A 112,373-nucleotide genomic window follows, 5' to 3' on the forward strand; every position below is an offset into this window, starting at 1 on the left:
CCAGGAGGCGCCGAACACCGGTGGCAACTGCCGCCAGGCGCACCCGGTGGTGGCCACGTAGACGATCGCCGCCAGAATCGTCCGATCGTCCACCCGCCGTCGCCCGCCACCTTGCGGTCGCGTCGGCGCCGGCGGGACCACCCGCTGGAACAACTCCCACAACTCATCAGGCACCAGCCGCCGAAGGAAGGCATCCACGAAAGATCCAACGACCAAACCCCAAATGAGTCACGGTCTAAGGTGTCGCCTTATATTCCTCGACACCGCAGTGCCGTCCTCCTTGCCTATCGTGCAGACCTTCTTCGGGTTGGCCGGGTCGGGCGCCGTGTGCATTCCCTGAGTTTCGGCTCGGTCTCCTTCTTCTCGCAGTACTGACGTTTCCAGCCGCCGCGCTTCCCCTTGCAGGAGAGGCACTTCCTGCCGAAGCCGCTCGTCATCACCTGCGATGTTGACGGGACGAGAGGAGCGGCCACCAGTGCGGCGGTGGCGCCTGCTTCCTTGAACTTGCGCTCCTCCCTTCCTCTCGCTCATCGCGACGGACGGCTGCGGGGAAACGTCAAGAGCCTGCGCCCGCATTCTTTTTCACGCCCGCACGCTTGTCGCCGGTTCGAAACCCGCCCTGACGAAACTCAGACACTCGGACTCGCTTTTCTCAACCTTTTCTAGGCGGCTGCTCGTGATTACTCAGGAATCTCGGCCGTGTGTTCGCGTATTCTCGGGTGCACGAAATGGTAGATCCCGCCGCCCGCCGGGCGGAGCAGTCCCGCGTCGGTGGCGGCCGCCAGGAAGGCCGGCACGTCCTGCACGCCGGCGTGCCGCAGCTTCGTCCTGACGTCGGCGCTTCCGCCCGCCACCGCGTGACCGCCGGAGGTGGCCGCCGCACGGGCGATCACGCGCAGGCCGCGCCGCACGACGTCCACGGACGACGTCGCGGCCATCGCGCCGATGCCACGCTCGACGTACCAGGGCGTGAAGTCCCTCGCGTCCCTGGGGAGGTCGTCGATCCAGCGCCGATCCTCCGTGAGCACGCCGAGCAGCAGCGGATGATCCAGCAGCTCCGCGACCCCGCCGGGCAACCGGCCCGGCTCGGCCAGCAGCCTCTTCAGTCGTCGCAGGGCGTCGGCGGGCGTGACGCCCAGCACGTGGACCGCCTCGAACCCGTCCGGCGGCGCGTCCTGCCCGGTGAGAACGACGCCGCAGCGGGTCTCCCGCGCCCAGCCGAGGAAGGCGGACAGTCCGCCCGGCGCGAGCTCCTCGATGCCGTCGAGGATGAGCACGAGCGCGCCCCGCACCACCGCGGCATGGGCGTCCGCGGCCGACAGCCGGTACTCGGCCACCAGCGCGTGCGTCACCCACCGTTCGGGCTGGGGCAGGTCGGCCGCGAGCGCGCCGCACGTGAGCAGGACCGGCATCTGCCGCGCCCGCATGGCGGCCAGCCTCCTAGCCAGGCGCGCCGCGAGGACGCTCTTGCCCGACCCGAAGTCGCCCGACACGTAGACCTTGGCCGCGGGCTCGGCCAGGACGGTGTCCAGGGCGGCGAGGCCGGTGCGCTTCTCCCCCCGCACCCGCAGCACCGGCTCCAGCAGGCCGCCCTCGTCACCCGCCACCTCGGCGGCGCGATGGAACACGTCTAGTTTCAGGGTTTCCAGCGCGGTCCGCAGTTCCCGCTGCCGGCCGAGCTCGGGGACGCTCTGCCACGATTCGGGGACCAGGTCGCTCGGCTGCCGCACCGGCGACTCGCGTACCAGGTCGATGTAGGCGAGCACGTCGTCCGGGATGCCGCTCGGCGACCAGCGGAGCTCCTTGATGACGCTCAGCGTGAGCGCGCTCAGACCGGCCTGCGACGCCGTCTCGCCGTCCGCGGCCCGCCGCAGCAGCCCCGGATCCTCCATCAGGCGGGCGTAGTCGTCAGGGGCGCTGTCCCGTAGCAGCAGGACGGCCGCGAGGAACGACACGTCGTACGGCTCCAGCCGCTCCTTGGCCACCCGGTCCTGCAGGATCAGCACGTTGACGAACCGCTTGATGGCCCGCGCGTTACGCCGCAGCCCGCACCGCAACACGGCACTCGCCGGACGGATGTCGTCGGTGAGGAGGCCGTCCAGGTAACGGTCGAAATCTCCCTCGGAGAGCCTGGGCATCTCGAAGGGAAACTGAATGATCTTGTCGAGGTAGTCGCCGACGGGGTCGCGGTACTTCTCCCGTACGGCCTGGATCAGCGGCCCCTTGGCCAGACCCAGCACGAACACGCAGTTGTTCCGGTCGAAGTGCAGCTTGAGCGCCTCCAGCAGCACGATGATGCGCTCGGGCTCGCAACGGTCGAGGTCGTCCACGAACACGACCAGCCGCTGCTTTCCTGACGCGGCGAGCGCTTCATCGATGAGACGGCTCAGGTGGTCGTGCAGGCGTGTGCGCTCTGAGCGGAGGCGGAAGTGCTCGTTGTCGTAGTCCTCGATGGACTTGCGCACGTCGGACAGATCGATCTTGACTGAGGCCGACAGGACCAGGGAACCGAGCACATCGGACACCGTCCGCAGAATTCTCCGCACGCTCTCGTTCCGCGACAGCTTGAGATCCTCGACGATGACGTGCAGCAACGGCAGAACGGGGTTCTCGTCGTACTGGTGACGCCACGGGTTGTACCAGGTGTGCGCGCATTCGGAAGCCTCCTTCAACCGATCTCGCACCTGCCGCAGCATCGATGTCTTGCCCGTGCCCCTTTCGCCGAACACTCCGATGACCGTGGGCAGCGTGGCGTAGCGGGCCAGCTCGGCGAGGTGGCGAACGTACTCTTCACGCCGTAACCCGTCGGCGCCGGTGGGCTCGTCGCTGTGCGTGAAACCCTTCGACGGGACGGGGTCTCGCCGCGACCGGCCCTCGTCCGCGCCTTCCCGCCGGAGCCGCCTGGACCTGCGCCAGACCACCACCGCGGCGATCGCTCCGAGCGCCAGCAAGCCAGCGGCGATCAACACCCACCGGTAACGCTCCAGGAACGGTGTCGGCCGAGTCACCACGACCCGCAGCCGGTCGATGCCCGCCGTCGAGATCAGCACGAGCTGGCCGGTCCCGGCAATCGGCCGCCGCCCACCGGTCATCGTGAGCGTGGCGATCCCGCCGGGTTCCAATCTGACGCGTCCCCCGCCCTTGAACGACAGCGCGTCCGCGATCGCCCCGGCCACCCGCACCTCGGCGTCCACGGCCGTGGTCGCTGGGTTGACGATCACGGCCTGCCAGCTGCCCTTGGCCAGCCGTTCGAGCGGGATGGAGAGCTGATCCTGCTCCAGGAACTCGGGGCCGGCGGCGGCCCTGGCGACGGTGGACGGCCACGCGAGGAGGAGGACGGCGACGACGAGCCACAGACACGGCAGCACGTGGCGTCCACTCGACATGCCTCAATTGCAACTGATCGTTGCACATTCCGCACCATGCGTCATCGATCGGTTATGACAACTTGAGCGGGACCGCTATGGGCAGGGGCCAGGTTGGGGCACGAGTCTCAGGCCGCCACAACCACCGCTGAAGGTGCTCATCCCTTGTCAGAGCGCTATCAAACGATCTGCCTCTGCCATGAGCTGCGCCGGCAGGGGGCGGCGGCCGCAGCCGGCGCGGGCGGCTTGGGCCAGCCGGGCCGCCTCCGCGTGACGTCCGGCGGCCGCCATCACGCGGGCGGCTCGCAGCAGGGTGGTGGGGTCACTGTCGACGCCGAGCGGTGGTAGCGCCTCGACGGCCTCCCGCAGGTCGCCCTCACGGGCCAGCGCCAGCGCGTACGCCGCCTGGGTGGAGGCGAGCTCGCGCGGCACCCGCTTCAAGTCGTCCAGCGCCCTCGGGTCAGACAGGTCGGACAGGATCTCGCCACGGGCCCGCAGCGCCTCGGGGGTGTCGTCGCCGCCCGTTCGCAAAGCTCCGTTCAACATGTCGACGGCCCCGCTCTCCTGACCCAGATACCACAGCGCCCAGGCGAGCTCCGTCTGGATGACCGGCTCAGGGCAGCGCCTGAGCGCCGATCGCAGCTCGGTGACGGCGGCACGATAGGCGTTCTGGTCCATGAGAATGCGGCCGACGGCGGTGAGCAGGGTCGCCACGATCTGGTCGGTTCCGCGTAAGACGTCGAACAGCCGGTAGGCCTCGCGATAATGCGTGAGCGCGGTGTCGAGGTCGCCGTTCACATAGGCGACGTCACCCAGCAGCGACTCCGCCTGGGCCCGGGAGCGCGGGGCGGACGGGTCGCGCGTCTCCTCCCGGACGAGCCGCTCCACGACGTCGAACCAGCCCGGATGCAGCGCGGCTTCGGCCGCCGCCAGCCGGTCGCCTCCGTCCTGCGCCTCCTTCTCCGGCCACGTGGACGGCGGGACGGAGGCGGCGCGCTGAAAGGGGCCGGCCAGTCTGGTGCTCATCTCGTAGCGGCCCTTGTCGCCGAAGCGAAGCAGCCGGCGTGCCGCCAGCGCGGCGGCGATCCGCTGGGGCGGCTCCTCGCGGTCGGCGCCCTCAGCCTCGGCCAGGGGCCGGACGAGCGTCAGCAGGTGTTCGACGTCGTCGTCCAGGTGCTCATGAGCGACCTCGCGCAGGACGCGGCGACAGTGTCCGGCCAGGATGTCATCGGCGTCGGGCAGGTCGTCCGCGCTGATGGGGCCGTCGCTCCACCGCGCCGCCTCCCAGAGCGCGGCGCAGACGAGCTGGAGGTGCAGCGGCTCCACGGCGGGCTCCGCCGGGCTCGTGGACGAGCCACTCGCGTCGGGGCGGCGGTGTCCTTTCGTGGAGGCGGGCCGGCTCACTCCCGCCAACGCGTCCACGAGCCGCTCGGCCGCGCCGGGCGCGAACGTCTTGCCGACGTCGTCGAGCGGCCGCCGGCACGCGTCCAGAGCCGCTTCCCGGCTCAGCGGCTCCAGTTTGTACGACGCCCCCTGCGTGATGTGCGCGCGTAAGCCGTCGTGCCGGCGCAGGCACTCGGCGTACTCGTCGCTCACCACGACGAGCAGATGAACCTCCCGGTCACCGGCGAGGACCTCGCCGAGCTGATCGAGGATGCGCGCATGCCCACCAGGGCTGCGGCCGAAAGCGGTGAAGACGTCTTCGGCGTGGTCGAGCACGACGAGGATGGGGCGGCCGTAGGGGCTCCAGTGGTGCCTGCGCAGGTAGGAGCGGACGGTGAGGCCGGCGAACCTGATCGGGTTCTCGAATGGCGACCAGGAAGCCAGCAACGCGAAGACCTGCGGATCGCTGTCTTCGGGCAGCACGGCGGCGGGCACGAAGGAGGGACGCCTGACCGTGCCCACGGGCAGCACGTCGAAGCGGGACGGGTCGAGGCGGGGCAGCACGCCGGCGGTCACGAGGGAGGTCTTTCCGACACCAGGTGGCCCGTGCAGGATCGTGAGCCGGTGACCGAGCCACAGCTTCTTCAGCTCGGCGACATCATGGTCACGTCCGAAGAGTTTCGCCACGTCATCCCGGAACGGATGGGGGCCGACGAACGGGTGCGAGCCTCTGCCGCTGGAAGTCATGTGATGCTCCGCCGGTCTTTTCGGGGGTCATTATTCCGTCCACCTGCGATGCTCTGCAGAGGCCGCGCTCAGCAGGTGGAGAAGCAAAAGAAATCACCCCCACCTTACTCCGGGCGCCCTCGCCGCTGCCCTTGCCTTTCGGCGCAGATCGCGGAATTACCCGGCGGGCTTTTCACCCGCCGGGAGTGCCGTCCGCCGCACTCAGATGGCCGACTGGAAACCGGCCACCATGCGGCTGCTCTCCGCCAGATGCTGCATAGCTCTCAACAGTGCGGGGTCGCGCAACCGCCGGAGATCGTCCAAAGTCACCTCGCAGACGTCAACGAGCCCGGTGCTCTCGTCGCCCACAAACCCCTCCTCGCGCCCAATTACAGATGTCCGAAATTCGCGTCGTCCCAAGCGAAGCGTTGACTGTGCTCCGATTCGATTCTGGGGGCACTTTTCTCAGAATCAATCGTAGGATCGGCGATAAGGTGGGTGGGAGGGCGAGAAAAAACGTGAATGAGCGGGTCGGAAGTCACTCGGTGCCTCGCATACCCCCTATCTGGGGCAAGCGCATGCCGGGGCGCAACAAACATTTCACCGGACGCGAGAGCCTGCTCGACGAGCTGCGGGCGAGCCTGGAGAGCAGCACCACTGCCGCCGTCGTCCCCCTCCCCCAGGCGCTGCAAGGGCTCGGCGGGGTGGGCAAGACCCAGCTCGCGATCGAGTACGCCTGGCGCTTCCGTAACTACTACGACCTCGTTTGGTGGATACCCGCAGACCAGCCGATGCTGGTGCCCAGCACGCTGGCCGCCCTCACCAACGAGCTCAAGCTGCCCTCCGCCAGCAGCACCGGCATCGAGGAAGCGGCCGCCGCGGTCCGCGAGGCCCTTGAGCGCGGTGATCCCATCGACCGATGGCTGCTCATTTTCGACAATGCCGACGAACCCGAGGACATTCGGGAGTTCATCCCGCAGGGTGGCGCCGGCCACGTGCTCATCACCTCGCGTAACAGCCGGTGGAGCGGCGTGGCGGAGACCGTCCCCGTAGATGTTTTCTCCACCTCCGAGAGCGTCGCCTTCCTCCGCAAGCGTCTGCAACGCGACGTGGCGCAGAAGGAGGCCGAACGTCTGGCGGGCGAACTCGGAGATCTTCCTCTCGCCCTCGAACAGGCCGCCGCCCTGCAGGCCATGACCGGCATGTCCACCGACGAGTACATCGCGCTGCTGACCGAGCAGACCAGGGCACTGCTCGACATGAACAAGTCCACCGAATATCCGTACTCGATGACGACGGCCTGGCAGCTGTCGGTGATGGAGATCGAGAACCGCCTGCCCGCCGCCGCCGAGGTGCTGCGCTGCCTGGCTTTCTTCGGTCCAGACCCGATTCCCCGCGATGTCTTCCGCCGCGGCAACAAGAGCGGTGCCCAGCGTATGGGGCCGATCCTGTCCGACCCCCTCACGCTCAACCAGGCGTTCGCCGAGCTCAGCCGGTTCGCACTGGTCAAGATCGAGATGGAGGCGGGCACCGTCCTGGTGCACCGGCTGGTGCAGGCGCTGCTGCGCGACTCGCTCGAACCGGACGAGCGCGACCAGATCCGCCACGAGGTGCACCAGCTCCTGGCCACCGGATCGCCGAGCGACCCGGAGAACACCCAGAACTGGGACGCGTACGCGACTCTCCTGCCCCACGTGCGCCCGTCCGGCATGATCGCCTGCAACGACGAAGCCGTGCAACGCTTCGGCGTCGATATCGTCCGCTACCTCTATCAGACGGCCAATTACAACTCCGCTCAGGCCTTCGGTCAGGAGTTCCTCCAGCACTGGGTCGCGGCGGGCGGCTCGAACAACCGCAACGTGCTGAGCCTGCGCCGCAACGTCGGCACCGTGCTGTGGCAGATCGGCGCTTACGACGAGTCATACGCCATGAACGAGGAGACCCTTGACCTCATGCGTGAGGAGCTGGGCCCCGACGACGAGGAGACCCTGCGTCAGGCTCTGATCTACGCGGCGAACCTCCGCTCCCAGGGTAACTTCCACGAGGCCCTGGAACAGGACGAGCAGTCGCTGCGGGCGCATGAGGAAAAGTTCGGACCGTACGGTCCGCAGACACTGCGAGTGATCAACAATGTAGCGCTTGATCACGCCTTGCTGACGCGGTACGACAAGGCATTCGACATGCAACAGCTCGCGTTCGTTGAGCAGAGCAGCGCGACCGGTGGCGTCGGCAAGGTGGAGGTGCAGTCGAGCTGGAACGGACTGGCACGCGTGGCGCGCCTGGCCGGAGACCACGCCAGGGCCGTGGACCTGGGTGAGGAGGCCTATGCCCATGGCATCCGCGAGCTGCAGATAGAACACGCGCTCACCCTCGCCACCGCTCGTGACCTGTCGATCGCCAAACGCCGCAACGGTGACCTGGAGGGAGCGCTGGAGCTCGTCCAAGAGACGCACGGCCGATTGATGAAGCTGTACGGTCCCGACGACCCCGAGACGATGGCCGCCGCAGTCGCGCTCAGCAACACGTTACGCCAGGCCGGTGAGCCGCAGGAGGCCATGAAACTGGCCCGGGAGGTGCTCCCCCGCTATCAGCGCAGGTTCGGCGTCGACCACCCGTTCACGTACGGCTGCATGATCAACCTGGCCCTGTTCTACCGGCTGCGCGGCGACGCCAAGCGGGCCATGGAGATGGACGAGGAAGCCCGCAAAGGGCTGCTCGCCAAGATCGGCCCCGATCACGCTTACACCTTCAGCAGCGTCATCAACCTCGCCGACGACCTTGCCGCCCTGGGCGAGCACGAGAAGGCGCGCGAGCTGGACGAGAAGAATCTGGAGCAGATCCGAGCCTTCTACGGCGACGAGAACCTGCTGTCGATGGCCGCCGCCGTCAACCTCTCCATCGACCTGCGCACGGCCGGCGAGATGACGCAAAGCGAGGAGCTTTACGCGGGCGCCATGGCTCTCTACGAGCGGATGTTGCCACCCGACCACCCTGAGCGGCTGGTCGCAGCAAGGGGCGAACGATTCAACTGGGACTTCGACCCGTTCAGCCTGTAGTGACGCTCGACCGCCGGGCGATTTCTAAGCGACGGATGAAAATTTCACCGCATCCAACGCATTACGGGTGCGCTCGATGGTCTTCTCGTGCTGGTGGCGCACAAAAGGAACAGATTGGGACCGATGGTGGTACGACCGGAAATAGTGGGCCTGTGGACCGGTGGTCATCGGTGATCGCATAATGCGCCGAGCTTTTCCTCGAAGAGATGAGGTGTGACTTGGCAGCACGTTCCACGGTCCGGCGCGTGGTGAGGGCGATGGCGGTCGTCGTCGCGGCGCTGGCCGCCGTCTTCCTGCCGCTCTCCCCCGCGCACGCGGCGTACGGGCCCGACCAGCCAGTCTACATCCAGCTGAACGCGACCGACCCCAGCAACACCGGGCTGGCCCGGCTGGAGGGCACGATCGCGTTCGACGACGGGGACACGATGTTCCGCTACGCGGTGCGGCTGTGCTGGCTGCATGCCTATCCCGCGCCCAACCTGCGGATCTACGTCAACGGCAGCACCCAGATCTGGCCGGTGTCGACCGGGACGACGTCCACGCCGGGCTGCCAGATGACCACCCTGTACGCCGCCGAGGTCGCCCACGGTGCCGCCGTCGCCAACGTGCGCTTCGAGGTGACCGGGGGCTGGTTCTACCCGGGCAGCCAGTACAACACCCGCACCAAGTCGTACACGTCGGACAACCCGTTCACGTGATGCCGCGACAGGGCCGCGGCGCGGGCGGCCGGGGACGGGTCCGCGTGGCGCGTGGCGCCCGCGGTCCCGTCGCACCCACCGCTTGCACCGCGGCCCTGTCGTGCGTACGAGCACCGCTCGCGCATTAGCGCAGCTCGTTCGGCCACCACCAGCGGCCGTCGTTCCTCACGGGCTCGTTCTCCTCGATCTCTTCCTCGATCGGCGGCTGCTCTTCCTCGTTGACCTCGGGCTCGACCTCGCGCTGCGGCAGGACCCGCTCGTGGCGGTGGTGGCGCATCTCGTGGTGGCGGCGGTTCTTGTTGTGGTTGCGGTTGTGGATGATCACCCTGATCCGCGGCATGTGGTACCGCGGGTTGTGCAGGATGGGCTTCTCCCTCGGGACGTGGCGCACCTTGGTGACGTGGCGCACCGGCGCCGCCGGGGCGGGCGGGCCGCCGGCCTGAACGGTGTGGAAGCCCGCGCTCGCGGAGGCCACACCCTGGGCCACTGGAAGGAAGATGACGCTGGAGGCGGCGGCGGCCACGGCCAGCATGGCGTACCGTCCGCGACGAGACGCGCGCGCTTGGCGAATGTTGGTATTCACTGCTCTCGTTTCCTTGCCTGGATAAATCGGCCAGAATCCGGCACCCGCACTTTTGTCGGGACACCTAGACGCAAGCAGACGTACCCATGCAGATGTTCTCAGTTACCTCCTTAAACCCAAACAACCCGTCAAAACCCACAGATTGCATTCAATAACAGGACGCTCATCCGGCCCCAGAAGGCGACTGGAAGCGCTTCGTGGAAGGGGTTTTTGAGCTGGAACCACCGGCGCGCCGAGGTCACCTGAGCGAGTGGGATCGGGAGCCCCGCCAGGCGGCCGGAGTGGTGCCTGGCGTGGGTGGGCCCGTTCAGCGGACGGTCCAGTCCTCCTTGGACGGCGGGTACGCGAACGTCTGGCTGCCGCGCCAGCCCTCGCCCTCGATGCGGTAATCGTGGGCGGCCTCATCGGCGACGTGATCGGGGCCGACGTCCAGGGTGTCCGCCGTGGACCAGCGGCCGCCGACCTGGTGCTGGACGTCGTACCGGAACTCGTTGAAGCCGTCGTTGTGCGAGGCGAACGTGTTCACGATGGTGAGGGCGCGCCGGCCGGCGGTCACCTCAGGGGGAAGGTCCACCACCTGGTCGCGCCACTTGTAGACGTCGTCGCCGAGCAGCGGCGGCCAGACGCCGGCGGGGAGGCCGTTCACCGTGATGGTGGCCTGCTGGAGGGGGACGCCCACGTCGAGGCGGCGGATCAGGCGCACGCCGGTGTTGGCCGGGGAGACCCGCACCGTGAACCGGCTCCACCCGCCCGGACCGAACGCCCGCCCGTCGTCGGTGACGATACGGCCCACGACGGTACGGCGCGGCGGCGGATCGACCCGGTGCAGGCCGATGACGACCACCGCGGTCACCCCTGCCGCCACCACCGCCGCCAGCACAGTGGCCACGGCCACCTTGCCCCAGCCTCGCCCGGGCGAGCGGCCCGCCACGGGCATCACCTCGCCGGCGATCAGAGCCGCACCCGACACGAAAGCCCCGCCCGCCGCACCGCCGGGGACGAGGGGCGCCTCAGCGTAGGTGAGTGCCTTGGACGGCGCGCCGTGGGTGAGCTCTCCACCGGGCGTGAGAGCCTCACCGTCGGAACCGACACCGCCCGCAGCCGCGCCCGCCTCGCCGGGGACCGCGGCGGCCGTCCCGCCACGCGCCGCGTCCTCCGTGGTCACGGGCAACCGCCCCACCCGTACGCGCTCCCAGGCCCGCTCCCACCCCGGCAGCCGCTCCTCGGGCACCCGGCAAGCCCGCAGGAACGCCAGCATCACCGCCTTCTTCGGGAACCGCCGCCCGGCCAGCATGTCGGCGCACGTGGCGCGGGGCAGGCGGGTGCCGCCCAGCTTGCCGGCCCGCGACTCCAGTTCGCGCAGCGACGCGTCGGCCCGCGCGAACTCCTCGGCCAGCAGCCTCACCAGCTCCTCGTGCGAGGTCACCGCCGCCAGCGCGTCGACGTCGCCGCGACGCTCCATACCTCCTTGCAGCTCCGCGCTCATCGCCCCTCTGTCTCGTCCGCCAGTCCTTGCGGAAAGTTTACGATCCCTCACTCTCCGCGTCCGAGTCTGGCCGAATCCGTCCGAGGTCCTGTTGGACACCTCACCGCCACGACTTCACTGACGATCGTCTCCCGCCGCCCGGCGGGAGCGAGCAGCACGAAGGAGAACCACCATGACCAGGACGAACACCGCACGACGCGTGGTACTCGCCGCCTCGATCGGCGCGATCCTGCTCGCGGGCGGCACGGCGGCGGTGCCGGCCGGGGCGGCGGCAGCGGCCGCGCGCAACCCGTGCGGGCTGTACCGGGACAACGACCAGGCGATGTACAAGAACTGCTCGCAGGCCAACGAGAACCTGTTCGTGACCCGCATCGTCTCGTCGAACACCTACCACTGCGTCACGCCGGGCAGCGTCGCCCACCTGGGCAGCTGGAACAACGTCTTCAGGGTCTACCACCGCGGCACCTGCTGACCGGAGCCGAACTCGGGGGCCGGGCCCGGCGCGTGCGACCACGCGCCGGGCCCGCCCGCATTCACCGCAGTTAATCGAATAAATCCGGAAATAGCGCTGGAAGGCGCATTCCGGCAACCCGCGAATACCGGCAGCGCGATCGCCTGTCGGCGGAACACGGCGGCACCCCGCCCGAAAGGCCGGACGGGGTGCGCAGGTAGGACGTCAGGTGGCGTCGTGGTGGTGACGGACGCGGGCGTCGTCGTCGCGGCGCTGACGCGGGTCGTCCTCGCGGCGCTGATGCGGTACGGCGACGTCGGCGCCGCGCGGCCCCAGGTACGGGTCCGTGGCGCGCAGGCCGGCCGTGGCGACCACGCGGCTGATGTCGCTGGGCGTGATCAGGCCGACGAGGTGCCCGTCGGGGTCGAGGACGACGGCGCGGCCGTCCGCGCAGCCGTCCATGCGGCCGAGCAGGTCCGTCAGCGGCTCGTCAGGACGTGCCTGGGGCACCTCGTGCGGCGGGCAGGCGATGTCGCCCAGCCGGGTGGTCGCGCGGGCCTCGGGAGGCACCCGGCGGATGCGGTTGAGCGTGACCAGCCCGGTGAACACGCCGAGCCGGTCCACCAGCGGATACGTCGACAGCCGATGCCGCATGACCACCCGATCGATCAGCCCCGCCACGGTCTCCTCGGGGTGGGCGGTGACGGGCCTGCCCGACATGACGTCGCCGACGCGCAGCCCGTACAGGGCGCTGCCGAGCTGGGTCTGCTGTTCCTCGGCGGTGGCGGCGTTCACCAGGAACAGGCCGATGAGGGCCAGCCACAGCCCCTGGAACCCGAGCCCGGTGACGACCTGGAGGAAGCCGAGGGCGATGAGCGCGTACCCGAAGACCCGGCCGGCTCGGGCCGCCACGACGGCCGCCCGCGTACGGTCGCCCCAGCGCGCCCACAGGGCGGCCCGCAGGACCCGTCCGCCGTCGAGCGGCGCGGCCGGGACGAGGTTGAAGATCGCCAGCAGGACGTTCACCCCGGCCAGGTACCAGAAGATGCCGGCCAGCAGCGGCACCCCCGTCACGGCGCCGGCGAGCACCGCGACGGCCGCCGACACCACGCCGGCCAGGAGGCTCGTCAGCGGCCCCACGACCGCGATCTTCAGGTCGGCGCCCGGCGTACGCGGCTCGCCGCGCAGCTCGGCGACACCGCCGAGCAGCCACAGGGTGATCTGCGACACCTCGATGCCGTGGCGGCGTGCGGTCACCGCGTGGGCCAGCTCGTGGGCGAGCAGCGAGGCCATGAACAGGACGGCGGCGACCAGCCCGGCCAGCAGGTAGACCGCCGGAGAGTGGCCGGGGAAGACGACCGGGAACCGCCCGAACGCCAGCCCTGCGACCAGGATGACGACGATGACCAGCACGCTGATGTTGAGCCCGACCCGGACTCCGGCGACGCGGCCAAGAGGAATCGAGGAGCGCATCTTCCCTCCCGAGAGAAGGCTGTCGCCGTCACTTACCCTCAGTCCGCCGCAGGTCACCTGCCCCGCCGTGAGGCCCCACCGCAAAGGCGGGGCCCGCGCGAGGGCCGCAGCCACCGGTAGGGCCTCACCCAGAGGCGGCTCCCCAGATACGCCCGAGGCCGGCGCACAGGCCGGGCCGCACGAACGCTGGGACCGACGCGAAGGCGAAGACTCGCACGAAGGCCGGGCCACCGGCCCGCGTCCGGAGGCGGGTCGCTGGAGGGTCACCGTTCGGGCGGGCCGGTCCTGGCGGGCGGCGGGCTGTCGCGGTCGTCGAGGTCGGTGCCGGGCCCATCCCCGTACCCGTACCCGTCCCCGTGCCCGTCGCCATGAGGACCGTGCCCGTCCCCGTGCCCGTCCCCGTGCCCGTCCCCGTGCCCGGCGCCCAGCCGGATCTTCTCTCCCCCGTACGCCCGGCTCATCTTCACCCTGAGCCGGCCGAGCGGCCCGCGCGCGACCTCGGGCGGCACCCCGTCCCCGTCCGGCGCGGACGGCAGCATCGGGACGGGGGTCTTGCCCCGTACGTGCGCCTCGATGTCGTCCGACGGTTTCGTGTGCACCTCGATGAACTCCCCGTGCGGCAGCCGCTGGATGACCCCCGACTCGACGCCGTGCGCGGTCACGGACGCGTCGGAGCGCTGCAGGCCGAGGCAGATGCGGTAGGTGATCCAGTACGCCAGCGCGGGGCCGATGAAGATGAGCGCGCGCCCGATGTACGTCGTCCAGTTGAGGCTGACGTGGAAGTTGGCGGCGAACAGGTCGTTGGCGCCGAGCAGCCACAGCACCCCGTAGAAGGTGATGGCGGAGATGCCGATGGCGGTGCGGTGCGGGTTGTTGCGGGGCCGGTCGGCGATGTGGTGCTCGCGCCGGTCGCCGGTGACCCATCGTTCCAGGAACGGGAAGAGCACGAGCCCCGTGATGATCAGACCGAGGGGCACGAGGGCCGGGATGAGGACGCTGAGCGGCAGCGTCCCGCCGGCGGTGCCGAACAGGTTGATCTCCCAGGGCGGCATGAGGCGCAGCGAGCCCTCCAGGAAGCCCATGTACCAGTCGGGCTGGGAGCCGGCGGAGATGTCGGCCGGCGTGTAGGGGCCGAACAGCCAGATGGGGTTGATCTGCGCGAACGTCGCGAGCCCGCACACCACCGCGAGCGTGAACAGCAGGTACGCCCCCGACTTGCCCATGAAGGCGGGCAGCAGCGGCGCGCCCACCACGTTCCGCTCGGTACGTCCCTTGCCCGGCATCTGGGTGTGCTTCTGCACCCACATCAGGACGAGGTGGGCGGTGATGAGCGCGAGCAGGATGCCGGGAATGAGCAGGATGTGCAGGGCGTAGAAACGTTCGATGACGGTCTCGCCGGGATATTCGCCGTTGAAGAGGAAGAACGACACGTACGTGCCGACCAGCGGGATCGACTGCAGCACGCCCTGCGTGATCCGCAGCCCGGCGCCCGACAGCAGGTCGTCGGGCAGCGAGTAGCCGGTCAGGCCCTCGAACAGCGACAGCGTGAACAGGCCGATGCCGATCAGCCAGTTGATCTCGCGCGGCTTGCGGTAGGCGCCGGTGAAGAACACCCGCAGCATGTGGACGACCAGGCTGGCCACGAACAGCAGGGCCGCCCAGTGGTGGATCTGCCGCATCAGCAGGCCGCCGCGCACCTCGAAGCTGATCTCCAGCGTCGACGCGTACGCCTCGGACATCTGCACGCCGAGCAGCGGCGCGTACGGGCCGTCGTAGATGACGTGGCCCATGCTGGGACGGAACCAGAAGGTGAGGAACGTCCCGGTCAGCAGCAGGATGATGAACGTGTAGAGCGCGATCTCGCCCAGCAGGAACGACCAGTGGTCGGGGAAGATCTTGCGCAGGTTGCGCTTGAGGAAGTTCGCGCCGCCGATGCGGTCGTCAAGGAACCTGGCCGGCCCGCTGATGAACTTCGGCGGTGTCTCCATCGATGGCCTCCCCATAGCCGCGGCCCCGGCAGGACGATCTCAGGCCCCCGTGATCGCCTGCCCCCACGCTGGAACCGCCGGGGCAACTGGTAAGGCGGCTGCCCCCGATCTCCTCCACGAAAACACAAGCCCCAGCAAGGACTTTCCCGCCGAGCAGCGCACCGGCCCTGGGGCCGGAGGGCGGGCGAGGCGAAGGGCGGGCGAGGCGAAGGGCGGGCGAGGCGAAGGGCGGGCGAGGCGAAGGGCGGTTTGCCCATGGGTGTGACGGGCAGCCGCGCAACCATGAGAACCACATCCACGATCACCGTGCGCACGCGCCGCCACCGCGCCCGCGGCTGGAAGCGGCGGGGGCTGCTCCTGGCGGGCGCGGCCGCGGCGGGGGCTGCTCCTGGCGGGCGCGGCCGCGGCGGGGGCGGCCGCGATGGCGGCCAGACGGGCGTTGCGCAACCGGCGTCCAGGCGCCGTCCCCTGGTACGCGGTGACCGTCGAGGTCGACCCCGCCGAGCTGACCGGCAGGGAGCGGCCGGACCTGCTCGCCCGGCTGGCCGAGCGGCACGAGGTGCGCATCACGCGGGCGCCGGGCGGGCGGGGCACCGAGATCGCGGTCCGCACCGCCGACGGCGCGACCAGGGAACAGGTACGGGCGCTCAAGCAGCTCCTGGAGACCGGCGAGGTGCTGGTGGTGGAGGGGCAGCCGGAGGGCCGCCGCACCCCGCTCGGCCGCGCCGCCCGCCCGGCGATCCGCCAGCTCACACGAAGGGGAGCCCGGTGACCGCCCGGCGCGCGCGAGGAGCACCCCGGGGAGAACGGCGGAGGCGCGCACGATGAGCGCGCCGTGCGGGCGAAGGAGGAGGGCGTGATGAGGGCGTTGTGCTGGACCGGCGTCAACGAGGTGGCGGTCGAGGACGTGCCGGAGCCGAAGCTGCTCAATCGGCAGGACGCGCTGGTGAGGGTGACGGCCAGTTCGGTGTGCGGGTCCGACCTGCACCTGCTGGACGGCTACGTCCCCGCGATGCTGAAGGGCGACGTGCTGGGCCACGAGTTCGTCGGCGAGGTGGTGGAGGTCGGCCAGGACGTACGGCACCGCCGGGTGGGCGAGCGCGTCACCGTGTGCTCGATCCTGGGCTGCGGCCGCTGCCACTACTGCCAGGAGGGCCTGTGGTCGCTGTGCGACAACACGAACCCGAACCCGGGCCTCCAGGAGAAGCTGAACGGCCACTCCAGCGCCGGCATCTTCGGCTACTCCCACGCCATGGGCGGCTTCGCGGGCAGCCACGCCGAGTACGTCCGGGTTCCGTACGCCGACGTCAACGCCTTCCCCGTGCCGGAGAACGTCCCGGACTCGAACGCGGTGTTCGCCTCGGACGCGGTCCCGACGGGGTGGATGGGCGCGGACCTCGGCCAGGTGGGCCCGGGTGACGTGGTGGCCGTGTGGGGCTGCGGCGGGGTGGGCCAGATGGCCGCGCTGGCGTCCCTGCGCATGGGCGCCGAGCGGGTGATCGCGATCGACCGCTTCCCCGAGCGGCTCGGCATGGCCGCCGCGCTCGGCGCGGAGCCGCTCGACTACGAGCGGACGGACGTGCTGGACGCGCTCAAGGAGCTGACCGGCGGGCGCGGCCCGGACGTCTGCATCGAGGCGGTCGGCATGGAGAGCCACGGCACCGGCCCCCAGTACGCCTACGACCGCGCCAAGCAGGCGGTGCGCCTGCAGACCGACCGGGGTCTAGCGCTGCGCCAGACGGTGCAGGCGTGCAGGAAGGGCGGCACGGTGTCGGTGCTCGGCGTGTACGTGGGGATGGTCGACAAGTTCCCGATGGGCGCGCTGATGAACAAGGGCCTGACGATGCGCGGCGCCCAGCAGCACGGCCACCGCTACATCCCGATGATCCTGGAGCGGATGGGCCGGGGCGAGATCGACGCCTCCGCGCTGCTGACGCATCCGATGAGCCTGGACGACGGCCCGAAGGGCTACGAGCTGTTCAAGCGGAAGCTGGACGGCTGCGTCCGCGCCGTCTTCCGCCCGTGACCTGCACCGACATTTCACACGATCTCATGAACTCCGGCGTGGCAGCCGCCATCGGATACAGGCGTGAGATTCTTCGTCACCCAGCTGCTCCGCTTCGCCTGGGCGGAGGCGCGGTCGTGCACGTTCGCGCTCGCCATGTTCGCGGGCCTCGCCGCCTCGTCGGTGCTGCCGCTGCCGATCCCGCGTTACGACGCGCTGCTGCTGTACGCCGTCGCGGTGACCGCGCTGCTGCGCCTGACCCGCTGGGAGACCGGCGCGGAGACCGCCGTCATCGCCGCGTTCCACCTGGTGGGGCTGGCCTTCGAGCTGATCAAGGTGAGGCTCGGCTCGTGGAGCTATCCCGAGGACGCCTACACCAAGATCGGCGGGGTGCCGCTCTACAGCGGCTTCCTGTACGCGGCCGTGGGCAGCTACGTCTGCTCGGCGTGGCGGATCTTCGAGCTGCGGCTGGCGAACTACCGCACGATGCCGACGGCCCTCGTCGCACTCGCCGTCTACGTCAACTTCGTCAGCCAGCACTACTGGATCGACCTGCGGCTCCCGCTGGCCGCCGCGCTGCTGCTCGTCACGTGGGGCACGGTGGTGCACTTCACGGTGGGCGGCCGGCGCTACCAGATGCCGCTGGCGCTGGCGCTCGCCCTCATCGGCTTCTTCCTGTGGGTGGCCGAGAACATCGCCACCTTCCTGGGCGCCTGGCAGTACCCGTACCAGCAGGAGACCTGGCGTCTGGTGCACCCGGCGAAGTTCGGGGCGTGGGCGCTGCTGGTCAGCGTCACGTTCGTGATGGTCGCCTCGTGGCAGGCGAGCCGCGGCAGGCTGCACCTCGCCGCCTCGCGCGGCCGGGTGAGTGGCTGGGCGGCGCCGGTGCGCCGCGTGCCCTCATGAGACACGAACCGTCAATCTGCACGTCATCTCCGTGCGGTATCTTGAGCGGGTTCTTCCGGATGCCACCACGCCGTGGCCTCAGGGCGAGGAGGTGAGGCTGCATGAGCAGTCAACCTCCTAGTCGCACTCACTGAGCCGCCGACTTCCCCTTTCACCCGGCAGCGCCGCGCGCCTCCTCCGTCGCGCGGGCCGGGTCGTCGCCCCTTGAGTCTTTCCGGAGGTCCCTGATGATGTCCGATTGGCGGTCCCGCGTTCTGCGTCCCGTCCGCCGCACCGCCGCCGCCGCTCAAGCAGAGCCCGCGCCCGAGCAGTCGATGGACCCGCGTGGCCGCCGCCCGTCCGGTGACCGTGAGCTCGGCGCGCAGGTGCTCGACGCCGCCCTCTACCGCGACGGCCGGCGCCTCGACAGCCCGTCGTCGCCCGCCGACGTACGCGCCCGCCTGCGCGAGGAGCCGGGCACGATGGCCTGGATCGGCCTCTACCAGCCCGACGAGGCGCACCTCGCGGAGCTCGGCGAGGAGTTCGGGCTGCACGAGCTGGCCATCGAGGACGCCGTCGTCGCCCACCAGCGGCCCAAGCTGGAGCGCTACGGCGACACCCTGTTCGTGGTGCTGCGCGCCGCCCGCTACGACGACGCCGCGGAGGAGGTGGAGTTCGGCGAGATCCACCTGTTCTGCGGCCCCGACTTCGTGCTGACCGTCCGCCACGGCAACGCTCCCCCGCTGCACCCGGTGCGCGCCCGCATGGAGGCCGACCCCGGGCTGCTCGCCCGCGGCTCAGAAGCCGTCCTGTACGCCGTCCTCGACCACGTCGTCGACGGTTACGCCCCCGTCATCGCCGGCCTGCAGAACGACATCGACGAGATCGAGACCCAGGTCTTCGGCGGTGACCCGGGCGTCTCGCGGCGCATCTACGAGCTGTCGCGCGAGGTGATCGAGTTCCAGCGGGCGACCAGGCCGCTGCTGGCCATCCTCGACGGCCTGACGGCGGGCTTCGACAAGTACGGCACCGAGGAGGAGCTGCAGCGCTACCTGCGCGACGTCGCCGACCACGCCACCACGGTGGCCGAGCGGGTCGACGGGTTCCGCCAGATGCTGGCCGACATCCTCACCGTCAACGCCACCCTCGTCACGCAGGCGCAGAACGAAGAGATCAAGCACATGACGGAGGCCAGCCTGGCCCAGAACGAGGAGGTCAAGAAGATCTCCTCGTGGGCCGCCATCCTCTTCGCGCCCACCCTCATCGGCACGGTCTACGGCATGAACTTCGAGGCCCCCGGCATGCCCGAGCTGCGCTGGACGTACGGCTATCCCTTCGCGCTCGGCCTGATGGCGCTGACCTGCCTCAGCCTCTATCTGATCTTCAAGCGCCGCGACTGGCTCTGAGCCCTACAGGCCCTGGGTCAGGGCGACGATCACCGTGATCAGCGCGATCGGGCCGAGGATCGCGGTGTTGACCACGACCGCGCTGCTGCCGGGCAGCACGCGGGCGAGAGCGCCGGAGGCGACGCGGCGCACCCGGCCGGCGCCGGGCAGGGCGAACAGGCCGATCGTGAAGACCCCCGCCGCCAGCGACTCGGCGTGGCCGGCGCTCAGCAGGCCGGTCATGTTCAGGAGCGTGCCGGCGACGAGGCCGAACGCCAGCGACAGGAGCAGGTGGCCGACCGCCACGAGCGCGGCCCTGAAGACGTCTTCGCGCTCCTCGTCGAGGAAGTGGCCGGCGACCCGCAGCGCCAGCGAGAGCCCGGCCGCGATCAGGCCGACCGCGACCGGCTCGAGCACGGTGAACGCCGCCAGCATGACCAGCACGAGCACGCCGGAGAAGCCGCTGCTCTTCATGAATCTGCGCAGGTCGAACGGCTCGGCGGGCGGCGCGGGGCGCGGCGGCTCCGGCAGGGGGTCCTGCACGGTCTCCGCCGCGGTGGTCGCGGGGTGCCGCTGCTCGTGGACGCTCGTGGCGTACGCGACGGGCGGCAGCAGGTCGGAGACGGCGTCCATGGTGAGCGTACGGTCGGCCCGCGTGGCGGGGCGGGGGCTCCCGCCGTCGGGGTCGAGCTCGGCGGCCATGCGGGCCAGCTCGCGCGCGGCGGGCCGCTCTGTGGGGTCGAGGGTCAGCGCCCTGGTCAGCCAGCCGCGCAGCCACGCCGGGGCGTGCTCGGCCTGCCAGCGGCCCTCCATGGTGTTGAAGCAGACGGACTCGAACGTCCCCGTGCCGAACGGCGGCAGCCCCGTGGCGGCGAAGAACACCGTCGAGGCGAGCGCGTGCACGTCGGCCGCCTGGGTGACCAGCGACTCGCGGATGATCTCGGGCGCGAGGTAGCCGGGCGTTCCGACGAACATTCCCGTCTGCGTCAGCCTGGCCGCGTCGACCAGGTGCGCGATGCCGAAGTCGATGACCAGGGGCGCGCCGTCGACCATCATGACGTTGGACGGCTTGAGGTCGCGGTGGATCACCCCGGCCGCGTGGATGTCGACCAGCGCCTGGCACAGCCCTTGGGCGAGCCTGACGACGTCGTGCGGGCTCAGCGGGCCACCGGTCAGCACGGTGTCCTCGAGCGTGCGGCCGTTGGCGAAGCGGGTCACGACGTAGGGCCGGCCCCCGGCCAGTTCGGCGTCGAGCACCTCGGCGACGAAGCGGCTGCGTACCCGCCGCATGGTCTCGACCTCGCGGAAGAGGCGGTCGCGCGCCTTGAGGTCGGCGGCCACGTGCGGGTGCAGCACCTTGATCGCTACGTGCCGTCCCGCCTCGTCGAGACCGAGGTGGGCGACCCCCATGCCGCCCTCGCCGATCTTCCTGAGCACTCGGTAGGGACCGAGTTGTTCCTGCGCCTGCGTGCTCATCCTCGACGTCATCCTCCGTGTTCCCCCGTTGGCCGCTGGTCGTCCGTACAGGACGGGACATTGTCCCGCATCTCCGCCTTTCGCCACGCGTTGTTCACCCTTCCAACGCCTGGGCGGGCCCGCAAGGTTTCCCGCCGCAGCACTTCTCCGCACCGGTTTTCCCGTCCGGTACGGGGTTTCCGGGCGTCTGGAACCCGCGAGCCGATTTCTTCCGGGTTATTGACGAAATTTGCGCGACTTCGGCAGACTCTCCGGCAGGTCGCGGCGAGCCGCGGCGGATCACCGCAGTGGGAGGACGTACTGATGACTGGTTCCGACAACGGCGCGCAGGTCGGCCGGAGGGCCTTGCTGGCCGGCGTGGCAGGTCTGGCCGGGACGGCGGCGCTGCCCGCGACGGCGGCTCAGGCGGCGCCGGGACGCTATCCCGCGAACTGGCCGCAGCAGGAGCCGTACGGCACTGCGGACACCCGGCCCGACCTGTGGCCCAGGGAGGACAACTCGTTCGTGCTGCCGCTCGAACTGCGCCCCCGCGACAGGGAGCTCGGCCGGGTGTGGATGCGGGACACGTACGTCAACTGCTTCATCGTGCGCGGCCGCCCGCTCTATGTCGCGACGGGCACCACGCGGGTGCCCGGCCTGGAGGCGGCGGGCCCCTGGAACGACGGCATCTTCGTGTGGACCGCGCCGTCGCTGAAGGGCCCGTGGCGGCTGGCGGACACCACCCGCATCAGGCCGGACGCGGAGAAGGGCAAGGTGTGGTCGCCCGAGTTCGCCGGCGAGAACCGGGAGGGGCGCACGGTGGTGGCGCCGTGGCAGGAGTACTGGACCGACGACAGGTTCGGCAAGCGCGGCCAGGCGTGGGCGCCGGAGGTGCACTACTTCCGCGGCAAGTGGTACATCGTGGCCTGCATGGGCGACCACTCCCAGAAGGTGGGCTCGTTCCTGCTGGTGAGCGAGGGCGGAGTCGAGGGGCCCTACCGGCTCGCGGAGGGCAACCTGGACAAGCCGTTCGGCGAGTCCTTCGTCGGCGGCCCCGCGTTCATCGAGCCGGGCGCGTACCACCACATCGACGGCAGCCTCTACAGCGAGGGCGGCGAGGCGTGGCTGGTGCTGCACAACCACCTGTACGCCAAGTTCCGCGACGACATGGAGGACATCGTCCCGGCCACGGGGCTGCCCGCGTTCCAGCAGCAGCCGTACGCGCCGGAGCCATACCTCGAAGGCGCGTACGTCTTCAAGCACGAGGGCAAGTACTACCTCCTGCACGCCGCCTGGGACCGCACCTCCACCAACCCCGACGGCAGCACCCGCTACGCCTACGACCCCGGCGGCGCCGGACGGACGCAGTACCAGTACGACGCGGTGATCGCCGTCGCCGACCGGTTCGAGGGCCCCTACTCCAAGCGGTGGACGCTGGGCGTCGGCGCCGGGCACAACAACGTCTTCCGCGACCACGCCGGACGGTTGTGGGCCACGTTCTTCCGCAACCCGAACGTCGGCCACTGGGCCGACCCGTCCCGCGTCGGCGACGCGGCGGTGGCCGGCGTGGTGCGGCTGGAGTGGACGGGGCCGCGCGGGAACCGCCTCTACGTCCAGCGCCGCCACGGCCGCTGACCCGGCCTTGCTCTACAGGCTGTAGAGTGACGCGGACCTAGGAAAGGGGCGAAAGTGCTGCGCTGGTTCCGGATCGCGGCGGTGGCCGAGGCGTGCTCGTGGGCGGGCCTGCTGGTCGGGATGTTCTTCAAGTACGTGACCGAGACCGGCGAGCTCGGCGTCAAGGTGTTCGGGCCGATCCACGGCGCCCTGTTCGTGCTCTACGGGCTCGGCGTGCTGCTCTCGGCGCGGGAGGCGGGCTGGAGCCGCGGCGCGATCGTGCTCGGGCTGGCGTGCGCGGTGCCGCCGTTCACCTCGCTCTGGTTCGAGCGCCGCATGGCCGCCCGCACCCCGCAACCCGCCTGACCCACCCCGCTCAGGTGCGGGCGCCGCATGACCGCCCGCACCCCGCGATCCGCCTGACCCACCGCGCTCAGGTGCGGGCGCCGCATGGCCGCCCGCACCCCCCGCGATCGGCCTGACCCACCGCGCCCCCGGCCCGCTGAGGCCGGGGGCGTTTTTCAGGTGTGCACGAATTGTCGTGCACGACTTATGATGCACATATGCCGGAAGACGACATGGCCGACCTGGGCGCGGCCAAAGCGCTGGCCAACCCGCTCCGGCAGCGCATACTCAGGGAGCTGGAGCTGCTCGGCGAGGCCACCTCCACGACCCTGGCCGCCCGCCTGGGCGTCACCACCGGCGGCACCAGCTACAACCTGCGGATCCTGGCCGAGCACGGGTTCGTGGAGGAGGTGCCCGAGCGGGCGCGCGGCAAGGAACGCTGGTGGCGTTCCGCGCGCCGCAGCGTACGCTTCGAGCCGCGCGGCGCGCAGGAGCCCGCCATGCGCGACGCCGTCGACCTGCTCGCCGAGGTGTGGTTCGGCGAGGACAAGGAGCTGCTGGCCCGGCTGGACGAGGTCCGCGACCAGCTGGGCCCGTGGGCCGCCGCGCGACCGTTCTCGCGCGGCGTCATCACGGTCGACCTCGACGAGCTGATGGCGTTCTTCACCGACTATCTCGCGCTGCTCAAGCGCTACCAGCGTCCGCACGGCCAGGCCGCGCCCGGCGCGCGCACCGTGCACACCAGGTTCGTCGCGTTCCCCGACCCCGAGGAGGGCGCCACCGGCCGACACGACTGACGACGATGATCCGGGCCGCCGAGCGGCAACTCGGCGACCCGGGCTCTGCGAAAGCTGCGATGCCTCGCCACCAGGCGAGTTCCTCATGCTCACACCTTTCCTCGTTAGGAGAGCACTCCATGCTGTCCGTACGCAAATCAGCCGGATTACTGCTGCTGGTCGCGCTGCTGGCGCTGCTCCAGCCCGTACGCCAGGCCGCCGCCACCGATCCGACCGCCACCGATCCGACCGCCACTGATCTGACCGCCACCGACGTGAGCTTCACCAGCGACGGCCGGACGTTGCACGGCACGCTGCTCGCCCCCGCCGGCGCCCGCGGGCTGCCCGCGATGGTGCTGGTCGCCGGGTCAGGGAGCACGTCGCGCGCGGCGTACCAGCCGGAGGCGGAGGCGTTCGCCAGGGCCGGGGTCGTCACGCTCGTCTACGACAAGCGGGCCGGCTACTCGCGCGCGACCACCTCGTTCGACGACCTCGCCACGGACGCGCTCGCCGCCCTGGACCTGCTGCGCCGCCGCCCCGAAGCAGATCCGCGGCAGACGGGGCTGTGGGGGCACAGCCAGGGCGGCTGGGTCGTCCCCCTGGCCGCCGCACGCGCGGACACGGTCGCGTTCTTGGTCACGGTGGGGGCCGGCGCCCTGCGTCCTGATCGCACGCAGCTGTGGAGCAACCGCGCCCACCTCGCGCACGCCGGCGTCGCCGAGCGGCTGATCGACCCGATCGGTACGCGGCTCAGCCGGGTGCTCATGGCGGCCGGCCTGTTCGGCGACACCGGCAACGACCCCGTCGCGAACCTCGCCCGCGTCCGCCGGCCGCTGCTCGCCGTCTTCGCCGAGCACGACCGCTCCACCGCGCCCGGGGAAAGCCTGGCGATCTTCCGGCAGACGCTGGAGCGCGGCGGCCACGGGCACTACACGCTGAAGGTCGTCCGCGACGCCGACCACGACCTGCGGGCGAGCCACGACGGCTTCACCCGGGGCTCCGGGTTCGCGCCCGGGTACGTCGACACGGTCGCCTCCTGGGTCAAGGGCCTCGCCGCCGGTCCCCCGGCCGTGGTCGCCGACCCGCCGCCCGCCCAGCCGTTCGCCAGCCGGCCGGTCGCGGCGCCCGCCTGGCACGAGTCGCCTGTCCTGCACGTGGTGGTGTTCGCGGCGATGCTCGCGGCGTTCGCCTGCTACGGGATCGGCGGCGCCGTACGCCGCGTGCGCGGCCGGGCGGGCGACGACCGGGGAACGGTGGCGCGGTGGGCGCCCAGGGTGGTGGCCGCCGGCGGGACGGCCGTGCTGGTCGGAACGCTCCTCTACCTGGGGTCCGTCGTCATGACGGGCGCCACGGAGGTGGACGCGGCGGTGCTCGGACGGCCTCCGTGGTGGCTGGCGCTGCAACTCCTCACCGCGCTGACCGTGGTCGCGGGCGTGGTGAGCGCGGTCGGCGCCCAGCGGTCCGGTTTCCGGCGGGGCGGTTTCCGGCGGGGCGGTTTCCGGCGGGGCGTGCTGCTATCAGGGGCGCTGCTGCTGGTGCCGTGGGCGGCGTACTGGGGGCTGCTCACCCCATGAGGAAGCTGGGCCCGCTTCCGGTGCGATCACCGGAAGCGGGCCCAGCAGCCCACGACGAGATGGGTGGCCGACGTCCTGCTCGGCCCCACCCTGCTCGGCCCCACCCTGCTCGGCCCCACTCCGCTCGGCCCACCCGCGCGGGTGCGCGGTGGCCGCCCCGCCACCGCCAGCGTCAGGCGCCGACGGTGGCGGGGCGCTCGCGCGGGGCGCTGCGCCGCCGGTGCTCGCCTTCGACGTGCTGCTTCAGCCGCGCGAGATCCTGGCGCAGCTTGTGGCCGGGGTCCGCGCCGAGGAGCCTGGCGATCGCGTGCCCGGCGGCCCCCACCACCGGGTTGTACGTCAGCCGCACCTGCACGCGGGTCCTGCCCCGCCCCCTGTCCACCAGCCGCAGCGACCCGGTGTGCGCGATGAGCTGCCCCTCGGTGGACTTCCAGGCGATCTCCTTGCCCTCGTCACGCTTGGTCTCGGTGGCGTCGAAGCGGATCGGCACCCCGGCCGGGCCCTTGATCATCCAGTGCGACAGCTCACCGTCGGGCGAGCGGCGCACTTCGTACACGTCGGGCATGACCCGGGCGAAGACCGAATAGTCGCCCACCAGCTCCCAGATGGCCTCGGGCGGGGCGGCGATCTCGACCGCCTCGCCCACGTCCACGGCCCTCCGGCCCGCGTTGATGCCGGTGAGCCTGCGCAGCGGCAGGTTGGTCAGCGCGCGGGCGGCCACGGCGACGCCCGCCGTGCGGACGACCCAGGAGAGCGGGCCCGGCAGGCGGCGGGCGGCGGTCAGCGCGTACGCGGCCGCCACCCCCGCCATGAACCTGGCGCTCGGCGACCAGCGCTGCTGCAGCAGCTCGGGCACGGGCTCGCGGGGCCGGCCAAGCCCCTGCAACGTGGGCACGCCGGTCGGGTCGAGGTGCGGGGTCCAGCGGGCCACGACCGACTGGACGCCGGGAATGCGGCGCACGGCCTTCCTGGCCCGCTCCTCCTCGCCGGCCAGCAGGTCGCCGTCCAGCGTCACCACGTGGTCCTCGACCGTGACATGGACGGCGTGCGGGTGGCTGACGTGGCGGCCCAGCTCGGCGCGTACCCGCTCGGTCAGCACCCGGTCGTCGGCGGAGCGGCCGCTGACCTGGTAGCGCAGCGCGGCGCCCGCGCCGCGCCCGCGGTTGCCCAGGTCGCGGCTGAGCACGCCGGCGCCGTCCCGCACCTCGTGCGTGGCGTGCGCGGCCTGGTCGCGTACGCGCGCCCGGCGGGCCCGCCCGCGCGCGGGGTCCAGCAGGTACACGGCCGCGGCCCCCGCGCAGGCCCCCGCCCCGGCCGACTTGAGGACGATCGGAAGGCGTGACCGGCCGTCCCCCGCGCTTACGTCGCGATAGGTGCTCATTACTCCCCCAGTTCGCACCCGGCATCATGCTCGCGTTCATGCTCGCGGAGGGCCGCTACCCGCCCATGACCTGCGCTAACCGAGGCGCGCGCCGACTCTGCGTGACGACGTATTCACGGATGACCACCGGAGCCGTAAAGTGTCAGGATGACTGTCGTGATCACGCGGCCGGTCCGGCCTGAGCAGCTTCCTGTCGGCGCCGTGGTCCCCCGTCTCACGAGGTTCCCGCGCGCGGGACGTGTTCCCCTCCCCCAGCAGCCGTACAGCTGACGCACGACAAGGACCCTTATGTCACAGATCAGTCCCCCCGGCCCTGCGGAAACGGGCAGCGACGGCCAGCCCGCGCTCAAGCGGGTGATGGGCCCAGGTCTCCTGCTGCTCTTCATCGTCGGCGACATCCTCGGCACCGGTATCTACGCCCTGACCGGCCAGGTGGCCGGCGAGGTGGGCGGCGCCGCGTGGCTGCCGTTCGCCATCGCGTTCATCGTCGCGCTGATCACGGCGTGCTCCTACCTGGAGCTGGTCACGAAATATCCGGAGGCGGCGGGAGCTGCGCTCTACGTCCATAAGGCGTTCGGCAAACACCTGCTGACCTTCATGGTGTGCTTCGCGGTGATGTGCTCCGGCATCACCTCGGCGTCGGCGGCCTCGCGGGCCTTCGCCGCGAACCTCGCCACCGGCTTCGGCTTCGAGGCAGGCAACACCGTCATCCTGCTGATCGCGATGGCGTTCATGCTGCTGGTGCTGGCCGTCAACCTGCGCGGCGTGGGCGAGAGCGTCAAGGTCAACGTGGTGCTCACCGCGATCGAGCTGTCCGGCCTGCTGCTCGTCATCGTGCTCAGCCTCTACTTCATCACCGGCGGGCAGGCCGACTTCTCCCGGGTGGTGGCGTTCGAGACGCCCGAGGACAAGAGCGTGTTCCTCGCGGTCAGCGCGGCCACGTCGCTGGCCTTCTTCGCCATGGTCGGCTTCGAGGACTCCGTCAACATGGCCGAGGAGACGAAGAATCCGGTCAAGATCTTCCCGCGGATGATGTTCACCGGCATCGGCATCACCGGGCTGATCTACGTCCTGGTGTCGATCTGCGCGGTCGCGGTGGTGCCGGTCGGCAGGCTGGCGGAGAGCGAGACGCCGCTGGTGACGGTGGTGGAGACGGCGGCGCCGGGGGTGCCGATCGGCGAGCTGCTGCCGTTCATCTCGATGTTCGCCGTCGCTAACTCGGCTCTGATCAACATGCTGATGGCCAGCCGCCTGCTGTACGGGATGAGCAAGCAGGGCGTGCTGCCGCCGTTCCTCGCCAAGGTGCACCCGGCGCGGCGCACCCCGCACGCGTCCATCGTGTTCACCACCGGCATCGCGCTGCTGCTCATCGCCTACGTCTCGCTGGTGCCCGACAGCCCGGTCGTCGCGCTGCTCGGCGGCACCACGTCGTTGCTGCTGCTCGCGGTGTTCGCACTGGTCAACGTCTCCGTCCTGGTGCTGCGCCGCGAGGACACCGGAGTCGAGCACTTCAAGGCGGGCCGGGTCCTGCCCGTGGTGGGCGCGGTCACCTGCCTCTACCTGGTGCTCCCCTGGTCCTCCGGCCGCCCGGCCGGCCAGTACGAGATCGCGGGCGTCCTGCTGGCGGTCGGCCTGCTCCTGTGGGGCCTCACCTGGTGGTCACGAAGAAGATCCTGACCCCCAGGCACCAGGGCCGCTCCCACCGGGGGCGGCCCTTTCATCGGGCCGGAGGCACGGCCGCCAGGTTCACCACGCGCAGCCCGTCGCCCTGCCGCCAGGCGATCAGCCCGTCTCCTCCCGACCACTGGGTGAGCGGCGCGAAGGAGACGAGCCGGTCGGCCCGCGCGTCGTAGACGCCCTGGTGCCCGACGAAGAACCGGTCCCGGTAACCGGGCTCCCGCAGCCCTTTCCGTACGCGTACGTCGCGGCCGTCCACCCGCTGCACCACGGCGTCCTGACCGCGAGTTCCCACGCACCAGGTGGGCCCGCATCGCAGCCCTTCGACGCCGTGCGCCGCCCGGATCGTCACCTTCCTGCCGGTCTCCAGGTTCACCATGCGGGTGGGGTTGTCGCGCAGGGCGAGCGGCTCGTCGGTGGCCCAGGGCCAGCCCGCGAGCTGGAGCCCGGCCGACCGGGGCACCCTCTCGGGCCTTCCACCATCGAGGCTCAGCCGCCAGACCCCGCCGAGCGGGCTCGACCAGGCCACCTGGTCGCCCGCCAGCGCCAGCCGGTCGGGCTCGCCCGCCGCGCCGGGCTGCACGCGGCCGGCCCGCCGCGCCTGCCCGCTGCCGCGCAGCGGCGCGACCCACACCCAGCCCCCGCTCAGCCAGGCGGCGTGCTCCTCATCGACGGTCAGCGCGCGCATGTCGGCGGGCGGGGTGAACACCGCACCGAACCGCCCGGTCGTCACGTCGTAGACGCCGATCTGCCCCGGCTCGTGCCTGACCAGCAGCCGCGTGGCGTCGATCGCGGCCAGCGGCCGGTAGCCCGCCGGGATGGTGACCATCGCGTCCGGCCACACCCGCTCGATCTCCCGCCCCGCCCCACTCGGAAGACCCGTCGCCCGGTCCCCCTCCGTGCGAGCACCGTCCGTTGCAGAGCCGTCCCTTGTAGAGCCGTCCGTTGCAGAGCCGTACGATCCCGCGCCGTCCGTTCGAGGGCCGTGCGCGCTCAGGACAGGGCGGAGCGGTGAGGGCCAGGTGACCGCCGCTCCCCAGCCGAGCGTGATCGCGCACGCCGCCGCCAGCACCGCCCGCGCCCGTCGGTGCCGGCGACGGCGCCGCCGCTCCGCCAAGCCGGCCAGGAGGTCGTGTTGCGGCGCGCGATCCGCGATCATCCGCAGCGTCTCGGTCACCCGGGCCTCGATCAGCTCGTCCTCGGTCCTCATGCGAGCCTCCCCGACAGCGCCTGAGCGCGGACGCGGAGGGTGGCCAGCGCCCGCGAGGCCTGGCTGCGTACGGTCGCCTGGGAGATCCCTAGGATCGCGGCGATCTCGTCGTCGCCCAGCCCTTCGTGGTACCGCAGCACCAGCACCGCCCGCTGCTTCGGCGGGAGGGCGCGCAGGCGCTGCCAGACCTCGCGCAGGTCGTGCTCGTCCTCGTGGACCGGCGAGGGCACCTCGTCGGTGAGGTGCTCACACCGGCGGCGGCGCCACCAGGTCACGTGCTGCCTGGCCATGATCGTGCGGACGTACCCCTCCGGGTCGTCCTTCCGCCTGACCCGGCGCCAGGTGGAGTTCAGCTTGAGCAGGGCCTCCTGCACCAGGTCGGCGGCGTCGTCGGCGTTCCCCGTCAGCACCAGGCCGTATCGCAGCAGCGCCGGCCCCCTGGCCCGGACGAAATCCTCGAACTCCACCTCCCAGGGACGCCCGGGCGGCGGCTTGCGTTGCAAAAACCTGTCAGCCGGCCCTGGTGTAGATGAGCTTGAAGTCGTGGCGCCAGGTATGGCCGTCCTCCGAGACCTCCCAGGCGCCCTCGATCGTCTTGCCGTCGGCCGTGACCGTGCCGCGGTAGCGCTGGGCGAAGGCCGGGTCCGCGCGCCAGAAGCGCAGCTCGCCGTCGTCGAGGGTCATCAGGTAGTCGCGGGTTTCGCCGCGCGAGTCGTGGTAGTGCTGGACGAACACCTCGGGCTGGTCGCTCAGGCCGATGGCGCAGAGGCCGTCGGGGGCGTCGGGGTGGTCGTTGGTGAAGGTCTGGGCGAGCACCCGACGGCCCTTCAGCCAGGCGAACGTGGTGCGTCCGTGGCCGACGACCTCGGGGCTGCCGGGGCCGAAGAAGCCGGCGTCGAAGACGGCGGCCGTCGCCCACTCCCCCACCAGCACGTCGAGGCGGTCGAGGGCGGGTGAACGGCCGGACGGCAGGTCGGCGGGGGTCATCTTCTGCTCGCTCATCGCGGTGGGTCCTCTCGTCGCGCCGGAGAACGGGCTTACGGAAGGTTGGACCGTCCGCGGAGCGAGAACTCATCGGCGGGCACGCGAGAGCCCGGGCACGGTGAGGTGCCCGGGCTCAGGGAACGCGGGTCAGGCGGCGACGATGTTCTCCGCCTGCGGGCCCTTCTGGCCCTGCACGACGTCGAAGGAGACCTTCTGGCCCTCCGTCAGCTCGCGGTAGCCGCCGTTGGCGACGATGTTGGAGTAGTGGGCGAAGACGTCGGCGCCGCCGCCGTCCTGGGCGATGAAGCCGAAGCCCTTTTCCGAGTTGAACCACTTCACGGTGCCAGTAGCCATGTCGATCTCCTTAGATATGCGCAGATCTGACGGAATCCGCACCTTGCGGAATCCGTGTCGCCACGATGTGCCCATCCGGAAATGACCGGCGAACAAAAAATGCGCCCGAAGATTACAATCCGTCAGGCGCACACAAAGTCTTTTATGGGAACCACAACTGCAACGCCATCAGGCTAGCACACCCCCTCGGCATTGACGCATTGTGAGTGTCGTCCATTTATCGGGGCTTGTGCGGAATTTAAGAGGTTTACTCCGCATTCCGGGAGGGGAAAGCGGTCACGCGGTCTGGGCCAGCAGGGCGCGGGCGCGCACGGCGCCACCTGGCGAGAAGTGCGGGTTGATGGACAGGGCGCGCGTCAGGTGGGTGCGCGCCCAGGCGAGGCGGCCGCGGGCGTACTCGATCTCGCCCCGGTGATAGGAGAAGAGCGCGTTGCGCCCCCCGAGCGTGGCCGCGCGGGCGGCGTACCTGGCGGCCTCGGCGGACCGGCCGGCCCGGTGGAGCGCCCAGGCCAGCGCGTCGGCGACCTCGACGGCCTGCCGCCGCGCCCATTCGAGCCGCAGATGCCGTACGGCGGCGCGCGCGTCACCGTGGTCGGCCTGGAACACCCCGATGGCGTAGTGGTCGGTGTCACCGTTGGCGGCCAGCACCTTGTGGTGGGCCACGAACGCGGCGTACTGCCGCCTGGCCTCCTCGCGCTCGCCGAGGTGGTCGAGCAGCTCGCCGTACTCGACGGCGTAGGCGGGCGAGCGGGCGACGGCGGTGGCGTAGTCGCGCCTGGCCTGGTCGGGGTTGCCGAGCGCGGCCTCCGTACGCGCCTTGCCCGCGCGGGCGGGCACGTGTCCAGGGTCGGCGGCGAGTGCCTGCGTGTACGCCGCCCGCGCCGCGGAAGGGTCGCCCTCGTGCCAGGCGAGATCGCCGAGCCGCCACTGGCAGATGGCGTACTCGGCGGGGTCGCCGGCGACCTGGCAGGCGCGGCGCAGCAGCTCGCGGGCGGGCCCGACGCGGCCGCGGAGGTGTTCGACGCGGGCGGCCCTGGTGAAGGAGGCGAGGTCGGGGCGGCCGTCGAGCATGCGGCGCAGCGCCCGCTCGGCCTGGTCGTAGCGGCCCAGCGCCAGGTAGGCGTCGGTGAGCACGCCGTACAGCGCCCAGCTGCTGGGAGCGGCGGTGCGGGCGCGGGCGGCCCAGCGGACCGCGCCCGCGTGGTCGTGCCGGGCGTTGGCCAGCTCGCCCATGCCGATCAGAGCCTCGACGGAGGGCCTGCCGAGCCGCAGGGAACGTTCCAGAGCGGCCTCGGCCTTGGCGTGGAAGGAGGTCTCGGCGGTGCGGAGTGCCTGCCGGAGGTACAGATGGCCGAGGTTCGCCCAGTCCGCCGCGTCGCCGGGGTGGCGGCTCAGGCGGCGCTGGGCGGCCTCGATGCCGTCCGGCAGGTCGTGCGGCGTCCAGCCCACGGGGCCCGGCGGCGGCTCCTCCTGGCGCAGGAGCCCGGTGGGGGCGTACATGGCCATCAAGGCACAGGCCACCAGCACGCATCCCAGCAGGGGCAGCACGAGCCGTACGCGTTTCATCTGATCGGGGTGTCCTCGTGGTGGGGGATGAACGGGACGGGAAGGTCAGGACGTGCGGCGGATGGCGGCGCTGACGAGCTCGATGCCGCGCAGGCCGGGCGACGTCCCGGCGGGGACGGGCCGGCTGGGCGTGCCCTGCCAGGCGATGGCGAGGTCGGCCCAGTGGGCCCCGCCGCGCAGGCGGGTGCCGAGCTCGCGGTTGAGGTCGTCGGCCCAGCTCTGGTGCAGGGTCAGGGCGACCTTGCGCGGGCCGGCTCCGCCGCCGTGCCGGACGAACGTGCCGGGCGCGAGAGCCTCGCGGAGGCTGAAGCCGGCCAGTGTCAGCTCGCCACGCGGCCGTGGCCGCCCGTTGACGGCAGGGATGGCGAGGAGCCCGCTGCCGCCGGTGGCCGCGAACACCATGCGGAAGGTGTCGATCTCGTACGTCACGTTGGTCTCGGGGTCGGAGAACGAGAAGCCGCCGGGGTGGCAGATCCGGCCGCTGGGCGTCGCGACGGTGTCGTACCGCTCGCCGACCGGCGTCCACAGGGCCTTGCCGCCGTCCACCAGCTCGACCGGGCCGAGCGCGGAGAGCCCGATGCCCGCCCGCCGCAGCTCGGCGAGGAAGCCGGGCGAGAGGGTCAGCTTCAACCCGCCCTCCCTGGACAGGTAGCTGCCGACCTGCCCGTACGCGAGGCAGCCGGTGCCGACCGGGGCCGCCGCGGCAGGCCGAGCGGCGGGCTGGGCGGTGAACAGGAGGGCGGCGAGGGCGGTGCCGCCCGCGATCAGGGACGCACGGGTCGAGCGCATGCTTGCTGCTCCTTCGGGGGGAAGAGCCGGGGGGACGGCGCCGGGGGTGTCCGCACCGGCGCGCTTGGTCGATTACGGTGAGTAGTTATACCACCGCGTTACGCATCGGCGGGTGCGGTTATCCCAGCTCGCCTACACCTTGGCATGTTGATGAAAATCAATATGCCGGGGTGCGGTAAGTGCCGTAAATCCTGCGGTGACCTCGATCACGTGGACGAAAATCAACGTTGACGCGCCTATGGGGCAGGCCGGAGAGTGCCGGTATCGGAGGAGGTTCATCACATGATCAGCACCACCGCGCCGGCGGGCAATGGACACGGCATCGAGGTGCCCAGGGGGCTCAGCGGCGTCGTCGTCACCGAGACGCGCCTGAGCGACGTCCGCGGCCGTGAGGGCTTCTACCACTACCGCCAGTACTCCGCGATCGAGCTCGCGGAGAAGCGCACGTTCGAGGACGTCTGGCACCTGATGCTGCTCGGCGCGCTGCCGTCCGCCGAGGACCGGCGGCGCTTCGTCGAGCGCACGCTGCCGCTGCGTCACGTGCCCGAGGCGCTGCGGCCCCTGCTGCCCGCGCTGGCCGCGCCGGGCGGCGGCCCGCTGGACGCCGTGCGCGGCGCGGTGTCGGCGGCCGGCTCCGTGCTCGGGCTGCGACCGCTCTACGACCTCGGGCCCGAGCAGCGCCTTGACGACGCGCTGCTGGTGAGCGCGCTGACGCCGACGCTGCTGACCGCGCTGCACCGGCTCTCGCTCGGCCTGGAGCCGGTCGAGCCGCGCGACGACCTGACGTACGCCGCCAACTACCTCTACATGCTCACCGGCGAGGAGCCGGAGCCCGCGCACGCCAGGGCGATCGAGCAGTATCTGATCTCCACGATCGACCACGGCTTCAACGCCTCCACCTTCACCGCGCGGGTGATCGCCTCGACGGGCGCCGACCTGGCCTCCTGCGTGGTGGGGGCGCTGGGCGCGCTGTCGGGGCCGCTGCACGGCGGCGCCCCGAGCCGCGCCCTGGACACCCTCGACGCGATCGGCACACCCGACCGCATCGACGCCTGGGTACGCGATCGCGTGCTGGCCGGCGACCGCATCATGGGCTTCGGTCACCCCGTCTACCGCACCGAGGACCCGCGCTCGCGCATGCTGTCGGGCATCGCGCGGAGCTTCGGCGGCGAGCTGGTGGACTTCGCGCACGAGGTGGAGCGGCGGGTCATCGAGATCCTGGCCGAGCTGAAGCCGGGCCGCGACCTGCACACCAACGTCGAGTTCTACGCGGGCGTGGTGATGGAGCTGTGCGGGGTGCCGCGCTCGATGTTCACGCCGACGTTCGCCGCCGCCCGTACGGTCGGGTGGTGCGCCAACATCCTGGAGCAGGCCGCCGACAGCAAGATCATCCGACCGGCGGCGCGCTACGTGGGCGACACCCCGCCGCAGCCGGTGCCCGCCTGACGCTGGAGCCCTCACCCCTGAGGCGGGGCCGAGGGTGGGCGATCCGCCCTGGCGCGGGCCCAGGCGTGCGCCGCCTGAGCGCCGCCTGAGCGCCGCCTGGGCACGGTCAGGCGGGGGCGCGCATCGTGTACGCCGCCGGGCGGATCGGGTGGTGGAACGTCATCTCCTCCCCGCGAACAGGCGGCGCGGCAGGCCGATGTCCGGGACGACGCCGTCGCGGGCCGGGGTGCCGTCGGGGCGCAGCGCGTCCATCGGCAGGTCGGGCGGGAAGTAGCGGCCGGCCCGGCGGCAGCTCCGCGCCCTCGACCGGGTCGGGCGCCGTGGGCGCGAACGTGTCCCGGTAGGCCCGCGCGGGCCACGTCCTGATGGTGTCGGTACGTGTCACGGCCACCCGGCCCTCCAGTCGCTGTCGATCGGTCATGGCGCGCTCCAGGTCCAGCGTCCCGCGGGGAGGGTGCCGGCGACGGGCATTGTGCGGAGTTCGTCCCGGGTGGCGGTGACCGGGGCGCGGTCGTCCATGGCGTGCGGCCCGTCGCCGGGCGGCCGTGATCCGGCTCGCGGGGCGGGCCGTTGTGCCTGCGCTACGGCGCGCGATAGCCTGCGCACGGGCGTTCAACTGGTGGAACGCCCGCGGTTTGGTCGAGTGAGGTGCTGGTGGTAACGGGTAGGGTTCTGCGGTTCGATCAGGTTCGGGGTTATGGGTTCATCGCGCCGGACACCGGCGGTGCCGACGTCTTCCTGCACGCCAACGATCTGCTGGACGACAAGCACGCCGTACGGCCCGGCACGGTCGTGGAGTTCCGGCTGGAGGGCGGCGACCGGGGGCTGAAGGCGTCCGACGTCCGCATCGTCGGGCAGCGGGCCGCGGCCTCGCCTTCGCACTCCCACGAGAGCTCCTACGAGAGCTCCTACGTGCCCTCCCATGAGGGCAACGCGGGCGACGACCTGTGTGAGGTGCTGTCGGAGTCGGAGTTCAAGCGGGAGATCACGGAGCTGCTCATCACGACGGTCCCGACGCTGACGGGCACCCAGATCGTGGCCATCAGGCAGGAGCTGTCGTCGCTCGCGAAGAGCTACAAGTGGGTCGAGAGCTGACCCTGGGCCGGTAACCGGTCAGGGCCGGGAGCCTGTCCCCGGGCTGAGAGCGCCGGGTCCAGGCCGGGCGGCTCAGGCGTCGGTGTAGGCCCTGAAGCGTTCGTGGGCGGCCTGCTTGGAGATGCCCATCGCCTCGCCGACCTCCGCCCACGAGGCGCCCGCCGCTCTGGCGCCCGCGACGGCCTGGTCGAGCAGTGTGCGCTGCCAGCTCTCGACCTGCGACAGCAGGGCGAGCGCGGCGAGCGGGCGGTCGCCGGCCAGCCGGACGATCTGCTCGCACAGCAGGTCCGACTTGATCACCAGCTCCTTCGGCGGCGCGGCGGCGAGCAGCGGCGGCACGTGCCTGCTCCACCACCGGTATTCGGCGTCCTTGGCGCCCTCGGAGGTGGGCGGCAGCTGGCGGCGGTCGCTCCATCCGCACGAGCACGAGGCCCGGTAGCCGACGAACGTCTTGGTGAAGACGGGCGAGGTCGGGGCCTGCTCGCCGCCGGGGAGCACCGGCGCGGCGAAGCCTTCGTGGTCGGGGAGGTCAGCACACCTGAACGTCATAGTCGTCAAGAATCCCTGACGATTTCGTTGGGCGCAACTCGATCGTGCTCAGGTGAGCCTGCGGGTCAGCTCGGCGGCCAGCCGCCGCCAGTGGTCCTCGACGTAGAAGTGGCCGCCGGAGAAGCGCTCCAGGTCCAGGCCGGCGGTGGTGTGCTCGGCCCACGCGCGGACCTCGGACTCGGTCACCTTCGGATCCTCGGTGCCCAGGAACGTGGTGATGGGGCAGCTCACCGTCGCGCCCTCGGTGCAGCGGTAGCGCTCCACCGCGCGGTAGTCGTTGCGCAGCGCGGGCAGCACGATGGAGACGAAGTCGGCGTCCGCGAAAGCGTGCGCGGCCGACGGGTTCAGCGCGCTCACCTCGGCCACCAATCCCTTGTCGTCGAGCCGGTGCACGCCGTCGTCGCGCGAGCGGGACGGCGCCCGCCTGGCCGAGGCGAACAGCCGTACGGGCGGGGTCTGGCCCTTGCCTTCCATGAGCCTGATCACCTCGAACGCGACCGTCGCCCCCATGCTGTGGCCGAAGAAGGCGACCGGGCCGTCCAGCAGTGGGGTGAGCACCTCATGGATGCGCTCGGCCAGCACGAAGAGGTCGTCGATCATCGGATCGGCGAAGCGGTCCTGCCGCCCCGGGTACTGCACGCCGTACACCTCGACGAACTCCGGCAAGCTGCGCGCCAGCGGAACGTAGTAGCTCGCCGAGCCGCCGGCGTGCGGGAAGCACAGCAGCTTGACCGCGTGCCCGGAGGCCGGGCGCAGGGAGCGGATCCACGGCTCGCGGTCGGCGGCGGCGCGGGCGGGCATGTCGTCCTCCAGGCGGGTGGCACGAATCATCAGAAGTCCACCCAACTTACGCCGATCTCTGTGCCCGGCGCTCGCCTACAATGAGGCCATGATCGGCGCGATCCCGGTGTCCACGTGATCGACCACCTCCTTCCCCCGCAGGTCGTCGCGGTCGAGTCGCGCGGCGACGACTATCCGGACGGCGGCCTGTTCCCCGAGGAAGAGGCGCTGGTCGCCCGGGCCGTCGCCAAGCGCCGCAGGGAGTTCACCGCGGCCCGCGTCTGCGCCCGCCGGGCACTCGCGCAGCTCGGCCGGCCGGCGGCGCCCATCCTGTCCGGGACGCGGGGCGAGCCGCTCTGGCCCGACGGCATCGTGGGCAGCATCACCCACTGCGACGGCTACCGAGGGGCGGTCGCCGCCGACTCGTCGGCGGTGGCGTCCGTCGGCATCGACGCCGAGCCCAACGGGCCGCTGCCCGACGGGGTGCTCGACACGGTCGCGCTGCCCGAGGAGGCCGCGTTCGTCAGGAAGCAGGCGGACGACGGCGGGGTGAGCTGGGGGCGGCTGCTGTTCTGCGCCAAGGAAGCCGTGTACAAGACCTGGTACCCGCTCACGGGCCGGTGGCTCGGCTTCGAGGAGGCCCGCATCGACCTCACCACCGACCCGGTCACGGCGCCGGGAGCGACGCCGCCGGCGACGGGATCCGCGGCGGGCGCGGTCGCCGGGGGCTTTCGTGCGCGGTTGCTCGTCGACGGGCCGCAGGTCGGAGGGCTGGCGGTGCAGGAGTTCTCCGGGCGGTGGCTGGCGGCCGAGGGGCTGGTTCTCGCGGCGATCGTGCTGCCCGCCCCCGCCGGATGACGGTTCATGACGTCCGGCGGATGCGGATGCCGTGGGGGTCGGCGCGTTCGACGCCGCCCGCGTCCACGTTCGTGATGGGGATCAGGCCGCGCACCTGACCGGTCCTGCCGTCGCCGGTGAGACGGAGGATCAGCAGGCCGGGGTCGGTGCCGTGGGAGGAGTGCGGGTCGCCGGAGAGCGGGTTCGGGCCGCGCGTGGAGGCGAACGCCCAGGCGCGGTCCGGTGACGAGGCGAACAGGTCCACCGTCGGGTCGGCGCTGAACCGCGACGTCAGCGGCACGGTGCCGGCGTGCGCGCCGGTGCGGCCGTCGAAGACCTCCGCCACGTTCGCGTCCCTGTCGCCCACCCAGACGTACCGGTCCTTGGCGCTGACCAGGGTGCCGTGCGCGTCGCGGTCCGGCGCCTCGTCGTCGTAGAGGCGCTCGACGGGCGGCGTGTTCGGCGGGTTCGCGGCCGAGTAGCCGGTGCGCGGCAGCCGGAAGACGCTGAACTGGTCGAGGTTGGCCGGGGTGCCGCCGCCCCCGTCGCCGAACACCCGCCCGTGCGCCTCGGCGAAGCCGCAGCCGTTGGCGGGCACGTGCGCGGCGTCGTACTCCCCGGCGATCGCCATCGGCGTACGGCGCCAGTCCACGACGAACAGGCCACCGCCGCGCAGGCTGATGAACACGGGCCCGTCGTCCGAGGCGATGAACGGGCAGATCGGCGCGTTGTCCGGGCGCAGCCCAGGGGCCTCGCAGGGGGCGCCGCTCGGCGTGGTGCAGCCGGCGAGGTCGAGCGTTGCGGCGGGCTCCTGGGTGAAGGTGTTCGTGGCGTAGTCCGTACGGATGCGCTCCAGCTTCTTGCCGTTCTGGTTGGCGATGATCAGGTGGCGGTCGTCGCCCGTGGGCCACAGCGCGTGCGCCTGGCGGGCGCCGCCCGCGCCGGTCTCGGTCGCGAAGCAGGCGAGCGGCCGCCTGGCGGGGGCGTCGAAGACGACCACGTGCCCGCTGGCGACGAACGCGAGCGCCGCGTGCGTGTCGCGCCGGCTGAAGACCAGCATGTGCGGCCTGACGGGGTCGCGGCCCGTGCTCGCCCGGCACAGAGCGGACGTCGCGCCGCCCAGGTCGATCACGTCCGACGGGCGGGCGTCCGACAGGCGGCGGGTGACGTCGTGGCCGTCGTAGATGTGGATGGTGCCGCCGTGGGCGAGCCCGTTCGTGTCGGACTGGTCGACCAGCCAGATCTCGTACGCCTCCCGCCCGCCGGGCGCCGCCGCGGCCCCCATGGTGAACGCCAGCAGCAGCGCGGCGAACGCGGCCCGCCACCTCATACCCCGCATGAGCACCCCTCCGGCCCGTGAGCATCCCCCGCCCGGAGTGTCTCCGCGATCCCCTTCCGCGACAAGAGCCGATTTTTCCGGAGATCAGGTGAAGGGCTGGGCCACCTGGTCGAGGGCCCGGGAGACCAGCTCGGCGAGCTCGCGGGTCTCGTGCTCCGCGCACCACTGCTGGCTCGCCACCCGCAGCGCCGCCATGAACACGGCGGCGACGAGCCGGGGCTCGACGGGGCAGTCGCGTTCGGCCATCGCCTCGCTCAGGTCGTGCTCCAGCCGGATCCGGCCGGCGACCTGCCGGGCGAGCAGGGACGGGTGCCGCATGGCGAGGCGGGCGCGCAGGTGCCACTCGCGGTCGGGCCCGCCGTACTCCTCGAAGAGGCTCTCCACCGCACCGCGCAGCGCGAGCCAGGCGGAGCGGTCGCGGGGTTGCGCGCGCACGAGGTGGACGAGGGTGCCGAGCATCTGCTCGTCCCCGTACAGCAGCGCGTCCTCCTTGCCGTCGAAGTAGTTGGAGAACGTCCGCCGCGAGATGTTGGCGGCGTCGGCGATGGCCTCGACGGTGACGTTGTCGAGCCCGTGGTCGACGGTGAGCCGCAGCGCGGCCTCGTGCACCGCCCGCCGCGTCTCGGCCTTCTTGCGCTCGCGCAATCCTGCTGTACTTCCCATGGTGCGCCACAGTTTACCCACTGGGAATAAATGCCCAATGCGCAAAGTTGCCACCTGAGCATGTAAAGTATCCCAGTTGCTTCCCTTAACACCCTTGATCGGAGGTTGCGTGTGAGTGCCCAGCCGGCAGCGCCGTCCGCGGCGGAGCCGATGACCCACCGCCAAATCCTCGAAGCCCTCAGCGGCCTCCTGCTCGTCCTGTTCGTGGCCATGATCAGCGGCACCATCGTCTCCGTGGCGCTGCCCCAGATCATCGGCTCGCTGAAGGGCAGCCAGTCGCAGTACACCTGGGTCGTCACCGCATCCCTGCTGGCCTCGACCGCCTCGACGCCGATCTGGGGCAAGCTCGCCGACTTGTTCAACAAGAAGCTGCTGCTCCAGATCTCCATCGTGATCTTCATGGTCAGCTCGCTGGCCTGCGGGTTCGCCCAGAACACCGGCCAGCTCATCGCCTTCCGCGCCGTCCAGGGCCTCGGCATGGGCGCGCTGCAGATCCTCACCCAGGTCGTCATCGCCGCGATGATCTCCCCCAAGGAGCGCGGGCGCTACAACGGCTACCTCGGCGCCGTCATGGCCGTCGCCACCGTCGCGGGCCCGCTGCTCGGCGGCCTCATCGCCGACACCTCCTGGCTCGGCTGGCGCTGGTGCTTCTTCATCGCCGTGCCGTTCACCATCGCCGCCTTCGCGCTGCTGGCCAAGACGCTGCACGTCCCGACCGTGCGCCGGGCCGACGTGAGCATCGACTACTGGGGCGCCGGCCTCATCGCCGCCGGCGTCAGCGTGCTGCTCATCTGGGTGACCTTCGTCGACAACTCCTTCGCCTGGCTGTCCTGGCAGACCCTCGCCATGGTCGGCGGCGGCGTGCTGCTGCTCGCGCTGGCCACGTTCGTCGAGACCAAGGTCCGCGAGCCGGTCGTGCCGCTGCACGTCATCAAGCGCCGTGACCCCGCGCTCGCCATCCTCGCCAGCCTCGCGGTCGGCATGGCCATGTTCGGCGGCGCGGTCTTCCTCGGCCAATACTTCCAGATCGGCCGCGGCTACGGCCCCACGGCCGCGGGCCTGCTGACCATCCCCATGATGGTCGGCGTGCTGTTCTCCTCGACGATCAGCGGCCGGATGGTCTCCAAGAGCGGCAACACGAAGCCGTACATTTTGGCCGGGCTGGTCGTGCTGCTGGCCGGGTTCGCCGGGCTGGCGACCATCGACCACGAGACGTCGCTGGTGCTGGTCTCGATCTACATGCTCCTCGTCGGCGTCGGCGTCGGCATGTCGATGCAGAACCTCGTCCTCGTCATCCAGAACACCGTCCCGCTGCGCGAGATCGGCGCGGCGAGCGGCGCGATCACCTTCTTCCGCTCGCTCGGCGGCACCGTCGGCGTGTCGGTGCTGGGCGCGGTGCTCGCCAACCGGGTGGCCACGAACATCGCGGAGGGCCTGGCCAAGGCCGGCATCCCGGTGACCGGCGGCGGCGAGGCGGGGCGCAGCCTCGACATCGCCTCGATGCCCGAGCCGCTCAAGGGAATCGTCAGGGCCGCCTACGGCGACGCGACCGGCCACATCTTCATGGTCTCGGTCGGCATCGCGCTCGTCGGCCTGATCGCGGCGTTCTTCCTCAAGCCGGCCAAGCTGCGTGACAGCCTCGACCTGCCCACGCCGCCGGTCAAGGACGAGGCCCCGACCCCGGCCTGACCGTCAGGAAAGCCCGGAAGGCCGCGTCCCCGTCTCGCCCGCGGGGACGCGGCCTTCCGTTTCACCGCGGCAGGACGGACCGTACGGCCTCCTCCGTCCGCGCGACCACGGCCGTTCCGTCGCCGGCGGTGATGATCGGCCGCTGGATGAGCACGGGGTGGGCGGCCAGCGCCTCGATCCACTGCTCGCGGGCGGCGGCGTCGCGCGGCCACGACGCCAGGCCCAGCTCGCCCGCCACGGGCTCGCCCGTCCTCGTGATGTCCCACGGTTCGAGGCCCAGCCGGGTCAGCACGTCGCGCAGCTCGCCCGGGGTCGGCGGGTCGTCGAGGTAGCGGCGTACGGTGTAGCCGGCGCCCTCGGCGTCGAGCACGGACAGCGCGGCGCGGCACTTGGAGCAGGCCGGGTTGATCCAGATCTCCATGGCTCCCGACAGTACCGGGGGTCTCATCACTTCTTCCCGATCAGGTCAGCTCTCCGCCCGGCGCCGCCGGGACCCGCGCGCTCCCCGCCTATACAGGTCCGATGAGAGCCGTACGGATCGTCACGGGGATGGGCCTGCTGGCCGCGCTGCTCGTCCCGGCCCAGGCCACGGCCGAACCGGTCGCGCCGCGCCCGCTGAACCTGGTGCTGGACGGCCGGTCGTTCACCCTCGACGACGCCTTCGCGATCTTGGGGGGCCGCCCCGTCGCGGCCAGGATCGCGCCGTCCGCGCAGGCCACGATGGCGCGCACCAGGGCGGGCGCGCTGGCCGCGCTGAAGGACGGGCAGCGGGTGTACGGCTGGAACCAGGCGCTCGGCCCGCTCAAGGACCGGCCGCTCACGCCGGAGCAGGCCGAGCAGTTCCAGCGCAACGTGCTGCGCTCGCACGCCGCGGGGGTCGGCGAGCCGCTGCGCGACGACGTGGCCAGGCTGGCGCTGATCGTCAAGGCCAACCAGATGGCCAGGGGCAGGTACGGCGTCCGCCCCGACGTGCCGCAACGCCTGCTGGCCCTGGTCAACGCCGGGGTCGTGCCCCTGATGCCGCAGATCGGCTCGCTCGGCACCGGCGACCTGCAGCCGCAGGCCGCGGCCGGGCTGGCGGCGATCGGCGAGGAGGCGCCGGTGCGGTACGGCGGCGAGGAGGGCCCCGCCTCCGCCCTGCTGCCCAAGGCCGGGCTGCCGGCCGGCTTCACCCTCCAGGCGGGCGAGGCGCTGCCGATCGTCAGCGGCAGCACGGTCGTGGCGGCCCTGCTCATGGACGCCGTACGCCGGGCCACGGTGCTGGCCGGGCAGGCGGAGGGCGCGCTGGCGCTGTTCATGGAGGCGACCAGGGCCGAGCAGGGGGCGCTGGACGCGCGTACGCACAAAGAACGGCACATCCCCGAGGAGAACGCGGTCGCGGCGCGGCTGCGGGCGATGGTGGCGGGCTCGGGCTGGATGACGGAGGAGGGCCGTAAGCGGCTCGACCCCGAGCACTTCGAGCCGCGCGTGCAGGACGCGGTGTCGGTACGGGCCGCGCCGCACATCCTGGCCGGGCTGCGGCACGAGCTGGCCGACGCCCGCCGCACTCTGGTCCGCGAGGCGAACTCCGCCACCTCCAACCCGCTGGTCTTCAGGAAGAAGCAGGGCGCCGGGTACGAGTTCGTCATGGGCGGCAACTGGGACGCCTCGATCATGGGGCACCTCGCCGACAGCATGAACGCGGAGATCGCCGACGTCGCCGTCCTGTCACAGGAGCTGTCCGGGCGGCTGCTGTCGCCCCGGTGGAGCTACGGCCTGCCGCCGAACCTCGCGGGCGGCACCCCCGGGCTGAACTCCGGCATGGTGCAGGCGCAGACCGTGGCCGCAGCGCTGATCCCCGAGCTGCAGGTCAGGGCCACCCCGGCCGGTACGCTGTCCCGCCCGGTCAAGGACGGCCAGGAGGACCACAACACGATGGCCATGGCCTCGGCCCGCCACCTGCACGAGAACCTCGACCGGCTGGAGGTCGTGCTGGCCGTGCAGTACCTGATGGCGGCCCAGGGCATCGACCTGATCGCGGAGAAGATGGCGGGCCTGCCGCTCGGCCCCGCCGCCCGCGCGCTGCACGCGGAGCTGCGCCGGCACGTCGCGCCGCTCGGCGCCGACCGCTACCTGACGCCCGACCTGGAGCGGGTCGTCGCGCTGGTACGCGGCGGACGCCTCCTGCCGCCGGGCGCCCCCCTTCCTTGACAGATCCTGACAGTCCTGACCTGCGACAATTCCCGATCCCGCGATATCGGCTCGTTGCTTTCTCAGGTAAGGGCTCTACAGTGGGCTCTCGCCAATGCCCCGACCGACGCATGAGGGAGCAGCAACGCGCATGTCCGCCACCCCTCGGGACCGTGCCGACCGCCAGGTGCCGCGCGTCCGCGGCAACGACTACCGCGTCCTGCGGCCGCCGGAGGACTACACGCCCCGGCTGCGGGTCAGCGTGGTGATCCCCGCCTACGGCGCCCAGGACAAGCTGGACCTGGTGTTGCAGGGGCTGGCGCGGCAGACGTACCCGGCGGAGCTGACCGAGGTCATCGTGGTGGACAACGGCAGCTCGCCGCCGCTGCGGGTGCCCGAGGGCAGCGCCGCGCGCCTGGTCGTGTGCGAGCGTCCTGGACGGGCCGCCGCCCGCAACGCCGGGCTGGCCGCGGCGGACGGCGACGTCATCCACTGGCTCGACTCCGACGTGGTGCTCACGCCGGGCGCGCTCGCCGCGCACATGCGCTGGCACCACGCCGCGCCCTACCTGTCGGTGACCGGCTACATCCGCTTCACCAGCGCCGAGCTGCCCGACGAGCTGCCCGACGACCTGGAGGCGGCGTTCGAGCCGGCCGAGCCGCACGCCTGGCTGGTGGGCCTGGTGGAGCGCACCGACGGGCTCACGAACAACCCGGTGCGCCCGTTCAGCCTGCACGTCGGCGGCGCGACCTCGGCGAGCAGGCTGCTCATCGAGGCCGCGGGGCCCATGGACGAGGAGCTGATACTCGGGCAGGACACCGAGATGGGCTACCGGCTCGCGCAGGCGGGGGCGGTGTTCGTACCGGAGCCGGCGGCCCGCGCCTACCACCTCGGGCCGACCATGCGGATGCGGCACCAGAAGCGCATCGACCGGGTCAGCCACGCCTTCGTCGCCGACCGCATCCCCACCTACCAGTGGCTGCGCGGCCATCCCGGGCGGCAGTGGAAGGTGCCGCAGGTGACCGCCGTCGTCTCCGGCACCGCCGGCTACGAGGCCGTGCGGGCGAGCGTGGACGCGCTGCTCGCCTCGACGGTGGCGGACCTGTCGGTGGTGGTGACCGGCCCCTGGGACACCCTCGACCGCGACCGCCGCGCCCCGCTCAAGGACCCGAACCTCGACCTGGTGCTGGTCCACGGCCACTACGAGCACGAGGGCCGGGTACGCCTGGCGACGGCCGAGGAGGTGGACCCGTCGACGCCGTTCGTGCTGCGCCTGCCCGCCGGGTGGCTGCCGGGCGAGGACAGCGTGGCGCGGCTGCTGAGGCTGATGCGCAACGAGGGGCTCGGGCTGGTCAGGGTGCTGCTGGAGGAGACCGCCGACGGCGTGGCCGAGGCGCGGCTGGAGCGCGTGTCGTCGTTCGCGCGGGCCCGGCTCGTCGCGCGTCCCGGTGAGCCGCTGGACGACGCGGTGGACGACGTGTCCGGGGTGCGGTGGGTGACCGGCGAGGAGTACGCGTTCTCCGCCGCACCCGCAGAGAGGCTGCCCGAGGTGGTGGGGCGGCGGGCGGCCTACAAGGCGCGGGTGCGGGCGGAGGCCGAGGTCGCCAGGCTGACCGAGGAGGCCGACCGGCTGCGCGGGCAGGTCGACAAGTGGCGCGAGGAGGCGGGCAAGTGGCGTAAGAGCGCCGTGGAGCTGCGGCGCGAGGTGGGCACGCTGCGCCGCGAGCTGCACGCGGCGCAGCGCCGGCAGCCCGCCGTGCCGACGACCCTGACGGGCCGCGTCAAGCGCGTCATCCGCCGCCGCGTCCTCGACCGCCTCCCCGCCAACGGCCGGCAGCCCTCGCAGGACGCCGCCCAGCAGCCGGAGCCGAAGGCCGGTGAGCAGCAGGGAAGCAGCTAGGCGGTCAGCGCGTCCTCCCTTCGCGAGCGGCGGGAAGCAGTCAGACGGTCAGCGCGTCCTCCGCGGGTGAGCGGGGCCGGCGTCGGACGATGGGGGGATGCGATCCGTCCCTCGCCTGCCCGTGCTGACCATGGCGCTGGCCTCGGGAGCCGTCGACGCCTTCACCTTCCTCTCCCTGGGCCAGGTGTTCACCTCGAACATGACCGGCAACCTGGTGCTGCTGGGCGTGTCGGCGAGCCGGGGCAGGTTCGCCGACGCGGTGGGCTCGCTGGTGGCGTTCGTCGCGTTCACCTGCGGGCTGGCGCTGGCGTTCCGGTTCACCCGCGGGGCGCGCGGGTGGGCGGTGCGCACCAGGCTGACGGTGGCGGCGGAGGCGGGGCTGCTGGTCGGGCTGCTGACGGGGTGGGCGCTGTCGGGGCCGCAGCTCGTGCTGATCGCGACGGCCGCGCTGGCCATGGGCATGCAGAGCGCGGTGACGCACCGGCTGCACACGTTCATCGGCTCGACGACCTTCATCACGGGCGCGCTGACCAGCACGATCGCCCGCCACCTCACCCCGGGCACGGGGCCGCCGCACGGGCCCGAGCTGGTGGCGGTGCTGGGCGCGCTGGTGCTCGGCGCGGCCGGCGGCACGCTGCTGGTCGTCCTGCTCCCGCTGGCGGCGCCCGCGCTCGCGCTGCTCGCGGTGACCGTCACGCTGGCCGCCAGCGCGTACGCGTGACGCCTCATGGACGTCACCGCGTGGCGAGCAGGCAACGGCGGGATCCAGGTGGATGCCGCCGCCATGGACCCACACCCGGATGCCGAACGAGCGCGGCTCGCGCAGCCGGCCGCACCGGACGCGCCCTGGCGCAGGTGGGGCCCGTACCTGAGCGACATGGCGGGACCTCGTGCTGTTCCACGACTACTTCCACGACTACTTCCACGGGGACGACGGGGCCGGGCTGGGCGCGGCGCACCAGACGGGCTGGACGGCGCTGGTGGCGGTCCTCATGATCATGGGCGGGAGGTTGTCGGCGGCCGGCTTCCGTCCCTGATCAGGAGATCAGGCCCAGGCGGCGGCCGGCCACCGCGAAGGCGGTGGCGATGCGGTCGAGCTGGGCGTCGGTGTGCAGGGCCGTGGCGCTGACCCGGATCAGCGCCCGGCCCTCCGGCACGCTGGGCGGCACCATGGCGGTGGCGAAGACGCCCTCGGCGAACAGTTCCCGCCACAGCAGGCAGCACGGCACGATGTCGCCGACGTGGACGGGGATGATCGTGGTGGGCGAGCCGCCGGTGTCGTAGCCGAGCCCGGTCAGGTCGGCGCGCAGGCGGTCGGCGGCGGCCAGCGCGCGGCGGCGGCGCTCGGGCTCGGTCTCGATGATGTCGAGCGCGGCCAGGGCGGCGGCGGTGCTCGCCGGTGAGAGGGCCGCCGAGTAGACCATCGAGCGCGCGTGGTGGCGCAGGTAGACGATGACGTCGGCGGGCCCGGCGACCGCCCCGCCCGTCGTGCCGAAGCATTTGGAGAAGGCCAGCGTGTGCAGGTCCACGGCGCTCTCCAGGCCGAAGTGCTCGGCGGCGCCGCGGCCTGCCGCGCCTAACAGGCCGATGTCGTGGGCGCCGTCCAGGACGAGGCGCACGCCGTACCGGCGGGCCAGGGCGGCGGTGCCGGGCAGGTCGCAGAGCGTGCCGGTGGTGGAGAACATGCCCTCGGTGAGCACGAGCGCGGCGGCGGCCGGGTCGCAGCCGTCGAGCAGCCGGTCCAGCTGCTCCATGTCGTTGTGGCGGTAGCGGCGCAGGCGGGCGCGGGAGACCCGGACGGCGTCGATGAGCGAGGCGTGGATGAGCTGGTCGGCGAGGACGGTGTCGCGCGGCCCGGCCAGGGCGCCGAGCGCCATGTTGGCGAGGAACCCGCTCGGCGTCACCATGGCGGCCTGCTGCCCGAGGAACGCCGCCAGCCTCGACTCCAGCGTCTCGTGCAGTGCGAGCGAGCCGTTGACCAGGCGCGAGCCCGACGTGCCGGTGCCCAGGCGGCGCACCGCCCGGCAGGCGGCGTCCTTCAGCCTGGGGTCGGCCGAGAGCCCGAGGTAGTCGTTGGACCCGGCCGACACCAGCACCCGCCCGTCCACCAGCACCTCGCCGGTGACCAGCCGCTCCTCCACCGGCCGGTAGTACGGGTTGGCGCCCATCTCGGTGACCGGCTCGAAATCCTCATGGAGCCGGCACCTGGCGAACGCGTCGAGCATCATCACGACCCTTCTGCGCGGCGGCGTACCAGACGCGCGCCAGTCTGCCTCTTCTCGCGCTCCGGCGTCGTGTCGCGGGACGGGAGCCGGGTAGGGGGCGGCCATGTCGGAGCTGCTGACCGGAGACTTCTACCAGTTCGAGAGCCTGCTCGCCGACGACGAGCGGCGGATGCTGCTGCGGGTGCGCGAGTTCCTCAACGACAAGGTGGTGCCCATCGCCAACGACTGCTGGGTGCGCGCCGAGTTCCCGATCGACCTGGTCAAGGGGTACGCGGAGCTGGGCGTCGCCGGGCTCGCCCTGCCCGAGTGCCCAGGGTCGAAGCCGAGCGGCCTGCTCAGCGGGTTCCTGGCGCTGGAGATGGCGCACGCGGACCCGTCGATGGCGACGTTCTTCGGCGTGCACACCGGCCTGGCCATGGGCAGCATCGCCGCCTGTGGCTCGCCGGAGCAGCGCGAGCGGTGGCTGCCGGCGATGAGCAGGATGGAGCAGATCGGCGCGTTCGCGCTCACCGAGCCGGAGGGCGGCTCCGACGTCGCGGGCGGCATGCGGACGACGGCCTGCCGCGAGGGCGACACGTGGGTGCTCGACGGCGCCAAGCGCTGGATCGGCAACGGCACGTTCGCCGACCTGATCGTGGTGTGGGCCAAGGACGTCGAGGACGGGCAGGTCAAGGGATTCGTGGTGGAGAAGGGCACGCCCGGGTTCACCGCCACGAAGATCGAGAACAAGATGGCGCTGCGCACGGTGCAGAACGCCGACATCACGCTGCGGGGCTGCCGGGTGCCCGAATCCCACCGGCTGGCCGGCGCCTCCTCCTTCCGCGACACCGCGAAGATCCTGCGCAGGACCCGCAGCGGCGTCGCCTGGCAGGCGGTCGGCATCATGATCGCGGCGTACGAGATCGCGCTGCGCTACGCCGGTGAGCGCGAGCAGTTCGGCCGGCCGATCGCGGCGTTCCAGCTCGTGCAGGACCTGCTGGTCAAGATGCTGGGCAACGCCACCGCCTGCCTCGACATGGTGGTGCGGCTGGCGAGGATGCAGGACGACGGCGTCTACCGGGACGAGCACTCGGCGCTGGCGAAGGCGTACTGCACGTCGCGGATGCGGGAGGTGGTGGGCTGGGCGCGCGAGCTGCTCGCGGGCAACGGCATCATCCTCGACTACGACATCGCGCGGTTCGTGGCGGACGCGGAGGCGATCTACTCCTACGAGGGCACCCGGGAGATCAACACGCTCATCGTCGGGCGCGCGGTGACGGGGCACGGCGCGTTCGTCTGATCGTGATCGCTCATTTGACCGGTCCTGCGATCGGTCATTTGATCAATTACCCGGATTCGTCACTGTGCGTGGATGTGACGGCGGTCACGGTTCACGAATCGTGTGTTGACAAAGAGTCAACACGTCATTCGCGATGATTCTTCGCATCCGTACCTTGAAGTACATCTGCCCCATCGGCATAGTGGACGAACCACAAGCGCACCGGTCGTGGCGGGCAACCTCGGGGGCGGCAGCACGTCCACGACTGCCCGGCAGCGCACACTCGCGCGGAATTGGATGAAGGATGAGCTCGCCCCCGCCGATCCGTACCAAGCTGCTCAGGATCCTCCTGCTTCCGCTGGTCTCCATGGTGGCGTTATGGGGATTCATCGCTTATTCCAGTGTGGACGAGATCGCCGAGGTCTCTCAGACGCAGGACCGCTGGGAGGCCATCGGCTCGCCGCTGCTCCAGCTGATCGTCGAGCTGCAGCGCGAACGCCAGCTCTCCGCCGAGGCGCCCGGCAGCACGGCCGCGTACAAGCCGCTGGCCGAGCAGCGGCAGCAGACCGACGCCCAGGTCGGCAAGGTCCGCGAGATCGTCAGGACCATCATCGAGGGCGACAGCGACGCGACCCCGGCCCAGGTCGAGGCGATGGTGCAGGCCCTCGACGGGCTCCAGTCGCTGCGGGCCTCCGCCGACGGCGGCGTGCTGGCCCCGACGCTGACCATCATCGAGGCGTACAACAACCTCATCGCGGTGGTGAACCGGCAGTTCACCGACCGCGACGCGCTGAGCGACGTCTCCTCCTACCGCGCGGTGCGCGGCATGGCCGCCTTCAGCGCCACCGCCGAATACCTGTGGCGCGAGCACGCGGTGCTGACCAGCACGATCGCGCAGCGCAGGATGACCCCCACCGACCGCGCCGCGTTCGTGGCCGCCATGTCCAGCCGCCGGCTCCTCTTCGCCAACGCCGAGCGCGACGCCGGGCCCGAGCTGCGGGCCGCCTACGACCGGCTGGTGGCGAGCGAGCCCTACAGGCGCGTGGTCGCGGTCGAGGACGAGCTGTTCACGTTCGACACGGGCGGCGCGCCGCCGGTCACCGCCCGGGAGTGGAAGGGCGACGCCGAGGCCGTGCTGGGCCAGATCAACCAGGCCACGCAGGCCGAGCTGACGCGCGCCGCCGCCGAGGGCCAGAGCCAGAAGGTCGGCGCGTACTGGCGGATCGGGCTGGTCCTGCTGCTCGGGCTCGCGGCGGTGCTGGTGTCGCTGGCGCTGTCGTACCGGTTCGGCCGCTCGCTGGTCGACGAGCTGCTCCGGCTGCAACGGTCGGCCGTCGAGCTGGCCGAGCAGCGGCTGCCCCGACTCGTCGAGCGGCTGCGCCGCGGCGACGATGTGGACCCCGCCACCGAGGCCCCGGCCCTCGACCCGGCCGAGACCGCCGAGGTGGACCGCGTGGCGAACGCCTTCGCCGCCGTGCGCCGCACCGCCGTCGAAGCCGCCGTCGGCCAGGCCGCGCTGCGCAAGGGCGTCAGCCAGGTCTTCCTCAACCTGGCCCGGCGCAACCAGGCGCTGCTGCACCGCCAGCTCGCGCTCCTCGACACGATGGAGCGCAGGGTGGAGGAGCCCGAGGTCCTGGAGGACCTGTTCAAGCTCGACCACCTCACCACCCGCATGCGGCGGCACGCCGAGAACCTCATCATCCTGTCCGACTCCTCCCCCGCCCGCCGCTGGCGCGACCCGGTGCCGCTGTTCGACGTCGTACGCGCCGCCGTCCTGGAGGTCGAGGACTACACGCGGGTCACGGTCGCGCCCATGCCGGACGCGCCGCTGCTCGTCGGCGCCGCCGTCACCGACGTCATCCACCTCGTGGCCGAGCTGATCGAGAACGCCACCGTCTACTCTCCGCCCAACACCACCGTGCAGGTGCGCGGGGTGACGGCGGCCAACGGGGTGGCGCTGGAGGTCGAGGACCGGGGGCTCGGCCTGAACGACGCCACGCTCGCCGAGCTGAACGCCCGGCTGTCGGACACGCCGGAGTTCGACCTGGCCGACACCGACCGGCTGGGCCTGTTCGTGGTCGCCAGGCTCGCGACCCGGCACGGGATCAAGATCATGCTGCGGCGGTCGCCGTACGACGGGACCACCGCGATCGTCCTCCTGCCCGCCTCGCTGCTGGCCGAGGCCGAGCGCCCCGCGCTCACCGCCGGCGGGCAGCCCGCCCTCGGCACGTCGGCGTCGTCGGCGTCGTCGGCCTCGTCGCCCTCGTCGGCCTCGTCGGCCTCGTGGGGGCAGGGGACGAGCACCGCTCCCGAGCGGGGCACCTGGTTCGACGCGCCCGACCGTACGGGCGACCACGACCCGGTCTGGACGCCCGACCCGGCCTGGCTGTCCGGCGGCACCGCGCAGGATCCCATGCCTCCCTCCTCACCGGCCTCCTCACCGGCCTCCTCACCGGCCTCCTCGCCGGCCTCCTCGCCGGCCTTCTCACCGGCCTCTCCGGCGGCGCCCATGACCGGCTCGGTGCTCGGGCCCGGCACCGACGACGTGGAGCTGCCGATGCGGCGGCCCACCGGCGGCGCCAAGCCCACGCCGGTGCCCGGCTCCGCCAAGCCCGACGGCCGGCCGGAGGCGTGGAGCGTCACGGTGCCCGCCCAGGACGCCGACGAGGATCTCGACGGGCTGCCCATGCGGATTCCGCAGGCCAACCTGGCTCCCCAGCTCCGTGACTCGGGACGCGTGCACCGTCGCGTCGTCGCCGAGCGCACGCCGGAGGAGCTCGCACAGCTCATGTCGTCCATGCAACGCGGCTGGCAGCAGGGCCGCCGGCAGACGGGGCACGAGCACGACATGTGGAACCGAAAGGACGACCAATCCGATGCCTGACTCCAGAAGCGAACTGAGCTGGCTGCTCGACGACCTCATCCAGCGCGTGCCCGGCATCCGGCACGCCATCGTGCTGTCCGCCGACGGGCTGTCCATGGGCAGCTCCAGAGGCTTGACCAGGGAGGACGCGGAGCACCTGTCCGCCATCTCGGCCGGCAGCCACAGCCTCGCCATGGGAGCGGGACGGCACTTCGGGCTCGGCGGCGTACGGCAGACCATCATCGAGATGGAGGAGGGCTTCCTGTTCGTCACCGCCGCGGGGCAGGGCGCCCGGCTGGCCGTGCTCGCCACGGCGGACGCCGAGCTGGGCATGGTCACGTACGAGATGGCCCTGATGGTCAAGAGGGTCGGCGAGCACCTCTCCGCGCAACCGAGGGGAGCTGCACCGGCACCGGCCTGGAACGGTACGAGACAGTGAGCGGGGACGATCCAGGGCCGCTGATCCGGCTCTTCGGGCTGACCGGGGGCCGGGCGCGGCCCCAGGGCGAGACGTTCGACCTGGTGGCCATCGTCACCACGATCGGCGACGTCCCGGAACCCGCGGACCTCATCCCCGAGCACCGCGCCGTGCTGACGCTGTGCCGCAGGCCCACCCCCGTGGCCGACGTCGCGGCGCACCTGCGGCTGCCGCTCAACATCACCCGGGTCATCCTGGGCGATCTGCGCCGCGACGGCCTCGTCACCATCGACCGCCCACGCCCCGTCGCGCAGACGATCGACGAACGCATCTACAGGGAAGTGCTCCATGGGCTACGCAGTCTCTGAGGCGGGGACGGCGCCGGCCGTCCCCGCACTGGCCATCAAGATTCTCATCGCGGGTGGTTTCGGCGTCGGCAAGACGACCATGGTGGGCACGATCAGCGAGATCCGGCCGCTGCACACCGAGGAGCTGCTGAGCGACCGCGGCATCGGGGTGGACGACACCTCGGGCGTCGAGTCCAAGATCACGACCACGGTGGCGCTCGACTTCGGCCGGATCACGATCCGCGACGGGCTGTGGCTGTATCTGTTCGGCACGCCAGGTCAGGACCGGTTCTGGTTCATGTGGGACGAGCTCGCGCTCGGCGCGCTCGGCGCCGTCGTGCTCGCCGACACCCGCCGGCTGCAGGACTCCTTCCCCGCCGTGGACTACTTCGAGCAGCGCGGCATCCCGTTCGTGGTGGGGGTCAACTGCTTCGACGGCGCCCGCCGGTACGAGCCCGGCAAGGTGCGGCGGGCGCTGGGGCTGGGCGAGCACATCCCGATCGTGCTGTGCGACGTGCGGCGGCGCGACTCGGTCAAGGATGTGCTGACGACGCTGGTCACGTACGCGGTGAAGGGCATGTGACCGCACGGCGCGCGGCGTCTATGGTGTGGGCGCGGCGTCCCGCAGTGCTCCGGCGAGGTGGGCGGCGGGCTCGGGCAGCGGGCCCGGCAGCCTGGCCAGCAGGCAGCGGCGCTGTTCCTGGGGGCCGCCGCGTACCGGGAGCACCCGTACCCCGTCAGGGACGGCTTCCGCGAGCATCGCGGGCACCGTGGTCAGCCCCGCGCCCGCGGCCACCAGGCTGAGCTTGGCCAGCCAGTCGCGGGCCGAGTGCACGATCTCGGGACGCTCGTCCAGGCCGGGCCACGCGCCCATGCCGGTGCTGTCACCCGCTCCCCCGGCCGCCGCACTGCCTGGGCCGGCGATCCAGCGCTGCCCGTGCAGGTCGGCGACGTCGATGTAGTCGCCTCTGGCCAGCGGATGGGCGGCGGGGACGGCGACGCGCAGGCTCCGCTCGTACAGGACGCTCACCTCAAGGGCGGGGCTCTCGGCGTCGGGCGGACGGAACGGCGGCGCCGAGCCGAGCAGCGCGAGGTCGATCGCGCCCGCCCGGAGCGCGCGGACCAGCGACGGCGTGCTGCCCTCCCTGGTGTGCACGGTGATGGCGGGATGCCCGGCGCGCAGGGCCGCCAGCGCCCGGGGCACCAGGACGGCGCCCGCGCTGGCGAAGAAGCCGAGGCGTACGGTGCTGGGCTCGTCCGGCAGCCCGGCCAGCTCACGCGCGCCCGCGTCCACCTGGTCGACCACCACTGCGGCGTGGCGCAGCACGATCCGCCCCGCCGGGGTCAGCCGCACGCCGTCGTGGCGGCGCTCCAGCAGCTCGGCGCCCGCCGCGCGTTCGAGCGCGGCGATCTGGCGGGAGACGGCCGACTGCGTGTAGCCGAGCGCGGTGGCTGCGGCCGTGAGCGTGCCGCGCCCGGCCACCTCGCGGAAGACCCGTAGCGCGGTGAGCGACGCGTCGGTGAAGGCCATGAGGTTTACGCATACCATACTTGATGAACTTGCGCTGGCGGCATGGCCATCCGCCTCCCTAGGCTGGACGACCGGGAGCTCCCTCCATCCCTTTCCGATTGAGGAGCACTACAGTGAGCAACACCAAAGTCGCCCTGGTCACGGGCGCGACCCAGGGCCTCGGCCTGGCCCTCGTCGAGGGCCTGGCCCGCCGTCTTGGCCCTGGCGACACGGTCTACCTGACCGGCCGCGACCCGGAACGCGTCGCGAAGGCCGTCGCGCAACTGCCTGAGACCGCCGCCGAGGTACGCGGGGAGCTTTACGACGTCGCCGACCCCGGCGCCGCCACCCGCCTGGCCGATCTGCTGCGGGACCGGCACGGCGGCGTGGACATCGTCTTCGGCAACGCCGTCATGCGCGTCGGCCCCGACGACGACCCCGCCGCCGTGATCGACGAATACACCGAGGTCAACAACTTCGGCACCACCCGCCTGCTGCGCGCCTTCCTCCCGCTGCTGCGCGACGGCGGCCGGCTGCTCGTGGTCGCCAGCTCACTGGGCACCCTGCACCAGCTGGCCCCGGTGCTGCACGGCCGCTTCGACGGGTTGTCGTCGCTGGACGAGGTGGACGAACAGGTCGCGTCCTGGCGGGACGCGATCAAGGACGGCAGCGCCAAGGCCGGCGCCTGGCCGATGTTCATCAACATCCCCTCGAAGATCGCCCAGGTGGCCGCCGTACGAGTCCTGGCCGGGCAGCGCCGGCCCGAGGACACCCGCCGGGGCATCCTCCTGGCCGCGGTGTGTCCCGGCATGATGAACACCCCCACCTCAGGCCTGTGGTGGGACGTCACCGCCGCCGCTCTCCCCGCCGAGGCCGCCGTCCCGCTGCTTGACCTGGCGACGGGCCCGGTGCATCCCGGCCACTACGGCCGGCTGATCCGTCACGGCCGGGCTCTGCCCTGGTCACCGGCCGCCTGAGCCCCCGTGCCCGAGCTCCAGAGGTCCCCAGCTCTAGAGGTAAGGGCCGGTGCCGGGGGCGGTGGGCGGGCGGCCTGGGATGGGAGGAGAGCCGGGGAACTCGGGATGGGTGGCCTGCTGGAGCGACAGCCCCACCCTGATGCCCTGGAACACCCCTTCCAGCCATCCCACGAGCTGGCTCTGCGCGATACGGATCTCCCCCTGGGTCAGGGTGCCGGACGAGGTGGGCAGCAGCCGTTCCAGCTCCTCCCGCAACTCGGGCGCCACCGAGTCGCCGATCTCCGCGACGACCCGCGCGTGGATGTGCCCCAGCTGCTCGCGGGCGTGCTCGTCCAGCGGCAGCCCGCGGGCCTCGTCGAGCAGTGACCGGGCCATCGTGCTGACGCGCAGCAGCCGCGCCGGCTCCTTGACGCGCCCGATCTCGGCCTCCACCGCCGACTCCGCCTCCCGCGCCGCGTCGGGCGGGACGGGAGCTACCGGACGGTGGGGATCGGGTGTAGAGGTCATGTCGCCGTCCTGTCATCGCAGGTCGCCCCACGCGGGGGCGCGGTCTCCACCGTCCCCTGCCCAGGCACACGCCCCTCACGCCAGAGACCTCCGAGACAGAAGTGACACCCCCACCGGCCCCGCGCGCCACCCGCCGTTCCCGGGGGAAGAGCCGTGGGCAGGCTCTTCCCCCGGAGCGGGGGTCAGGCGAGGGTGATGAGGTCGGCGTAGTCGGCGTTCCAGAGGTCCTCGACGCCGTCGGGCAGCAGCAGGACGCGGTCCGGCGCCAGGGCTTCGACGGCTTCCTCGTCGTGGGTGACCATCACGACCGCGCCCTCGTACGCCGCCACCGCCGCCAGCACCTCGGCCTTCGAGGCCGGGTCGAGGTTGTTGGTGGGCTCGTCGAGCAGCAGCACGTTGGCCTGCGAGCTGACCAGCCCGGCCAGGGCGAGCCGGGTCTTCTCGCCGCCCGACAGCACCCCGACGGGTTTGTCCACGTCGTCCCCACCGAACAGGAACGACCCCAGGACGGTCCTGGCCTCGCCGTCGGTGAGGTGGGGCGCGGCGGCGGCGAGGTGGCCGGCGACGGTGTGGGCGGGGTCGAGGGTGTCGTGTTCCTGGGCGAAGTAGCCGAGCCGCAGCCCGTGGCCGTGCACCACCCGTCCTGAATCGGGCTGCTCCTGCCCGGCCAGGATCCTGAGCAGGGTGGTCTTGCCGGCGCCGTTCAGGCCGAGCACGACGAGGCGGCTGCCCCGGTCGATGGCCAGGTCCACGCCGGTCAGCACCGGCAGGCCGCCGTACGCCTTGGTCAGGCTGATCGCGCCGAGCGGCGTGCGGCCGCTGGGTGCGGGCTCCGGGAGCCGGATCCTGGCGACCTTGGCGGCGCGCCGTACGGGGCGGGTCTCGGCGAGCATGCGGTCGGCGCGGCGGGCCATGTCGCGGGCGCGTACGGCGGTGGACGAGCGGGAGCGCATCCGGTCGGCCTGGGCGTGCAGGGCGGCGGCCTTGCGCTCGGCGGCGGCGCGCAGCCTGGCCCTGCGCCGTTCCTCGGCGTCCCGTTCGGCGAGGTACGTCTCCCAGCCGCTGTTACGGATCTCCAGCGCGCCCGCCTCCAGGTGCCACACCCGGTTGACCACGTCGGCCAGCAGCCCGGTGTCGTGGCTGATGACGACGAGCCCGCCCGGGTAGCCGAGCAGGAACGTCCGCAACCACGCGATCGAGTCGCGGTCGAGGTGGTTGGTGGGCTCGTCGAGCAGCAGCACGCCTGGCTCGGCGAACAGCACCCTGGCCAGCTCCACGCGCCGCCGCTGCCCACCGGACAGCGTGCCGAGCGACTGGGTCAGCGCCCGATCGGGCAACCCGAGCCCGGCGGCGACCCGGGCCGCTTCCGCCTCGGCGGGATAGCCGCCGCGCGCTTGGAACTCGGCCTCGGCCCTGACGTAACGCGCCATCGCCCGCTCCGCTGCCTCCATCGCCCCGGAGGCAGTGCGCTCGGAAGCGACCCGCTCAGAGGCGGCGAGGTCGGAGGTGACGGGGTCGGAAGCGGCTGGGTCGGAAGCGGCTGGGTCGGAAGCGGCTGGGTCGGAAGCGGCCGACGCGGTTTCCGCGAGGGCCGTCTCGGCGGCGCGCAGGTCGCGGACCGCCGTGTCGAGGCCGCGGGCGGACAGGATGCGGTCGAGGACCGTGGTCGCGGGGTCGGCCGCCGCCGGGTCCTGGGGCAGGTAGCCCACGGGGCCCGTACGGACGATGTCGCCGGACGCGGGCTGGAGGCGGCCGGCGAGGGTCTTCATCAGCGTGGTCTTGCCGGCGCCGTTGCGGCCGACGAGGCCGATGCGGTCACCGGGGCCGACGTGCCCGGTCACACCGGACATGAGCAGGGAGGCGCCGGCGCGCACGGCGACGCCACGGAAGGTGAGCATGGGATGACGCTCCGGAAAAGCTAGAGGACACACGGGTGGCGTGGAAGCGGGTGTCCTGGCTAAGAGATCCGGGGCGTAGACATGCGGCCAGAATACGGGCGGGCCACGAAGGCCCGCCACGGGTTTTCGGGCCGCGGGCCGAAGGACGGTGCCGGCCGGCGGCGCGGGTCAGTTCCAGATGCCGGGCACCTGGGCCGGCGTCTCGTCCTTGACCTCGGTGCGGTCGATCACGTCGCCCTCCAGCGGGAGGAGGACCGTGACCTCGCGGCCCCAGTCGGTGTAGCGGGTGTCGGACTCGACCTGGACGGTGCTCTTGTCGATGGGCAGCACGGCCTTGGCGGCGATGCGCCGCACGAGGCCCTTGTCGCCGAACCAGATGGTGTAGCCGATCTTCCCGTCGCGCTTGGCGGTGAAGCGGGTGCCGTAGAAGGCGGCGAACGGCTTGGAAACCTTGGCGAGCTTGCCGGCCTTGACGCTGCCCTTGAGTATGCCGTCCTTCCACGAGGTACGGCCGGCGACGAGCGTCTTGAGCGTGGCCGGGTCGAGCGCCTCGACGACCAGGTTGCTGGGCGGCTGGACGACCTTGCGGTAACGCACCCAGCTCGTGCCCGGCGGCAGCGCCTGGTCGACGACGGGGCCGGAGACGTAGCTGACGCCGCCGGAGGAGAGCATGCGGACGGGCCCTTCCTGGAGGGCCTCGGTCTCGGCGGGGGCGGTCTTCTTCATGGTGCGCAGCAGTGCCGGGCTGTACTGCAGGGTGTGGGCCACGTCGGAGGCGACGGGCCCGCGCGGGCCGAAGCCGACCGTGCCGTCGAGGGCGGAGGTGGCCACCTGCCCGGCCTTGAAGGTCACCTTGGCGGTGGCCCGCAGGTTGACCGCCTTGCCCTGCCCTAACTGGGCCTGCAGTGCCTTGACCGGGTCGGTGGTGGGGGCGGCGTACGCGGGCATGGCGACGAACTGCGCCAGGCCCGCGACGGCGATCGCACCGATGAGGGTTCGCTTCATGAGGGTTTCCTTGGGAACGGTCCTGAAAGACGCGAACAATCTGGTGCATCTAAGATCGCGTCGTCAAGCCGGACCCGCGGATGCGGCATGGGAGTCGCGGGCGGAGATCACCGGGCTCCGCTGCGTGATCGTTCAGGCGGGGAAGTCCTTCGGGTTGACGTAGGTGGTCCTGGCGTTGCCGCCCTTGACCGGGTTGAGGGTGAGCGTCCAGGCGGTCGCGGTGCTGGAGGTCGTCCTGAAGCGCAGCTTGCTGGTGAAGCGCTGGTAGCTGGCCGCGCGGGTGAACCTGCCCTTGGAGACGCTGAAGCGGGTGCCGGTGGTGAAGTAGATGCGGTAGGTGCCGTCCCTGACGTCCCTGATGGTCGCGGTGGACTTGGCGCGTACGTAGATGCTGATCGCCTTCTTCTTGCCCTTGACCAGGGCGACGACGCCGTCACGTGACGTGCCGTTCTTGATCTTGAGCCGGCCGAGCCCGCCGCTGATGCGCTCGTAGAGTATGCGGCCGTTGCGCGGGCGCACAGCGGCCTGCTGGGCGGCCTGCTGGGCGGCCTGCTGGGCGGCCTGCTGGGCGGCCTGGTGGGCGGCCTGCTGGGCGGCCTGGTGGGCGGCCTGGTGGGCGGTCGGCGTCACGGTGGTGACGGCGGGCGCGCTCGCCACGGGGGCGGCGCTCGCGGGCGGGGTGGTCAGCAGGCCGCCGGCGAGGGCGACGGCGGCGACGGCGCTGGTACGAAGAGCTGCTCGGCCGGAGGGGCTTCTCACGATCACCATCTCCTTAGTGACGCGGGTCACGGCAAAGATAAGAGATCGAACGCGTGCGCGAAACCGAATATGCACGACGGGACTCGCCACGGCCTTTCGTGACCCATGGCCTAGACTGCGGCAGATGTTCCTGGCCCCCGCCCGGCTGGCCTGGCTGGACGCCCTGCGGGGGCCGGCAGCGCTGGCCGTCACCCTGCACCACGCCGGCTGGACGTTCATCCCCGCCGTCTGGGCGGAGGTTGACCGGCGCATCGACATGGGCACGTGGGGCGTGTTCGTGTTCTTCCTGGTCAGCGGCTACATCATCCCGGCGTCGCTGGAGCGCAAGGGCGACCTGCGCGCGTTCTGGACCGGGCGGGCCTTCCGGCTGCTGCCGCTGCTGCTGCTCGCCTGCGCGCTGATGCTCGGGCTGGCGCTGGCCGGCGTGCTGCCGGTGCCGGACTGCCTGGGCGACCGGCCGGCGGCGCTGGTCGTGCTCGGGAACGTGACGATGCTCCAGGAACTCCTGAACCTGCCGGCCGTCGTCAACGTCACCTGGACGCTGTCGTACGAGATGGCCTTCTACCTGATGTGCGTGGCGCTGTTCGCGGTGGGGCATGAGCGGCGGTCGGCGGGGATCGCGGTGGCGCTGGCGGTGCCGGCCGTGCCGCTCGGGCTGCTGCTGCCGAAGTCGGTGATCGGCGGGCGGGCCGACCTCCTGGCGGCGACGCTCGGCCTCGCGGTGGTCGCGGCCGTCGCGGTGACGGTGCTGGCCAGGGGCCGGTTGCGGACGGCGGGTGCGGTCGCGGGCGGGCTGCTGGGGCTGGCGCTGGTGGTGCTGGGCAGCAGGGGCGGCACGTGGCAGGGCGTGATCATCCTGGCCACGATGTTCGCGGGCACCGCGGTGTACCGGGCCGAGCAGGGCACGATCTCCTGGCGGGCCGCGATCACGGCGGTGCTGGTGGTGCTGGGCTGCGGCCTGCCCGCCAAGGACGACCCGGCGTGGGTGCCGGCGATCGTGCTGGCGTTCTGCACGTTCTGGCTGGCGTACCGGCTGCGCACGCGGACGTTCCCCGCCTGGCTGGCGCGGCTAGGCGTGATCAGCTTCTCCGTCTACCTGCTGCACCCGATCCTGCTGTACGTGCTCCCCGACCTGCTCGGCTACCTCCTCGTCCTGATCCCGCTGAGCATGCTGACCTACCACCTGGTCGAGGCGCCCGCCCAGCGGCTCGGCAAGCGCCTGGCGGGCCCGGCAGGACCGGGCCCGCACCGCGCTCAGCCCTGAAGCGCGCCGGTGAAGGTGTGCGTGCCCGCCCCCACCTCGGCGGGCCCGCCCTCGATCGGCAGGTCAAGCTCGGCGGTGGCGCCGGGCGGCACGGTGACGGTGACGGTCAGCTCGCCGCCGGCCCTGGTCCAGGCGACGCGGGCGGTCCCGTACGGGGTGTCGAGCGCCGCCTCCGCCTCGGTCAGCCCGCCGCCGGGACGTGGCGCGACGCGCAGCCGCCGGTAGCCGGGGGCCGCGGGGGCGAGGCCGGCGACCGTACGGTGCAGGAAGTCGGCCACCGCGCCCAGCGCGTAGTGGTTGAAGGAGGTCATCTCGCCCGGGTTGACGCTGCCGTCGGGCAGCATGCTGTCCCAGCGCTCCCAGATCGTGGTGGCGCCCATGGTGACCGGATACAGCCATGACGGGCATGCGCGCTGGGTCAGCAGCTCGTACGCGGTGCCGTACGCGCCGACCGCTGCCAGCGCGTCGCAGACCAGCGGCGTGCCCACGAAGCCCGTGCCGATGCGGTGCCCGTCGGCCGCGACCAGCTCGGCCAGCCGCCGCCCGGCCCGCTCGCGCTGCTCGGGCGTCTCCAGCAGGTCGAAGCAGATGGCGAGGGCGTGCGCGGTCTGGGTGTCGCAGGCCAGCCGCCCCGACGGCGTGACGTATTCGCGCCCGAACGCCGCCCGCACCTCCCCCGCCAGCCTCGCGTGGTCGGCCGCGTCGTCGTCGTGGCCGAGCAGCGCGGCCGTCTCGGCGACGAGGCGGGCCGTCCAGGCGTGGTAGGCGGTGGCGACCAGGGCGGGGTCCGTGCGTGCCTTGCCCGGCTTGTCGGGCGGCGCCGCCGGGTCGAGCCAGTCGCCCCACTGGAAGCCGGTGTCCCACAGGTGGCTCTCGCCCGCCCTTTCTGCGATGTGGTCCACCCACGCCTTCATGCTGGCGTACTGGGTGCGCAGCAGCCCGATGTCGCCGTAGCGCTGGTACAGCACCCAGGGCACGATGACGGCGGCGTCGCCCCACGCCGCGGCGGGCTCCGCGGGCATCAGCGGCACCCACGGCACGTAGTGCGGCACGGTGCCGAGCTTGGCCTGCTCGGCGGCGAGGTCGGCGAGCCAGGAGGCCAGCGGGCCCGCGCAGTCGTAGAGGAAGGCGGCGGTCGGCGCGAAGACCTGGAGGTCGCCGGTCCAGCCGAGGCGCTCGTCGCGCTGGGGGCAGTCGGTGGGCACGTCCACGAAGTTGCCGCGCAGGCTCCAGACGACGTTGTCGTGCAGGCGGTTGAGGTCGGGGTCAGAGCACCGGAACGTGCCGGTCGGCCGCAGATCGGTATGACACACGACCGCCTCGATCGCGGCCTCGACCCCGGTCCCGGCACCGTGGCCACCGCCGGCCTCGACCCCGGTCCCGGCGCCGTCGCCGGGCTCGGGCAGCGGGCCCGGCCAGCCGTCGATCTGGGCGTACCGGAAGCCGTGCATGGTGAAGCGGGGCTCCCACTCCTCGGGGACGTCGTCGCCGCGCAGCGTGTACGTGTCCGTGGCGGCGGCGTGGCGCAGTGGACGGAGGCTGAGCGCGCCGTTCTCCAGGACCTCGGCGTGGCGGAGGGTGATCGTCTGCCCGGCCGGACCCTGGACGCGGATGCGCAGCCGGCCGGTGACGTTCTGGCCGAAGTCGAGGATGGTCTCGCCGGACGGGCCTGTCAGCACCTGCCGTGGCCTCAGCGTCTCGACCCGGCGCACCGGCGGACCCGTCGGCGCGACGAGCCGGGCGGGGTCGTGGCCGAGCACGTCGGCGGGCGTCCAGGCGGCGGCTTCGAAGCCGGGCTCCGACCAGCCCTGGGGCAGCAGGCGGGCGTCGTACCGCTCGCCGTCGTACAGGCCGGCGGCGGTGATCGGGCCCGTGGCGCAGCGCCAGTGCTCGTCGGTGACGACCAGGTCGGTGCCGCCGTCCTCGTAGGTGACCTCCAGCTGGGCGATGAGCGCGATGCGGTCGCCGTAGATGGCGGTCTTGCCGCCGCCGAAGCCGATGCGGCCGCGGTACCAGCCGTCGGCCAGGGTGGCGCCGATCGCGTTGGGGCCCTCGCGCAGCAGGGCGGTGACGTCGTGGGTGCGGTAGCGCAGCCGCCGGTCGTAGCTGCTCCAGCCGGGGGCGAGCACGTCGTCGCCGACGGTCCGGCCGTTCAGCTCGGCCTCGTACAGGCCGTGGGCGGTGACGTACAGGCGGGCGCGCGCGACGGGGCCGCGCAGGGTGAAGTCGCGGCGCAGCAGCAGGGCGGGGCCGTCGGGCGGGCCGAGCAGGCCGCGCGGTGGCGCGGCGGCCCCCGCCTGCCAGTCGGCGGCCTCCAGCAGGCCGGTCTCGACCGCCGCCCAGTCGCTCCAGCCGCCGGTGGAGCCGTCGGCGCCGTGCACGCGGACGCGCGCCTCGCGCCGCTCGCGCGACCCGAGCGGCGCGCCCGGCCAGGGCACGAGCACCGACTCCCCCGACTCGACCCGCCAGGCCGCCGTGCCGGACGCGTCGCGGATCTCGATCTCGTACGCCGCCTGCGTCCAGCCGGGCGCGTCGGTGGTCGTGGTCCAGGACAGTCGTGGGCGGCTCTCGCCGATGCCGAGCGGGTCGCGGTGGTGCTCGAAGGCAGGTGGTGTGACGTGTAGCAAGGCGCTCCTTCTGGTCAGGCCTGGATGGCCCCGGCGGTCGTCGCCGGCCACGATCACGCGGAAGAGGCGGTCGTTGTTGAAACGTTTTAACACCCTGACGCGAGCCAACGTAAACCGCCGCGCGCCGGCGCGTCAAGACGTCCCTTGGGGAACGTTGTCCACGATTGTTCCCAGCTCCAGCACCAGATCGAAGGCTTGAACAGAGCGGCCAGGGCATCGTTGCTCATCAGGCTGCCGGAGTGCGCGAGGGCTCCTACACTCGTCACCGACGAGCGGTGACGCGGGCGGGAAGGCGGAACACATGGCCGGACACATGGCCGGACACAGGGCGGGCCACAGGCCGGAGCGCGAGCCCAGGCGCCGGGTGACGATCGCGGACGTCGCCCGCCACGCCCAGGTGTCCACCACCGCCGTCTCCAAGGTCCTGCGCAACGCCTACGGCGCCAGCCCCGCCATGCGCGACCGGGTCAAGGCCGCCATCGAGGAGCTGGGCTACCGGCCCCACGCGGCGGCGCGGGCCATGCGCGGGCGCACGTTCACGATCGGCGTGCTGATCCCCCACGTGCGCAACCCGTTCTTCGCCGACGTGCTCGACGGCGTCGGCGAGCAGCTCGGCGGCAGCGGCTACCAGGCGATCCTCGTGCAGGGCGGCAGCACCGACCTGGCCGCCGAGAGCCGGGCCGTCGAAGCGCTCATCGACCGGCAGGTCGACGGCATCCTGATGATCGCGCCGATCACCCCGAAGTCGCGGCTGGAGGAGGTGGCCGGGGAGATGCCGCTCATCGTGCTCGGCCGCCACGAGCGCTCGTCGGCGTACGACGCGGTCTTCGACGACGACGACGCCGGCACCGAGCTGGTCGTGCGCCACCTCATCGAGCTGGGCCACCGCCGCATCGGCCACATCTCGCAGCGCAACGCGGGCCGCGGCAAGCCGGTCGCGCTGCCGCACCTGACCAGGGCCGAGACGTACCGCAGGGTGATGACCGAGCACGGGCTGGAAGGCGAGATCGCGATCGCCACCACGAGCTGGACCGAGGAGGGCGGCTACGACGGCACGCGCGAGCTGCTGGCCCGCTCGCCCCGGCCGACCGCGATCTTCGCGGGCGCCGACCAGGCGGCGTTCGGCGCGCTGTCGGCGCTGCACGAGGCGGGGCTGTCGGTGCCCGGTGACGTCTCGGTGGCCGGTTACGACAACACCCGGCTGGCGGCGATGGCCAACATCTCGCTGACCAGCGTCGACCAGGACGGCACGCTCATGGGCAGGACGGCGGCCCGGCTGCTGCTCGAACGCGTCGAGGGGCGCACGGCCGCGATGCGCTTCTCCGTCACGCCTGCCCTGGTGCCCCGGCTGTCCACCGGCCCCGCGCCCGGGTCAGGGGCGGGCGCCTGAGCCGCACAGGTAGCCGACCGTCATCTCGCCGACCATCCGCCGCAGCCGGTCGCGATGCCCGGGCGCGGTCATGTCGCGCCCGAACAGCGCACCGAACGTGTGCTGGTTGGCCACCCTGAAGAAGCAGAACGCGCTGATCATCATGTGCACGTCGATGGCGTCGGCCTCGGTGACGAAGTCGCCGGAGGCCCGCCCCGCCTCCAGGATGCGGGTGATGAGGTCGAGCACCGGCGCGCCCAGGCCGGCCAGCGCCTCCGACTTGCGGATGTGCTCGGCCTGGTGGATGTTCTCGATCGCGACGAGCTTGATGAAGTCGCGGTGGGCGTCGTGGTGGTCGAACGTCAGCTCCGCCAGCGTGCGGATGGCCTCGACGGGCGCCAGGTGCTCGACGTCGACCGTGCGCTCGACCGCCCGCACCTCGGCGTACGCCTTCTCCAGGACGGCGATGTAGAGCCGTTCCTTGCTGCCGAAGTAGTAGTAGATCATGCGCTTGGTGGTGCGCATGCGGGCCGCGATCTCGTCGACCCTGGCCCCGGCGTAGCCGTAGCGGGCGAACTCGCGCTGGGCGACGTCGAGGATCTCCGCCCGCGTGCGGTCGGCGTCCCGCCGGCGCTCGGCGGTGGCGGGGGTCGAGGTCATTCGCTCATCATAGGCGGCTCTGTCCGGCTTCCGTGGTGCTGGGCGGCGAGGCGGATGGGGGCGTTGACCGCGCCGTAGCCTGCGTAGCCGTCGATCCGCTGGACGATCTCGAAGAACACCCGGCCTACGGTGACCGTGTAGAGGTGCAGGAACGCGCCGCCGTTCGGGTCGCGGTCGTACAGGACGCCCAGCTCCCGCAGCTCCGGCGGCACGTCGTGGCGGGCCTCCAGGTCGTCGTAGTAGTTGGCGGGGATCGGCAGCAGCAGCTCGGGGTGCTCGGCGCGCAGTCTGCGGGCCACGGCGAGCACGTCAGCGCCGGCCAGCGCCACGTGCTGGGGTGGCGGCTGGCCGGCGCCGACCTGGGCCAGGTTGAGCACCATGCGTACCCCGGGCTCCTGCGGGGTGGACCCCGGCGGAGTGGACCCCGGCGGAGTGGACATCGGCGGAGTGGACATCGCGCGGCTGCGCACCAGCCCGTACGGGTCGGGCACCTCCAGGCTCTCCTGCGGCTGCAGCCCGAGCACGCCCCGGTAGAACAGCGCGGCCTCGTCGAAGTAGTGCGGCGGCTGGGCCAGCGCCACGTGGTCGATGTGGGTGATCCCCGTGGCCCCCGTGGCCCCCGTGCCGCCGGTCCCCTCGGGCGCGAAGTCGGCGAGCCAGGCGTCGTCGCAGAAGAAGATCTCCGTGCCGTCGGGCGCGGCGACGGCGTGCAGTGGCGCGTCCTGCGGGGCGCGCTCGCGCGGCAGTACGGGCGACAGCAGCGACTCGGCGTGCGCGACGGCCCGTCCGGGGTCGGGGTTGTCGAGCCCGATCGCCACCAGCCCGGGACCCGCGCCGGCCGCGTGAGCCGGTCCCGCACTCGCAGCCGCCCCAACGACCGGCCCCGGACTCACCGCGCCGGCCGGCTCCGGCCCTGTGCCGGTGGCGTTGACCAGCAGGCGGGCCGCGCCCTGGGACCACAGCTCGACCGGCTTGCCCCTGTGCCTGCCCGTACGGGCGAAGCCGAGGGCGGGGAGGACGCCGTTCAGCGAGCCGGTGCCGGACAGCTCCGCGAAGGCGAACCCCGACGGCACGGACGGGTGCGCCACCCCCTGAAGCTGCCTCTCCAGCGCGATGAGCGAACGCATGCCGTCGCGCGCGGTCCGCCCGGTGCCGGCCTGCCGGAAATGGTCGTTGAACACCTCCAGCGACAGCGGCCCCACGTACCCGGCGTTCAGCGCGTGCCTGACCAGCCCCGCGACGTCGAAGCCGCCCTGTCCTGGGAAGCAGCGGTGGTGGCGGCTCCACTGGAGCACGTCCATGGCGAGCAGCGGCGCGTCGGCGAGCTGCAGGAAGAAGATCTTCTCGCCGGGGATGGCCTCGATGCCGAGCGGGTCGGAGCCGCGCGACAGGATGTGGAAGCTGTCCAGGCAGGTGCCCAGGTTGGGGTGGTCGGCCTGGCGGACGATGTTCCAGGCGTGCAGGTACTCGTTGACGTGCCGGCCCCAGGCCAGCGCCTCGTACGCGACGCGGATGCCGTGCCCGGCGGCCCGCTCGGCGAGCAGCCGCAGGTGCTCGGCGGCCAGCCCGTCGTCGCCGATCGTCTCGGGCGAGACGTTCGAGCAGACCAGCAGCAGGTCGGCGCCGAGCCGCCGCATCAGCCGGAACTTGTGCTCGGCCCGCTCCAGGTTGGCCCGCAGGCGGGCGCGCGGCACGCCTTCGAAGTCGCGGAACGGCTGGTAGAGGTCGATGGTGAGCCCCAGGTCCGCGGCTCTGGCGCGGATCTCCTCGGGCGGGAGCGGACAGGCGAGCAGGTCGTTCTCGAAGATCTCCACCCCGTCGAATCCGGCCGCCGCCACCGCCGTCAGCTTCTCCGTCAGCGTGCCGCTCACCGAGACGGTGGCGATCGACTTGCGCATGGCTTCTCCTCGTGCCGGGGCGGTCAGGTGAGTTCGGTCAGGTGGGCGAGCATGCGTTCGGCGTCGGGGGTGCGCCCGGTGAACAGGCGGAAGGCGTGCGCGGCCTGGAAGACGACCATGCCGCCGCCGTCGAGGGTCCGGCAGCCGAGCGCCCTGGCCCGCTTGAGCAGCTCGGTCTCCAGCGGCCGGTAGACGATGTCGGCCACCCACAGGCCGGGACGCAGCAGCTCGGCCGGCAGCGGCAGCCCCGGGTGATGCGCCATGCCGGTGGGCGTGGCGTGCACCAGGCCGTCCGCTTCGGCGAGCAGCGCGGGCAGGTCGCCGGTGCCGCTTGGGCGGGCGCGGCCGACCCTGTGGTGGTCGGCGTGGTGGTCGGCGTGGTGGTCGGCGTGGTGGTCGGCGTGGCGGTCGGCGTGGCGGGCCGCGAGCCGGTCGGCCAGCGCGGCGGCTCTGGCGGGGTCGGCGTCCACGATCGTCAGCACGTCCACGCCGAGGGTGAGCAGCGCATACGCGACCGCCGCGCCCGCGCCGCCCGCCCCGAGCTGGACGACGTGGCGGGTGGCCGCGCCCGGCAGGCCCCGGGTGAACGACTCGGCGAAGCCCGTCCAGTCGGTGTTGTGCCCGACGGCGCGCTCGCCGTCGAAGACGACCGTGTTGACCGCGCCCAGCATGGCGGCGTCGGGCGACAGCTCGTCCAGATGCGGGATGACGGCCTGCTTGCAGGGGTGGGTGATGTTGAGCCCGTTGTAGCCGAACCGGCGGGCCGTACGCAGCAGCTCGCCGACGTCGTCGCCGAGCCGGTCGGTGTCGAGCAGCCGGTAGACGTAGCGCAGGCCGTGGTGCGCGGCCTCGCGTTCGTGCAGCGGCGGGCTGAGCGAGGGACCGATGCCCGAGCCGATCAGCCCGGTCAGGTACGAGGTCATGCGGCGCTCCCCGATCAGCAACGTACGGACTAGTGAGTTCGTTATAACCCACCACCCGCGCCCGCGGGAAGCCGTCCTTGACATGTGACGCGCGCCACGTCAGCATTGCTCCCACATTAATTAACTATCTAGTTCGTAAAACACGGGTAACCGGCGCCGGGGGCCGCCACCACCACGCTCACCGAGGAGCCAGAGCCCGAGGAGCTCACGTGACCGACAACGCACCAGGCAACTCCCCAGGCAACTCCCCAGGCAACTCGCCAGGCAGCCCCCTCGGCAGGGGCACGCCGCGCAAGGCCGCCATCGCCGCCTGGATCGGCAGCGCGCTCGAGTACTACGACTTCTTCATCTACGGCAGCGCCGCCGCGCTGATCTTCGGCCGGGTGTTCTTCGACGACTCCGACCCGGCGACCGCCACCCTCCAGTCGCTGGCCAGCTTCGGCGTCGCCTACGCGGCCCGGCCGGTGGGCGCGTTCTTCCTGGGGCACGTCGGCGACCGGTTCGGCCGCAAGAAGATCATGGTGTTCACGCTCGTCCTCATGGGGCTGTCGACGTTCCTCATCGGCTGCCTGCCCACCCGCGACCAGATCGGCGGGGCCGCGCCCGTCCTGCTGGTGCTGCTGCGCATCATGCAGGGGCTGTCGGCGGCGGGCGAGCAGGCCAGCGCCAACTCCATGACCCTCGAACACTCCCCCGCCGACCGGCGCGGCTACTTCACCAGCTTCACCCTGAACGGCACCCAGTTCGGGCAGATCCTGGCCACGTTCGCGTTCATCCCGGTCGCCGCCCTGCCCGAGGAGCAGTTGCTGACCTGGGGCTGGCGGGTGCCGTTCTGGCTGAGCGTGGCGGTGGCGGTGGCCGGGTGGATCATCAGGCGGCGGCTTGAGGAGACGCCGGCGTTCGAGGAGGAGGTGGCCGCGGGCACCGTCCCGCGCATGCCGCTCGCCGTGCTCTTCCGCGACCACTGGAGCAGCGTGCTGCGGGTGGTGTGCGCGGCGCTCATCGCCACCGTCAGCACGATCTTCACGGTCTGGGCGCTCAACTACGCCACGAGCGACGAGATCGGGCTCGACAACGCCACCATGCTCTGGGTCGGCGTGGCCGCCAACGCCGTCGCGCTCGTCGCGATCCCGCTGTGGGCGCGGCTGTCGGACCGGATCGGGCGCAAGCCGGTGTTCCTCATCGGCGCTGTCGGCAGCCCGATCATGATCTTCGCCTACCTGGCGGCCATCAACTCGGGCAGCTATCCGCTGGTGTTCCTCGTCGGCATCCTCACGCTCGGCGTCGTCTACAGCGCCTCGAACGGCATCTGGCCCGCTCTGTACGGCGAGATGTTCAGCACCCGCGTACGTCTGTCCGGCATGGCCATCGGCACCCAGATCGGCTTCGCCATCGCCGGGTTCGCCGTGGCCTCCGCCGCCGGGATTGTCTCCCCCGACGGCTGGCTCGGGCTGCAGGGGTGGACCGGGGTCGGGGTGTTCACCGCGATCCTGTGCGCGATCAGCGCGGTCGCGGTGGCTACGGCGCGGGAGACGTACCGGGTGCCGACGGAGGAGCTCGGCCGGACACCCGCCCCGGCCCCGGCCCGCTGACCATCTGTTCGGGCGGCGCGGGACCGCCGGCTCAGCCCGCCGGCCCCGCGCCCCCGGCTCAATCCTTCTCCTCGTTCAGGACGCGTTGGGCGACGGCGAAGGCGGCGTTGGCGGCCGGAACGCCGCAGTAGACGGCGCTCTGCAGCAGCACCTCGCCGATCTCGTCGGGGGTCAGGCCGTTGCGCAGCGCGGCGCGTACGTGCATGGCCAGCTCGTCCAGGTGGCCCCTGGCGACGAGCGCGGTGAGGGTGATGCAGCTGCGCGTCCGCCGGTCGAGGCCGGGGCGGGTCCAGATCTCGCCCCAGGCGTAGCGGGTGATGAAGTCCTGGAAGTCCCTGGTGAAGTCGGTGGTGCGGGCGACGGCGCGGTCCACGTGCGCGTCACCGAGCACCTCGCGGCGCACCCGCATGCCGGGGACCGACGGCAGGTGGTCGAGCAGTGCCTTGGTGACGCGCTCCGGCTGGTCGGCCGGGGCCAGGTGGGCGGCGCCCGGCAGCTCGACCAGGGTGGCGCCGGGGATGCCGTCCGCCAGCTCCCTGGCGTGCGCGGGCGGTGTGGCCGGGTCGTCACGACCGGCCACCACCAGCGTCGGCACGGTGATCTGGGCCAGCTCGGCGCGCAGGTCGTAACCGGCCAGGGCCTCGCAGCAGGCGGCGTAGGCGGCGGGGTCGGCGGCGGCGAGGTCGTCCAGCAGCGCCTGGTCGGGCGGCCCCGCGAACCAGCGACCCGCCGCGCCCTCCACCAGCGGCCCGGTCCCCTCTTCCCGCACCAGCGCGGCCCGCTCGTGCCAGCCCTCCGGGTCGCCGAACCTGGCGCTCGAGCACACCATCGCCAGCGACCTCACCCGGCCGGGGTGGCGGACGGCCAGCGTGGCGCCGATCGCGCCGCCGATCGAGACGCCCGCGTAGTGGAAGCTCTCCATGCCCGCCGCTTCCGTCACCTCCAGCACCAGCGCGGCCAGCTCCTCGACCGTGCTCGCCGGAAGCGGCTTGGAGCCGCCGTGGCCCGGCAGGTCGAACCTGAGCACCCGGTACGTGCGGGCCAGCGTCCGCACCTGCGGCTCCCACAAGCGGGTGGAGGTGCCGAGCGAGGGGGCGAGGACGAGCGGCTCTCCCCGCTCGGGGCCGTCCATACGGTGCTGCAACATCAATGGCGTGCCTTGTCTCGGTGTTCGTGGTGGGTGAGGGCTTGGTCGACCAGGGCGGCGGCCGGGGCCGGGGTGCCTTCGACGGAGAGGTTGGCGGCCATGCGGTCCGGGTGGACGCGCAGGTCGGCGACGAGTTCCGCGGCGTCCCTGGTGGCGCCGGCGACCAGGCGGAGTGCCTCGCGCAGCGGCTGCCACTCGGCGTGCCAGGCGCCCGAGGGGCGTTCGTCCTCGGCGGCGAGTGCGGCGTACAGGGTGGCGGCCAGCGGGGGCACCTGGCGGGCGGCGGCGGCGATCATCGTGGCCCGCACCGGGTTGTGCTTGTGCGGCATGGACGACGACCCGCCGCCGACGCCCTCGGTCACCTCGCCGATCTCGGTACGCGACAGCACCAGCACGTCGGCCGCCACCTTCCCGAGCGCCCCCGCCGTGAACGCCAGCGCCCCCGCGAGGTCGGCCACCGGCGTCCGCAGCACGTGCCACGGCAACACCGGCACGGCCAGCCCCAGCTCGGCCGCGAACCGCGCCGGCAGTTCCAACGCCACCGGCCGCGCGCCGGACTCCGGCGACCCGGGCTCCGGTCCCCCGCCTGGCTGCTGAGCGTCGGTGTCGAAGGCGGCGAGGGTGCCGGCGGCGGCGCCCAGCTGGGCGGGGAGGGCCTGGCGGGCCGCTGTGAGGCGGACAGAAGCGTCCGTGACCAGGGTCAGCCAGCCCGCCGCCTTGAGGCCGAACGTCGTCGGGACCGCCTGCTGGGTGAGGGTCCGCGCGGCCATCGGGGTGGCGCGGTGGTCGGCGGCCAGCGTGGACAGGCGGCCGATCACCGTGTCCAGCTCGGCGAGCACGGGACCCAGGGTGCGGTGGGCGACCAGCATCAGGGCGGTGTCGAGGATGTCCTGGCTGGTGGCGCCCCGGTGCACGTACGGGCTGTGCGGCCCGGCCGCCCGCCGCAGGTCGGCGACGAGCGGGATGACGGGGTTGCCCCCGGACCTGGCGCGTACGACCAGGTCCGGCAGGTCGAAGGCGTCGGCGCGGCAGGCGGCCGTGACGGCCTCGGCGGCCGCGGCGGGCGCGAGGCCGAGCGCCGCCTGGGCGCGGGTCAGCGCGGCCTCGGCGTCCAGCATCGCCTGGAGCACGGCGGCGTCCCCGGTGGTCTCGGCCGCGCCCCGCATCGGGGACAGCAGGCCGAGGTCAGCGGGATCAGCCGAAGTCAAGGAAGACCGTCTCCTTCTCGCCCTGCAGATGGACGTCGAACCGGAAGACCCCGTCCCGCTCCTGCTCGGCCAGCAGCGTGTGCCGCCGCTCCGCGGGCACGGAGTCGAGGAAAGGGTCCTGCCCGAGGTAGATGCGGGTGTAGAGGTGGTGCAGCAGGCCGCGGGCGAACACGCACACGCTGATGTACCCGTTTCCCGGCCGTACGGTACGCAGCGCCCAGTGGCCGTCGAGGTCGGTGGCGACGCGGCCGAAGCCGGTGAAGACGACGCCGTCCCTGCCGAGCACGGCCCCGGTGGTGGGGTCGCGGCGCAGTGTGCCGGGCGCGCCGCGCACCTGCCCGTCCTCGCCGGCCTGCCAGAACTCCAGCAGCGCGTCGGGCACCGGGTCGCCGGCGCCGTCGTAGACGTATCCGTGGACGGCGATGCCGCCGGTCGCGATGTCGCCGCCGCCGGGGAAGGGCAGGGCGTACCCGTAGAACGGGCCGACGGTCTGTGAGGGGGTGGGGTTCACCGGCCTTCCTCCATCCAGGTCGCGGCGGGGCCGTCGAGCACGATGTCCCATCGATAGCCGAGCGAGAACTCCGGCTCGGACAGGTCGTGCACGTAGTCGGCGACGAGCCGCTGCCGGGCGCTCGCGTCGGTGACGGACTGCAGGATCGGGTCGTACGGGAACAGCGGGTCGCCAGGGAAGTACATCTGGGTGACCAGCCGCTGCGTGAACGCGCTGCCGAACAGCGAGAAGTGGATGTGCGCCGGCCGCCAGGCGTTGCGGTGGTTGCGCCACGGGTACGCGCCGGGCTTGATCGTGGTGAACACGTAGCCGCCGTCGTCACCGGTCAGGCAGCGGCCCACGCCGGTGAAGTTCGGGTCGAGCGGCGCCGGGTGGTCGTCGCGCTGGTGCAGGTAGCGTCCCGACGCGTTGGCCTGCCAGATCTCGACGAGCTGGCCGCGTACGGGCCGTCCCGACCGGTCGAGCACCCGGCCCCGCACGGTGATCCGCTCGCCCAGCGGCTCGCCGAGGTGCTGCCTGGTGAGGTCGTTGTCCTGGGGCGTCACGTCGGTTGCCCCGAACACGGGCCCCGACAGCTCCACAGCCTCGGGGTCCTTGACGGCGACGAGCGGCTGCTTGGGGTGGCGCAGGAGGGTGCTGCGGTAGGGGGCGTAGTCGCGGGCGGGATGACCGGAGGGGGTGGAGGCCTGCCCGCCGTACTCGGCGATCTCCCGGTCGATGTCGGCCTGCTGGAGGGGTTCGGACATACAGCTGCCTTTCGAGCTATCTGTCGAGGACGACGGCCAGCCCTTGGCCGACGCCGATGCAGAGCGCGGCCAGCCCGGTGCCGGAGCCGGCGGCGGCCAGCCGGTGGGCGACCGCGCCGGTGACGCGGGCGCCCGAGGCGCCGAGGGGGTGGCCGATGGCGATGGCGCCGCCGTCGGGGTTGACGATGGCGGGGTCGAGGTCGGGCAGCTCGGCCAGGCAGCCGAGCACCTGCGCCGCGAACGCCTCGTTCAGCTCGGCGGTCGCGAGGTCGCCGAAGCGCCGGCCCGCCTTGGCGAGTGCCCTGGTGGACGCCTCGACGGGGCCGAGCCCGAAGTAGCGCGGCTCCAGGGCGCTGACGCCGGTGGCGGCGATCCTGGCGAGGGGTTCGCGCCCGCGCAGCCCTTCCTCGTCGGTGAGCAGCAGCGCGGCGGCGCCGTCGTTGAGCGGCGAGGAGTTGCCCGCGGTGACGGTGCCGCCGTCCTTGCGGAAGACGGGCTTGAGCCGGGCCAGCGCTTCCAGGGACGTGTCGTGGCGGATGCCCTCGTCGCGGGTGACGTGGCCGATGGGCACGATCTCCCGCTCGAACGACGCCTTGGCCGCCTTCTGGTGGCTGGCCAGCGCGAACGCGTCCTGCTCCGCGCGGGTGATGCGGTGCTTGTCGGCGATCAGCTCCGCGCCCTCGCCGAGCGCGACGGTGTGCTCGGCGGGCATGGCGGGGTTGACCAGCCGCCAGCCGAGCGTGGTGGAGACCAGCTCCTGGCCACCGGCGGGGAACGCCTTCTCCGGCTTGGGCAGCACCCAGGGCGCGCGGGTCATCGACTCGACGCCGCCCGCGATCACGGTGCCGGCGTCGCCCATCGCGATCATCCGGTACGCCTGCACGACGGCCTCCATGCCCGACCCGCACAGCCGGTTCACGGTCGCGCCCGGCGTGGTGATCGGCAGGCCGGCGAGGATGGCGGCCATCCTGGCGACGTTGCGGTTCTCCTCGCCGGCGCCGTTGGCGTTGCCCAGCACGACCTCGTCGGGCCCGTCCAGGTCGTTGCGCTCGACCAGCGCCTTGACGACGTGCGCGGCCAGGTCGTCGGGGCGGACGCCGGACAGGGCGCCGCCGTACCGGCCGAAGGGAGTGCGTACGGCGTCGAGGATGTAGACGTCTTTCATGCCAGAACCTCCGCGTCGGTGCGCTCGCGCACGTCGTCCACGCTCACTCCCGGCGCGCGCTCGACCAGCGCGAGCCCCTGCTCGGTGACGTCGAGGACGCCCAGGTCGGTGACGATCCGGTGGACGCACTCCTTCCCCGTGAGCGGCAGCGAGCACTCCTCGACGATCTTGGGTGAGCCGTCCTTGGCGGTGTGATCCATGATCACGATGACCTTGCGGGCGCCGTGCACGAGGTCCATGGCGCCGCCCATGCCCTTGACGAGCTTGCCGGGCACCATCCAGTTGGCCAGGTCGCCGCGGGCCGAGACCTGCATCGCGCCCAGCACCGCCACGTCGATGTGCCCGCCGCGGATCATGCCGAACGACGCCGACGAGTCGAAGAACGCGGCGCCCTCCCGCACGGTCACGGTCTCCTTGCCGGCGTTGATCAGGTCGGGGTCGACCTCGTCCTCCGCCGGGTAGGGGCCGACGCCGAGGATGCCGTTCTCGGAGTGCAGCACGACGTCCACGCCGGGCGGCAGGAACGACGGGATGCGGGTGGGCAGGCCGATGCCCAGGTTGACGTAGTCGCCGTCGCGCAGCTCGGCGGCGGCCCGCGCGACCATCTCGTCCCTGGTCCAGCTCATCCGGTCACCGTCCGCTTCTCGATGGACTTGTCCGCGGCCTGCTCGGGGGTGAGCACGAGCACGCGCTGCACGAACACGCCGGGCAGGTGCACCTCGTCGGGGTCCAGCTCGGTCAGCTCCTCGACCTCGGCGACCGTGACGCGGCCGGCCATCGCGGCGAGCGGGTTGAAGTTGCGGGCGGCCTTGCGGAAGACCAGGTTGCCGTGGCGGTCGCCCTTGGCGGCGCGGACGAGGGCGAAGTCGGTACGGATGCCGTGTTCGAGCACGTACTCGCGGCCGTCGAACTCGCGTACCTCCTTGGGCGGCGAGGCGACCGCGATCGAGCCGTCCGGGTTGTGGCGCAGCGGCAGGCCGCCGTCCGCGATGGGGGTGCCGACGCCGGCCGGGGTGTAGAAGGCGGGGATGCCGCTGCCGCCCGCGCGCAGCCGCTCGGCCAGGCTGCCCTGCGGGGTCAGCTCGACCGTCAGCTCGCCGGACAGGTACTGGCGGGCGAACTCCTTGTTGTCGCCGATGTACGAGGCGGTCACGTGGGCGATGCGTCCGGCCGCCAGCAGCACGCCCAGGCCGCCGCCGTCCACGCCGCAGTTGTTGGAGACCACGGACAGGCGGGTGACGCCGGTGTCGTACAGGGCCTTGATCAGGACGTTGGGGATGCCGCTGAGGCCGAAGCCGCCGACGGCGAACGACGCGCCGTCACGCACGCCTGCCAGCGCCTCCGCGGCCGTGGCGACCACCTTGTCTCTCGGCACGACGCTCCGATCGTGGGTGTGTTCGCTCTGCGAACTTTTGTTCACTATTATGAGGATTTCAGTATGTGTCTGGGTTGGCTGGCCTGTCAAAGGTCCCCTTCATCCCTTCCAGGAGGAGCCGATGGAACCGGCCGGAACCCTCGAACGCGGGCTGAGCGTGCTGCGCGCGCTCGCCGCCGACCCGCGGCGGCCCGCCCGCGCCACGGACCTCGTGCGGGCGACCGGGCTGGCCAGGTCCACCGTCGACCGGGTGCTCGGCACGCTCGCGCACCTCGGTTACGTGCGGGCCGACGGGCGTGACGTGGTGCTCGCGCCGCGGCTGATGGAGCTGGGCGAGGCCTATCTGTCCGGCTCGGGGCTGCGCGACGCCGTCGCCGGTCCCGCCGCGCGGCTCGCCGACGAGCTGGACGAGTCGGTGTCGGTGGCCGTACGGGACGGGGACGGGGTGCGGTTCGTCGCGCAGTTCACCCGGCGGCGGCGCATGTCGGTGACCTTCCGCGTCGGTGACGTCCTGCCCGCCTCCCGCTGCGCCGCCGGCCTCGCCCTCCTCGACCCCGCCAAGCCCTGGGCCGAGGACGACCAGCTCATCGAGCCCGGCCTGATCGCGGTGGCGGTCCCGGTCCGCGGTGAGCCGGCCTGTGCGGTGAGCGTGGTGAGCCACACCAGCCGGCACACGGTCGCCGAGCTGCGCGACCACTGCCTGCCCGCCCTCCGCGAGACGGTCGCCGAGATGGAAGCCGCCCTCGCCGCCCCCGGCCCGCAGGCCGCGCCCCCGGCCTCCGGCCCGTCGGCTCTTCCGGCGGGCCCCGCCGGAGCCGCCACCCCCGCGACCTCCTCGTCCTCGGACGCGGCCAAGGAGGCGAAGCGGGAGCTGGGGATGGGGTTCCTGCAGTCGCTGGCGCGGGGGCTGGCGGTCATGGTGGCGCTCGGGTCGGCGCGGGGCGGGGTGACGCTCGCCGACTGCGCGAAGGTGACCGGCCTGCCGCGGGCGACCGTGCGGCGGGCGGTGCAGGCGCTGGAGCGGCTCGGGTACGCCGCCGCGCGCGGCACCCGGTTCACGCTGCTGCCCCGGGTGCTGGAGCTGGGCTACGCGCACCTGTCGGGGCTGACGTTCCGCGAGATCGTCCAGCCGCACCTGGCCGACCTCGCCGCCCGCGTCGACGAGTCGGCGTCCGTCGCGGTGCTGTCGGGCGACGACGTCCTGTACGTGGCGCGGGTCCAGACCGTGAGCCTGATGAGCGTGAACATCACCGTCGGCACCCGCTTCCCCGCGTACGCGACCTCCATGGGCCGGGTGCTGCTGGCCGAGCAGCCCGACGAGCGGCTGGCCGCGATCGAGCCGCGCCGGCTGGCCACCAGGACCGTCACCTCCCGCGACGAGCTGCGCGCCCTCGTCCGGCGGGCCGCCGCCGACGGCTACGCGCTGGTGGACCAGGAGCTTGAGGAGGGCGTACGGTCCATCGCCGTCCCCATCAAGGACCGCACAGGAAGCACCGTCGCCGCCGTGAACGTCGCCACCCACGCCGGGCGGGCCGGCAACGACGCGCTGGTCCGCGACGTGCTGCCGGCGCTGCGCGAGACGGCCGCGAAAATGGCGGCGGATCTCGCGTACACGGGCGCCGTCGCGGCTGAATGAACGCATTAGTATCCGAGGCATGAAAGCCGCAGTGCGCGCCAGATATGGCCCGCCGGAAGTGGTTCGCGTTTCAGAGGTGGAAAAACCGGTCCCCGGCCCTGGTGAGCTGCTCGTCAAGGTGCGCGCGACCACGGTCAACCGCACCGATTGCGCGATGCGGGCGGCCAAGCCGTTCCTGTGGCGATTCTTCACGGGGCTCGTCAGGCCTGCGCGGATGCCCGTTCTCGGCACCGAATTCGCCGGCGAGGTAGTGGCCGTGGGGACGGGCGTCGGGTCGTACAAGGCCGGGGACGAAGTGTTCGGCTACAACGACGGCAGGTCGGGGGCGCACGCGCAGTTCCTGACCGTTCGCGAGAGCGGCACGCTGGCGGCGTTGCCCGAGGGGCTGACGTACGAGGAGGCGGCGCCCGGCACCGAGGGCGCCCACTACGCGCTCTCCATGATCAGGGGGGCCGGGGTGCGGGCCGGTCACGACGTGCTGGTCTACGGCGCCACCGGGGCGATCGGGTCGGCCGCCGTGCAGCTTCTGAAGCACCACGGCGCCTGGGTCACCGCCGTCTGCGGGCCGCATCATCTCGATCTCGTCCGCGGGCTCGGGGCCGACAAGGTGGTCGACCACACCTCCACCGATTTCACCGCCGACGAGCGCCGATATGACGCCGTGCTGGACGCGGTCGGCAAGAGCACGTTCGGGCGGTGCAGGAAACTGCTCAAACCCCGTGGCGTTTATGTCGCCGCCGACGTGGGTCCTTTCTGGCAGAACCTCTTACTCGCCGCCGCCGGCCCCTTGCTCGGCGGCCGGAGGGTGAAATTCCCGCTGCCCCGGCATGGCGCGGAGATGGCCCGGCAATTGAAGGAGCTGCTTGAGTCGGGCGCATTTCGGCCGGTCATCGACCGCCATTATCCCCTGGACGAGATCACGGACGCCCACCGCTATGTTGAAACCGGCCGGAAGGTGGGAAACGTCGTCATCGTCGTCCCCCATGCCGAGGAGGCGTGATCAACCGGCGGAAGGCCGGTCACGAGCTCAGGGCGGTGATGGCGACCCACCAGCCCTCCCGACTGAATCTTGACCCGCTCTTATAGCGACATAGAGGGATGTATACGGCGGGTCCCGTTAGCGTTTCGCTTATGACCGGACCGACCGCGTTCACGGTGAACGGCCAGCCCGTGCGGCTCGACCTCGACCCGCGCGAGTCCCTGCTCGACGTGCTGCGCGAGCGGCTGGGTCTCACCGGCTCCAAGAAGGGCTGCGACCACGGCCAGTGCGGCGCGTGCACGGTCCACCTGGACGGCCGGCGGGTCGTATCCTGCCTGACCCCGGCCGTCCAGGTGCACGGCAGGTCGGTGACCACGATCGAGGGCGTGTCGGGCGCGGGCGGGCTGCATCCGCTGCAGGAGGCGTTCGTGGACAACGACGCGCTGCAGTGCGGCTACTGCACGCCGGGCCAGGTGATGTCCGGCCTGGCCTGCATCGCCGAAGGGCACGCGGGCGACGACGACCAGATCCGCGAGTACATGAGCGGCAACCTGTGCAGGTGCGGCGCGTACACGGGCATACTCGCCGCCGTACGCCAGGCCGCGGCGCTCCGGGAGGAGTGAGCCGTGCGCCCCTTCGCCTACACCGCCCCCGCCACCCTCGGCGAGGCGGTCAGCGCCCTGGCGGCGGCCGGGCCAGGCGCGCGGGTGCTGGCCGGCGGCACCACCCTGTACGACCTGATGAAGCTGGACATCGAGACCCCGCACAGCGTCGTGGACGTGCGCGCGCTGCGCGAGCTGGCGGGCATCGACACGGCGGGTGCGGGCGAGCTGTCGTTCGGCGCCGGCGCGCTGATGGCCGACGTGGCCGAGGACCCGGTGCTGCTGCGCGACTACCCCGCGCTGGCCGAGTCGCTGGCCAAGGCCGCCTCCCAGCAGCTGCGCAACATGGCGACGGTGGGCGGCAACCTGCTGCAGCGCACCCGCTGCGGCTACTTCAGGGGCGGCCCGCCGTTCGCCTGCAACAAGCGGGAGCCGGGCAGCGGCTGCGCCGCGATCGGCGGGCTGGACAGGGGGCACGCGCTGCTCGGCGGCAGCGAGGCGTGCGTCGCGACCTACCCGGGTGACTGGGCGGTCGCGCTGATCGCGTTCGACGCCGTGGTGGACGTGGCGGGCCCCGGCGGCACGCGGACGATCCCGCTGGCCGAACTGCACGTCGAGCCCGGCGACACGCCCGCCAGGGAGCACACGCTGGCCGCCGGCGAGATCATCACCCGCATCCGCGTGCCGGTCACGCCGGTAGGGCGCGGATCGACGTACCACAAGGTCAGGGACCGGGAGTCGTACGCGTTCGCGCTGGCCTCCGCCGCCGCCGCGGTGCGCTTCGGCGGTGACGGGAGCGTGGCCGAGTGCCGCATCGCGGTGGGCGGGGTCGCCACCAGGCCGTGGCGCTGCCCGGACGCCGAGCGGGAGCTGACCGGGGCGGCGCTGGACGAGCGGTCCGCGCGCCGGGCGGGCGAGGCCGCGTTCGCCGGGGCCCGGCCTGGCGCGCACAACGGTTTCCGGGTCGAGCTGGGCATCCGCACCGTGGCCGAGGCGCTGCGGATCGCCGGAGAGCGGGCCGTACGATGACGGACTTCGCGATCCCCCGCGTCGGCGCGCGGGAGAAGGTCACCGGGACCGCCCGCTTCGGCGCCGACCGCACACCGGGGGGCTGCGCGTATGCGATGCCCGTGGTGGCGACCGCCGGCAAGGGCCGCATCACGCGCCTCGACACCGCCGGGGCCACCGCCGTGCCCGGCGTGCTGCTCGTCCTGTCGCACCTCGACGACCTCGGCATCGTCCCGGCCGGCTCGCTCATGCGCGGCGGCTACGCCTTCCAGAGCCTCCAGCCGCTGCTGGACGACCGGATCGCCTACCGGGGCCAGCCGATCGCGCTGGTCGTGGCCGACACCCTGGTCGCCGCGACGGAGGCGGCCGCCCTCGTGCGGGCCGAGTACGACGAGGAGCCGATCGCGGTGGAGCTGGGCGCGGCCGGCACCGAGACCCAGGAGGCGGCGCTGGCCGACGTGGTGGCGGGCGACGCCGACGGCGAGTACGAGCGCAGCCCGCTGCGCATCGACGAGACGTACGAGGCGGGGCCGCAGCACCAGGTGCCGATGGAGCTGATCGGCGGCGTGGTCGAGTGGCACGGCGACACGGTGGTGGTGCACGAGGGCACGCAGACCGTCGGCGCGCTGCGCGGCGGCCTGGCCAGGCAGCTCGGCATCGACCCCGCGCAGGTGCGGGTGATCTCGCCGTACGTGGGGGGCGCGTTCGGCCAGAAGAACGCGCTGCAGCCGCACCTCGCGCCGCTGGCCGTGGCCGCCCGGCGGCTGGGCAGGCCGGTCAAGCTGGTGCTGCCGCGCGCCCACACCTTCCACGCGGCGAGCTTCCGCCCGCTGAGCAGGCATCGTGTCCGGCTGGGCGCCGACCGCTCGGGCCGGCTGCTGGCCGCGATCCACGAGGTGGACCAGCAGGACTCCCGGCACGACCTGCTGCCGGCCACGTACACGGAGCTGACCTCCCGCCTGTACGACATCAGGAACTTCCGCGGCCGCCAGCGCCACGTCAGGACCGACACGCAGTCGCCCGGCTTCATGCGGGCCCCGTTCGAGCACCCGGCCGCGTTCGCGCTGGAGTCGGCCATCGACGAGCTGGCCGTCGCCACCGGCCGCGACCCGGTCGAGCTGCGCCTGGCCAACGACGCGCGCACGGACCCGGTGACCGGCAAGCCGTTCTCGTCCCGGCACCTGGCCGACTGCCTGCGGCGCGGCGCGGAGCTGTTCGGCTGGGCCGGACGCAGTCCCGACCCGTGCTCGATGCAGGAGGCCGACGGGACGCTGGTGGGCTGGGGCGTCGCGGTGGGCGCGTACCCGTCGAAGACCGTCCCGATCCAGGCCAGGCTCACCGCCGACGCCGACGGCCGGGTGCTGCTGGAGGTGGGCGGCCACGAGATGGGGCAGGGCATCACGACCGCCCTCGTCTCCGCCGTGGCCGGCGACCTCGGCATCGCGCCCGACTCCGTCGCCGTCGCGGTCGGCGACACCGCCCGCGTCCCGCACCACCTCACCGCCGGCGCCTGGGGCACCAACAGCACGCTGCTGGCCGTGCACGCGGCGCTGCTGCGGCTGCGCGAACGGCTCGGCGCGGCCCCCGACGGGCCGGTGGACGTGGCGGCGGCGGTCAAGCAGGCGGGCGGGGACGACGTGGTGACCGAGGCCGTCACCCAGACACCCGGCCAGCCGCCGGAGATGGCCGACCGCATGCGCACGGGTCTCGCCGCGCCGACCGGCCCCGAATATCCCGGCTTCGTCTCCTTCAGCTTCGTCGCCCACTTCGCCGAGGTCAGGGTGGAGCCGGTGACGCGGCGCATCCGCGTGCCCCGGGTGGTCAGCGTGGCCGACTGCGGCAGGGTGGCCAGCCCGGTCACCGCCGACGCCCAGGTGCGCGGCGGGGTGGTGTGGGGCATCGGCGCGGCGCTGCACGAGCACAGCGAGGTCGATCCCCGTTACGGCGGCTTCGTCAACAGCGACCTCGCGGACTACGTGATCCCGGTCAACGCCGACGTCGGCACGATCGAGGTGGACTTCATCGGCGAGCCCGACTTCGCGCTCAACCCGATGGGCGTCAAGAGCCTCGGCGAGGTGGCGCTGGTCGGCGTCGCCCCCGCCATCGCCAACGCCGTCTTCCACGCCACCGGCCGCCGCGTCCGCCGCCTGCCGATCCTCATCGAGGACGTGCTGTGACCCGTCCCGCGTGCTCAGCGGGGAAAGTCGTCGAGCTCACGGACGGCCTGGTCGAGGTCGTCGGCGACGCCGTCGCGCAGCAGCCGCCCGTACAGGCCCTCGCCGGCCGCGCCGTAGCGGCGGATGCGGGCCGCGCGGGCGGTCATGCGCGACTGCAGCTCCCTGATGAGCGCGTCGGTGCTGCCGTCCCAGCCGTAGGTGTCGAGGAACAGCCGCAGCCTGCGGGGGCGCGCGTCGAAGTCGGTGAAGCCGTCCAGCTCGGCGGTGCAGCGGGCGTGCAGCGGCACCCAGCCGTGCGCCATCCAGCTCACGTCGGAGTCGGCGGTGACGGGGCCGGCGAAGTCCCAGTCGAAGAAACCGGTGATGCGGCCGTCGTGCCAGGCGGCGTTGAACGGGCTGGCGTCGTTGTGCGCGATGATCAGGCCGGGCGCCCACCTGCCGCCCATCCGCCAGCGCGCGCCCGCGGACGGCACGAAGTCGGCGACCGCCTCGTGGTAGGCGCGCGTCCACTCGGCGACCTGGACGAGCGACTCCTCCGTACGGGTCCACCAGGGCCACACGACCTCGCCGCCCATGGTCTCGCCCTCGAGGTAGGTGAGGATCTCGCGGCCCTCGTCGTCGATGCCGAGCACACGGGGGGCGCCCGCGAACCCCTTGCGTTCGAGGTGCCGCAGCAACTCGTGGACGGACGGGGTCCAGGGGCGTACTTGACGGCGTACGGTGTGGCCGATCCGCACGGCGCCGCCGTCGTTGCCGCCGTCGAGCCGATCCCGCCCCACGCCGAGGACACTGCCAGCCTGCACGGGTCCCGTCAACAGCCCGCGACCGTTGTACACGATCACCGTGTTGTAAACGATCACTGCGAAACCCGTAGCGGGCGATTGCACCATGCAAAGATAAGAGGGGCGAACCGTAGGGATGCGGAGGGGTGGAATGGGCAGCATCGATCGTGCCGGCTTCTCCTGGGTGGTCACGCAACGTGATGACGCCGCCGTCCTGTGTCCCTGCGGGGACCTGGACCTGTCGTCCATGGAGGAGTTCCGCAGCGGCCTGGCGGAGGCGATGTCGTGCCTGCGCCCGCCGCTCGTCGTCGTGGACCTGCACGAGGTGGACTTCTGCGACTCCTCGGGGCTGAACGCGCTGATCTGGGCGGCGAACACGGTGGAGGCCGCGGGCGGGCGGCTGCGCCTGAGCGGCCTGCAGCCGAGGGTGAGCCGGCTGATGCGGATGACCGGCCTCGACCGGCGCTTCACCCTCCAGGACGCACCGACCGGGCAGTGAAGGCTGCCGGGGCGAAGGCGCTCGCCCACGTCCTCGACGGCACGACACCTCTGCCCACCCGGCTGCCCACCCGGCTGCCCGGCCCCTGGAAGGCCGCCTCGGGCCCGGGCCGCTGACCTGGTCAGCCGCCCATGCGGCCGTCCTGGCTGTGGCGGTTCTCCAGGCCGGCCATCGAGGAGCCGTCGTCCTGGAGGCCGCGCCCGTTCTCGATGGAGCCGGGCGAGTAGTAGCGCCGCAGCCAGTCGGCCAGCCCGTCGAGGCCGGGCAGCAGTACGCGCTCGGTGATGTTGGCCTGGTCGAGCCGCTGCCTGATCTCGGCCTTGACCGGGGCCGGGATCACCCACTGCCGCCCCAGCCCGGGGTGGTCGGCCAGCCAGTCCTCCAGCTGGTACGTCACGTCCGACAGCACCGACAGCACCGACGACTGGTTGATCACCCGATCGTCCAGCGACGGCGGCTCGAAGAAGGCCAGGAACGGCCCGCCGTCGCCGAGCCGGTCGAAGCGGTCGAGCGAGGGGGCGACCCCGGCGAGCATCTCGGTGGTGAACACCAGCGCGCCCTCGGCGGCGAGCGGGGCCCGCAGCGGGTCGGGCAGCAGCCGGTGCGTGGCGGCGCAGTCGACGGACAGCAGCACGCCGTCGTCCTCCGGCCAGGTCGCGGTGGCGAAGTGGAGGGCGACGAGCGGGGAGAACGTCCAGTCGAGCAGGCGGGTGGGCAGGCCGTGGTGCTGGCCGAGCGCCAGCCAGTCCCAGACGGTCGGCCCGGGGGCCTGTCGATGCGCATATTTCCGGAAATTTCGTATTAGATGGGATTCGACCTGCCGGTAATGGCCGCGCAGCCGCGCGAGCCCCGACATGTGCGAGTACGTGCTGCGCGCGAGCCCGCGGAAGACCAGCGAGGTGTGCGCCGGCCCGCACCCCTCGCGCCGGCCCGCCTCCCCGATCGCGTCGTCCAGCTCGCGCCACGACGACACCGTGACCACTTCCATCACCCCTGCGTTGCCCCAGCTCACGCCCTCCACACCTGCCCTCGTCACGACCGGCCGCACTCCCGGTTCCGGGTCTGGACAAGGCCCGGCGCGGATCCTACGGTCGAGTGATCCCGATCACTCCTCCTTGACGAGGTGACGTCGCATGGCGCTGGACGAGGCCATGACCCGGTTTCTCGCGCAGCTGGCGGAGGCCGGCGGCAAACCGATCCACGAGATGAGCGTGGCCGAGGCGCGCGCCGTGAGCGCGGGGCTGGCGGCCTTGTGCGGCGAGGGCCCTGACATGGCCGAGGTCAAGGACGTGACGATCCCGGCGGAGGACGGCGGCTCCTTCCCGGCCCGCGTGCTCGTGCCGGGTGAGGAGCCGCGCGGCGTCATCGTCTACTACCACGGCGGCGGCTGGGTCATCGGCTCCATCGACGAGACCGACACGGTCGGGAGGGAGCTGGCCGCGCGTACGGGATGCACGGTCGTCCTGCCCGGCTACCGCCTCGCGCCCGAGCACCGCTACCCGGCGGCGGCGCGCGACGCGTACGCCGCCCTGCTCTGGACCGCCTCCGCCCTGCCCGGCCTGCCGATCGTGGTGGCGGGCGACAGCGCGGGCGGCAACCTGGCGGCCGTGGTGGCCCAGCGAGTGCGGGACGAGGGCGGCCCCGAGATCGGCCTCCAGGTGCTCGTCTACCCGGTCACCGACTGCCTGCTCGACACCGACTCCTACCTCGACCCCGCCAACCAGCTCCTGCTCGACCGCGACTCCATGATCTGGTTCTGGGACCACTACGCGCCCGACCACGTGCGCCGCGCCGCCCCCGACGCCTCGCCGCTGCGCGCCGACCTGTCCGGCCTGCCGCCCGCCGTGGTGCTGACCGCCGAGCACGACGTCCTGCGCGACGAGGGCGAGGCGTACGCCGAACGCCTGGCGCAGGCCGGGGTGCCGGTGGAGTTCAAGCGGTTCGACGGCCAGACGCACGTGTTCTTCACGATGGTGAACGTGCTGCCCGCCGGCGACGCCGCACTGACGATGGTGGCGTCGGCGGTGCGGCGCGCCCTGTGACGAGCGGTCAGCCGGAGAAGAGCTGGGTGAGCTTGAGGAGCAGCTCGTACACCCCGTACGCGAAGGGCACGCCCACCCACAGCCAGGCCAGCGCCATCAGCCAGGTACGCCGCTCGCTCATACGGTCTGTCCCTTCTGCACCGGCTGCGTGGGGCGTTCGTGGAACCTCTCGTGGACCGGCCTGATCAGCTCGTTGGCGAGGAAGCCGATGGCGAGCAGGCCGATCATGATGAACAGCGAGGTCGTGTAGAGGTCGGAGCCGGAGCGCCCGGCGTTCTCCTGGGCGTCGGCGATGGCGTTGATGATCAGCGGGCCGAGCACGCCCGCGGTGGACCAGGCGGTGAGCAGCCGGCCGTGGATGGCGCCGACCTCGTACGTGCCGAACAGGTCCTTCAGGTACGCGGGCACGGTGGCGAAGCCGCCGCCGTAGAAGGACAGGATGCCGAGCGCGCAGAGGATGAACAGCGGCTTGGACGCGTCGCCCGCCAGGGCGATGGCGAGGTAGAGCAGCGCGCCGACGCCCAGGTAGACCCGGTACATGTTCTTGCGCCCGATGAGGTCGGAGGTGGAGGACCAGACGAAGCGGCCGGCCATGTTCGCCAGCGACAGCAGCGCGATGAACCCGGCGGCGGCGCCCGCCGCGACGGCGGCCGTGGTGCCGGCGAAGAAGTCCGTGATCATCGGGGCGGCCTTCTCCAGGATGCCGATGCCGGCCGTGACGTTGCAGCACAGCACGACCCACAGGAAGGAGAACTGCGGGGTGCGGATGGCGTTGCGGGCGGAGACGTCGGCGGTGGTGATGAGCGGCCGCAGCCGGGTGGTGGGCGGTTTCCAGCCCTTGGGCGTCCAGCCGTCCGGCGGGACGCGGACGAGCAGCACGCCCATCGACATGAACACGGCGTAGACGACGCCGTGCACGAGGAACGTCGTGGCGATGCCGGTCGTGCCGGTGCCGAAGGAGGAGAGCATCTGCGCCGACCAGGGCGAGGCGATGAGCGCGCCGCCGCCGAAGCCCATGATCGCGATGCCGGTCGCCATGCCGGGCCGGTCGGGGAACCACTTGATGAGGGTGGAGACCGGGGAGATGTAGCCGATGCCGAGCCCGATGCCGCCGACGAAGCCGTAGCCGAGCACGACCAGCCAGTACTGCCGGGTGATCACGCCCAGTGCCGACAGCAGGAATCCGGAGGAGAAGCAGGTCATCGAGACGAACATGGCCCAGCGGGGGCCGTTGCGCTCGACGAGCGTGCCGCCGAAGGCGGCCGACAGGCCGAGCATGACGATGCCGAGCTGGAAGGGCAGCGCGCTCTGGGTGCCCGACAGGCCGAGCGCCGACTCCAGCGGAGGTTTGAAGACGCTCCACGCGTACGCCTGGCCGATGGCGAGGTGCACGGAGAGCGCAGCGGGCGGCACGAGCCAACGGCTCCAGGTGGGCGCCGCCACAATACGGGAACGACTGAGGAAGGCTGGGGGACTCGCGGACCTCGTACTGTCTGCCACGCATCACGGCTACCACATACGGTATGCAGTATTTAAAAGTTGTACGACCTTTACGACGAGCGGTCAGATCCTGTCGGCGAACGGCGGGGAATCTTGGAGGCGACCTTGACGGAGCCGAAGGCCACGATCACGACCGGCCGTGTGCGGGGCCACCGCGAGAACGGGGTGGCCGTCTTCCGTGGCATCCCGTACGCCCGGCCGCCCCTCGGTGACCTGCGCTTCGCCGCCCCCGTACGCCCTGAGCCGTGGGACGGCGTCCGCGACTGCGCGGCGTTCGGCCCGCCACCGCCGCAGCACGGCGCGACCGAGTCGCTGACCGAGAGCTGCCTGACGGTGAACGTGTGGTCCCCCGGCCTCGGGGGGCGGCTGCCGGTGATGGTGTACGTCTACGGGGGCGCGTACCGGAGCGGCGACGCCGCCGACTCCGTCTATGACGGCGCGACGCTGGCCGGGGAGGGCGTCGTCGTGGTGACCTTCAACTACCGGGTGGGCGCCGAGGGGTTCGCCCAGCTGGTGGGCGCGCCGGCCGACCGGGGGCTGCTCGACCAGGTGGCCGCGCTGGAGTGGGTGCGTGACAACGTGGCCCGCTTCGGTGGCGACCCGGCCCGGGTGACGGTGTTCGGCGAGTCGGCCGGCGCGGGGTCGATCGCCGCGCTCATGGCCATGCCCCGGGCGGCCGGGCTGTTCGGGCGGGCGATCGCGCAGAGCGTGCCGGGCACGTACTTCTCGGCGCCGCTGGCCGCCGACGTCGCCGCCGCGCTCGCCGGCGAGCTGGGCCTGCCGCCCCATGCCGGCGCCCTCGCGCCCGTCACCCCTGAGCGGCTCGTGGGCGCCGCGGACGCGCTGGCGGCCAAGATGCTCGCGTACGAGGACCGCTGGGGCGTCGTCGCCCACACCCCCACCCCGTTCTCGCCCGTCGTGGACGGCGACGTGCTGCCCCGGGACCCCTGGTCCGCGCTGTCCGACGGGGCCGCCCGCGAGGTCGAGCTGATCGTGGGCCACAACAGGGACGAATACCGGCTGTTCACGCACGACGCTCCCGCCGAGCCGACCGACGCGGTGCTGGCGGCGTTCGCGCCGGGGCTGCCGTACCGGGACGCCTTCCGGGACGCCTTCCCGGACGCCTTCCCGGACGCGGACCTGGCGGAGCTGGTGCGGTCCGACTGGCTGTTCCGGATGCCGAGCCTGCGGCTGGCCGACGCGCACGCGGCAGGGGGCGGGCGGGCGTACGTGTACGAGCTGACCTGGGGCGTCCCCGGGCTGGGCGCCTGTCACGCGCTCGACGTGCCGCTGGTGTTCGGGAACCTGGACGGCGGCATGGCCCGCTTCCTCCTCGGCGATCCCCCTCCTGACGAGGCCGTGGCCGTCTCACGGGACTTCCGGCGAGCGTGGACGGCGTTCGCGCGCGGCGAGGGACCGGGCTGGGCCCCGTACGAGCAGGGGAGCCGCCTGACGCGGCTCTTCGACGCCGAGCCCGCGGTCGTGCCCTACCCGGAGGAGACCTCGCGCCGCCTGTGGGCCGCGCACACCTTCGCCGCGCTCCCCCTCCCCGGGGCCCACTAGGGACATCCCTGGGCCGGTCCCCGTGGCGGGCGCCAGGGCGCCGGTGGCACCGTGCCCGTATCCGGCGACGACCAGGGGCGGGTGTGATGATGAGCGAGCCATCGGGCGGAGTGGGCAAGCAGCAGCTGCAGGACTTCCTGCGGGCGGCGGACCGGGGCGGGCTGACGCTCGACGACCGCAGGCTCCTGGTCCAGCAGGCGCTGCTGCTCATCGAGCAGAACTACGTGCACCTGCCGCTCAAGGCCGCCATGCACGCCGTGAACCCGGTGCAGCGGCTGCGCCTGCTCGCCCTGCGGCTGAGCCGGCAGACGCCCGCGACCATGGGGCCGGAGTGGCGCTTCCACGCGGAGCTGTCGGAGATCTTCCACTCGGTACGCGACCTGCACACCAACTACGTGCTCCCCCAGCCGTACGCGGGCAAGATCGCGTACCTGCCATACCTGATCGAGGAGTACTACGAGGGCGGCGAGCGGCACTACGTCGTCACCAGGACCGTCGAGGGCTACTCCGCGCCCGGCTTCGGCCCCGGCGTGGAGGTGACGCACTGGAACGGCGTCCCCATCGACCGGGCCGTGGACGTCAACGCGGCCAGGTTCGCCGGAGGCAACCCGGCGGCCAGGCACGCGCGCGGCCTGCAGTCCATGACGATCAGGCCGCTGCGCCTGCACGTCCCGCCGGACGAGGCGTGGGTGGTGCTGACGTACGCCGGGGACGACGGGATCAGCAGGGAGCTGCGGGAGAGCTGGCGGGTCACCGAGAACCAGCCGTCGTTCGTGGACGCCGACCGGCTCAGCGTGGCCGCCGTCGCGCAGGGCCTCGACCTCGGCGCCGACGAGATCGGCCGGGCGCTCAAGACGCTGTACGTCCCCGAGGCCGTCACCCCGCACGAGACGCTCGGCGGGGCCGAACTCGCCGGACCGCCGGCGGAGCAGGACGGCGTGGTCCCGACGTCGATGCCCGGCTTCTTCAAGGCCAGGAGCGTCACCACGCGGTCGGGCACGTTCGGCCACATCAGGGTCTTCAGCTTCAACGTCAACGACCCCGACGCGTTCGTACGGGAGTTCGTCCGCCTCATCGGCCTGCTGCCGCAGAGCGGGCTGATCGTGGACGTGCGCGGCAACGGCGGCGGCCACATCTACGCCTCGGAGTTCCTGCTGCAGACGCTCACGCCGCGCCCGATCGTGCCGGAGCCCACCCAGTTCGTGACGACGGCGCTCAACCTGCGGATCTGCGCCCAGCACCGCGAGGATCCGACCGGCCAGATCGACCTCGGCCCCTGGTTCCCGTCGATGGAGCAGGCGCTGGAGACGGGCGCGGTCTACTCGGGCAGCTTCCCGATCACGCCTGCTGGCGGCGCGAACGCGCTCGGCCAGCAGTACCACGGCCCGGTCGTGCTCGTCACGAACGCCCTGTGCTACTCGGCGACCGACATCTTCGCCGGTGGCTTCCAGGACCACCGGATCGGCGAGATCCTCGGCACCGACGACAACACGGGCGCGGGCGGCGCCAACGTCTGGACGCACAGCCTGCTCAAGCTGCTGCTCGAACTGCCGTCGCCGCTGCGGGACAGCCCGTACAGGACGCTGCCGGGTGAGGCCGGCATGCGGGTGGCGATCCGGCGCAGCCTGCGCACCCACGACCTGGCCGGCACGCCGGTCGAGGACCTCGGCGTGGTGCCCGGCCACCGGCACATGATGACCCGCAGGGACGTCATGGAGGACAACCCCGACCTGCTCGCCCGGGCCGGCGAGCTGCTGGCCGCACGCCCGGTGCGGCGCCTCGACGTCCAGCGGACGGCCGACGGCCTGGCCCTGCACACCCGCCTGGTGGACCGCGCGGACGTCTACCTGGACGGCCGGCCGAGCGTGTCGGCCGACGTGACCGGCGAGACGACCACGCTGCGGGTCCCGGGCGTGGCCTCCGCACATGTCGTCAGAGTCGAGGGCTTCGCCGGCGGCGACCTGGTGGCGGCCCGCACGATCGTGCACCCCTGACCGCGCGCGACCCCTCCCCCGCCAGGTCCGGCCCGCACGCTCCTGACCGCTCTCAGCTCCTTCCCGCCATGGCGAGGTCCGCCTCGGCCACGAGCGGGTTGGAGCGGTGGCGCTGCCAGCCGGCTCGTAGGCGGCGGAGCTCGTCGCCCACGCGGGCCGAGGAGATCAGCGGGACGTCGTCGCGGAGGAGGAGCGCGGTGACGGCGGCCTGCTCCGGGTCGCCCGCGCGCAGGTAGGCGTGGGCGGTACGCAGGCCGATGAGGGCGCGGGTGCGGGTCTCGACCGGGCGGCGGGCGCGCATGGAGGCGGCGAAATGGCGGGCGGCGGTGGCGTGGTCGCCGAGCCTGGTGAGGGTCAGCCCGATCTGGTGCTCCAGCGACTCGCGCCGGTAGTTGCCCGTCCACTCCGACTCAGGCGCCGAGTCGGCGCGTTCGAGCTGCGTCTCGGTGCTGCGCAGCAGGTTGAGCGCGTCCCAGCGGGTGCCGGCCGCCGCGTGCGTCTCGGCGCGCATGCCGGTGATCCAGGCCAGGGTCCGGCCGGGGCCGCGCCCGCCGAGCACGGACGCGGCGGCGTCGGCCAGCGCCAGCGCCTCGCCGTCGTGACCCAGCTCGGCGGCCTGCACCGCCATGCTGCGCAGCGCCGTCGCGCGCAGCACCAGGTCGCCCGCCTCGTCGGCGAGCCGCACGGTGCTGATGTAGTAGCGCTGGGCCAGGGCGTTCGCGCCGGCGTCCATCGCCATGTACGCCGCCAGGTAGCTCAGCTCGGCCGCCGCCGTGAACAGGTCGGGCCTGCTGCGCCCGGTCGCGTTCGCGAGCAGCGGCGTCACCTCGCGCGACAGGTACGCCGCCACCGCCTGCCTGGCGTGGCCGCCGCCGTACCGGTCGTCGAGGTCGGCGAAGCTCGCGGTGACGGCGCGGACGCGGACCACGTCGCCCGCGCCAGGACGGCCCACGGGGCGCCGGGCCGGCCCCCTGGTCCCCGCGTCGGCCAGGCCGGACAGCGCGGCCAGCGTGAACGTGCCGGCCGTCAGGACCGTACGGCGGTTGAGCAGGTCGTCCTCTCCCAGCCCCGCCAGCCGGGCGACCGGGTCGCCGCGCCACGGGTCGTCGGGCGGCGGCGGCACCCCGGGGTCCGGCCAGCCGAGGTGCGCGGGTCGCAGGTCGGGCCGGTTGAGCCGGCGCCGGAACGCCTCCACCGCCGCGTGCACGGCCTCGGGCCGCGGCACCGTACCGGTCAGCCAGTGCCCCACCGCGGACCGGTCGTAGTGGATCCGTTCCCCGCTCTCCGCGGCGACCGCGTTGACCTGCCGCGCGGTGGCGGCGTGCGTCCAGCCGGCCTGCTCGATGAGCGCGGCGAGCGCCCGGTTCGCGACGGGGCGGGTGCGTCGTGGCGGCATCGCATCTTCACATCGCTTCACATCGCCGTGCCCTCGACTCTCCGCTCCACGCAAAGCACCGTCAATAGTGCGGACGGTGACGTTCTGCCACGGCCGGCCGGCGAGCGAGAGGAGGCGGCACATGGAGGGGACGGCATATGAGGGCGCGGCATACGAGGGCGCGGCATACGAGGGCGCGGCGTCCAGGGACGCGGCATGCCAGGGCGCCGCATACGAGGGCGCGACGTCCAAGGACGCGGCGTTCGAGGTGGCGCATGCCGAGCTGCTGGCGGCGCTCGACGGCCGGCCGCTGGTCGCGATCGACCGGTACGGCACCGTGCTCCGCACCGGCTACACCGGTCCCGCGCCCGTGGAGGCGTTGCGGCCGGCGCTGGCCGTCGGCTGCTACGCGGCGTGGGACCCGGCGCTGCCCGGTGTGACGGTGTCGGCCGAGGAGCGTACCGGGGTGCGGTCGGTGGCCGAGCGGCACGGCTGGCTGCGCCGGGTCCGCCACGACGCGGCCAGGCAGCTCGTCAAGCTGGACCGGCCGCCGGTCGTCGCCACCTGCATCGCCGGCGCCCAGTTGCAGGAGCTGGCGCACGGCGGCACGATCGCGGCCGTCGACCCGGGCGTCAGGGCCACCATCGAGGCCAGGCACCTCTTCGACGACCTGCTGCGCGCGGCGGGGGTGCCGCCGGCGGCGCGGATCAGGAGCGTGCCGGTCGAGCGGCTGCCCGGCCTGGCCGAGCTGCGGCGGGCGGTCGGCACCGAGCGGGTCGTGGTACAGGCGGGCGGGGCGGGAGGCGGGCGCGGCACGGTCGTGGTGTCGGGCGAGGACGACATGGGGCGCGCGGCGCGGCTGCTGGGGCCGTACCGGGTGGCGGCGTACGTGGACGGCCTGCCCTGCGCGGTCACCGCGCTCAGCGTGCCGGACGGCGCGGGCGGCGTCTCCGTGTACGTGGACCGCCCCGCGCACGCCGCCACCGGCGTCCCCGAGGCGGGCGCGGGCCCGCTGGACGGCGCCGGCCACGACTGGTCGCGCCCCTGGCCGCTGCCGGCGGCGGCGCTGCTCATCGAGTGCGCGGAACGCCTCGCGGTGTGGGGCTGGCGCCGCTACGGCGTGACCGGCCTGTTCACCGTGCGCGCGCTGCTGACCCCGGCCGAGCGGGTCTTCCTGTCGGCGATCAGGTGGCGGTACGACGCGGCCACCGAGGTGTCGGCAGCGAACCAGCAGGCGATGGGCGTGCCCCCGTTCACCGCCGCGCACCTGACGGTGCTGCTCGGCGGGCGGGTCACCTGGCTGCCAGATCCGCAGGAGTTCAACCAGCTCAGCCTGCTGCGCGCGACCCGGGCGGGCGGGCCGTTCACGATCCGGCTGCGGGTGACCGGCGAGACCCCGGTGCGGGTGACGGCCGGCCGCGGCCCCGGCGTCTACCGGCTGGACGAGGCCGACCGGCCCCGCTTCGTCCGCCGCGCCGCCCACCCGGCCGAGGCGCCGGCCGACCAGGGCGAGTTCCTGCTCGCGGGTCTCCCAGGCCCGGACGTGCTCTGCCACCCCGGCGCCGATCTGGCGACGATCGAGGCGGTCACGGAGGGCGCGACGGAGCCCTTCCACGGCCCGGCGAGCGCCTCCCCCTTCACCCGCCGCGTCGCCGCCGCCGTGCACCGGCTCCTCATCCCCGCCGCCCCCTGAGGACCTCGGCGAGAGACTCCAGGGTCTCCGGCGAGGTGCCCGGCGGTGGCGAGACGCGGAGGAGCGGCCCCTGGAGGTCCAGCGGGGCGCGGACGGCGGGGACCGTGCCGACCAGGAGGGACGCGGCGGCGGCGCGGGCGGCGGCCCCTTCCACCGTGTCGTGGGGCGGTGGGCGGAGGGTGATCAGGGCGGACGGCTCGTCCAGGGGTTCCGCGACGCGCCAGCCGCCGGCGCCGTCCAGGAGCTCGCGGGCCGTGCGGCCCAGTCCCGCCAGGTGCTCGTGGACGGCGGCGGGGCCGAGCTCGTGGTGTTCGAGGACGGCGGCGCCGAGCCCGGCGCGGGCCGCGATGACGCCTTCCGAGCTCTCGTAGCGGGCCGCGCCCGGCACGGGCTCCGGGTCCTCGGCGGGGTCGTCCCAGGTGTGGCCGCTGAGGGTGGGCGCCGGGGCGTCCATGGCGGGGGTCAGGCCGGGGGTGATGAGGAAGCCGACGCCGCGCGGGCCCGCCAGCCACTTCCTGGACGTCCCCACGTACGCGGCGGCCTCGGCGCCCAGGGCGTCCACGTGGCCGAGCGACTGGCAGACGTCCAGCACCAGCGGCACCCCGGAGGCCCGGCACAGCGCGCCCAGCTCGGCCACCGGCTGCACGACGCCCCGGTGGGAAGCGATGTGGGAGACGACGACCAGGTCGAGCCCGGCCGCCAGCGCCACCCTGAGCCCGTCGGGGTCGATCCTGGTGTCGCCACCGACCGGCAGGTCCACCAGCCGCCAGCCGTTCCGTTCGGCGAGGCGGTGCAGGAGCATGAGCGTGCTCCCGTACTCGGTGCGGGCCCGCCCCACCCGGGCGCCGGGGCCGAGCCGCCAGCCGCCGAGCAGGGCCGCCATCGCCGCCGTGCCGCTCTCCAGGAACGCCACGTCCCGCGGCCCCGCCCCCACCAGCGCGGCCAGCGCCCGCCGCGGCTCGGTGAGGTCGGGGACTGCGCCGTACCCGCCGCGCTCGCGCTCCAGCGCCAGGTGGGCGGCCATCGCGTCGAGCACCCGGTCAGCGGGCACGTTGCACCCCGCCGCGTCAAGGTGCCCGCCCGGCATCACGGACCGCCCCGCCCGCCACACCTCCCCGACGGACGACCGGCGCCCTTCGACGAGGTCGGTTGTCATGCGCCGGCCAAGAGGAGGGCGAAGTCGCCGGCCGGGTCGGTGTGGTCGCGGAGCGGGGTGAAGCCGGCCGTCTCCAGTTCGGCGCGCAGCCCTTCGAGGCGGAACTTGGCGCTGATCTCCGTGCGCATCTCCTCCCCCTCGGCGAAGTCCACGGACAGGCCGAGCCCGCCGACCCGCACCCGCATGGCGCGCGTGGCCCGCAGCCGCATCTCGATCCAGTCGTGCTCCCCGTCGTAGCGGGCGACGTGCGCGAACGACTCGGGCTCGAAGTCGGCGTCCAGCTCCCTGTTGATGACCCGCAGCACGTTCCTGTTGAACTCCGCCGTCACCCCGGCCGCGTCGTCGTACGCCGCCACCAGCCGCCCGGTGTCCTTCACCAGGTCGGCCCCGAGCAGGAACGTCTCCCCCGGCCGCAGCGTCTTGCGCAGCCCGGCGAGGAACGCGGCCCGCGCCCCCGGTTCGAGGTTGCCGATGGTGCCGCCGAGGAAGGCGACCATCCGCCGCCCGTCGCGGGGCAGCAGCGCCAGATGCCGCTCGAAGTCGGCGCACACCGCCTGCACGGCCAGCCCGGGATAGCGCGCGGCCAGCCGCCTGGCGGCGCTCTCCAGGGTGACCGCGTCCACGTCCACCGGCGTGTAGCCGCGCAGCGTGCCGGCCGCGGCCAGCGCGTCGAGCAGCAGCACGGTCTTCTCGCTGGTGCCGGAGCCCAGCTCGACCAGCGTGTCGGCGCGGCCCGCCGCGGCGAGGTCCTTGGCCCGCGCCCGCAGGATCGTCAGCTCGCGGCGGGTCGGGTAGTACTCGGGCAACCGGGTGATCTCCGAGAACAGCTCGCTGCCCCTGGCGTCGTAGAACCACTTGGGCGGCAGCCACTTCGGCGTGGCCGTCAGGCCGTTCCTGACATCGGTCTCGAGCGCCTGGCGCAGGTAGTCGCGGTCAAGGTGGTTGATCAGGCGGACGGTTGACTGGGTGGCGGGCACGAGGCCTCCTGAGGTGAGTTCACAACGGCTGGACCTGGACGTCGTCGCCTGACACGGTCAGCAGGACGCGGTCGGGCAGGGCCTGCCAGCCCGGCGAGTCGTCGAGCGGCTCGCTGGCGACCAGCACGCCGTCGTGGAGTCGGTGATGGAACAGGGTGTCGCCCCACACGGTCGCGGCGATGGACGCGCCGTCGCAGGCGAGCAGGTTGAGCCGGGCGGCGGGGTCCTTCTCCCCCGCCCGTACGACGACGTCGGCCAGCGCCTCGCCCAGCCCGGCCCCCGCCCGGCCGCGCTGGAACACGGCGGCGGCGAGCCAGGCGGCGTCACAGGTGGACTCGGCGCCGTCGGCGAGGTCCTTGACCGCGTCGCGGTCGACCCGGCCGTTGTGGCTGAGCAGCCACCTGCGGTCGGCGAACGGCGCGGTGGCGCTCTCCTCGATCGGCATGCCCACGGTGGCCGAGCGGACGGCCGCGAGCAGGCAGGCCGAGCGGGCGATCTCGGCGAGCGCGGTCAGGTTGGCGTCGGTCCACATGGGGACGGACCGCCGGTAGCGGACGGGCTCGGCGCGGGCCGGGTCGTACCAGCCCATGCCGTAGCCGTCCGCGTTGATCGTGCCGTGCCGCTGCCGGCGCGGCGCGTACGACTGGGTGAGCAGCCCGTGCGGCGGCTGGTGGATGAGCGAGGTGAGCGGCCGTGCGGCGCCCAGCCAGGCGGCGTGCCTGCACACCTCAGGTCTCCGGCCTGGCGCACCGGAAGCCGGTGAAGATCTGCCGGCGGATCGGGTAGTCCCAGTTCCTGAACGTGGTCCGCACCGCCGCCGGGTCGGCCGCCCACGAGCCGCCCCGCAGCACCCGGTACTCCTCGCCGAAGAACACCTCGCTGTACTCCTTGTACGGAAAACTGCGGAACCCCGGGTAGCCGTTGAACCAGGACCCGGTCCACTCCCACACGTCCCCCACCATCTGCTCCACCCCGTACGCCGAGGCCCCGCCCGGGTAGGCGCCGAGGGGCGCGGGGTGGGAGGCGCGGTGGCCGAGGTTCGCGAGGGCGGGCGTGGGCTCGGTCTCGCCCCACGGGTAGCGCCGGGAGCGCCGCCGCTCGGGGTCCCAGCCGCACGCCTTCTCCCACTCGGCCTCGGTGGGCAGCCGCTTGCCCGCCCAGCGGGCGTAGGCGTCGGCCTCGTACCAGCAGACGTGCTGGACGGGCTCGTCCATGGGGAGCGGCTCGGTGCGGCCGAAGCGGTTGCGGTACCAGGTGCCGCCGTCCCTGGTCCAGAAGAGCGGCCCGGTGGCGCCGCTGGTCTGCCGCCAGTGCCAGCCCTCGGGGGTCCACCAGCGGGGGTCGTCGTAGCCGCCGTCCTCGATGAAGTCGGCGTACGCGCGGTTGCCGACGGGCAGCCGGTCGATCCAGTAGCCGGGCAGGTCCACCCAGGTGGCGGGGCGCTCGTTGTCGTAGGCCCAGGGCAGCGTGTCGGTGCCCATGAGGAACGGCCCGGCCGGCACGTGCACCTCCTCGGGCCCGCCCGCGCGTCCCTTGGGCAGCTCGCCGTCCTGGACGAGGCCGGGCTGCCCGGACAACTGCAGGGTGGCCAGCATCGTCTCGTCGTGCTGGTGCTCGTGCTGGATGACCAGGCCGAAGACGAAGCCGTCGCGGTTGAGCGGGCTGGGGTCGTCCAGGTCGATGGCGTCCAGCACATCGAGGACGCGCCCGCGCACGCCCTCGATGTAGCGGCGGGCCTCGGCGGGGCCCAGGAAGGGCAGGCTCGGGCGGTCCTTGCGCGGGGTCTTGAACGCGTCGTAGATGTCGTCGATCTCGGGGCGCAGCGGCGTGATGCCGCCGGCGGCCCGCAGCACCCACAGCTCCTCGTAGTTGCCCACGTGCGCGAGGTCCCAGACGAGCGGCGACATCAGCGGGGAGTGCTGGCGGACGAGCAGGTCGTCGTCGGCCTCGGTGTAGGCGAGCGAGCGGTCGCGGACCGCGAGGAGTTGCGCGGCGATGCGTTCCTTGGCGTCGGTCATAGCAGTCCTTCGAGGGTCAGGTCGGCCGCCGGCGAGCGGCCGGTCGTCACGTGCCGGTCGGCGAACGCGGCCACCGCGCCGGCCAGGGCGGCGTCCGCGCCGAGCCGGGGCAGGGCCTCCAGCGCGGCCCTGAAGCAGGTCTCGGCGGCCCGGCCGATGCGCGAGTCCGCCAGCCCGCACCGCGCCGCCGCCTCCCACGCCTGCCGGTGCGGCTCGACGGCGGCCATCGCGGTGTCGGCGGCCCTGTCGTCGGTGACGAGCGCGTACGTCACCGCCGCGCACACCGGCCAGGCCGACGGGTGCTGCGCGTCGAGGTAGCGGATCTCCAGCCAGCCCCGGGGGCGTACCGGGGGGAAGACGGTGGTGGCGTGGTAGGCGAGGTCCTCGGCCGTGGGGCGGCGGGGGCCGGCGCCGTCCAGCCAGTCGCGGAACGTGGAGCCGTCGCGGATCGTGCGGTAGTGGTCGTCGCCCTCGCGTACCAGCATGAGGCGGGCGTCGAGCAGGTATTCCGCCCAGTCGGCCGCGGGGTCGCCGGTTCTGGGGACGGGTACGGTCCTGGTGGGGTCGAGGTTGTCCCAGACCGCCTGGCGGCCGGACATCCAGCCGCTGGGCCGTCCGTCGCTCAGCGGCGAGTTGGCGAAGGCGGCGAGCAGCATCGGGCCGAGCGCATGGGCACGCTCCCAGCGAGCGGCGGGGCGGTCCCCCAGGTCCAGGTTGACCTGGATGGAGGCGGTCGAGCACATCATCAGCGCCCCGTACGGGCGGCCGAGGAACTCCGCCATGGCGTCGTACCTGGGGAGCGTGAGCTGGCGGCGGGCCGGGCGCACGGGGTCGAGCCCGACCCCGGCCAGCGCCAGCCCTTCGGCGTCGAGGGCGTCGCGGACCGCCGCCACGTCGGCGGCCAGCGCGGTCAGCATCAGCGGGAGCGATCCCGCGGGCCCGGACAGCTCAAGCTGGCCGCCGGGTTCGAACGTCACCTTGCTCCCGCCCGGCAGCCGGGCCGGCAGGGCCCGCTCGACCCTGGACACCGGCACCTGCCCCGTGACGTCCGTACGGTCGAAGACCAGGAACTCGAGTTCCACGCCCACGCGGTCACCCGCCGATGGACGGAAGCTGTTGCGCGCGAAGTCGGCCACCTCTGAGGCGTCCCGCAACGGTGCGCTCTCGGCCGTGACACCGATCATCGTCCTCCCCTCGCCGGTCAGTACGGAGCTACAGATCCGCGAGGCGCCAGAACGTTACGCACAAATCGGGGTGTAACGGATAAAGCGGGCTGAGAACTAGGTCACATGGGCATGAAGCGACGGCGAGGAGGCGGAGCGCGGACGTGCGAGCACGTGCTCGCCTCGCTGACCGACTACTTGGAAGGTGCGCTCCCGCCGGCCCGGCACCGCGCCGTGATGCGGCACCTGAACGCCTGCCCCGGCTGCGCGCGCCGGCTCGACCAGCTGCGCGCCACGATCGCCGCGCTCGGCTGCCTGCGCGCCGGCACGCTCACCCCGGCCGTGCTCGCCGCCCTGCACGCCGGATTCGCCCGCGAGCGCGAACGAAATCCCGCTAGACGCCGCGGCGCTCGCGGAAGGCGACCATGAGACGGTCGCGGACCCCGGCCGACAGCTTCTCCGGCGGCTGGTCGCCGAGCGCCCTGATGGTGGCGCGGAACTGCTCGAAGTAGCGCTCGCACCACTCGCACCCGGCCAGATGGGCCTTGATGCCGTCGCGGGCGAGCCGATCGAGGGCCCCGTCAAGGTAGGCGGTGAGGAGTTCCGCCAGCTCGTCGCAGGTGAACCGCTTCACGACGTGGACCGCCCTTGTCATTGAGATGAACCGCTTCACTTCATTGTCGCCGCTCTTCGCGCCAGATGGGACAGGCGACGTCATTCCGGTTGCTTGACCGAGTCGTAGTAGTCGGCCAGCCAGCCGCGTACGGCCGTGCGGGCGCGGTGCAGCAGCACCCGCTGGTTGGCCGCGGAGATCTCCAGGATCTCGCAGACCTCGTCGGAGGTGCACCCCTCGACGTCGCGCAACGTGATGACCACCCGCTGCCGCGGCGGCAGCCGCGCCAGGGCCTCCGCGATCAGCGTGCGCACCTCGGCGGCCAGCGCCTCGCCCTCGGGCGTCGGCCACCAGCCCGGGTCGCCCCAGCCGCCGGGCAGCGGCCCGGGCCCGAACGCCCCAGGCTCATAGGGCTCGCCGTCGGCCCCGAACGTGCTCCACGGCAGCGTGCGGCTCTCCCGCACCCCGCGCTTCTTCGCGGTGTTGACGAGGATGCGGTAGACCCACGTCTTCACCGACGACCGCTGCTCGAACCCGTCGATGCCGTCGATGATCGCCAGCCACGTGTCCTGGACGACCTCCTCCGCCGAGTGGTCGGTGGACACGTAGGACCTGGCGACCCGGAGCATGCCCCGTGACCAGGTGTCGAGCAGCACCGCGAACATCGCCTCGTCGCCCGCGCGCAGGGCCGTGACGACGACCTCGTCAGGTGGCAGCCCTCCGCCTGCGCATGACCCCACGATCGCTTCCCCTCCGGTCGGACGCCGGGACGCCCAGGACCCCCGTGCCGCCCCTCCGCGAAACGGCGCAGCCCAGGGTAGCCTCCCCCACTGACGTTTCCCCCGAGCGCCCGGCTCTAGCCCTACCGGTGCGTATCGACGAGGAGAGTGGGGATAGGAGCGGTGAGCGGTGAGGAGAATCCCATGCGACGGCGGTCGGAGCGATTGCTCTACGCGGCGAACGGGGTCGGCCTCGGGGTCGCCGACGTCGAGCTGACCGGTGGTGAGCGCGTCGAGCGGCCCTTCATCAGGACGCCGCAGGCGGCCGGCGCGGTCGTCTTCCACGACGGGCGGGTGCTGCTGCTGTGGCGGCACAGCCCCATCACCGACACCCGCGGCTGGGAGATCCCGCTCGGCGACGTCGGCCCGGGCGAGGAACCTGCGGAGGCGGCGGCCCGCCACGTCGAGGAGCAGACGGGCTGGCGGCCCGGCCCGCTGGTGCCGCTGATCCGCACCAGGCCGGCCGGCGACGTCGCCGACTGCGAGCACGTCGTGTTCGCCGCCCACCAGGCCACCGAGCTGCCCGGTGGCCCGGAGAAGGGCGAGGGCGACGAGGAGCGCGGGCGGGCCGAGTGGGTGCCGATGCTGCGCGTGCAGGGGCTCATCGAGGAGCAGGCCATCACCTCCGCCACCACCTCGGCGGCCCTGCTGCACTTCCTCGCCGACCTCCTCCAGGCCCGCGCCGCCCACTAACCGGTCACTGACCGCCCCCTAGACGTGCCGCTCGGCCTCTTCGAGCGGTTGCCGCGGCGCGCGCCGCCGTTCGCGGCGGTTGGCGAGCAGGCTGGTCGCGGTGACCGTGGCCAGGACGCAGACGATGACGCCGAGCGAGAGCGGCGTCGGGATCTCCGGCACGCCGGGCCAGACGCCGTGCGCCCAGTGCAGGATCAGCTTGACCCCGATGAAGGCCAGGATGACGGCCAGCCCGTGGTTGAGGTGGCGCAGCTTGGCCAGCACGCCCTGCAGCACGAAGTACAGCGCGCGCAGGCCGAGCAGAGCGAACGCGTTGGTGGCGAACACCAGGAAAGGGTCCTCGGTGACGCCGTACACCGCGGGCACCGAGTCCACGGCGAAGACGATGTCGGTGGCCAGGATGGCGACCGCGGCCAGCGCGAGCGGGGTCAGCGCCATGCGCCCCTTCTCCCGGACGACCAGGCGCGAGCCCCGGTAGCCTTCGGTGACGGGGACGAACCGGCGTACCAGGCGGACCGTGCGCATGGAGGAGATGTCCACCTCCTGCTGCTCCCCCGCCATCACGTCCTTGACGATCTTGCCGGCGGTCAGGATGAGGATCCCGCCGAACAGCAGGAACGCCCACGTGCCGCTCTGCAGCGCGGCGGCGCCGAGCCCGATGAAGATCGCGCGCAGGACGAGGGCGCCGACGATGCCGTACAGCAGCACCTGCCTGGCCAGCGCGGACGGCACCGCGAAGGCGGCCAGCAGCAGCATGAACACGAACAGGTTGTCGACGGACAGCGACTTCTCCACCACGAACCCGGTGAAGAACTCCACCGCCACGCCGCCCCCGTGATCGGCCCACAGGTAGAAGCCGAAGAGCACGGGCAGCAGCAGGTAGAACACCGACCAGCCGGCCGCCGCGCGCACGCTCTCCTCGCGCGGCCTGCGGGTCAGCAGGAGATCGAGCGCCAGCAGCAGCACCAGGGCCGCCACCGTGATCGACCATAGGGCCGGTGAGGCGATGGTGCGCAGCTCGACGGCATGCGAGAACAACCCCGCGGACATGGGAAACCTCCCTCGAACGTACTTCTCCCGTTCGAGGTCTCCTTCACCCTGGGGGTGGCCGCCCGGGGACGCGCGGACGTCCGTACTGACCGGGCCGACTCTTGCGAAGTACTCCCCTCGCCGCGTTCAGCGTAGATGAGATCAGGACCCCGGGCCACCCCCGGCCCCGGTGCACTTGACGCGGCAAATGAACGACTTTTTAAATTCGTTCATGGGACGCATCCCCGGAGTGACCGCCGCCGAGACCCGTGAGCGCCTGCTGCGCGCCGCCGCCGACGCCTTCGCCGAGCGCGGCTACGACGGCACCCGCGTGGCCGACATCTCCGCCGCGGCGGGCGTCAGCAACGGCGCCCTGTACGCCCACTTCGGCTCGAAGGCCGACCTGATGGTGGCCGCGCTGCGCGCGCACGGGCGGCGCATGCTGGCCGGGCTGTTCGCCGCCGACCCCGACAGGTCCGCCACCGACCTGCTGCTCGCCCTGGGGCGCGGCCTGCCGCGCCGCCGCGACGCGCAGGGCAACCTCATCGTGGAGGCGCTGGTCGCCGCCCGCAGGGACGACGACGTGGCCGCCTCGATGCGCGACTACCTCGGCGAGCGGGCGGGCTGGATCGCCGACCTCGTACGCGTGGCGCAGGCCGACGACGAGATCGACCCCGGCGTCTCCGCCGACGCGTTCGCCCACTTCTGCACCCTGCTCGCGATGGGCAGCGCGCTCGTCACCTCCGACCTGCATCCCGTGGACGACGAGGAGTGGACGGCGCTGCTCGTCCGCATCATCGCCGCCCTCGCACCGACCGGCTCCACCGACCCGACACCACAGACGGAGGCCACCCCGTGAAACTGCACATCGACCCGGAGCGCTGCCAGGGCCACGGCCGCTGCTACGACCTCGCACCCGAGCTGTTCGGGGAGGACGGCGAGGGCTACGGCACGGTGCTCGGCGACGGCCTGGTGGCGTCCGGGCAGGAGCGGGCGGCCCGCCTGGCCGTCTCCAACTGCCCCGAGCACGCCATCGACACCGGTGAGGGATCCTGACGATGACCGTGGACGACCGCTTCACGGCGGGCCCGCAGGAGGCGTCCGAGGTGCCTGAGGGCACGCGGAGCGAGATCGTCACCGGCCCGGTCTCCGACTGGGCGACCGACTTCTCCCACCTGGAGCCCGAATGGGCGGCCGACCCGTACCCGATCCTGGACGACCTGCGCGAGCGCTGCCCGATCGCCCGCACGGAGCGGTTCGGCGGCGGCTGGCTGCCGACGCGGTACGCGGACGTGGCCGCGGTCGCGTACGACACCGAGCGGTTCTCCTCGCGCGCGATCATCATGGGCAACGTCCGGCCGCCGCGCGAGCTGGCCCCGATGGGCGACTCGCCGCCGATCTCGTCCGACCCGCCGTTCCACCACCACGCGAGGAAGCTGCTGCTGCCGGCGTTCACCAAGTCGGCGGTGGCCCGGCGGGAGGCCGCGACGCGCGCCTACTGCCACGCCCTCGTGGACACCCTGGAGGGTCTGCCGGTCGTGGACGCCGCCCGCGACTACGCCCAGCACATCCCGGTCCGGGTGATCGCCGACATGCTGGGCTTCCCGCCCGAGGACGGGCCCCGGTTCCGGCGCTTCATCGAGAACGTGCTCGAAGGCGTCAACAAGCCGGCCGAGGAGCGTACGGCGGCCCTGGACGAGCTGTACGACTACCTGCTCGACCAGATCCGCGACCACGTCGACCACCCGCGCGACGACCTGACCACCTACCTGGTGAAGGCCGAGCTGGGCGGGCACAAGCTGGAGGCCGCGCACGTCGCCGGCACGATGGCGCTGCTGCTCATCGCGGGCATCGACACGACGTGGAGCGCGATCGGCGCCTCGCTGTGGCACCTCGCGAGGACGCCGGCCGACCGCGAGCGGCTGGTCGCCGAGCCCGAGCTGCTGCCGACCGCGATGGAGGAGCTCCTGCGGGCGTACGCGCCGGTCACCATGGCCAGGCTGGTCAAGGAGGACATGACCTGGAACGGCGTGCGCATGCGGGCCGACGACTGGGTGCTGCTGTCGTTCCCCTCGGGCAACCGAGACCCGGCGCAGTTCGAGCGGGCCGGCGAGGTGGTCATCGACCGCGAGGCGAACCGGCACGCCGCCTTCGGCCTCGGCATCCACCGCTGCGTCGGCTCCCACCTGGCCCGCATGGAGCTGCGGGTCGCGCTGGAGGTGTGGCTGGCCCGCATCCCGTCGTTCGAACTGGCCGACCCGGCAGCGGTGACGTGGTCCACCGGCCAGGTACGCGGCCCCCGCACCCTCCCGCTCCGGCTGGGCGCCCGCTAGCGCGCGGTCGCGGACGTGGAGGCGCGGGCCATCAGGTCGGGCTGGAAGATGACCTGGCGGTGCTCGTGCTCGCCCGGCCGGTTGGCCTCCTCCAGCAGCAGCATGGCGGCCGTGCGGCCGATCTGCTCGCGCGGCTGGCGGACCGACGACAGCGGCACGGCGGCCGCCGCCGCGAAGTCGATGTCGTCGTAGCCGATGATCGCCAGGTCGTCGGGGACCTTCAGCCCGCGCAGCGTCATCTCCTGCAGCACGCCGATCGCGACCAGGTCGTTGGCGCAGAACACCGCCGTGGGCCGGTCGGCGGGCGGCCGGGCGGCGATCTCCTGGCCGACCGTGCGGCCGGTGGCGACCGTCAGGTCGGGCAGCGGGATCTCGGTGAGCGTGTCGCCGGGGCCGAGCGCGGCGGCCAGCCCGTCGCGCCGCTCCCGCACCTGGCGGACGGTGAACGGGCCGCCGGCGAAGGCGATGTGGCGATGGCCGGCCGCGCGTAAGTGGTTGCCCGCCAGGCGCCCGCCGAGCACGTCGTCCACGGCGACGGAGCAGCCGTTGCCGTGGCCGGCCGAGCTGTCGAAGCGCACCACGGGGATGCCGCGCGCGACGAGCCTGCCGAGCCGCTCCTCCTCGCCGCTGTCGTTGACCGGCGTGATCAGCACGCCGAGCGGCCGCTGCTCCTCGAACGTGTCGAGCAGCCCCGCCTCCCTGGAGGCGTCCTTGTTGCTGTTGAACACCATGACCGTGAGGTCGGACTGCTGGGCCGCCGTCTCGACGCCGCGCAGGACGTCGATGAAGAACGGGTTGCCGAGGTCGAGCGCGACCACCCCGATGGTGCGGCTGCGGCCGGCGCGGAGCTGGCGGGCCGAGCCGTTGCGGACGTAGCCGAGCCGCTCGATGGCCGCCTGCACCCGGCGCCTGGTGTCGGGGGCGACCAGGTCGGGCCGGTTGAGCACGTTGCTCACGGTGCCTACGGACACCCCGGCGAGCCGGGCGACCTCTTTGATGCTCGACATCGTTCCTCGTGTCCCGTGAGCGGCGCGACCTGAACCGCGACCTGAACGACGTGTCCGGGCCGGTGCGGATCGTTCCAGGTCGTGAGCCCGTCGTCGGTGCGATCATAGCGCAGCACCCCCGAACGGCCCCTGCGTCGTTCGTCCCCGCTTGACCGCGATCATCTTTCGTGCCTAGATCGAGAAACCCGTCCGTCCCCCCACCCCCCGGAGGACACTCATGGCACGAACGCGTACGCCGTGCTGAGCGAGCGGCCCGGTCCGGCCGGTGCGCGGCGGCGGCGGGTGCTGGGCGTCTCGGCGTTGCTGGCGGGCGTGCTGCAACTGGCGGTGGCCGGGGTGCTGATCGGCGTCCCGGGCAGCTCGCCGACGCTCGATCCGCTGACGTTCCCGTACGAGGAGGACGCGCGCGGCCGGCGCCCGCTGTCCGCCCTCAGCCCCCGCCCGATCGCCACCCCGACCAGCGCCCTCAGCGGCGCCCCCAGCGGCGCCCCCAGCGACGGCCAGAACGGTGCCCCGACGAGCGCCCCGACCGGCAGCCCGACCGGCAGCCCGACAAGCGGCCCGCGTATCGGCGCGATCACATCAGCGCCGTCCTCCCCCGCCACCGCCGGCCCGAAGCCGTCCACGCGGGACGGCGGCTCGGCCCGGCCGCGGTCGCGCGAGGGCGAGGCGGTGCCGCCGCGTGCGGCGCGTACGTCGCCCCGCGAGGTCTCGGTGCTGGCCCCCGAGACGCCGCCGCTGGTCGCCGGCCGCCGCCCGGCCATGACGCCGCGCCCGTGGCGCACCCAGGCCCCATCCGGCCTGGTCCAGGGCCACCAGGCAGCACCCGCCGCCGGCCGCTAGCGCGGGCCGGCGGGAGGCCCGGCGGAGGGCGGAGCAGGGCGCGGCCCCGCGAATCGGTGACGACCCTTCATACCGGTCTTGACAGTGCGCCATTACAGGAAAGAAACTTAACCGAAACTGACGAGAGAGCGCTCTCTCGACCCTTCGCTCTCTCGAAGCGCACCCCCCGAGGAGTCGAACGATGATCACCAGAAGGGCGCTGCTGGCCGGCGCGGCGGCCACTCCCGTACTGGCCCTCGCCAAGCCCGCCCAGGCGGCCACGTCGCTGCCCATGACCGTCGTCAACCACACCTTCCGCTACGCCAACAGCCAGATCTGGCTGTACGTCGTCGGCACCGACCAGGCCACCGGCAATCAGGTCTTCGCCCGCGCCGACGGCACCAAGGTGCCGGTCTCGCTGTCGCACAACGGCCCCGACGGCTTCGCCGACCTGTCGATCCCGCTGGCCGCCGGCGGCGACACCCGCATCACGCTGCCCTGGATGTCCGGCCGCGTGTACGTCTCCATCGGCCAGAAGATCAGGTTCAGGGTCGTCATCGACGGCAACGGCCGCCCCGCGCTCCAGCACCCGGCCGGCTGGGTCAGCTCTGACCCCAGCTACAACGTGCTCCACGACTTCATGGAGTTCACCTTCAACAGCGGCGGCATGTTCTGCAACACGACCATGGTCGACATGTTCTCCATCCCGATGGAGCTCAAGCTGGACGGCCGCACCAGCCAGGTCTCCGGCACGCTGGTGCCGAACGGCCGCGACCAGATCTTCGCGGGCGTGGCGGCGCAGCCGGCGTTCCGCAACCTCGTCGTGGGCGACCTGCGGGTGATCGCGCCGGGCCACGGCATCGACTCGGGCCTGTTCTCCGGCAGTTACCTGGACCCGTACATCAACGACGTGTGGAACTCCTACACCGGCAGGAACCTGCGCGTGGTGGCCAACGGCGTCACCTACACCGGGCGGGTGCAGGGCGGGCAGTTCGTCTTCGACAGGGGCATCCGCTCGTTCGCCAGGCCGAGCACCCGCGACGTGTTCTACTGCAACGGCGCCCTGCACTCCGAGGGGATCTCGGGGCCGATCGCGGCGATCCTCGGGGCCGCGTTCAACCGCACGACCCTGCTCAGCCACCCCGACCAGCCGGTCACCGACCGGTCGCAGTACTACCGCACCTCGCTCACCAACCACTACGCCCGCGTCCTGCACGCCAACACCCGCAGCGGCAAGGCGTACGGCTACCCCTACGACGACGTGGCCGACGGCTCCACCTACATCGAGGACACCGCGCCCACCGCGATCAGGCTCCGGCTGACGCCCTTCAACGACGCTGCCTGAGGGCGGTTCGCGGGGCGGCGATAGATTCGCTCCTTGGAGTTTGACCTAAGGAGCCCCCCGTGACCGTTCCCCATGTCGATGACGTCCATCCGGCCTGGCTGCCCCCCGAGGCGTTCCGTGCGCTCGGCGCGCGCCGCGTGCTCGTGCTCGCCGACGCCTCGGAGGTCGCGGAGACCGTCCGGGCCGAGGTGGCGGACGCCTGCGCGCGGCACGGCGGCGCCGTGGCCGCGCCGGGCGAGCCGTACGACCTCGTGCTCGCGCTGACCTCCGACGGCTCGCTGCCCGCGGCCGCGCAGGCGGTCAAGGGCCCCGAACCGGGTGCTGAGGGCTTCCTGCTGGCCCGCTCCGGCGGCGTGACCGTGGTGCTGGCAGATCAGCCGGCGGGCCTGCTGTACGGGTTCTTCGCGGTGGTCAGGCTCGGCGAGGCGGCGTTCGAGGGCGACCGCCCGGCCGAAACGCACCGGCCCGCCCTGGCCAGGCGCATGCTCGACCACTGGGACAACATCGGCGTGCACCCCGTGATGGGCCAGGTGGAACGCGGCTACTCGGGCGGCTCGATCTTCTGGCATGACGGCGTCCTGCACGAGGACCTGACCCGGGTACGCGCCTACGCCCGGCTGCTGGCGGCCACCGGCGTCAACGCGGTCGCGGTCAACAACGTCAACGTGCACGCCACCGAGGCCCGCCTGCTGACCGACCGGCTCGGCGAGGTGGCCGCGCTGGCGGCCGAGTTCCGCGCGTACGGCATCCGCGTGCACCTGTCGGTCACCTTCGCCTCCCCCATCGTGCTCGGCGGCCTGGAGACGGCGAACCCGGTGGAGGAGGACGTGCGCGCGTGGTGGGCGCGGACGACGGAGCGGGTCTACGAGACGATCCCCGACTTCGGCGGTTACGTGGTCAAGGCCGACTCGGAGGGCCAGCCCGGACCGTTCGCGTACGGGCGCGACCACGCCGACGGCGCGAACATGCTGGCCGACGCCCTCGCCCCGCACGGCGGCGTGGTGCACTGGCGGGCCTTCGTCTACAACCACCGCCAGGACTGGCGCGACCGGAAGACCGACCGCGCCCGCGCCGCCCACGACCACTTCTCGCCGCTCGACGGCCGGTTCAGGGACAACGCGATCCTCCAGGTCAAGTACGGCCCGATCGACTTCCAGACGCGCGAGCCGATCTCCCCGGTGATCGCCGCCATGCCGGCCACGAAGCTCGCGGTGGAGCTGCAGGTGACGCAGGAGTACACCGGCCAGCAGCGGCACGTCTGCTATCTCGCGCCGATGTGGAGCGAGGTGCTCGGGTTCCGCTTCTGGGGCCCCGGCGAGCGGGCGGTGGCTGACGTGACGACGAGCGGCGGTCTCGTCGCGGTGTCGAACGTGGGCGACGACCCCTACTGGACCGGGCATCCGCTGGCCCAGGCCAACCTGTACGCCTTCGGCCGCCTGGCCTGGAACCCCGGCCTCGACCCGGCGGCGATCCTGGACGAGTGGATCGGGCTCACGTTCCCCAAGGGCGGCGAAGGGCTGCGGGAGACGCTGCACGGCATGATGGACGGCTCGTGGCGCACGTACGAGCGCTACACCGCGCCGCTGGGCGTCGGCTTCATGGTCAGGCCAGGCCACCATTACGGCCCTGACGTGGACGGCTACGAGTACACGCCGTGGGGCACCTACCACTTCGCCGACCGCGACGGCGTCGGCGTCGACCGCACCAGGTCCACCGGCACCGGCTACACCGGCCAGTATCCCGCGCCGTGGTCGCAGGTGTACGAGTCACGCGCTGAGTGCCCCGACGAGCTGCTGCTGTTCTTCCACCACGTGCCGTACGAGCACGTGCTGCAGAGCGGCACCACGGTCATCCAGCACATCTACGACACCCACTTCGCCGGCGCCGAGGAGGCCGCCGAGATCAGGGCGCTGTGGGCGAAGCTGGAGGGCGACGACGTGGTGGATCCCGCGCTGTACGCCCGCGTACGCGAGCGGCTGGACGAGCAGGTGCGCTCGGCGGAGGAGTGGCGCGACCAGATCAACACCTACTTCTTCCGCAAGTCGGGCGTGCCCGACGCGCACGGCAGGACGATCCACTAGGGCGGGCTCCTAGGGGCGGGCTCCTAGGGGCGGGTGAAGCGCTGTCGCACCTCGGTGATCATGGCGCGGCTGTTCCACAGGAGCGTCGCGGTGAGCACCGAGGCCAGCAGCGCCAGCACCGCCTCCGACGCGACCAGCACGACGCCGCCCGCCACGATGAGCAGGCAGGCGTTGGCAAGGGTGGCGGCGGGGAAGCGGCCGAGCGCGTACGCCGCGAGCTTGGCGACGTCCACCGCCCTGAAGGCGAACAGCGAGGTGATGACCAGCGCGTTGGCCACCCACAGCGTGCCGCCGGCGGCGAGCACGATCAGCAGGGCGCCCCACCAGCCGGGCACCCCGGCGGCGGCGAAGTTGGCCAGGTTGGTGCCGGCCAGGGCCAGCACGAGCAGCCAGGGCACCCAGATCTTGAGCGCGGCGCCGAAGTTGAGCCTGTAGCCGCGCCAGAACGCGGTGGCCGGGCTCAGCTCGGCGAGGTCGCCGCTGCGGTGGCGCAGGGCGTAGAGGGCGGCGGACAGCGCGGGGCCCACGGGCAGCAGGCAGGCCGCCATCAGCGGGACGTTGCTGGCGTCGCGGTCGAGCAGCACCAGCGCCACCAGTCCTGGGACGGCGGTGAGCAGGACGAGCAGCTCGACGATCAGCAGCGTGTAGATCAGCGCGGAGCCGCGCGACAGTGGGCCGGTGCCGAACTTCCGCGAGGTCGTCAGGTCGCTCATCGCGTGTGGTCCTCCGAGGCGAGACTTTCCCGGAGGATACCGATCCCTCCGGATTCGGGCGCGCGGGCGGCCGGGACCGCCCCGGCGCTCGCGCCCGGGCGACCGGGCCGTCCGGGAGCGGGCGCGGGGGTGGCCGAGCGTCCGGGAGCGGGCACGGGAGCGGGGGTGGCCGGGAGCGGGCGCGGGAGCGGGGTGGCCGGGCCGTCCTGGTGCGGTGCGGAGGGCCCGGCCGGCGGGGAGGTCGGCCGCGTCAGCTGCCGTGCTCCTTCTTGAACCGCTCGTACGCGCCGTTGACCAGCGTGACGTACTGGGTGGCGCCCTTGCCCTCGACCTCCTTGACGTAGGCGTCCCACTCGCTGAGGTCGCGCTGGCCGAGGATGAACTTGAGCGTGTTCTGGGTGACGTGGTCCTTCAGCGGCGTCTCCCACAGGGAGGCCTGCTCGCGCTCCTCCTCGGTGAGCGGCGCGGGCGGCTCGACCGGCCAGGGCTTCCTGGCATTCATCACGTTCTGGAACTCGATCTCCTCCTCCGAGAACGTGGACTGCAGCAGCTCGGTGGAGCCGCCGTAGGCGAACACGCCGTTGCCGAAGCCGAAGTCCTTCTGCAGGTGCTTGGGCGCGCCGGCGTTGAGCCCGACGTAGTCGACGTCCTTGGTGAGCTTGTACTTGCCGGACTCCTTGGTGAAGGTGACGCCCTCGACGCCCCACTTGGCGAACTCCTGGCCGGCGTCGGAGTACCAGAGCCAGTCGATGAACTGCATCATGGCGACGAAGTTCTTGTTCTCCACGGCCTTCTTGGAGATCATGATGCCGTTCTCCAGCCGGGTGGCGATCTTGTACTCGCCGATGGGGCCGATCGGGACCGGGATCTTGACGATCTTGGCGTCGGGGTCGTTCTCGTTCAGCGGGCCGCGAAGGTCGTTGATCAGCGTCTGCGCGTTGGTGCTCATCACGAACGACTTGCCGGAGACGAACTTCTGCTTGGCCGCGTCGTCCTGCTGGGTGAAGCTCTCAGGGTCGAGCAGCTTCTCCTTGACCAGCTTGTTCAGGTACTCGATCGTCTGCTTGTAGCCCGGCATGGTGCCGGTGTAGACGAACTTGCCCTGCGCCTGGTCGAACGTGGCGTGCTGGTACTCCCAGCCGCCCTTGCTGCCGTACGCCTGGGCGATCAGCTTGATCAGGTTGCCGCCCGGCGTCGGCACGCCCCAGCGGTCCGTCATCGGATAGAGGTCGGGGTACTCCGCCTTCATCGCCTTGAGCATGGCGTAGAAGTCGTCGAGCGTCTTCGGGACCTCGAGCTTGAGCTTCTCCAGGATGTCGGTGCGCACCGCGAAGGAGTAGTCGGCCCAGGCCGCCTCGTGCAGGCCGGGCAGCAGGTAGATGCGGCCGTCCGACTGCATGATCGAGTTGAGCTCCGGCTGGAGCTGCCACTTGGCGACCTTCTCCTGGAAGTTCGGCATGAGGTCGAAGTACTCGCTGACCGGCAGGATCGCGCCGGAGGAGACGAACGCCTCCTCCGACGGGTGGTACGTCTTCGGGATGATCAGCGGGGCGTCGCCGGCGCCGATGATCAGGCTGCGCTTCTTCTCGTAGTCGCTGAGCGGCACGGTCGTCGGCTGGATGGTGACGTTCGTGCGTTTGGTGAGCTCCTGCCAGAACAGCCAGTCGTTCTTGAGCGGGTAGAACGGATGGTTGTTGTAGAGCATGCTGAACGACACCGGTTCGGTGGCCTTGAACTGCTGGCCGACGGCGAAGCCCGCCATCGAGCCGGCCTTGTTGGCCGCCGTTTCCGCGCCCTTCGCCGGGGTCTCGCCGTCGCTGCCGCAGGCCGTCAGGGCGAGGGAGGCGAAGGCACCGAGACCGATGA

The 112,373-nt window shown here is 72.5% G+C and carries 101 protein-coding genes (1 of these 101 running past the window's edge); 47 read left to right on the plus strand and 54 right to left on the minus strand.

The window, feature by feature from the left end; genetic code table 11:
- The 4 genes from ACFFR3_RS43625 to ACFFR3_RS43640 all read right to left on the minus strand — a co-directional run.
- Positions 1-198, minus strand: a 198-nt coding sequence (locus tag ACFFR3_RS43625) for a transposase (RefSeq protein WP_379485049.1), incomplete at its 3' end; no start/stop codon positions are given.
- Positions 199-680: 482 nt separating this feature from the next.
- On the minus strand, positions 681-3,386 hold the full coding sequence (locus ACFFR3_RS43630) for a P-loop NTPase fold protein (RefSeq protein ID WP_379485050.1): 2,706 nt from the start codon (positions 3,384-3,386) through the stop codon (positions 681-683).
- Positions 3,387-3,533: 147 nt separating this feature from the next.
- Positions 3,534-5,495 carry a tetratricopeptide repeat protein gene (locus ACFFR3_RS43635; protein ID WP_379485051.1) on the minus strand — a complete coding sequence of 654 codons (1,962 nt, stop codon included), beginning with the start codon at positions 5,493-5,495 and terminating at the stop codon, positions 3,534-3,536.
- 201 nt (positions 5,496-5,696) lie between these two features.
- Positions 5,697-5,843 carry an FxSxx-COOH-like cyclophane-containing RiPP peptide gene (locus ACFFR3_RS43640; protein WP_345400386.1) on the minus strand — a complete coding sequence of 49 codons (147 nt, stop codon included), beginning with the start codon at positions 5,841-5,843 and terminating at the stop codon, positions 5,697-5,699.
- 26 nt (positions 5,844-5,869) lie between these two features.
- On the opposite strand from ACFFR3_RS43640, the gene fxsT reads away from it, so the two are divergent.
- Positions 5,870-8,530 carry an FxSxx-COOH system tetratricopeptide repeat protein gene (gene fxsT / locus ACFFR3_RS43645; RefSeq protein ID WP_379485052.1) on the plus strand — a complete coding sequence of 887 codons (2,661 nt, stop codon included), beginning with the start codon at positions 5,870-5,872 and terminating at the stop codon, positions 8,528-8,530.
- A gap of 245 nt (positions 8,531-8,775) precedes the next feature.
- Complete coding sequence (locus ACFFR3_RS43650; RefSeq protein ID WP_364369640.1) at positions 8,776-9,228, plus strand: hypothetical protein; 453 nt, start codon at positions 8,776-8,778, stop codon at positions 9,226-9,228.
- Between the two features lie 124 nt (positions 9,229-9,352).
- Here the strand turns inward: ACFFR3_RS43650 and ACFFR3_RS43655 are convergent, their stop codons facing one another.
- Entirely contained in the window at positions 9,353-9,760 is a 408-nt protein-coding gene (locus ACFFR3_RS43655) for a hypothetical protein (protein WP_345400377.1), read from the minus strand.
- A 358-nt stretch (positions 9,761-10,118) separates the two neighbouring features.
- The gene (locus tag ACFFR3_RS43660) at positions 10,119-11,273 is read right to left on the minus strand and encodes a hypothetical protein (RefSeq protein WP_364369637.1); all 1,155 of its coding nucleotides are present in this window, start codon (positions 11,271-11,273) and stop codon (positions 10,119-10,121) included.
- Positions 11,274-11,469: 196 nt separating this feature from the next.
- Here ACFFR3_RS43660 and ACFFR3_RS43665 point away from each other — a divergent pair, with 196 nt between their 5' ends.
- Positions 11,470-11,769, plus strand: coding sequence for a DUF6355 family natural product biosynthesis protein (locus tag ACFFR3_RS43665; protein ID WP_345400371.1), 300 nt, complete (start codon positions 11,470-11,472; stop codon positions 11,767-11,769).
- A gap of 204 nt (positions 11,770-11,973) precedes the next feature.
- Here ACFFR3_RS43665 and ACFFR3_RS43670 read toward each other — a convergent pair whose 3' ends face one another.
- Complete coding sequence (locus tag ACFFR3_RS43670) at positions 11,974-13,221, minus strand: site-2 protease family protein (RefSeq protein ID WP_379485053.1); 1,248 nt, start codon at positions 13,219-13,221, stop codon at positions 11,974-11,976.
- A 263-nt stretch (positions 13,222-13,484) separates the two neighbouring features.
- A complete protein-coding gene (gene qcrB / locus ACFFR3_RS43675) occupies positions 13,485-15,209 on the minus strand; it encodes a cytochrome bc1 complex cytochrome b subunit (protein WP_379485054.1) in 1,725 nt (574 codons plus the stop codon).
- Positions 15,210-15,630: 421 nt separating this feature from the next.
- Here qcrB and ACFFR3_RS43680 point away from each other — a divergent pair, with 421 nt between their 5' ends.
- From ACFFR3_RS43680 to ACFFR3_RS43695, 4 genes are all read left to right on the plus strand, one after another.
- On the plus strand, positions 15,631-15,981 hold the full coding sequence (locus tag ACFFR3_RS43680) for a hypothetical protein (RefSeq protein ID WP_345400365.1): 351 nt from the start codon (positions 15,631-15,633) through the stop codon (positions 15,979-15,981).
- An 87-nt stretch (positions 15,982-16,068) separates the two neighbouring features.
- A complete protein-coding gene (locus tag ACFFR3_RS43685; RefSeq protein ID WP_379485104.1) occupies positions 16,069-17,235 on the plus strand; it encodes a zinc-dependent alcohol dehydrogenase in 1,167 nt (388 codons plus the stop codon).
- Between the two features lie 63 nt (positions 17,236-17,298).
- On the plus strand, positions 17,299-18,120 hold the full coding sequence (locus ACFFR3_RS43690) for a DUF817 domain-containing protein (RefSeq protein ID WP_345400362.1): 822 nt from the start codon (positions 17,299-17,301) through the stop codon (positions 18,118-18,120).
- A 230-nt stretch (positions 18,121-18,350) separates the two neighbouring features.
- Entirely contained in the window at positions 18,351-19,505 is a 1,155-nt protein-coding gene (locus ACFFR3_RS43695) for a magnesium and cobalt transport protein CorA (RefSeq protein ID WP_379485105.1), read from the plus strand.
- A 3-nt stretch (positions 19,506-19,508) separates the two neighbouring features.
- On the opposite strand, the gene ACFFR3_RS43700 is transcribed toward ACFFR3_RS43695, so the two are convergent.
- The gene (locus ACFFR3_RS43700; RefSeq protein WP_379485055.1) at positions 19,509-20,960 is read right to left on the minus strand and encodes a protein kinase domain-containing protein; all 1,452 of its coding nucleotides are present in this window, start codon (positions 20,958-20,960) and stop codon (positions 19,509-19,511) included.
- 303 nt (positions 20,961-21,263) lie between these two features.
- Between ACFFR3_RS43700 and ACFFR3_RS43705 the strand changes: the two genes are divergently transcribed.
- From ACFFR3_RS43705 to ACFFR3_RS43720, 4 genes are all read left to right on the plus strand, one after another.
- Positions 21,264-22,574 carry a family 43 glycosylhydrolase gene (locus ACFFR3_RS43705; protein WP_345400351.1) on the plus strand — a complete coding sequence of 437 codons (1,311 nt, stop codon included), beginning with the start codon at positions 21,264-21,266 and terminating at the stop codon, positions 22,572-22,574.
- Positions 22,575-22,628: 54 nt separating this feature from the next.
- Positions 22,629-22,919 carry a DUF3817 domain-containing protein gene (locus ACFFR3_RS43710; RefSeq protein ID WP_345400348.1) on the plus strand — a complete coding sequence of 97 codons (291 nt, stop codon included), beginning with the start codon at positions 22,629-22,631 and terminating at the stop codon, positions 22,917-22,919.
- Between the two features lie 197 nt (positions 22,920-23,116).
- Positions 23,117-23,695, plus strand: coding sequence for an ArsR/SmtB family transcription factor (locus tag ACFFR3_RS43715; RefSeq protein WP_345400345.1), 579 nt, complete (start codon positions 23,117-23,119; stop codon positions 23,693-23,695).
- Between the two features lie 119 nt (positions 23,696-23,814).
- Positions 23,815-25,248 carry an alpha/beta hydrolase family protein gene (locus tag ACFFR3_RS43720; protein WP_379485056.1) on the plus strand — a complete coding sequence of 478 codons (1,434 nt, stop codon included), beginning with the start codon at positions 23,815-23,817 and terminating at the stop codon, positions 25,246-25,248.
- A 172-nt stretch (positions 25,249-25,420) separates the two neighbouring features.
- Here ACFFR3_RS43720 and ACFFR3_RS43725 read toward each other — a convergent pair whose 3' ends face one another.
- Positions 25,421-26,629, minus strand: coding sequence for an SRPBCC family protein (locus ACFFR3_RS43725; RefSeq protein WP_364369609.1), 1,209 nt, complete (start codon positions 26,627-26,629; stop codon positions 25,421-25,423).
- 288 nt (positions 26,630-26,917) lie between these two features.
- Between ACFFR3_RS43725 and ACFFR3_RS43730 the strand changes: the two genes are divergently transcribed.
- Positions 26,918-28,306, plus strand: coding sequence for an APC family permease (locus ACFFR3_RS43730; protein ID WP_364369606.1), 1,389 nt, complete (start codon positions 26,918-26,920; stop codon positions 28,304-28,306).
- Between the two features lie 40 nt (positions 28,307-28,346).
- Here the strand turns inward: ACFFR3_RS43730 and ACFFR3_RS43735 are convergent, their stop codons facing one another.
- From ACFFR3_RS43735 to ACFFR3_RS43760, 6 genes are all read right to left on the minus strand, one after another.
- Positions 28,347-29,516, minus strand: a complete 1,170-nt coding sequence (locus ACFFR3_RS43735; RefSeq protein WP_379485057.1) for a hypothetical protein — start codon at positions 29,514-29,516, stop codon at positions 28,347-28,349.
- On the minus strand, positions 29,513-29,983 hold the full coding sequence (locus tag ACFFR3_RS43740; RefSeq protein ID WP_345400327.1) for a SigE family RNA polymerase sigma factor: 471 nt from the start codon (positions 29,981-29,983) through the stop codon (positions 29,513-29,515). The genes ACFFR3_RS43735 and ACFFR3_RS43740 overlap by 4 nt, the downstream gene beginning before the upstream one ends.
- 43 nt (positions 29,984-30,026) lie before the next feature.
- Positions 30,027-30,518, minus strand: coding sequence for a hypothetical protein (locus ACFFR3_RS43745; RefSeq protein ID WP_364369600.1), 492 nt, complete (start codon positions 30,516-30,518; stop codon positions 30,027-30,029).
- Positions 30,519-30,647: 129 nt separating this feature from the next.
- Complete coding sequence (locus ACFFR3_RS43750; RefSeq protein ID WP_139637865.1) at positions 30,648-30,854, minus strand: cold-shock protein; 207 nt, start codon at positions 30,852-30,854, stop codon at positions 30,648-30,650.
- A 276-nt stretch (positions 30,855-31,130) separates the two neighbouring features.
- Positions 31,131-32,420: a tetratricopeptide repeat protein gene (locus tag ACFFR3_RS43755; RefSeq protein ID WP_364369597.1), complete on the minus strand. Its 1,290-nt coding sequence runs from the start codon at positions 32,418-32,420 to the stop codon at positions 31,131-31,133.
- Positions 32,421-32,465: 45 nt separating this feature from the next.
- Positions 32,466-33,209, minus strand: coding sequence for a hypothetical protein (locus ACFFR3_RS43760; protein ID WP_345400318.1), 744 nt, complete (start codon positions 33,207-33,209; stop codon positions 32,466-32,468).
- Positions 33,210-33,491: 282 nt separating this feature from the next.
- On the opposite strand from ACFFR3_RS43760, the gene ACFFR3_RS43765 reads away from it, so the two are divergent.
- Together ACFFR3_RS43765 and ACFFR3_RS43770 are read left to right on the plus strand one after the other, a co-directional pair.
- On the plus strand, positions 33,492-34,655 hold the full coding sequence (locus tag ACFFR3_RS43765) for a citrate synthase (RefSeq protein WP_379485058.1): 1,164 nt from the start codon (positions 33,492-33,494) through the stop codon (positions 34,653-34,655).
- A gap of 654 nt (positions 34,656-35,309) precedes the next feature.
- The gene (locus ACFFR3_RS43770) at positions 35,310-35,750 is read left to right on the plus strand and encodes a cold-shock protein (protein WP_345400309.1); all 441 of its coding nucleotides are present in this window, start codon (positions 35,310-35,312) and stop codon (positions 35,748-35,750) included.
- 72 nt (positions 35,751-35,822) lie between these two features.
- Here ACFFR3_RS43770 and ACFFR3_RS43775 read toward each other — a convergent pair whose 3' ends face one another.
- Together ACFFR3_RS43775 and ACFFR3_RS43780 are read right to left on the minus strand one after the other, a co-directional pair.
- Positions 35,823-36,299 (minus strand): hypothetical protein, encoded by a 477-nt coding sequence (locus tag ACFFR3_RS43775; protein WP_345400307.1) that lies wholly within the window; start codon positions 36,297-36,299, stop codon positions 35,823-35,825.
- A 48-nt stretch (positions 36,300-36,347) separates the two neighbouring features.
- The gene (locus ACFFR3_RS43780) at positions 36,348-37,130 is read right to left on the minus strand and encodes a thioesterase II family protein (RefSeq protein WP_379485059.1); all 783 of its coding nucleotides are present in this window, start codon (positions 37,128-37,130) and stop codon (positions 36,348-36,350) included.
- An 84-nt stretch (positions 37,131-37,214) separates the two neighbouring features.
- Between ACFFR3_RS43780 and ACFFR3_RS43785 the strand changes: the two genes are divergently transcribed.
- Positions 37,215-37,937, plus strand: coding sequence for a 4'-phosphopantetheinyl transferase family protein (locus ACFFR3_RS43785; protein ID WP_345400299.1), 723 nt, complete (start codon positions 37,215-37,217; stop codon positions 37,935-37,937).
- Positions 37,938-37,941: 4 nt separating this feature from the next.
- Here the strand turns inward: ACFFR3_RS43785 and ACFFR3_RS43790 are convergent, their stop codons facing one another.
- Both ACFFR3_RS43790 and ACFFR3_RS43795 read right to left on the minus strand, forming a co-directional pair.
- Complete coding sequence (locus ACFFR3_RS43790) at positions 37,942-39,255, minus strand: hypothetical protein (RefSeq protein WP_364369578.1); 1,314 nt, start codon at positions 39,253-39,255, stop codon at positions 37,942-37,944.
- A gap of 84 nt (positions 39,256-39,339) precedes the next feature.
- Positions 39,340-39,918 carry a TetR/AcrR family transcriptional regulator gene (locus tag ACFFR3_RS43795; RefSeq protein WP_345400290.1) on the minus strand — a complete coding sequence of 193 codons (579 nt, stop codon included), beginning with the start codon at positions 39,916-39,918 and terminating at the stop codon, positions 39,340-39,342.
- A gap of 150 nt (positions 39,919-40,068) precedes the next feature.
- Between ACFFR3_RS43795 and ACFFR3_RS43800 the strand changes: the two genes are divergently transcribed.
- On the plus strand, positions 40,069-41,607 hold the full coding sequence (locus ACFFR3_RS43800) for an MDR family MFS transporter (protein WP_345400287.1): 1,539 nt from the start codon (positions 40,069-40,071) through the stop codon (positions 41,605-41,607).
- Between the two features lie 61 nt (positions 41,608-41,668).
- Here ACFFR3_RS43800 and ACFFR3_RS43805 read toward each other — a convergent pair whose 3' ends face one another.
- Positions 41,669-42,055 carry an arsenate reductase family protein gene (locus tag ACFFR3_RS43805; protein WP_345400284.1) on the minus strand — a complete coding sequence of 129 codons (387 nt, stop codon included), beginning with the start codon at positions 42,053-42,055 and terminating at the stop codon, positions 41,669-41,671.
- 74 nt (positions 42,056-42,129) lie between these two features.
- Here ACFFR3_RS43805 and ACFFR3_RS43810 point away from each other — a divergent pair, with 74 nt between their 5' ends.
- The 4 genes from ACFFR3_RS43810 to ACFFR3_RS43825 all read left to right on the plus strand — a co-directional run bounded on the left by ACFFR3_RS43810 (position 42,130) and on the right by ACFFR3_RS43825 (position 46,713).
- Positions 42,130-43,797, plus strand: coding sequence for an HAL/PAL/TAL family ammonia-lyase (locus ACFFR3_RS43810; RefSeq protein ID WP_379485060.1), 1,668 nt, complete (start codon positions 42,130-42,132; stop codon positions 43,795-43,797).
- A 130-nt stretch (positions 43,798-43,927) separates the two neighbouring features.
- Positions 43,928-45,676: a glycosyltransferase gene (locus ACFFR3_RS43815; protein WP_345400275.1), complete on the plus strand. Its 1,749-nt coding sequence runs from the start codon at positions 43,928-43,930 to the stop codon at positions 45,674-45,676.
- Between the two features lie 97 nt (positions 45,677-45,773).
- Entirely contained in the window at positions 45,774-46,397 is a 624-nt protein-coding gene (locus tag ACFFR3_RS43820) for a YoaK family protein (protein ID WP_345400272.1), read from the plus strand.
- Positions 46,398-46,566: 169 nt separating this feature from the next.
- Positions 46,567-46,713 (plus strand): hypothetical protein, encoded by a 147-nt coding sequence (locus ACFFR3_RS43825; protein ID WP_345400269.1) that lies wholly within the window; start codon positions 46,567-46,569, stop codon positions 46,711-46,713.
- Here the strand turns inward: ACFFR3_RS43825 and ACFFR3_RS43830 are convergent, their stop codons facing one another.
- Positions 46,714-47,904, minus strand: a complete 1,191-nt coding sequence (locus ACFFR3_RS43830) for an aminotransferase class I/II-fold pyridoxal phosphate-dependent enzyme (RefSeq protein WP_345400266.1) — start codon at positions 47,902-47,904, stop codon at positions 46,714-46,716.
- 100 nt (positions 47,905-48,004) lie between these two features.
- Here ACFFR3_RS43830 and ACFFR3_RS43835 point away from each other — a divergent pair, with 100 nt between their 5' ends.
- The 5 genes from ACFFR3_RS43835 (at position 48,005) to ACFFR3_RS43855 (ending at position 53,370) form a co-directional block, all read left to right on the plus strand.
- A complete protein-coding gene (locus ACFFR3_RS43835; protein ID WP_345400263.1) occupies positions 48,005-49,180 on the plus strand; it encodes an acyl-CoA dehydrogenase family protein in 1,176 nt (391 codons plus the stop codon).
- Positions 49,181-49,463: 283 nt separating this feature from the next.
- Entirely contained in the window at positions 49,464-52,043 is a 2,580-nt protein-coding gene (locus ACFFR3_RS43840; RefSeq protein WP_379485061.1) for a sensor histidine kinase, read from the plus strand.
- Positions 52,036-52,461, plus strand: coding sequence for a roadblock/LC7 domain-containing protein (locus ACFFR3_RS43845; RefSeq protein WP_345400254.1), 426 nt, complete (start codon positions 52,036-52,038; stop codon positions 52,459-52,461). Before ACFFR3_RS43840 ends, ACFFR3_RS43845 begins: the two co-directional genes overlap by 8 nt.
- Complete coding sequence (locus tag ACFFR3_RS43850) at positions 52,458-52,808, plus strand: DUF742 domain-containing protein (RefSeq protein WP_364369552.1); 351 nt, start codon at positions 52,458-52,460, stop codon at positions 52,806-52,808. Before ACFFR3_RS43845 ends, ACFFR3_RS43850 begins: the two co-directional genes overlap by 4 nt.
- Positions 52,789-53,370 carry a GTP-binding protein gene (locus ACFFR3_RS43855; RefSeq protein ID WP_364369549.1) on the plus strand — a complete coding sequence of 194 codons (582 nt, stop codon included), beginning with the start codon at positions 52,789-52,791 and terminating at the stop codon, positions 53,368-53,370. The genes ACFFR3_RS43850 and ACFFR3_RS43855 overlap by 20 nt, the downstream gene beginning before the upstream one ends.
- A gap of 18 nt (positions 53,371-53,388) precedes the next feature.
- On the opposite strand, the gene ACFFR3_RS43860 is transcribed toward ACFFR3_RS43855, so the two are convergent.
- Positions 53,389-54,318 (minus strand): LysR family transcriptional regulator, encoded by a 930-nt coding sequence (locus ACFFR3_RS43860; protein WP_379485062.1) that lies wholly within the window; start codon positions 54,316-54,318, stop codon positions 53,389-53,391.
- A gap of 113 nt (positions 54,319-54,431) precedes the next feature.
- Here ACFFR3_RS43860 and ACFFR3_RS43865 point away from each other — a divergent pair, with 113 nt between their 5' ends.
- Complete coding sequence (locus ACFFR3_RS43865) at positions 54,432-55,274, plus strand: SDR family NAD(P)-dependent oxidoreductase (RefSeq protein WP_379485063.1); 843 nt, start codon at positions 54,432-54,434, stop codon at positions 55,272-55,274.
- Positions 55,275-55,307: 33 nt separating this feature from the next.
- On the opposite strand, the gene ACFFR3_RS43870 is transcribed toward ACFFR3_RS43865, so the two are convergent.
- The 4 genes from ACFFR3_RS43870 to ACFFR3_RS43885 form a co-directional block, all read right to left on the minus strand.
- Complete coding sequence (locus ACFFR3_RS43870; RefSeq protein WP_364369541.1) at positions 55,308-55,781, minus strand: proteasome activator; 474 nt, start codon at positions 55,779-55,781, stop codon at positions 55,308-55,310.
- 182 nt (positions 55,782-55,963) lie between these two features.
- On the minus strand, positions 55,964-57,679 hold the full coding sequence (locus tag ACFFR3_RS43875) for an ABC-F family ATP-binding cassette domain-containing protein (protein ID WP_345400239.1): 1,716 nt from the start codon (positions 57,677-57,679) through the stop codon (positions 55,964-55,966).
- 168 nt (positions 57,680-57,847) lie between these two features.
- A complete protein-coding gene (locus ACFFR3_RS43880; protein WP_379485064.1) occupies positions 57,848-58,684 on the minus strand; it encodes a hypothetical protein in 837 nt (278 codons plus the stop codon).
- A gap of 132 nt (positions 58,685-58,816) precedes the next feature.
- Positions 58,817-59,443 (minus strand): hypothetical protein, encoded by a 627-nt coding sequence (locus tag ACFFR3_RS43885; RefSeq protein ID WP_379485065.1) that lies wholly within the window; start codon positions 59,441-59,443, stop codon positions 58,817-58,819.
- 124 nt (positions 59,444-59,567) lie between these two features.
- Here ACFFR3_RS43885 and ACFFR3_RS43890 point away from each other — a divergent pair, with 124 nt between their 5' ends.
- A complete protein-coding gene (locus tag ACFFR3_RS43890; RefSeq protein WP_379485066.1) occupies positions 59,568-60,707 on the plus strand; it encodes an acyltransferase family protein in 1,140 nt (379 codons plus the stop codon).
- Here ACFFR3_RS43890 and ACFFR3_RS43895 read toward each other — a convergent pair.
- The gene (locus ACFFR3_RS43895; protein WP_379485067.1) at positions 60,698-63,334 is read right to left on the minus strand and encodes a family 78 glycoside hydrolase catalytic domain; all 2,637 of its coding nucleotides are present in this window, start codon (positions 63,332-63,334) and stop codon (positions 60,698-60,700) included. The genes ACFFR3_RS43890 and ACFFR3_RS43895 overlap by 10 nt on opposite strands.
- Before the next feature lie 301 nt (positions 63,335-63,635).
- Between ACFFR3_RS43895 and ACFFR3_RS43900 the strand changes: the two genes are divergently transcribed.
- On the plus strand, positions 63,636-64,724 hold the full coding sequence (locus tag ACFFR3_RS43900; RefSeq protein WP_379485068.1) for a LacI family DNA-binding transcriptional regulator: 1,089 nt from the start codon (positions 63,636-63,638) through the stop codon (positions 64,722-64,724).
- Here ACFFR3_RS43900 and ACFFR3_RS43905 read toward each other — a convergent pair.
- From ACFFR3_RS43905 to ACFFR3_RS43915, 3 genes are read right to left on the minus strand one after another with little or no spacing between them, the layout of a single operon-like run.
- A complete protein-coding gene (locus ACFFR3_RS43905) occupies positions 64,707-65,363 on the minus strand; it encodes a TetR/AcrR family transcriptional regulator (RefSeq protein WP_364369522.1) in 657 nt (218 codons plus the stop codon). The two genes, ACFFR3_RS43900 and ACFFR3_RS43905, sit on opposite strands and share 18 nt — an antisense overlap.
- The gene (locus ACFFR3_RS43910) at positions 65,360-67,261 is read right to left on the minus strand and encodes a sugar phosphate isomerase/epimerase and 4-hydroxyphenylpyruvate domain-containing protein (RefSeq protein WP_379485069.1); all 1,902 of its coding nucleotides are present in this window, start codon (positions 67,259-67,261) and stop codon (positions 65,360-65,362) included. The genes ACFFR3_RS43905 and ACFFR3_RS43910 overlap by 4 nt, the downstream gene beginning before the upstream one ends.
- 23 nt (positions 67,262-67,284) lie before the next feature.
- Positions 67,285-68,184, minus strand: a complete 900-nt coding sequence (locus ACFFR3_RS43915) for a shikimate dehydrogenase (protein ID WP_345400224.1) — start codon at positions 68,182-68,184, stop codon at positions 67,285-67,287.
- A 209-nt stretch (positions 68,185-68,393) separates the two neighbouring features.
- On the opposite strand from ACFFR3_RS43915, the gene ACFFR3_RS43920 reads away from it, so the two are divergent.
- A complete protein-coding gene (locus ACFFR3_RS43920; protein ID WP_345400221.1) occupies positions 68,394-69,776 on the plus strand; it encodes an MFS transporter in 1,383 nt (460 codons plus the stop codon).
- A 58-nt stretch (positions 69,777-69,834) separates the two neighbouring features.
- On the opposite strand, the gene pcaDC is transcribed toward ACFFR3_RS43920, so the two are convergent.
- The 7 genes from pcaDC to ACFFR3_RS43955 are packed head-to-tail and all read right to left on the minus strand — an operon-like array spanning position 69,835 to position 75,928.
- Positions 69,835-70,923, minus strand: a complete 1,089-nt coding sequence (gene pcaDC, locus ACFFR3_RS43925; protein ID WP_379485070.1) for a bifunctional 3-oxoadipate enol-lactonase/4-carboxymuconolactone decarboxylase PcaDC — start codon at positions 70,921-70,923, stop codon at positions 69,835-69,837.
- Complete coding sequence (pcaB, locus tag ACFFR3_RS43930) at positions 70,923-72,131, minus strand: 3-carboxy-cis,cis-muconate cycloisomerase (RefSeq protein WP_379485071.1); 1,209 nt, start codon at positions 72,129-72,131, stop codon at positions 70,923-70,925. Before pcaB ends, pcaDC begins: the two co-directional genes overlap by 1 nt.
- The gene (pcaG, locus tag ACFFR3_RS43935; RefSeq protein ID WP_345400215.1) at positions 72,118-72,642 is read right to left on the minus strand and encodes a protocatechuate 3,4-dioxygenase subunit alpha; all 525 of its coding nucleotides are present in this window, start codon (positions 72,640-72,642) and stop codon (positions 72,118-72,120) included. Before pcaG ends, pcaB begins: the two co-directional genes overlap by 14 nt.
- Positions 72,639-73,388, minus strand: coding sequence for a protocatechuate 3,4-dioxygenase subunit beta (pcaH, locus tag ACFFR3_RS43940; RefSeq protein ID WP_345400212.1), 750 nt, complete (start codon positions 73,386-73,388; stop codon positions 72,639-72,641). Before pcaH ends, pcaG begins: the two co-directional genes overlap by 4 nt.
- Positions 73,389-73,404: 16 nt before the next feature.
- The gene (locus ACFFR3_RS43945; protein ID WP_379485072.1) at positions 73,405-74,553 is read right to left on the minus strand and encodes a thiolase family protein; all 1,149 of its coding nucleotides are present in this window, start codon (positions 74,551-74,553) and stop codon (positions 73,405-73,407) included.
- Positions 74,550-75,179: a CoA transferase subunit B gene (locus tag ACFFR3_RS43950; RefSeq protein WP_345400209.1), complete on the minus strand. Its 630-nt coding sequence runs from the start codon at positions 75,177-75,179 to the stop codon at positions 74,550-74,552. Before ACFFR3_RS43950 ends, ACFFR3_RS43945 begins: the two co-directional genes overlap by 4 nt.
- A complete protein-coding gene (locus ACFFR3_RS43955) occupies positions 75,176-75,928 on the minus strand; it encodes a CoA transferase subunit A (protein ID WP_345400206.1) in 753 nt (250 codons plus the stop codon). Before ACFFR3_RS43955 ends, ACFFR3_RS43950 begins: the two co-directional genes overlap by 4 nt.
- Positions 75,929-76,049: 121 nt before the next feature.
- Here ACFFR3_RS43955 and ACFFR3_RS43960 point away from each other — a divergent pair, with 121 nt between their 5' ends.
- The 5 genes from ACFFR3_RS43960 (at position 76,050) to ACFFR3_RS43980 (ending at position 82,330) form a co-directional block, all read left to right on the plus strand.
- A complete protein-coding gene (locus ACFFR3_RS43960; RefSeq protein WP_379485073.1) occupies positions 76,050-77,564 on the plus strand; it encodes an IclR family transcriptional regulator domain-containing protein in 1,515 nt (504 codons plus the stop codon).
- Between the two features lie 19 nt (positions 77,565-77,583).
- Positions 77,584-78,564, plus strand: coding sequence for an NAD(P)-dependent alcohol dehydrogenase (locus tag ACFFR3_RS43965; RefSeq protein ID WP_379485074.1), 981 nt, complete (start codon positions 77,584-77,586; stop codon positions 78,562-78,564).
- A 131-nt stretch (positions 78,565-78,695) separates the two neighbouring features.
- On the plus strand, positions 78,696-79,166 hold the full coding sequence (locus ACFFR3_RS43970; RefSeq protein ID WP_345400199.1) for a (2Fe-2S)-binding protein: 471 nt from the start codon (positions 78,696-78,698) through the stop codon (positions 79,164-79,166).
- A 3-nt stretch (positions 79,167-79,169) separates the two neighbouring features.
- Positions 79,170-80,174, plus strand: a complete 1,005-nt coding sequence (locus ACFFR3_RS43975) for an FAD binding domain-containing protein (RefSeq protein WP_364369496.1) — start codon at positions 79,170-79,172, stop codon at positions 80,172-80,174.
- Positions 80,171-82,330 (plus strand): xanthine dehydrogenase family protein molybdopterin-binding subunit, encoded by a 2,160-nt coding sequence (locus ACFFR3_RS43980; RefSeq protein ID WP_379485075.1) that lies wholly within the window; start codon positions 80,171-80,173, stop codon positions 82,328-82,330. The genes ACFFR3_RS43975 and ACFFR3_RS43980 overlap by 4 nt, the downstream gene beginning before the upstream one ends.
- A 14-nt stretch (positions 82,331-82,344) precedes the next feature.
- Here ACFFR3_RS43980 and ACFFR3_RS43985 read toward each other — a convergent pair whose 3' ends face one another.
- On the minus strand, positions 82,345-83,109 hold the full coding sequence (locus ACFFR3_RS43985) for a phosphotransferase (RefSeq protein WP_364369490.1): 765 nt from the start codon (positions 83,107-83,109) through the stop codon (positions 82,345-82,347).
- A gap of 154 nt (positions 83,110-83,263) precedes the next feature.
- Between ACFFR3_RS43985 and ACFFR3_RS43990 the strand changes: the two genes are divergently transcribed.
- Positions 83,264-83,611 (plus strand): STAS domain-containing protein, encoded by a 348-nt coding sequence (locus tag ACFFR3_RS43990; RefSeq protein WP_345400193.1) that lies wholly within the window; start codon positions 83,264-83,266, stop codon positions 83,609-83,611.
- A 121-nt stretch (positions 83,612-83,732) separates the two neighbouring features.
- Here the strand turns inward: ACFFR3_RS43990 and ACFFR3_RS43995 are convergent, their stop codons facing one another.
- Positions 83,733-84,647 (minus strand): FRG domain-containing protein, encoded by a 915-nt coding sequence (locus ACFFR3_RS43995; RefSeq protein ID WP_364369487.1) that lies wholly within the window; start codon positions 84,645-84,647, stop codon positions 83,733-83,735.
- Positions 84,648-84,744: 97 nt separating this feature from the next.
- Here ACFFR3_RS43995 and ACFFR3_RS44000 point away from each other — a divergent pair, with 97 nt between their 5' ends.
- Entirely contained in the window at positions 84,745-85,653 is a 909-nt protein-coding gene (locus ACFFR3_RS44000; protein ID WP_345400187.1) for an alpha/beta hydrolase, read from the plus strand.
- Between the two features lie 7 nt (positions 85,654-85,660).
- On the opposite strand, the gene ACFFR3_RS50285 is transcribed toward ACFFR3_RS44000, so the two are convergent.
- Both ACFFR3_RS50285 and ACFFR3_RS44005 read right to left on the minus strand, forming a co-directional pair.
- Positions 85,661-85,774 (minus strand): MFS transporter small subunit, encoded by a 114-nt coding sequence (locus ACFFR3_RS50285; protein ID WP_417629299.1) that lies wholly within the window; start codon positions 85,772-85,774, stop codon positions 85,661-85,663.
- Positions 85,771-87,066 (minus strand): OFA family MFS transporter, encoded by a 1,296-nt coding sequence (locus tag ACFFR3_RS44005; RefSeq protein WP_345400184.1) that lies wholly within the window; start codon positions 87,064-87,066, stop codon positions 85,771-85,773. The genes ACFFR3_RS50285 and ACFFR3_RS44005 overlap by 4 nt, the downstream gene beginning before the upstream one ends.
- 192 nt (positions 87,067-87,258) lie before the next feature.
- Between ACFFR3_RS44005 and ACFFR3_RS44010 the strand changes: the two genes are divergently transcribed.
- Positions 87,259-88,716 (plus strand): carboxylesterase/lipase family protein, encoded by a 1,458-nt coding sequence (locus ACFFR3_RS44010; RefSeq protein ID WP_379485076.1) that lies wholly within the window; start codon positions 87,259-87,261, stop codon positions 88,714-88,716.
- 86 nt (positions 88,717-88,802) lie between these two features.
- Positions 88,803-90,710, plus strand: coding sequence for a S41 family peptidase (locus tag ACFFR3_RS44015; protein ID WP_345400181.1), 1,908 nt, complete (start codon positions 88,803-88,805; stop codon positions 90,708-90,710).
- Between the two features lie 52 nt (positions 90,711-90,762).
- Here the strand turns inward: ACFFR3_RS44015 and ACFFR3_RS44020 are convergent, their stop codons facing one another.
- Positions 90,763-92,106, minus strand: a complete 1,344-nt coding sequence (locus ACFFR3_RS44020; RefSeq protein WP_345400178.1) for an NsdA family TPR-like regulatory protein — start codon at positions 92,104-92,106, stop codon at positions 90,763-90,765.
- Positions 92,107-92,227: 121 nt separating this feature from the next.
- Between ACFFR3_RS44020 and ACFFR3_RS44025 the strand changes: the two genes are divergently transcribed.
- Positions 92,228-93,778, plus strand: coding sequence for a hypothetical protein (locus ACFFR3_RS44025; RefSeq protein ID WP_379485077.1), 1,551 nt, complete (start codon positions 92,228-92,230; stop codon positions 93,776-93,778).
- Here the strand turns inward: ACFFR3_RS44025 and ACFFR3_RS44030 are convergent.
- The 5 genes from ACFFR3_RS44030 to egtA are packed head-to-tail and all read right to left on the minus strand — an operon-like array spanning position 93,759 to position 99,113.
- Positions 93,759-94,934 carry an aminotransferase class V-fold PLP-dependent enzyme gene (locus tag ACFFR3_RS44030; protein WP_379485078.1) on the minus strand — a complete coding sequence of 392 codons (1,176 nt, stop codon included), beginning with the start codon at positions 94,932-94,934 and terminating at the stop codon, positions 93,759-93,761. The genes ACFFR3_RS44025 and ACFFR3_RS44030 overlap by 20 nt on opposite strands.
- Positions 94,931-95,911 carry an L-histidine N(alpha)-methyltransferase gene (gene egtD / locus ACFFR3_RS44035; protein ID WP_345400172.1) on the minus strand — a complete coding sequence of 327 codons (981 nt, stop codon included), beginning with the start codon at positions 95,909-95,911 and terminating at the stop codon, positions 94,931-94,933. The genes ACFFR3_RS44030 and egtD overlap by 4 nt, the downstream gene beginning before the upstream one ends.
- A 19-nt stretch (positions 95,912-95,930) precedes the next feature.
- Positions 95,931-96,638, minus strand: a complete 708-nt coding sequence (gene egtC, locus ACFFR3_RS44040) for an ergothioneine biosynthesis protein EgtC (RefSeq protein WP_379485079.1) — start codon at positions 96,636-96,638, stop codon at positions 95,931-95,933.
- Position 96,639: 1 nt separating this feature from the next.
- Positions 96,640-97,929 (minus strand): ergothioneine biosynthesis protein EgtB, encoded by a 1,290-nt coding sequence (egtB, locus tag ACFFR3_RS44045; RefSeq protein WP_364369463.1) that lies wholly within the window; start codon positions 97,927-97,929, stop codon positions 96,640-96,642.
- A complete protein-coding gene (gene egtA / locus ACFFR3_RS44050) occupies positions 97,926-99,113 on the minus strand; it encodes an ergothioneine biosynthesis glutamate--cysteine ligase EgtA (RefSeq protein ID WP_379485080.1) in 1,188 nt (395 codons plus the stop codon). Before egtA ends, egtB begins: the two co-directional genes overlap by 4 nt.
- A 111-nt stretch (positions 99,114-99,224) precedes the next feature.
- Between egtA and ACFFR3_RS44055 the strand changes: the two genes are divergently transcribed.
- Complete coding sequence (locus ACFFR3_RS44055; protein WP_379485081.1) at positions 99,225-99,521, plus strand: anti-sigma factor family protein; 297 nt, start codon at positions 99,225-99,227, stop codon at positions 99,519-99,521.
- Here ACFFR3_RS44055 and ACFFR3_RS44060 read toward each other — a convergent pair.
- Together ACFFR3_RS44060 and ACFFR3_RS44065 are read right to left on the minus strand one after the other, a co-directional pair.
- Positions 99,487-99,747, minus strand: coding sequence for an anti-sigma factor family protein (locus ACFFR3_RS44060; RefSeq protein WP_379485082.1), 261 nt, complete (start codon positions 99,745-99,747; stop codon positions 99,487-99,489). The genes ACFFR3_RS44055 and ACFFR3_RS44060 overlap by 35 nt on opposite strands.
- A gap of 59 nt (positions 99,748-99,806) precedes the next feature.
- Positions 99,807-100,445: an RNA polymerase sigma factor gene (locus ACFFR3_RS44065; protein WP_345400154.1), complete on the minus strand. Its 639-nt coding sequence runs from the start codon at positions 100,443-100,445 to the stop codon at positions 99,807-99,809.
- 183 nt (positions 100,446-100,628) lie between these two features.
- Here ACFFR3_RS44065 and ACFFR3_RS44070 point away from each other — a divergent pair, with 183 nt between their 5' ends.
- Complete coding sequence (locus ACFFR3_RS44070) at positions 100,629-101,177, plus strand: NUDIX domain-containing protein (RefSeq protein ID WP_345400151.1); 549 nt, start codon at positions 100,629-100,631, stop codon at positions 101,175-101,177.
- Between the two features lie 18 nt (positions 101,178-101,195).
- Here the strand turns inward: ACFFR3_RS44070 and ACFFR3_RS44075 are convergent, their stop codons facing one another.
- Positions 101,196-102,227 carry a TerC/Alx family metal homeostasis membrane protein gene (locus ACFFR3_RS44075; RefSeq protein WP_379485083.1) on the minus strand — a complete coding sequence of 344 codons (1,032 nt, stop codon included), beginning with the start codon at positions 102,225-102,227 and terminating at the stop codon, positions 101,196-101,198.
- A gap of 211 nt (positions 102,228-102,438) precedes the next feature.
- Here ACFFR3_RS44075 and ACFFR3_RS44080 point away from each other — a divergent pair, with 211 nt between their 5' ends.
- The 3 genes from ACFFR3_RS44080 to ACFFR3_RS44090 are packed head-to-tail and all read left to right on the plus strand — an operon-like array spanning position 102,439 to position 104,539.
- On the plus strand, positions 102,439-103,065 hold the full coding sequence (locus ACFFR3_RS44080; protein WP_345400142.1) for a TetR family transcriptional regulator: 627 nt from the start codon (positions 102,439-102,441) through the stop codon (positions 103,063-103,065).
- Positions 103,062-103,262, plus strand: a complete 201-nt coding sequence (locus tag ACFFR3_RS44085) for a ferredoxin (protein WP_345400139.1) — start codon at positions 103,062-103,064, stop codon at positions 103,260-103,262. Before ACFFR3_RS44080 ends, ACFFR3_RS44085 begins: the two co-directional genes overlap by 4 nt.
- Before the next feature lie 2 nt (positions 103,263-103,264).
- A complete protein-coding gene (locus tag ACFFR3_RS44090; protein ID WP_364369446.1) occupies positions 103,265-104,539 on the plus strand; it encodes a cytochrome P450 in 1,275 nt (424 codons plus the stop codon).
- Here ACFFR3_RS44090 and ACFFR3_RS44095 read toward each other — a convergent pair.
- Positions 104,536-105,546 (minus strand): LacI family DNA-binding transcriptional regulator, encoded by a 1,011-nt coding sequence (locus ACFFR3_RS44095; RefSeq protein WP_364369443.1) that lies wholly within the window; start codon positions 105,544-105,546, stop codon positions 104,536-104,538. The genes ACFFR3_RS44090 and ACFFR3_RS44095 overlap by 4 nt on opposite strands.
- 237 nt (positions 105,547-105,783) lie before the next feature.
- Here ACFFR3_RS44095 and ACFFR3_RS44100 point away from each other — a divergent pair, with 237 nt between their 5' ends.
- From ACFFR3_RS44100 to ACFFR3_RS44110, 3 genes are all read left to right on the plus strand, one after another.
- A complete protein-coding gene (locus ACFFR3_RS44100) occupies positions 105,784-106,389 on the plus strand; it encodes a hypothetical protein (protein WP_345400136.1) in 606 nt (201 codons plus the stop codon).
- Between the two features lie 181 nt (positions 106,390-106,570).
- Positions 106,571-107,713 carry a beta-1,3-glucanase family protein gene (locus tag ACFFR3_RS44105; RefSeq protein ID WP_345400133.1) on the plus strand — a complete coding sequence of 381 codons (1,143 nt, stop codon included), beginning with the start codon at positions 106,571-106,573 and terminating at the stop codon, positions 107,711-107,713.
- Between the two features lie 59 nt (positions 107,714-107,772).
- Positions 107,773-109,794, plus strand: coding sequence for an alpha-glucuronidase (locus ACFFR3_RS44110; protein ID WP_379485084.1), 2,022 nt, complete (start codon positions 107,773-107,775; stop codon positions 109,792-109,794).
- A gap of 23 nt (positions 109,795-109,817) precedes the next feature.
- Here ACFFR3_RS44110 and ACFFR3_RS44115 read toward each other — a convergent pair whose 3' ends face one another.
- On the minus strand, positions 109,818-110,507 hold the full coding sequence (locus ACFFR3_RS44115) for a DUF624 domain-containing protein (RefSeq protein ID WP_345400127.1): 690 nt from the start codon (positions 110,505-110,507) through the stop codon (positions 109,818-109,820).
- A 250-nt stretch (positions 110,508-110,757) separates the two neighbouring features.
- Positions 110,758-112,373, minus strand: partial view of an ABC transporter substrate-binding protein gene (locus tag ACFFR3_RS44120; protein WP_345400124.1) — the 3' portion only. Its footprint extends 28 nt past the window's final position; only the last 1,616 of its 1,644 coding nucleotides appear in the window; its start codon lies off the right edge, out of view — the gene reads right to left on this strand; it ends in the stop codon at positions 110,758-110,760.

The sequence above is a fragment of the Nonomuraea salmonea genome (genome assembly GCF_042428605.1).
In the GTDB taxonomy this organism is placed as follows: Bacteria; Actinomycetota; Actinomycetes; order Streptosporangiales; family Streptosporangiaceae; genus Nonomuraea; species Nonomuraea salmonea.

Bases quoted from the DNA above. Each gene is read 5' to 3' on its own strand.
- ACFFR3_RS43635 (WP_379485051.1), bottom strand. From the start codon at position 5,495: ATGACTTCCAGCGGCAGAGGCTCGCACCCGTTCGTCGGCCCCCATCCG.
- ACFFR3_RS44105 (WP_345400133.1), top strand. From the start codon at position 106,571: ATGATCACCAGAAGGGCGCTGCTGGCCGGCGCGGCGGCCACTCCCGTA.
- ACFFR3_RS43765 (WP_379485058.1), top strand. From the start codon at position 33,492: ATGATCAGCACCACCGCGCCGGCGGGCAATGGACACGGCATCGAGGTG.
- ACFFR3_RS43875 (WP_345400239.1), bottom strand. From the start codon at position 57,679: ATGCTCACCTTCCGTGGCGTCGCCGTGCGCGCCGGCGCCTCCCTGCTC.
- ACFFR3_RS43660 (WP_364369637.1), bottom strand. From the start codon at position 11,273: ATGGAGCGTCGCGGCGACGTCGACGCGCTGGCGGCGGTGACCTCGCAC.
- ACFFR3_RS44095 (WP_364369443.1), bottom strand. From the start codon at position 105,546: ATGTCGAGCATCAAAGAGGTCGCCCGGCTCGCCGGGGTGTCCGTAGGC.
- ACFFR3_RS43735 (WP_379485057.1), bottom strand. From the start codon at position 29,516: ATGAGGACCGAGGACGAGCTGATCGAGGCCCGGGTGACCGAGACGCTG.
- ACFFR3_RS43705 (WP_345400351.1), top strand. From the start codon at position 21,264: ATGACTGGTTCCGACAACGGCGCGCAGGTCGGCCGGAGGGCCTTGCTG.
- ACFFR3_RS44060 (WP_379485082.1), bottom strand. From the start codon at position 99,747: ATGACAAGGGCGGTCCACGTCGTGAAGCGGTTCACCTGCGACGAGCTG.
- ACFFR3_RS43950 (WP_345400209.1), bottom strand. From the start codon at position 75,179: ATGAGCTGGACCAGGGACGAGATGGTCGCGCGGGCCGCCGCCGAGCTG.
- qcrB (WP_379485054.1), bottom strand. From the start codon at position 15,209: ATGGAGACACCGCCGAAGTTCATCAGCGGGCCGGCCAGGTTCCTTGAC.
- ACFFR3_RS43980 (WP_379485075.1), top strand. From the start codon at position 80,171: ATGACGGACTTCGCGATCCCCCGCGTCGGCGCGCGGGAGAAGGTCACC.
- ACFFR3_RS43915 (WP_345400224.1), bottom strand. From the start codon at position 68,184: ATGACCTCGTACCTGACCGGGCTGATCGGCTCGGGCATCGGTCCCTCG.
- ACFFR3_RS43670 (WP_379485053.1), bottom strand. From the start codon at position 13,221: ATGCGCTCCTCGATTCCTCTTGGCCGCGTCGCCGGAGTCCGGGTCGGG.
- fxsT (WP_379485052.1), top strand. From the start codon at position 5,870: ATGTCCGAAATTCGCGTCGTCCCAAGCGAAGCGTTGACTGTGCTCCGA.
- ACFFR3_RS44070 (WP_345400151.1), top strand. From the start codon at position 100,629: ATGCGACGGCGGTCGGAGCGATTGCTCTACGCGGCGAACGGGGTCGGC.
- ACFFR3_RS43800 (WP_345400287.1), top strand. From the start codon at position 40,069: ATGACCCACCGCCAAATCCTCGAAGCCCTCAGCGGCCTCCTGCTCGTC.
- ACFFR3_RS43725 (WP_364369609.1), bottom strand. From the start codon at position 26,629: ATGAGCACCTATCGCGACGTAAGCGCGGGGGACGGCCGGTCACGCCTT.
- ACFFR3_RS43775 (WP_345400307.1), bottom strand. From the start codon at position 36,299: ATGACGTTCAGGTGTGCTGACCTCCCCGACCACGAAGGCTTCGCCGCG.
- ACFFR3_RS43900 (WP_379485068.1), top strand. From the start codon at position 63,636: ATGGCCGGACACATGGCCGGACACAGGGCGGGCCACAGGCCGGAGCGC.
- ACFFR3_RS44025 (WP_379485077.1), top strand. From the start codon at position 92,228: ATGGAGGGGACGGCATATGAGGGCGCGGCATACGAGGGCGCGGCATAC.
- egtB (WP_364369463.1), bottom strand. From the start codon at position 97,929: ATGACCGACGCCAAGGAACGCATCGCCGCGCAACTCCTCGCGGTCCGC.
- ACFFR3_RS50285 (WP_417629299.1), bottom strand. From the start codon at position 85,774: ATGAGCGAGCGGCGTACCTGGCTGATGGCGCTGGCCTGGCTGTGGGTG.
- ACFFR3_RS43890 (WP_379485066.1), top strand. From the start codon at position 59,568: ATGTTCCTGGCCCCCGCCCGGCTGGCCTGGCTGGACGCCCTGCGGGGG.
- ACFFR3_RS43840 (WP_379485061.1), top strand. From the start codon at position 49,464: ATGAGCTCGCCCCCGCCGATCCGTACCAAGCTGCTCAGGATCCTCCTG.
- ACFFR3_RS44075 (WP_379485083.1), bottom strand. From the start codon at position 102,227: ATGTCCGCGGGGTTGTTCTCGCATGCCGTCGAGCTGCGCACCATCGCC.
- ACFFR3_RS43820 (WP_345400272.1), top strand. From the start codon at position 45,774: ATGCGATCCGTCCCTCGCCTGCCCGTGCTGACCATGGCGCTGGCCTCG.
- ACFFR3_RS43805 (WP_345400284.1), bottom strand. From the start codon at position 42,055: ATGAGACCCCCGGTACTGTCGGGAGCCATGGAGATCTGGATCAACCCG.
- ACFFR3_RS43910 (WP_379485069.1), bottom strand. From the start codon at position 67,261: ATGCGCAAGTCGATCGCCACCGTCTCGGTGAGCGGCACGCTGACGGAG.
- ACFFR3_RS43720 (WP_379485056.1), top strand. From the start codon at position 23,815: ATGCTGTCCGTACGCAAATCAGCCGGATTACTGCTGCTGGTCGCGCTG.
- ACFFR3_RS43695 (WP_379485105.1), top strand. From the start codon at position 18,351: ATGTCCGATTGGCGGTCCCGCGTTCTGCGTCCCGTCCGCCGCACCGCC.
- ACFFR3_RS43715 (WP_345400345.1), top strand. From the start codon at position 23,117: ATGCCGGAAGACGACATGGCCGACCTGGGCGCGGCCAAAGCGCTGGCC.
- ACFFR3_RS43665 (WP_345400371.1), top strand. From the start codon at position 11,470: ATGACCAGGACGAACACCGCACGACGCGTGGTACTCGCCGCCTCGATC.
- pcaDC (WP_379485070.1), bottom strand. From the start codon at position 70,923: ATGTTGCAGCACCGTATGGACGGCCCCGAGCGGGGAGAGCCGCTCGTC.
- ACFFR3_RS43845 (WP_345400254.1), top strand. From the start codon at position 52,036: ATGCCTGACTCCAGAAGCGAACTGAGCTGGCTGCTCGACGACCTCATC.
- ACFFR3_RS43750 (WP_139637865.1), bottom strand. From the start codon at position 30,854: ATGGCTACTGGCACCGTGAAGTGGTTCAACTCGGAAAAGGGCTTCGGC.
- ACFFR3_RS43680 (WP_345400365.1), top strand. From the start codon at position 15,631: ATGGCGGCCAGACGGGCGTTGCGCAACCGGCGTCCAGGCGCCGTCCCC.
- ACFFR3_RS44015 (WP_345400181.1), top strand. From the start codon at position 88,803: ATGATGAGCGAGCCATCGGGCGGAGTGGGCAAGCAGCAGCTGCAGGAC.
- ACFFR3_RS43790 (WP_364369578.1), bottom strand. From the start codon at position 39,255: ATGCGGGGTATGAGGTGGCGGGCCGCGTTCGCCGCGCTGCTGCTGGCG.
- ACFFR3_RS43700 (WP_379485055.1), bottom strand. From the start codon at position 20,960: ATGAGCACGCAGGCGCAGGAACAACTCGGTCCCTACCGAGTGCTCAGG.
- ACFFR3_RS44080 (WP_345400142.1), top strand. From the start codon at position 102,439: ATGGGACGCATCCCCGGAGTGACCGCCGCCGAGACCCGTGAGCGCCTG.
- ACFFR3_RS43755 (WP_364369597.1), bottom strand. From the start codon at position 32,420: ATGAAACGCGTACGGCTCGTGCTGCCCCTGCTGGGATGCGTGCTGGTG.
- ACFFR3_RS44090 (WP_364369446.1), top strand. From the start codon at position 103,265: ATGACCGTGGACGACCGCTTCACGGCGGGCCCGCAGGAGGCGTCCGAG.
- ACFFR3_RS43780 (WP_379485059.1), bottom strand. From the start codon at position 37,130: ATGATTCGTGCCACCCGCCTGGAGGACGACATGCCCGCCCGCGCCGCC.
- ACFFR3_RS43795 (WP_345400290.1), bottom strand. From the start codon at position 39,918: ATGGGAAGTACAGCAGGATTGCGCGAGCGCAAGAAGGCCGAGACGCGG.
- ACFFR3_RS43810 (WP_379485060.1), top strand. From the start codon at position 42,130: ATGAGAGCCGTACGGATCGTCACGGGGATGGGCCTGCTGGCCGCGCTG.
- ACFFR3_RS43730 (WP_364369606.1), top strand. From the start codon at position 26,918: ATGTCACAGATCAGTCCCCCCGGCCCTGCGGAAACGGGCAGCGACGGC.
- ACFFR3_RS44115 (WP_345400127.1), bottom strand. From the start codon at position 110,507: ATGAGCGACCTGACGACCTCGCGGAAGTTCGGCACCGGCCCACTGTCG.
- ACFFR3_RS43945 (WP_379485072.1), bottom strand. From the start codon at position 74,553: ATGAAAGACGTCTACATCCTCGACGCCGTACGCACTCCCTTCGGCCGG.
- ACFFR3_RS44030 (WP_379485078.1), bottom strand. From the start codon at position 94,934: ATGACAACCGACCTCGTCGAAGGGCGCCGGTCGTCCGTCGGGGAGGTG.
- ACFFR3_RS44000 (WP_345400187.1), top strand. From the start codon at position 84,745: ATGGCGCTGGACGAGGCCATGACCCGGTTTCTCGCGCAGCTGGCGGAG.
- ACFFR3_RS44055 (WP_379485081.1), top strand. From the start codon at position 99,225: ATGAAGCGACGGCGAGGAGGCGGAGCGCGGACGTGCGAGCACGTGCTC.
- ACFFR3_RS43880 (WP_379485064.1), bottom strand. From the start codon at position 58,684: ATGAAGCGAACCCTCATCGGTGCGATCGCCGTCGCGGGCCTGGCGCAG.
- ACFFR3_RS43830 (WP_345400266.1), bottom strand. From the start codon at position 47,904: ATGATGCTCGACGCGTTCGCCAGGTGCCGGCTCCATGAGGATTTCGAG.
- ACFFR3_RS43855 (WP_364369549.1), top strand. From the start codon at position 52,789: ATGGGCTACGCAGTCTCTGAGGCGGGGACGGCGCCGGCCGTCCCCGCA.
- ACFFR3_RS43870 (WP_364369541.1), bottom strand. From the start codon at position 55,781: ATGACCTCTACACCCGATCCCCACCGTCCGGTAGCTCCCGTCCCGCCC.
- ACFFR3_RS44020 (WP_345400178.1), bottom strand. From the start codon at position 92,106: ATGCCGCCACGACGCACCCGCCCCGTCGCGAACCGGGCGCTCGCCGCG.
- ACFFR3_RS43630 (WP_379485050.1), bottom strand. From the start codon at position 3,386: ATGTCGAGTGGACGCCACGTGCTGCCGTGTCTGTGGCTCGTCGTCGCC.
- pcaH (WP_345400212.1), bottom strand. From the start codon at position 73,388: ATGTCCGAACCCCTCCAGCAGGCCGACATCGACCGGGAGATCGCCGAG.
- ACFFR3_RS43655 (WP_345400377.1), bottom strand. From the start codon at position 9,760: ATGCTGGCCGTGGCCGCCGCCGCCTCCAGCGTCATCTTCCTTCCAGTG.
- ACFFR3_RS43815 (WP_345400275.1), top strand. From the start codon at position 43,928: ATGTCCGCCACCCCTCGGGACCGTGCCGACCGCCAGGTGCCGCGCGTC.
- ACFFR3_RS43960 (WP_379485073.1), top strand. From the start codon at position 76,050: ATGGAACCGGCCGGAACCCTCGAACGCGGGCTGAGCGTGCTGCGCGCG.
- ACFFR3_RS43905 (WP_364369522.1), bottom strand. From the start codon at position 65,363: ATGACCTCGACCCCCGCCACCGCCGAGCGCCGGCGGGACGCCGACCGC.
- ACFFR3_RS43745 (WP_364369600.1), bottom strand. From the start codon at position 30,518: ATGAGCGAGCAGAAGATGACCCCCGCCGACCTGCCGTCCGGCCGTTCA.
- ACFFR3_RS43860 (WP_379485062.1), bottom strand. From the start codon at position 54,318: ATGGCCTTCACCGACGCGTCGCTCACCGCGCTACGGGTCTTCCGCGAG.
- ACFFR3_RS43760 (WP_345400318.1), bottom strand. From the start codon at position 33,209: ATGCGCTCGACCCGTGCGTCCCTGATCGCGGGCGGCACCGCCCTCGCC.
- ACFFR3_RS43990 (WP_345400193.1), top strand. From the start codon at position 83,264: ATGGGCAGCATCGATCGTGCCGGCTTCTCCTGGGTGGTCACGCAACGT.
- ACFFR3_RS43685 (WP_379485104.1), top strand. From the start codon at position 16,069: ATGAGGGCGTTGTGCTGGACCGGCGTCAACGAGGTGGCGGTCGAGGAC.
- ACFFR3_RS43835 (WP_345400263.1), top strand. From the start codon at position 48,005: ATGTCGGAGCTGCTGACCGGAGACTTCTACCAGTTCGAGAGCCTGCTC.
- ACFFR3_RS43965 (WP_379485074.1), top strand. From the start codon at position 77,584: ATGAAAGCCGCAGTGCGCGCCAGATATGGCCCGCCGGAAGTGGTTCGC.
- egtA (WP_379485080.1), bottom strand. From the start codon at position 99,113: ATGATCGGTGTCACGGCCGAGAGCGCACCGTTGCGGGACGCCTCAGAG.
- ACFFR3_RS43970 (WP_345400199.1), top strand. From the start codon at position 78,696: ATGACCGGACCGACCGCGTTCACGGTGAACGGCCAGCCCGTGCGGCTC.